Origin of the sequence: Actinophytocola sp. (assembly GCF_035634895.1) — a bacterium.
Lineage (GTDB): Bacteria > Actinomycetota > Actinomycetes > Mycobacteriales > Pseudonocardiaceae > Actinophytocola.
In genome coordinates this window covers 1-89202 of the sequence record NZ_DASQCC010000238.1, presented here as the reverse complement: position 1 = coordinate 89202, position 89202 = coordinate 1, and the positions used below count along the sequence as shown (strand labels likewise).

At 70.6% G+C, this 89202-nt stretch carries 75 protein-coding genes; 42 read left to right on the top strand and 33 right to left on the bottom strand.

Going from position 1 to position 89202, the window contains the following annotated elements; translation table 11 throughout:
* Positions 1-2008, top strand: a 2008-nt coding sequence (locus VET29_RS36945; RefSeq protein ID WP_324929628.1) for a putative bifunctional diguanylate cyclase/phosphodiesterase, incomplete at its 5' end; no start/stop codon positions are given.
* Here VET29_RS36945 and VET29_RS36940 read toward each other — a convergent pair.
* Positions 2005-3558, bottom strand: a complete 1554-nt coding sequence (locus VET29_RS36940; protein ID WP_324929626.1) for a hypothetical protein — start codon at positions 3556-3558, stop codon at positions 2005-2007. The genes VET29_RS36945 and VET29_RS36940 overlap by 4 nt on opposite strands.
* Positions 3559-3988: 430 nt before the next feature.
* Between VET29_RS36940 and VET29_RS36935 the strand changes: the two genes are divergently transcribed.
* The 5 genes from VET29_RS36935 (at position 3989) to VET29_RS36915 (ending at position 8210) form a co-directional block, all read left to right on the top strand.
* Positions 3989-4621: a TetR/AcrR family transcriptional regulator gene (locus VET29_RS36935; protein ID WP_324929624.1), complete on the top strand. Its 633-nt coding sequence runs from the start codon at positions 3989-3991 to the stop codon at positions 4619-4621.
* 154 nt (positions 4622-4775) lie between these two features.
* Positions 4776-5888, top strand: coding sequence for an ABC transporter ATP-binding protein (locus tag VET29_RS36930; protein ID WP_324929622.1), 1113 nt, complete (start codon positions 4776-4778; stop codon positions 5886-5888).
* Positions 5885-6553, top strand: a complete 669-nt coding sequence (locus VET29_RS36925; protein WP_324929621.1) for an ABC transporter permease — start codon at positions 5885-5887, stop codon at positions 6551-6553. Before VET29_RS36930 ends, VET29_RS36925 begins: the two co-directional genes overlap by 4 nt.
* A complete protein-coding gene (locus VET29_RS36920) occupies positions 6550-7287 on the top strand; it encodes an ABC transporter permease (protein ID WP_324929619.1) in 738 nt (245 codons plus the stop codon). Before VET29_RS36925 ends, VET29_RS36920 begins: the two co-directional genes overlap by 4 nt.
* A gap of 11 nt (positions 7288-7298) precedes the next feature.
* Positions 7299-8210 carry an ABC transporter substrate-binding protein gene (locus VET29_RS36915; RefSeq protein WP_324929617.1) on the top strand — a complete coding sequence of 304 codons (912 nt, stop codon included), beginning with the start codon at positions 7299-7301 and terminating at the stop codon, positions 8208-8210.
* Positions 8211-8301: 91 nt separating this feature from the next.
* Here VET29_RS36915 and VET29_RS36910 read toward each other — a convergent pair whose 3' ends face one another.
* Positions 8302-9072 (bottom strand): IclR family transcriptional regulator, encoded by a 771-nt coding sequence (locus VET29_RS36910; RefSeq protein ID WP_324929615.1) that lies wholly within the window; start codon positions 9070-9072, stop codon positions 8302-8304.
* A gap of 73 nt (positions 9073-9145) precedes the next feature.
* Between VET29_RS36910 and hutH the strand changes: the two genes are divergently transcribed.
* The 5 genes from hutH to hutI all read left to right on the top strand — a co-directional run bounded on the left by hutH (position 9146) and on the right by hutI (position 16192).
* A complete protein-coding gene (gene hutH, locus VET29_RS36905; RefSeq protein WP_324929613.1) occupies positions 9146-10642 on the top strand; it encodes a histidine ammonia-lyase in 1497 nt (498 codons plus the stop codon).
* Between the two features lie 139 nt (positions 10643-10781).
* The gene (hutU, locus tag VET29_RS36900) at positions 10782-12434 is read left to right on the top strand and encodes a urocanate hydratase (RefSeq protein WP_324929611.1); all 1653 of its coding nucleotides are present in this window, start codon (positions 10782-10784) and stop codon (positions 12432-12434) included.
* Positions 12431-13633, top strand: coding sequence for an allantoate amidohydrolase (locus VET29_RS36895; protein WP_324929609.1), 1203 nt, complete (start codon positions 12431-12433; stop codon positions 13631-13633). Before hutU ends, VET29_RS36895 begins: the two co-directional genes overlap by 4 nt.
* Complete coding sequence (locus tag VET29_RS36890; RefSeq protein WP_324929607.1) at positions 13630-14940, top strand: formimidoylglutamate deiminase; 1311 nt, start codon at positions 13630-13632, stop codon at positions 14938-14940. Before VET29_RS36895 ends, VET29_RS36890 begins: the two co-directional genes overlap by 4 nt.
* Positions 14941-15019: 79 nt before the next feature.
* Positions 15020-16192 carry an imidazolonepropionase gene (gene hutI, locus VET29_RS36885; protein WP_324929605.1) on the top strand — a complete coding sequence of 391 codons (1173 nt, stop codon included), beginning with the start codon at positions 15020-15022 and terminating at the stop codon, positions 16190-16192.
* Here the strand turns inward: hutI and VET29_RS36880 are convergent.
* Positions 16157-16327 (bottom strand): hypothetical protein, encoded by a 171-nt coding sequence (locus VET29_RS36880; RefSeq protein ID WP_324929603.1) that lies wholly within the window; start codon positions 16325-16327, stop codon positions 16157-16159. The two genes, hutI and VET29_RS36880, sit on opposite strands and share 36 nt — an antisense overlap.
* Positions 16328-16366: 39 nt before the next feature.
* Between VET29_RS36880 and VET29_RS36875 the strand changes: the two genes are divergently transcribed.
* From VET29_RS36875 to VET29_RS36855, 5 genes are all read left to right on the top strand, one after another.
* Positions 16367-17359 (top strand): aldo/keto reductase, encoded by a 993-nt coding sequence (locus tag VET29_RS36875; protein WP_324929602.1) that lies wholly within the window; start codon positions 16367-16369, stop codon positions 17357-17359.
* A gap of 65 nt (positions 17360-17424) precedes the next feature.
* Positions 17425-20484: a S8 family serine peptidase gene (locus tag VET29_RS36870; RefSeq protein ID WP_324929600.1), complete on the top strand. Its 3060-nt coding sequence runs from the start codon at positions 17425-17427 to the stop codon at positions 20482-20484.
* Positions 20485-20670: 186 nt separating this feature from the next.
* The gene (locus tag VET29_RS36865) at positions 20671-21738 is read left to right on the top strand and encodes a sensor histidine kinase (protein ID WP_324929598.1); all 1068 of its coding nucleotides are present in this window, start codon (positions 20671-20673) and stop codon (positions 21736-21738) included.
* Entirely contained in the window at positions 21735-22370 is a 636-nt protein-coding gene (locus tag VET29_RS36860) for a response regulator transcription factor (RefSeq protein WP_324929597.1), read from the top strand. The genes VET29_RS36865 and VET29_RS36860 overlap by 4 nt, the downstream gene beginning before the upstream one ends.
* A gap of 60 nt (positions 22371-22430) precedes the next feature.
* A complete protein-coding gene (locus VET29_RS36855; protein ID WP_324929595.1) occupies positions 22431-23435 on the top strand; it encodes a hypothetical protein in 1005 nt (334 codons plus the stop codon).
* 27 nt (positions 23436-23462) lie between these two features.
* Here VET29_RS36855 and VET29_RS36850 read toward each other — a convergent pair whose 3' ends face one another.
* From VET29_RS36850 to VET29_RS36790, 13 genes are all read right to left on the bottom strand, one after another.
* Complete coding sequence (locus VET29_RS36850; protein WP_324929593.1) at positions 23463-23639, bottom strand: DUF6104 family protein; 177 nt, start codon at positions 23637-23639, stop codon at positions 23463-23465.
* Positions 23640-23643: 4 nt separating this feature from the next.
* A complete protein-coding gene (locus VET29_RS36845) occupies positions 23644-27474 on the bottom strand; it encodes a multifunctional oxoglutarate decarboxylase/oxoglutarate dehydrogenase thiamine pyrophosphate-binding subunit/dihydrolipoyllysine-residue succinyltransferase subunit (RefSeq protein ID WP_324929642.1) in 3831 nt (1276 codons plus the stop codon).
* 339 nt (positions 27475-27813) lie between these two features.
* Positions 27814-31704, bottom strand: coding sequence for an ABC transporter ATP-binding protein (locus VET29_RS36840; protein WP_414636708.1), 3891 nt, complete (start codon positions 31702-31704; stop codon positions 27814-27816).
* Positions 31705-31819: 115 nt separating this feature from the next.
* Positions 31820-32704 carry an ABC transporter permease subunit gene (locus VET29_RS36835; RefSeq protein ID WP_324929590.1) on the bottom strand — a complete coding sequence of 295 codons (885 nt, stop codon included), beginning with the start codon at positions 32702-32704 and terminating at the stop codon, positions 31820-31822.
* Positions 32704-33924 carry an ABC transporter ATP-binding protein gene (locus tag VET29_RS36830; protein WP_324929588.1) on the bottom strand — a complete coding sequence of 407 codons (1221 nt, stop codon included), beginning with the start codon at positions 33922-33924 and terminating at the stop codon, positions 32704-32706. Before VET29_RS36830 ends, VET29_RS36835 begins: the two co-directional genes overlap by 1 nt.
* 77 nt (positions 33925-34001) lie before the next feature.
* The gene (locus VET29_RS36825) at positions 34002-34352 is read right to left on the bottom strand and encodes a hypothetical protein (protein ID WP_324929587.1); all 351 of its coding nucleotides are present in this window, start codon (positions 34350-34352) and stop codon (positions 34002-34004) included.
* A 17-nt stretch (positions 34353-34369) separates the two neighbouring features.
* Entirely contained in the window at positions 34370-34519 is a 150-nt protein-coding gene (locus VET29_RS36820) for a hypothetical protein (RefSeq protein WP_324929585.1), read from the bottom strand.
* Positions 34520-35187: 668 nt separating this feature from the next.
* The gene (gene ald, locus VET29_RS36815; RefSeq protein WP_324929583.1) at positions 35188-36303 is read right to left on the bottom strand and encodes an alanine dehydrogenase; all 1116 of its coding nucleotides are present in this window, start codon (positions 36301-36303) and stop codon (positions 35188-35190) included.
* Positions 36304-36426: 123 nt separating this feature from the next.
* The gene (locus VET29_RS36810) at positions 36427-37956 is read right to left on the bottom strand and encodes a helix-turn-helix domain-containing protein (RefSeq protein WP_324929581.1); all 1530 of its coding nucleotides are present in this window, start codon (positions 37954-37956) and stop codon (positions 36427-36429) included.
* Positions 37957-38013: 57 nt separating this feature from the next.
* Positions 38014-38460 carry a hypothetical protein gene (locus tag VET29_RS36805; protein ID WP_414636707.1) on the bottom strand — a complete coding sequence of 149 codons (447 nt, stop codon included), beginning with the start codon at positions 38458-38460 and terminating at the stop codon, positions 38014-38016.
* 38 nt (positions 38461-38498) lie between these two features.
* A complete protein-coding gene (locus tag VET29_RS36800; protein WP_324929579.1) occupies positions 38499-40538 on the bottom strand; it encodes a diguanylate cyclase domain-containing protein in 2040 nt (679 codons plus the stop codon).
* 86 nt (positions 40539-40624) lie between these two features.
* A complete protein-coding gene (locus tag VET29_RS36795) occupies positions 40625-41422 on the bottom strand; it encodes an SAM-dependent methyltransferase (RefSeq protein WP_324929577.1) in 798 nt (265 codons plus the stop codon).
* Between the two features lie 102 nt (positions 41423-41524).
* Entirely contained in the window at positions 41525-42127 is a 603-nt protein-coding gene (locus VET29_RS36790; protein ID WP_324929574.1) for a TetR/AcrR family transcriptional regulator, read from the bottom strand.
* Between the two features lie 337 nt (positions 42128-42464).
* Here VET29_RS36790 and VET29_RS36785 point away from each other — a divergent pair, with 337 nt between their 5' ends.
* The 9 genes from VET29_RS36785 to VET29_RS36745 all read left to right on the top strand — a co-directional run bounded on the left by VET29_RS36785 (position 42465) and on the right by VET29_RS36745 (position 54716).
* Positions 42465-43259 carry an SGNH/GDSL hydrolase family protein gene (locus tag VET29_RS36785; RefSeq protein WP_324929572.1) on the top strand — a complete coding sequence of 265 codons (795 nt, stop codon included), beginning with the start codon at positions 42465-42467 and terminating at the stop codon, positions 43257-43259.
* 167 nt (positions 43260-43426) lie between these two features.
* Positions 43427-44053, top strand: coding sequence for a hypothetical protein (locus tag VET29_RS36780; RefSeq protein ID WP_324929570.1), 627 nt, complete (start codon positions 43427-43429; stop codon positions 44051-44053).
* Between the two features lie 49 nt (positions 44054-44102).
* Positions 44103-45716: a carboxyl transferase domain-containing protein gene (locus VET29_RS36775; RefSeq protein ID WP_324929568.1), complete on the top strand. Its 1614-nt coding sequence runs from the start codon at positions 44103-44105 to the stop codon at positions 45714-45716.
* Between the two features lie 2 nt (positions 45717-45718).
* On the top strand, positions 45719-47692 hold the full coding sequence (locus VET29_RS36770) for a biotin carboxylase N-terminal domain-containing protein (protein WP_324929566.1): 1974 nt from the start codon (positions 45719-45721) through the stop codon (positions 47690-47692).
* Positions 47689-48843 (top strand): acyl-CoA dehydrogenase family protein, encoded by a 1155-nt coding sequence (locus VET29_RS36765; protein WP_324929564.1) that lies wholly within the window; start codon positions 47689-47691, stop codon positions 48841-48843. The genes VET29_RS36770 and VET29_RS36765 overlap by 4 nt, the downstream gene beginning before the upstream one ends.
* A gap of 526 nt (positions 48844-49369) precedes the next feature.
* Positions 49370-51217 (top strand): Xaa-Pro dipeptidyl-peptidase, encoded by a 1848-nt coding sequence (locus VET29_RS36760; protein WP_324929561.1) that lies wholly within the window; start codon positions 49370-49372, stop codon positions 51215-51217.
* Positions 51214-52008 (top strand): hypothetical protein, encoded by a 795-nt coding sequence (locus tag VET29_RS36755; RefSeq protein ID WP_324929559.1) that lies wholly within the window; start codon positions 51214-51216, stop codon positions 52006-52008. Before VET29_RS36760 ends, VET29_RS36755 begins: the two co-directional genes overlap by 4 nt.
* A 42-nt stretch (positions 52009-52050) precedes the next feature.
* Entirely contained in the window at positions 52051-53418 is a 1368-nt protein-coding gene (locus tag VET29_RS36750; RefSeq protein WP_414636706.1) for an FAD-binding oxidoreductase, read from the top strand.
* Positions 53419-53483: 65 nt separating this feature from the next.
* The gene (locus tag VET29_RS36745; RefSeq protein WP_324929557.1) at positions 53484-54716 is read left to right on the top strand and encodes a class I SAM-dependent methyltransferase; all 1233 of its coding nucleotides are present in this window, start codon (positions 53484-53486) and stop codon (positions 54714-54716) included.
* A 1-nt stretch (position 54717) separates the two neighbouring features.
* Here the strand turns inward: VET29_RS36745 and VET29_RS36740 are convergent, their stop codons facing one another.
* Positions 54718-55506: an SAM-dependent methyltransferase gene (locus VET29_RS36740; RefSeq protein ID WP_324929555.1), complete on the bottom strand. Its 789-nt coding sequence runs from the start codon at positions 55504-55506 to the stop codon at positions 54718-54720.
* A gap of 48 nt (positions 55507-55554) precedes the next feature.
* On the opposite strand from VET29_RS36740, the gene VET29_RS36735 reads away from it, so the two are divergent.
* The gene (locus VET29_RS36735) at positions 55555-56604 is read left to right on the top strand and encodes an alpha/beta fold hydrolase (protein WP_324929553.1); all 1050 of its coding nucleotides are present in this window, start codon (positions 55555-55557) and stop codon (positions 56602-56604) included.
* Positions 56605-56645: 41 nt separating this feature from the next.
* On the opposite strand, the gene VET29_RS36730 is transcribed toward VET29_RS36735, so the two are convergent.
* From VET29_RS36730 to VET29_RS36705, 6 genes are read right to left on the bottom strand one after another with little or no spacing between them, the layout of a single operon-like run.
* Complete coding sequence (locus tag VET29_RS36730) at positions 56646-57803, bottom strand: lipid-transfer protein (protein ID WP_324929551.1); 1158 nt, start codon at positions 57801-57803, stop codon at positions 56646-56648.
* Positions 57803-58186, bottom strand: coding sequence for a MaoC family dehydratase (locus VET29_RS36725; RefSeq protein WP_324929549.1), 384 nt, complete (start codon positions 58184-58186; stop codon positions 57803-57805). Before VET29_RS36725 ends, VET29_RS36730 begins: the two co-directional genes overlap by 1 nt.
* The gene (locus VET29_RS36720; protein ID WP_324929547.1) at positions 58183-59058 is read right to left on the bottom strand and encodes a bifunctional MaoC family dehydratase N-terminal/OB-fold nucleic acid binding domain-containing protein; all 876 of its coding nucleotides are present in this window, start codon (positions 59056-59058) and stop codon (positions 58183-58185) included. Before VET29_RS36720 ends, VET29_RS36725 begins: the two co-directional genes overlap by 4 nt.
* Positions 59055-60203: an acyl-CoA dehydrogenase family protein gene (locus tag VET29_RS36715; RefSeq protein ID WP_324929545.1), complete on the bottom strand. Its 1149-nt coding sequence runs from the start codon at positions 60201-60203 to the stop codon at positions 59055-59057. Before VET29_RS36715 ends, VET29_RS36720 begins: the two co-directional genes overlap by 4 nt.
* Positions 60204-60205: 2 nt before the next feature.
* Positions 60206-61129, bottom strand: a complete 924-nt coding sequence (locus tag VET29_RS36710; RefSeq protein WP_324929543.1) for an acyl-CoA dehydrogenase family protein — start codon at positions 61127-61129, stop codon at positions 60206-60208.
* Positions 61129-63054, bottom strand: a complete 1926-nt coding sequence (locus VET29_RS36705) for an acyl-CoA dehydrogenase family protein (RefSeq protein ID WP_324929636.1) — start codon at positions 63052-63054, stop codon at positions 61129-61131. The genes VET29_RS36710 and VET29_RS36705 overlap by 1 nt, the downstream gene beginning before the upstream one ends.
* 202 nt (positions 63055-63256) lie before the next feature.
* Here VET29_RS36705 and kstR point away from each other — a divergent pair, with 202 nt between their 5' ends.
* Positions 63257-63886, top strand: a complete 630-nt coding sequence (gene kstR, locus VET29_RS36700) for a cholesterol catabolism transcriptional regulator KstR (protein WP_324929540.1) — start codon at positions 63257-63259, stop codon at positions 63884-63886.
* A gap of 36 nt (positions 63887-63922) precedes the next feature.
* A complete protein-coding gene (locus tag VET29_RS36695; protein ID WP_324929538.1) occupies positions 63923-64528 on the top strand; it encodes a class I SAM-dependent methyltransferase in 606 nt (201 codons plus the stop codon).
* Between the two features lie 22 nt (positions 64529-64550).
* On the opposite strand, the gene shbA is transcribed toward VET29_RS36695, so the two are convergent.
* Entirely contained in the window at positions 64551-65165 is a 615-nt protein-coding gene (gene shbA / locus VET29_RS36690) for an RNA polymerase sigma factor ShbA (RefSeq protein ID WP_414636705.1), read from the bottom strand.
* 295 nt (positions 65166-65460) lie between these two features.
* On the opposite strand from shbA, the gene VET29_RS36685 reads away from it, so the two are divergent.
* The gene (locus VET29_RS36685) at positions 65461-66180 is read left to right on the top strand and encodes a GAF and ANTAR domain-containing protein (RefSeq protein WP_324929536.1); all 720 of its coding nucleotides are present in this window, start codon (positions 65461-65463) and stop codon (positions 66178-66180) included.
* Between the two features lie 7 nt (positions 66181-66187).
* On the opposite strand, the gene VET29_RS36680 is transcribed toward VET29_RS36685, so the two are convergent.
* Entirely contained in the window at positions 66188-66901 is a 714-nt protein-coding gene (locus VET29_RS36680) for a GntR family transcriptional regulator (RefSeq protein ID WP_324929634.1), read from the bottom strand.
* A 330-nt stretch (positions 66902-67231) separates the two neighbouring features.
* On the opposite strand from VET29_RS36680, the gene VET29_RS36675 reads away from it, so the two are divergent.
* The 5 genes from VET29_RS36675 to VET29_RS36655 all read left to right on the top strand — a co-directional run bounded on the left by VET29_RS36675 (position 67232) and on the right by VET29_RS36655 (position 73421).
* Positions 67232-68149: a D-2-hydroxyacid dehydrogenase gene (locus VET29_RS36675; protein WP_324929632.1), complete on the top strand. Its 918-nt coding sequence runs from the start codon at positions 67232-67234 to the stop codon at positions 68147-68149.
* On the top strand, positions 68146-69567 hold the full coding sequence (locus tag VET29_RS36670; RefSeq protein ID WP_324929534.1) for an amidase: 1422 nt from the start codon (positions 68146-68148) through the stop codon (positions 69565-69567). The genes VET29_RS36675 and VET29_RS36670 overlap by 4 nt, the downstream gene beginning before the upstream one ends.
* A 92-nt stretch (positions 69568-69659) precedes the next feature.
* Positions 69660-70931, top strand: coding sequence for an acyl-CoA dehydrogenase family protein (locus VET29_RS36665; protein ID WP_324929630.1), 1272 nt, complete (start codon positions 69660-69662; stop codon positions 70929-70931).
* Positions 70928-72118 carry an acyl-CoA dehydrogenase family protein gene (locus VET29_RS36660; RefSeq protein ID WP_324929533.1) on the top strand — a complete coding sequence of 397 codons (1191 nt, stop codon included), beginning with the start codon at positions 70928-70930 and terminating at the stop codon, positions 72116-72118. Before VET29_RS36665 ends, VET29_RS36660 begins: the two co-directional genes overlap by 4 nt.
* Positions 72119-72560: 442 nt before the next feature.
* Complete coding sequence (locus tag VET29_RS36655; protein ID WP_324929531.1) at positions 72561-73421, top strand: hypothetical protein; 861 nt, start codon at positions 72561-72563, stop codon at positions 73419-73421.
* Between the two features lie 17 nt (positions 73422-73438).
* Here VET29_RS36655 and VET29_RS36650 read toward each other — a convergent pair whose 3' ends face one another.
* Genes VET29_RS36650 through kstD form a run of 5 tightly spaced genes read right to left on the bottom strand, consistent with a single transcriptional unit; the run spans position 73439 to position 78456 of the window.
* A complete protein-coding gene (locus VET29_RS36650) occupies positions 73439-74299 on the bottom strand; it encodes a MaoC/PaaZ C-terminal domain-containing protein (protein WP_324929529.1) in 861 nt (286 codons plus the stop codon).
* Between the two features lie 7 nt (positions 74300-74306).
* A complete protein-coding gene (locus VET29_RS36645; protein WP_324929527.1) occupies positions 74307-75323 on the bottom strand; it encodes a ferredoxin--NADP reductase in 1017 nt (338 codons plus the stop codon).
* A gap of 33 nt (positions 75324-75356) precedes the next feature.
* On the bottom strand, positions 75357-75665 hold the full coding sequence (locus VET29_RS36640) for a hypothetical protein (protein WP_324929525.1): 309 nt from the start codon (positions 75663-75665) through the stop codon (positions 75357-75359).
* Positions 75662-76786: a Rieske 2Fe-2S domain-containing protein gene (locus tag VET29_RS36635; protein ID WP_324929523.1), complete on the bottom strand. Its 1125-nt coding sequence runs from the start codon at positions 76784-76786 to the stop codon at positions 75662-75664. Before VET29_RS36635 ends, VET29_RS36640 begins: the two co-directional genes overlap by 4 nt.
* Positions 76783-78456 carry a 3-oxosteroid 1-dehydrogenase gene (gene kstD / locus VET29_RS36630; RefSeq protein ID WP_324929521.1) on the bottom strand — a complete coding sequence of 558 codons (1674 nt, stop codon included), beginning with the start codon at positions 78454-78456 and terminating at the stop codon, positions 76783-76785. The genes VET29_RS36635 and kstD overlap by 4 nt, the downstream gene beginning before the upstream one ends.
* Between kstD and VET29_RS36625 the strand changes: the two genes are divergently transcribed.
* The 7 genes from VET29_RS36625 to VET29_RS36595 are packed head-to-tail and all read left to right on the top strand — an operon-like array spanning position 78455 to position 84769.
* A complete protein-coding gene (locus VET29_RS36625; RefSeq protein ID WP_324929519.1) occupies positions 78455-80026 on the top strand; it encodes an FAD-binding protein in 1572 nt (523 codons plus the stop codon). The genes kstD and VET29_RS36625 overlap by 2 nt on opposite strands.
* Positions 80027-80077: 51 nt before the next feature.
* Positions 80078-81241: a 3-hydroxy-9,10-secoandrosta-1,3,5(10)-triene-9,17-dione monooxygenase oxygenase subunit gene (gene hsaA, locus VET29_RS36620; RefSeq protein ID WP_324929517.1), complete on the top strand. Its 1164-nt coding sequence runs from the start codon at positions 80078-80080 to the stop codon at positions 81239-81241.
* Positions 81232-82056, top strand: a complete 825-nt coding sequence (gene hsaD, locus VET29_RS36615) for a 4,5:9,10-diseco-3-hydroxy-5,9,17-trioxoandrosta-1(10),2-diene-4-oate hydrolase (RefSeq protein ID WP_324929515.1) — start codon at positions 81232-81234, stop codon at positions 82054-82056. Before hsaA ends, hsaD begins: the two co-directional genes overlap by 10 nt.
* Before the next feature lie 3 nt (positions 82057-82059).
* On the top strand, positions 82060-82965 hold the full coding sequence (gene hsaC, locus VET29_RS36610) for an iron-dependent extradiol dioxygenase HsaC (RefSeq protein WP_324929513.1): 906 nt from the start codon (positions 82060-82062) through the stop codon (positions 82963-82965).
* On the top strand, positions 82962-83498 hold the full coding sequence (gene hsaB, locus VET29_RS36605; protein ID WP_324929511.1) for a 3-hydroxy-9,10-secoandrosta-1,3,5(10)-triene-9,17-dione monooxygenase reductase subunit: 537 nt from the start codon (positions 82962-82964) through the stop codon (positions 83496-83498). The genes hsaC and hsaB overlap by 4 nt, the downstream gene beginning before the upstream one ends.
* 9 nt (positions 83499-83507) lie before the next feature.
* The gene (locus VET29_RS36600; RefSeq protein WP_324929509.1) at positions 83508-84380 is read left to right on the top strand and encodes an alpha/beta hydrolase; all 873 of its coding nucleotides are present in this window, start codon (positions 83508-83510) and stop codon (positions 84378-84380) included.
* Positions 84381-84430: 50 nt separating this feature from the next.
* Positions 84431-84769, top strand: a complete 339-nt coding sequence (locus VET29_RS36595) for an MmcQ/YjbR family DNA-binding protein (protein ID WP_324929507.1) — start codon at positions 84431-84433, stop codon at positions 84767-84769.
* On the opposite strand, the gene VET29_RS36590 is transcribed toward VET29_RS36595, so the two are convergent.
* Positions 84746-85669 (bottom strand): acyl-CoA dehydrogenase family protein, encoded by a 924-nt coding sequence (locus VET29_RS36590; RefSeq protein WP_324929505.1) that lies wholly within the window; start codon positions 85667-85669, stop codon positions 84746-84748. The two genes, VET29_RS36595 and VET29_RS36590, sit on opposite strands and share 24 nt — an antisense overlap.
* A 154-nt stretch (positions 85670-85823) precedes the next feature.
* On the opposite strand from VET29_RS36590, the gene VET29_RS36585 reads away from it, so the two are divergent.
* Complete coding sequence (locus VET29_RS36585; RefSeq protein ID WP_324929503.1) at positions 85824-87374, top strand: serine/threonine-protein kinase; 1551 nt, start codon at positions 85824-85826, stop codon at positions 87372-87374.
* Between the two features lie 112 nt (positions 87375-87486).
* On the opposite strand, the gene VET29_RS36580 is transcribed toward VET29_RS36585, so the two are convergent.
* Both VET29_RS36580 and VET29_RS36575 read right to left on the bottom strand, forming a co-directional pair.
* A complete protein-coding gene (locus VET29_RS36580; protein ID WP_324929501.1) occupies positions 87487-88359 on the bottom strand; it encodes an acyl-CoA dehydrogenase family protein in 873 nt (290 codons plus the stop codon).
* A 154-nt stretch (positions 88360-88513) separates the two neighbouring features.
* A partial coding sequence (locus VET29_RS36575) for an acyl-CoA dehydrogenase family protein (RefSeq protein WP_324929499.1) occupies positions 88514-89202 on the bottom strand: 689 nt, incomplete at its 5' end.

The window sequence follows — 89202 nt, the reverse complement described above, 5'->3', positions numbered from 1 at the left end:
GACCACCGAGAGCGGTGACTGCATCTGGTCCTCGATGCTCTACGAACTGTTCGGCGTCGAGCCCGGTACCCCGATCACCTACACGGATTACCTCAGCCTGGTGCACCCCGATGACCGAGGGTGGGTGGACCAGCGCTGGCGGGACCTCGCGCAGACGGGCCGGCCGGTCGAGTGCGAGCACCGGGCAGTGCTGCCGGACGGCACGCGCAAGGTGTTCCGCTGCCGAGGTGCCGCACTCGACACCGACCACGGCGGCCCGGTCATGATCGGCACCGCGCAGGACGTCACCGAGCAGCGCTCCACCGAGACCCGCATGATGCGCTCGTCGCAGCGCTTCTCCGACCTGGTCGCGATCGCGCCGGTCGGCATCGGGCTGTTCGACGAGGCCGAGCGCCTGGTCGACGCGAACGACGCGCTGTGCCGCCTGCTCCAGTTGGACCTGGACCGTCTGCGGGGCATGGCGGCCGCCGACCTCACGCACCCGAGCGACCGTGCCCAGTCCCTGCTCGCCGGCGCGTCGTCCCGGCAGAACTGCGACACCCGCGCCGGCCAGCGTGTGCTGGTCACGGCGTCCGGCAAGGCCGTCTACTGCGAGCTGAACGTGACGGTGTCGGTCGCCGACGACGGCCAGCGGTTCTGGCTCGTGGTGTTCTCCGACGTGACCGAGCGTCGCCGGGCCGCGGAACGCCTGCGCTACCAGGCGACCCACGACGAGCTGACCGGCCTGCCGGGCCGGGCCGCGGTGAACGACCTGCTCAACCAGCTGCTCGGCCGCCCGGACGCCGACCATGTGGCGCTGCTGTTCTGCGACGTCGACAACTTCAAGCGGGTCAACGACTCCCTCGGCCACGACGTCGGCGACGAGCTGATCATCGCCCTGGCGCGCCGGCTCGAGCGCGGTCTGCCGCCGTCGTGCTCGGCCGGCCGGATGTCCGGCGACGAGTACGTGGTGATCTGTTCGGACGTCTCGGAGGTCGGCGGCGTCGAGGCGCTGGCCAACCGGGTCGCGCAGCTCCTGCGTGCCGCGGTCCCGGTTCGCGGCCAGCTGCTGCGGGTGTCGGCGACGATCGGCGCGGCGACCCCGACCGGCCCGGAGACGACGGCCGCCGACCTGCTGCGCTTCGCCGACGCCGCGATGTTCAGTGCCAAGCGGCAGGGCACGGGCCGCGTGCAGCTCGCGAGCAAGGCGCTGATCGCGTCGGCGGACAGCCAGATGATGCTGGAGGGCCAGCTCCGCGACGCGATCGCGAACGACGGCCTGGTGCTGCACTACCAGCCGGTGGTCGCCGCGGACGGGACCGTGCTGAAGGCGGAGGCGCTGGTCCGCTGGCCGCACCCGGAACGCGGCATGCTGGCGCCCAGCGAGTTCCTGCCGGTGGCCGAACAGGGCGACCTGCTGCGCGACCTGGACCGCTGGGTCCTGCGTACCGCACTGACCGAGGCGGCGAGATGGCCGATGATGGCCGGCGGCGTCCTCGGTGGGAGCGTCGGCGTGGCGGTGAACCTGGCCGGCCTGGTCCCGAGCGACCCGGAGTTCACCGAGATCGTGTCGGCGGCCATCGCGGAGACGGGCATCGACTGGGACCGCGTGGTGCTGGAGCTGGTCGAGACCAGCTTCATCGACCTGCCGTCCCGCACCCGCAAGGCCATGGAGGCCCTGACCGAACGCGGCATCCGCTTCGCGGTGGACGACTTCGGCACCGGCTACTCGTCCCTGGCGCGGCTGAAGGAGCTGCCGGCGCAGATCATCAAGATCGACCGCGCCTTCGTGAACGGGGTGGCCACGGAGGCGTCCGACTTCGCGGTCGCGCGGGCCCTGGTGGACATGGCTCGCGCCATGGGCCGCACCTGCGTGGCGGAGGGCGTGGAGACGGAGTCCCAGTTCCACGTGCTCCGCAGCTTCGGCGTGGAGGCCTACCAGGGCTGGCTGCTGTCGAAGGCGTTGCCGGCCAAGGAGTTCCGCGAACTGCTCCGACTCGGCCCGATCCACATCCCGCGCGGTTCCTAGACCCGTGCGCTCCGCTGGATGTGTGCCGGCAGGGTGGTCCACCAGGAGGCGGCGCTGCGTAGCCGGTCCGGCAGGGTGGGATCGGCGGCCACCTCGCGGAGCAGTTCGAGCCGGCCGCCCATCCCCAGCGAGTAGATGACCCGGTCGAGAATGGCGAGCTCGACGCCGGCGCGGGTCCGGCGCCAGCGCTGCCGCGCCGACGACAACGCCGCCGTCCAGTAGCCCGCGCTGCTCGCACCCCCGACATGGCCGAGCGCGGACGCGGCGGTCTCGCGGACCGGCCCGGGCACCCCGGGCGCGACGACCAACCGTTCGATGTGCCCGCGTTCCTGTGGACCGCCGAGAATTCGCAGTGCCTCCAACAGGGTCACCGCCGACCGCGCGGTCGGCCGCACGCCACGCAGCTCCCGGCCCAGCGTGTGGCCCAGCGGCGCGTGATAGGGCGTGCTGTACAACAGGAAGGCCGAATAGAGCCGGACGTCGAAATTCGGGTCGAACATCAGCTCGTCGACCAGGTGCGGCAGGATCTGGTCGTTGAACGTGCGGTCCGAATCGACGTCGGCGACCGTCGCGTGACACAGCCTTTCGACCGTTCGGGACTCGGTCGAGGAGTGTTCGAGTTTCTCCACGGCCATGTTCCATATCCGGGAGTTGACCCGTTGCCGCATTTCCACCGGAATCAGCTTGAGCAGGGTGGCGGCGAGGGAGAGCCGTGCCCCGCTTCGCCCTTCCGCGAGAATGTCCACGATGACGGGCACGAGTTTGCGGAGCTGGGCGGCGGAGAAGTGCCCGTACCGCAGTTTCCGCACGCTGGCCAGCAGCGCCCCGTAGAACGTCCGGTCGGTCGTCGGGTCCGTCAGATGCCTGATGACGTGCGCGTTCGCCGAGTCGTGGATGCTGGCCTCGAACACCGACACCATGCCGACCATGCTCTGCACCGACCGGTCCGCGGCCGCCGCGGCGACGGTCGAGATGGCGGCGTGCTGGCCGGCGGGGTGCGCGATGAGCCGGTTGAACGCCTCGGCGCGGCGCATCCACAGCACGCCGTCGGCGATGCTCGTCTCGTACAGCAGGCGCTCGGACAGGTCCGTCCAGATCCGCCGCGGGCTGAGGACTAGGTTCGGGTGGCACGCCAGCAGGTCGGTCAGGTCGTCCCAGTCCTGGGCGGTCATGACGTCGCCGCCGCACGCCCGGTCGACCAGCTCCTCCGTCCGCCGTTCCGGCTCGGGGGTCTTCGGGCGCGTGAGCAGCGGCGCCGCCTCCGCGGAGGCGGACATGTAACGCGAGACCGTGTCGATCACCGAGACCATGGCGTGCGGCGGCAGGCCGAGCACCTCCTCGTACCGGCGCACCGCCCGGTACGGGACGGCGGACAGTCCGGTCTCCCAGCGGGAGAACGTGGCCACCGTCGCCCTGAGCCCGCCGCGAACCCAGTCGGCGGCGAAATTCCGCAACCGGGCATAACGGGGCTGAGTGCCGTGTATCCGGTTGACCCGTAACAACCAGCCGAGCCGCTGGCGGCGTTTGACGGCCCGGCGAACATCTCCCACGGTCTCCGTGTACCACAGAATCCGCGAAGGTCTCCGACTCGTTGCCGGGTGGATTTCTCCCGCAACAAAGCCCGTCGATCTTGCCGGCGAAACCTATTTTTCTCTGTATCAGCAGGTAGGTCCCCGGAGATTCGATCATTGTCGGTGGTGAGACTCATGGAATCATTTTGATTACGCCGGTACGGGCCAGGAGGTCCGGGGGTCGACGGCGCCGTCCGCCACCTGGGCCGCGAGCCAGGTGAGGTCGTCGGTCGGCTCGCGATGAGCGAGGAGTGGGGAACCGACGAAGGTCTGGTCCGGGCGAGGAGGTGACTCGGGGGCCTCGCCCGGACCAGGCCGCCGGTCGGCGAGGACTGCTCGTACGGCCGTACTGCCACTGAGTGGCGGAAGCTGTCGAGCGGCTTTCGCGCTCTGGGGTAAGGTGCGCCCTGTGAGCACCGCCCGGCCGCCGCTGCGTGAGCGCAAGAAACAACGCACGCGTGCGGCGCTGATCGACACGGCCCTCGACCTGTTCACCAGGCAGGGCTTCGCGAACACGACGCTCGACGAGCTGTGTGACGCGGTCGAGGTGTCCAAGCGCACGTTCTTCCGCAACTTCACGAGCAAGGAAGACGTCGCGATGGCGCCGGCCCGGGACCTGTGGGCGGCCTTCCTGAGCGAGCTGCGCGTCCGCGAGCCGGACGGCCGCCCGCTGGCCGAGTCCATCATGGACACTCTGCTCGCCGCGGTGGCGTCGATGCCGGCACACGGGTGGGCGGATCGCCTGGCGCTGAGCCTGAACCTGGCCGCGGTGACGCCGTCGATGAACGCCAACGGCCTGGGCCTGCGCGACCGCACGATCCGCGAGTCGCTCGAGATCCTGGGTGACCGGCTGGTCCTGCCGGACGACGTGCGCCCGCGCCTGGCGATGGACGTCGTGGTCGCCGCGTTCGACATCGCGCTGGAGCGGTGGGTCCGCGGCTCCGGCCCCTGTGTCCCGGCCGGCCTCGCCGCCGAGGCGCGGGAGGTGTTCGCGGCCGCCCCCGGGTGCCTGACGCTAACGGTCGAGCCACGGTCCAGATGACGATCTGGTCACGTTGCGCCGAATGGTCTATTGTCGTTAGTCCAGCCGCACGCGTCAGATTCTGGGATGCCCTGCCGTCGTCGGTGGTACAGGCTAATGTCGTGCGGACCTGCGGCCGGCAAGAGGCCGTCTCGATCTGAGGAGTCTCGGGGTAGTGATCGAGTTCAAGGCCGTGACCAAGAGATATCCCGACGGAACGGTCGCGGTCGACTCCCTCGACCTCGCGGTGGACGCCGGTCGCATCACCGTCTTCGTCGGTCCGTCCGGCTGCGGCAAGACCACCTCGCTGCGCATGATCAACCGGATGATCGACCCGACCAGCGGCACGATCCTGTTGGACGGCAAGGACATTCGCGAGTCGGACCCGCCGCTGTTGCGGCGCGGCATCGGTTACGTCATCCAGCAGGCGGGACTCTTCCCGCACCGCACGGTTCTCGACAACGTCTCCACCGTGCCGCTGCTGACCGGCGCCAGCCGGCGGGACGCACGCAGGCGTGCCGGTGAACTGCTGGAGCTCGTCGGCCTTCCGGCGGAGCTGGGCAAGCGCTACCCGGTCCAGCTCTCCGGCGGTCAGCAGCAGCGGGTCGGCGTCGCCCGCGCGCTCGCGGCCGATCCGCCCGTGTTGCTGATGGACGAGCCGTTCAGTGCCGTCGACCCGGTCGTCCGTGACGACCTGCAGCAGCAGCTGCTCCGGTTGCAGTCCGATTTGGACAAGACGATCGTGTTCGTGACGCACGACATCGACGAGGCGATCAAGCTCGGCGACAAGGTGGCCGTCTTCCGCGTCGGCGGCCGGCTCGCGCAGTACGCGACCCCGTCCGAGCTGCTGGCCAAGCCCGCCGACGACTTCGTCTCCTCGTTCGTGGGCCGGGACCGCGGCTACCGGGCGCTCAGCTTCCTCGCCGCGGACGGCGTGCCCGTCGGCCCGGTCGCGACCACGCGGGTCGGCACCAACACCGCCGACGCAGAGCCCGCCGACGGCTGGGTGATCGTGGTGGACGAGGAGAACCGGCCGCTCGGCTGGCTTTCCACCGACCTGCTGTCCACAGTGGGCACCACCGTCACCGCCGAGGGGCTCGTCTCCGGCGGCTCGCTGTACAAAGTGGACGACGGCAACCTGCGCAGCGCGCTCGACTCCGCGCTCAGCTCGCCGGCCGGTGTCGGCATCGCCGTCGACGGCAGCGGCGCGGTGGTCGGCGGCATCAAGGCGGACACCGTGATCGAGGCCCTCTCCCGGGCGCGCCGGACCGGCGAGGTGCCCGCGTGAACGTCGACTGGCCGTGGCCGTGGCTCCCACGCAACGTCGACAAGATCGCCGAGGCGACCGGTGAGCACCTGTACCTCGCGCTGCTGCCGGTCATCGTCGGGCTGGTCATCTCGATCCCGCTCGGCTGGGCGGCGAGCCGCTGGCCCGGTGTGCGGCTCGTGCTCGTGCCACTGGCCGGCGTGCTGTACACGATCCCGTCGCTGGCGCTGATCACCCTGGTGCCGCTGCTGATCGGCACGAAGATCATCGACCCGCTGAACGTCCAGGTGCCGCTGGGCATCTACACGGTCGCGCTGCTGGTCCGCTCGGTCACCGACGCGTTGCTCGCCGTGCCCCGTGAGGTCACGGCCGCGGCCACCGCGGTCGGTTTCCGTCCCACCAAACGGTTCCTGTCGGTCGAGCTGCCGCTCGCGATCCCGGTGATCGTCGCCGGGCTGCGGGTCGCGGTCGTGTCGGCGATGAGCCTGACGTCGGTCGGCGCGCTCATCGGCATCGGCGGCCTCGGCGAGCTGATCACCGAGGGCTTCAAACGCAACAACGCGGTGGAGATGGTGGTCGCGATCGCGCTGATCCTGCTCATCGCGCTGGTGCTCGACGCGCTGCTGCTCACGGTGGGCAAGCTGATCACGCCATGGACCCGCGCACGGCAGGGGGCGAACCGGTGAACTCGGCGCTGGACTGGCTGTTCAACCCGGACCACTGGACCGGGCCGACCGGCATTCCCACCAGGATCCTCGAACACCTCGGCTACACGGCCCTGACCGTGGTCGTCGCGGCGGCGATCGCGGTCCCGATCGGCGCGGTCATCGGGCACACCGGCCGCGGCACGTTCCTGATCGCCGGCCTGTCCAACGGCCTGCGTGCGCTGCCCGAGCTCGGCCTGCTGACGCTGCTGGTGCTGCTGACCTACGTCGGCCTGCTGCCGGTGGTGATCTCGCTGGTCATCCTCGCCCTGCCGCCGATCCTGGCCGGCACCTACGCGGGCGTCCGCAACGTCGACCGCGCGGTCGTCGACGCGGCGCAGGGCATGGGCATGCGTGGCTCGACGGTGCTGTGGAAGGTCGAGCTGCCGAACGCGCTGCCGCTGATCCTGGGCGGCATCCGCTCGGCCACGCTGCAGGTGATCGCGACCGCGACCATCGCCGCGTACGTGGCGTTGGGCGGCCTCGGCCGGTTCGTCATCGACGGCAACAACGCCGGCGCAGGCTCGCCGGACGGTTACCCGCAGATGGCGGCGGGCGCCATCGTCATCGCCCTGCTGGCGCTGGTGGTCGAGGGCGTGCTGGAGGTCGTCCAGCGGCTCGCGGTCTCGCCGGGTCTGCGCAATGCCACCACCCGCGGGCGAGTCTCTCGGATCTGGCGCAAGCCGACTCCGGAATTGGTTGGTAGGTCCACGTGAGGAGACAGAGAATGAAACGCGTTATCGCCGGCTTGGCGACGGCCCTGGCGGCGACGCTGGCCGTTTCCGCGTGCGGCAGTTCCGATCCACTTGCCGACGACAAGTCGTCGGGCTCCGCCTCTGCCGGCTCGCTCACCATCGGCTCCGCGAACTTCCCGGAGAGCCAGCTGCTCGCCGAGATCTACGCGCAGACGCTGGAGGCCAAGGGCGTGACGGTGACCAGGAAGTTCGACCTGGGCAGCCGCGAGAAGTACATGGACGGCCTGAAGGACGGCTCGATCGACCTCATTCCCGAGTACACGGGCACGTTGCTGCAGTTCCTGAACAAGCAGGCGAAGGAGGTCGAGGCGGACGAGGTCTACACGGCGCTGCAGAAGGAGCTGCCGAGCAACCTCACCGTGCTGGACAAGGCCGAGGCCGAGGACAAGGACGCGATCGTCGTCACCAAGGCGACCGCGGACAAGTGGAAGCTGAAGTCCATCGAGGACCTGGTGCCGCACTGCGGTGAGGTGACCTTCGGCGGTCCGCCGGAGATCCAGCAGCGGCCGGACGGCATCCCGGGCTTCAAGGAGACCTACGGCTGCACGTTCAAGGGCTTCAGCGCGCTGGAGCCGGGTGCGATCACGACGAAGGCGTTGCTGGACGGCACGGTGCAGGCCGCGGACATCTTCACCACGGACGCGTCCATCGAGGCCAACGACCTGGTCGTGCTGGAGGACCCGAAGAGCAACTTCGCGGCCCAGAACGTCGTGCCCCTGATCAACAAGGACAAGGTGAACGACACGGTCAAGGCGGCGCTGAACGCGGTGTCGGCCAAGCTCGACACGAAGGCGCTGCAGGAGCTCAACACCGCGCTGGACGCCCCGGACAAGCCGGAGTACGCGGACGTGGCGAAGGACTGGCTGTCGAAGGTCGGTCTCTGAGTCTCTTCTGGTGGCCGCGCTCGGGGTTCCGGGCGCGGCCACTTCTGTCCGGCCGGGCAGGAGTGACCGTCGTGCGTGCCTGGCGGCGCCGTCAGCCGCGGGTGCCGCCGATCCGCGTGCTCAGCTCGGCCGCCGCCCGGCGGGTCTCGGCGGCCAGTGCCGGCCAGCTCTCCCCGCACTCCGGCTCGCACTCGTGCCGGAACGTGGTCGAGATGGCGGCGATCGGATGTCCACCGTGGTCCAGCACCGGGGCGGCCACCGACGCGAAGCCCGGCGTCACGTAACCGTCCTCGACCGTCCAGCCCCGGCGGCGGGCCTCGGTGAGCCGTCGCCGCAGGGACGGGAGATCGGTCGGACCACGGCCCGTCCGGTCCACGAACGCGGACTTGCCGAAGAACAGTGCCCGGACCTGCGCCGCCGGCAGCGTGCCGAGCATCGCGCGGCCCGAGGCGGGCAGGTGGGCCGGGAGCCGGACACCCACGTCGGTCACCACCGTCGCGTGCCGGGCGGGCTGCTCGCGCAGCAGGTACAGGGTTTCGCGGCCGTGCAGCACGCCCAGCTGCGCGACGTGGTTGGTGCGGCCGATCAGCGCCTGCAACACCGGCCGCGCCAGCCGTTCCAGCGGGTCGTGGCGCAGGTAGGCCGAGCCCAGCTCGAACGCGGCCAGCCCGAGCCCGTACCGGCGGTCCTCGGGCAGGTGCGTCACGAAACCGGACTCGGCCAGCTCGGCGAGCAGGTGGTAGGTCGTCGAGCGCGGCAGGTCCAGCTCGCGTGCCACGTACGCCGCGGTCACCGGTCCCGCCCGGCCGGCCAGCAGGCGCAGCACCGCCAGGCCACGGCGAAGGGCGGGTATGTCGGTCATGTGTCTGGAATACCAGACCCTCTCCCCGGCCGCCGGGTCGTGCTGGCGGCCGGGGCGCGCTGAGATGTAGGTCATGGTCGTGATCGATGGCGGGCCGTTGTCCCGTGAGCAGGTTGTCGCGGTCGTGCGGGACGACGCGCCGGTCGAGGTCAGCGCCGCGGCGCTGGCCGAGGTCGTCAAGACGCGGGACCACGTCGAGCGGCTCGCCGAGGCGGCGATGCCCACCTACGGGGTCTCGACCGGCTTCGGGGCCCTCGCCACCCGGCACATTCCACTGGACCGGCGGGCTGCGCTCCAGCGCTCGCTCATCCGGTCGCACGCCGCCGGCGCGGGCCCGGCCGTCGAGACCGAGGTCGTGCGCGGCCTCATGCTGCTGCGGCTGCGCACCCTCGCGTCCGGTCGCACCGGGGTCCGCGTGGAGACCGTGGAAGCGCTTACCCACCTGCTCAACGCGGGTATCACCCCGGTCGTCCACGAGTACGGCTCACTCGGGTGCTCCGGGGACCTCGCGCCGCTCTCCGCCGTGGCCCTCGCGCTCATGGGCGAGGGTGAGGTCGACGTGGCGGGCCGGCGCAGACCCGCACGCGACGCCCTGTACGAGGCCGGCATCGCCCCGCTCGAACTGGCCGAGAAGGAGGGGCTCGCGCTCATCAACGGCACCGACGGCATGCTCGGCATGCTGGTGCTCGCCCTGCACGACCTGCACCGGCTCCTCGACGTCGCCGACCTCACCGCCGCCATGAGCGTCGAGGCGCTGCTCGGCACCGACCGGGTGTTCGCCGCCGATCTCCAGGCGCTGCGGCCGCATCCCGGCCAGGCGGCCTCCGCCGCCCGGATGACCGCGTTGCTCGACGGCTCCGCGATCATGGCCAGCCACCGGGGGCCGGACTGCAACCGGGTGCAGGACGCGTACTCGCTCCGCTGCGCGCCCCAGGTCCACGGCGCCGCGCGCGACACCGTGGCCTACGTGGAGACCGTCGCCGACCGGGAGCTCGCCGCGGCCATCGACAACCCGGTCGTGCTGCCGGACGGGCGGGTCGAGTCCAACGGCAACTTCCACGGCGCGCCCGTCGCGTACACGCTGGACTTCCTGGCGATTCCCGTCGCCGACGTGGCGAGCATGGCCGAGCGGCGCACCGACCGGATGCTCGACGCCACGCGGAGCCACGGCCTGCCGCCGTTCCTCGCGGCCGACCCCGGCGTGGACTCCGGCCACATGATCGCCCAGTACACGCAGGCCGCGATCGTCTCGGAGCTGAAGCGGCTGGCGGTGCCCGCGTCGGTCGACTCGATCCCCAGCTCGGCCATGCAGGAGGACCACGTCTCGATGGGCTGGTCCGCCGCCCGCAAGCTGCGCAGGGCGGTCAACGGGCTCACGACCGTGCTCGCCGTCGAGCTGCTCACCGCGGCGCGGGCACTCGACCTGCGGGCGCCGCTCACGCCGGCACCCGCCACCGCGCGGGCCGTCGCGGCACTGCGCCGTACCGTCCCCGGGCCTGGCCCGGACCGCCACCTCGCCCCGGAGATCGCCGCTGCCGAAACACTGATTCGATCAGGAGAACTGCCATGACTCTGCATGGAACGAGTGGACGTCAACCGCGCCTGAGGGGAACGGGACGCAACTCAGCCACAAGTACGTGCCTCACTGAACGGCAAAATACCAAGGTGACCACAAGGGTCAATTCCCGGGAGGCGGGGGTGGATCTGCCATGACCGCTCAAGCTCGTCCCGTCCGCGCCGCCCGCGGGAACACCCTGACCGCTCGCAGCTGGCAGACCGAGGCCGCGCTGCGCATGTTCCACAACAACCTCGATCCGGAGGTGGCCGAGCGGCCGGACGACCTCGTCGTCTACGGCGGCACCGGCCGGGCCGCCCGCAACTGGGCCAGCTTCGAGGCGATCACCCGCGAGCTGACCGCCCTGCGCGAGGACGAGACCCTGCTCGTCCAGTCCGGCAAGCCCGTCGGCGTCATGCGCACGCACGAGTGGGCGCCCCGCGTGCTGATCGCGAACTCCAACCTCGTCGGCGACTGGGCCACCTGGCCGGAGTTCCGCCGGCTGGAGTCGTTGGGGCTCACCATGTACGGCCAGATGACGGCCGGCTCCTGGATCTACATCGGCACGCAGGGCATCCTGCAGGGCACGTACGAGACCTTCGCCGCCGTGGCACGCAAGCGGTTCGGGGGCTCGCTGCGCGGCACCCTCACGCTGACCGCGGGGCTCGGCGGCATGGGTGGCGCGCAACCCCTCGCCATCACGATGAACGACGGCGTCGCGCTGTGTGTCGAGGTCGACCCGGCCCGCGCGCACCGCCGCGTCGAGACCCGGTACCTCGACGAGGTGGCGTCCTCGCTGGACGATGCCGTCGCGCGGGTCACCAGGGCGAAGAAGGAAGGCAGGGCGCTCTCCGTGGCGGTCATCGGCAACGCCGCCGACGTCGTGCCCGAGCTGCTGCGCCGCGGCGTGGAGATCGACGTGGTCACCGACCAGACCTCGGCGCACGACCCGTTGGCGTACCTGCCGAAGGGCGTCGAGCTCGACGACTGGTCCGACTACGCGGCCAAGAAGCCGGACGAGTTCACCGAGCGGGCCCGCGACTCGATGGCCGAGCACGTCGGCGCCATGGTCGGGTTCCTCGACGCCGGCGCGGAGGTGTTCGACTACGGCAACTCCATCCGCGGCGAGGCCAAGCTCGGCGGGTACGAGCGGGCGTTCGACTTCCCGGGGTTCGTCCCGGCCTACATCCGGCCGATGTTCTGCGAGGGCATGGGACCGTTCCGGTGGGCGGCGCTGTCCGGCGACCCGGCCGACATCGCCGCGACCGACAGGGCGATCCTGGAGTTGTTCCCGGAGAAGGAGTCCCTGGCCCGGTGGATCCGGATGGCCGGCGAACGCGTTGCCTTCCAGGGACTTCCGGCGCGGATCTGCTGGCTCGGCTACGGCGAGCGGCACCTGGCCGGCCTGCGGTTCAACGAGATGGTGGCGAGCGGCGAGCTGTCCGCGCCGGTCGTGATCGGCCGCGACCACCTCGACTGCGGCTCGGTCGCCTCGCCGTACCGGGAGACCGAGGCCATGGCCGACGGCTCCGACGCGATCGCCGACTGGCCGCTGCTGAACGCGCTCGTCAACACGGCGTCCGGGGCGAGCTGGGTGTCGATCCACCACGGCGGCGGCGTCGGCATCGGTCGGTCGATCCACGCCGGCCAGGTCACCGTGGCCGACGGAACCCCGCTCGCCGGTGAGAAGATCGCCCGTGTGCTGACCAACGACCCCGGCATGGGTGTGATCCGCCACGTGGACGCCGGCTACGACGACGCCCGCGCGGTCGCCGCCGCCCGCGGTGTCACGGTGCCGATGCCATGACGAGTGCCACCCAACTCCTCGCGAGTATCGAGGGCGTCGGGCGGGATCCCCGGCGCGGCGGGTTCTCCCGGCACGGGTTCGACCGGGTCGAGCTCGAGCTGCGGGAGTGGTTCCTCGCAGAGGCGGAGCGGCGGGGGCTCGCCGTGCGCGGTGACCGCAACGGGAACCTGTGGGCCTGGTGGGGTGAGCCGGGGCCCGGCGCCATCGTCACCGGCAGCCATCTCGACTCCGTGCCCGGCGGTGGTGCCTTCGACGGGCCGCTCGGCGTGGTCTCCGCACTGTCCGCTGTGGACATGTTGCGCGAGCGCGGGTTCACGCCCGCCAAGCCACTCGCGGTCGTCGTGTTCGCCGAGGAGGAGGGTGGGCGGTTCGGGGTGCCGTGCCTCGGCTCCCGGCTGCTCTCCGGTGCCATCGACCCCGACACCGCGCGCCGGCTGGCCGATCCCGACGGTGTCACGCTCGCCGACGCCGTCACCGCGGCCGGGCTCGATCCCGCGCGGCTCGGGCGGGACGACGACGTGCTGGCGACCATCGGCACGTTCGTCGAGCTGCACGTCGAGCAGGGCCGCGGACTGGTCGACCTCGGCGCGCCGGTCGCCGTCGCCAGCTCGATCCTCGCGCACGGGCGCTGGCGGTTCCGGTTCACCGGCGAGGGAAACCACGCCGGCGCCACGCTTCTCGGCGACCGCCACGACCCGATGGTCCCCGCCGCGGAGATGGTGCTGGCGGCCCGGATCGCGGCCGCCGACGTCGAGGACGCGCGAGCCACCGTCGGGCGGCTCGTGCCGAACCCCGGTGGCACCAACGTCATCGCGTCCTCCGTGGACGTCTGGCTCGACGCCCGCGCGCCCGACGACGCCGCGACGCGCCGCGTGCTGGAGAAGATTCGCACGATGGCGTCGGACGCGGTCCACCGGGAAGGCTGCGTACTCACCGTCACCGAGGAGTCCTACGGCGACACCGTGCACTTCGAACCCGGCCTGAGGGACCGGATCGCCGCCGCGCTGGGCGGCATCCCGGTCCTTCCGACCGGCGCGGGGCACGACGCGGGCGTGCTCGCCGCGCACGTGCCGACCGCGATGTTGTTCGTACGCAACCCGACCGGCGTCTCCCACGCGCCGGAGGAGTACGCGGAGCCGGCCGACTGCGAGTCCGGGGTCACCGCCCTCGCGGCCGTCCTCGGACAGCTGGCCGGATGACCACCTACTGGTGCGAGCACGCATTGCAGCGGTCCACGCTCACGCACGGCGCGCTCGTCGAGGTCGACGAGGGACGGATCACCGAGGTCCACGCCGCCGACACCCCGCCCGCCGGCGCGCGGGTGTTGCGGGGACTGGTGTTCCCCGGGTTCGCCAACGTGCACTCGCACGCGTTCCACCGCGCGCTGCGGGGGCGCACCCACCACGACGGCGGGACTTTCTGGACCTGGCGCCAGGCCATGTACCGGCTGGCGTCGCGGCTCGACCCGGACGGCTACCTGCGCCTGGCGACCGCCGTGTACGCCGAGATGGCGGTCGCCGGCGTCACCGTCGTCGGCGAGTTCCACTACCTGCACCACCCGCCGGGCGGCGGCCGGTACGCGGAGCCGGACGCCATGGGCGAGGCGTTGCGGGAGGCCGCTCTCGCCGCCGGGATCCGGCTGACACTGCTCGACACGTGCTACCTCACCGGCGGCATCGACGCGCCGCTTTCCCCCGAACAGCAACGTTTTTCCGACGGCAGCGTGGCGGCGTGGGCCGAGCGTGCCCTGTCGGCGCACGACCGGCCGGGCGTCCGGGCCGGTGCGGCGATCCACTCGGTGCGTGCGGTGCCGGCCGCGGGCATCGCGGAGCTGGCGTCCGATGTGGACGGACGGCCGCTGCACGTCCACGTGTCCGAACAGCCCGCCGAGAACGAGGCCTGCCTCGCCGCGTACGGCCGCACCCCGGTCCAGCTGCTGGCCGACTGCGGTGCCCTGGGCCGGGACACGACCGCCGTCCACGCCACCCACCTGACCGCGACGGACGTCGAGCTGCTGGGGTCGTCGCACACCGCGGCGTGCTTCTGCCCGACCACCGAGGCGGACCTCGCCGACGGCATCGGGCCCGCACGGGAGCTGCTGGACGCCGGCGCGCCGCTCTCACTGGGCAGCGACCAGCACGCGGTGGTGGATCCGCTGGTGGAGGCCCGGTCGCTGGAGTACGGCGAGCGGTTGCGGACCGGACAGCGGGGCCGGTTGTCGCCGGACGACCTGGTGACCGCCCTGACCTCGGCGGGCAACGCGGCGCTGGGCTGGCCGCACGCGGGACGGATCGAGCCCGGCGCACCCGCGGACCTGGTGGCGGTGCGCCTGGACAGCCTGCGGACCGCGGGGTGCCACCCGTCGCAGGTGGTGTACGCCGCGACCGCTGCGGACGTGCACACGGTGGTCTCGAACGGCACGGTCGTCGCGGCCGACGGACACCACGAACGCCTGGGTGACGTGGGCCGGTTGCTACACGACGCGATCGAGGAGCTGTGGACGTGAGTGGAGCTTGCGGAGCGAGCCGTGGGTGTCACGCCGAGGAACGGCGTCACGGAGCTTGCGAGGGGGCGGCGTGAGCGGCGTGAGTGGAGCCAGCGTTCTCATCACCGGTATTGGCGAGCTGACCACCAACGACGGGCCGGCGCTGACCGACGCGGCGCTGGTGCTGGACGGTGACCGGGTCGCGTGGGTCGGCGCGGCGGCGGACGCTCCTCCCGCCGACTCCGCCGTGGATGTCGCGGGCCGGGCCGTCCTGCCGGGTTGGGTCGACAGCCACACCCACCTGGTGTTCGCCGGGGACCGGACCGCCGAGTTCGCCGCGCGGATGGCCGGCGAGCCGTACACCGCGGGTGGGATCGCGGTCACCGTGGCGGCCACCCGGGCCGCGCCGGACGACGAGCTGGCGGCGGGGCTGCGCCGGCACGTGGCCGAGGCCGTCGCGCAGGGCACCACCTGTCTGGAGACCAAGACCGGCTACGGCCTGACGACGGCCGACGAGCTGCGGTCGGCGAAGCTGGCGGCCGAGCACGCCGACGAGGTCACCTTCCTCGGCGCGCACCTGGTGCCGGCCGATATGTCCACATCGGACTACGTCGACCTGGTGTGTGGCGAGATGCTCGACGCGGTCGCGCCGCACGTGCGCTGGGCCGACGTGTTCTGCGAGACCGGCGCGTTCGACGAGGACGAGTCCCGGGCGGTGCTCACCGCGGCGAGGGAACGCGGCCTCGGCCTGCGGGTGCACGGCAACCAGCTCGGCTACGGCCCCGGCGTGCGGCTCGCGGTGGAGCTGGGTGCGGCGAGCGTCGACCACTGCACGTACCTGACGCGGTCCGATGTCGACGCGCTTGCCCAGTCGGCCACCGTGGCCACGCTGCTGCCGGCCTGCGACCTGTCGACCCGCCAGCCGCTGCCGAACGCGCGGGAGCTGCTCGACAGCGGCGCCACGGTCGCGCTCGCGACCAACTGCAACCCCGGCTCCTCCTACACCTCCTCGATGGCCTACTGCGTGGCGACGGCCGTGCTCCAGATGCGGATGTCGGTCGAGGAGGCCGTCCGCGCGGCCACCTGGGGCGGCGCCAGGGCGCTGCGGCGGGACGACGTGGGTGTCCTGCGGGTCGGCGCACGTGCGGACGTGCACGTGCTGGACGCGCCGTCGGTCACGCACCTCGCCTACCGGCCCGGGGTGCCGCTGACCCACGCCGTCTGGCGCAAGGGTGTGCTAGAACGCCAGCCACGCGACCAGCACGACCGCTAGCACCCCGATGACCAGCGCGATCCAGACCAGGCGGCGGTACCTGAAGTCCTCGTCGGTGGGGTCGAGCACGTCGCGTTTGTCGTCCGCGTGCGGGTTCTCGTCCAGCGGGATCCACTCGGGCTCGTCGTCGATCATGGGGCCATTCTCGCTTGCTGGTCGGCGTAGGTTGGGGTTATGGAGTACACACAGCTCGGCCGGTCCGGCCTGTCCGTGTCCCGGCTCATGCTCGGCACCATGAACTTCGGTCCCGAGGCGTCCGAAGAGGACAGTAGAGTGATCATGGATCGGGCCCATGACCACGGCATCAACTTCTTCGACACCGCGAACACCTACGGCCGGGCGGTGGGGCCGGGTTTCACCGAGCAGATCATCGGCCGGTGGTTCGCCCTCGGCGGCGACCGGCGGGAGAAGACGGTGCTGGCCACCAAGCTGTACGGCCAGATGGGCGAGTGGCCGAACGAGGGCCGCCTGTCCGCGCTGAACATCCGTCGCGCGGCCGACGCCTCGCTGCGCCGCCTGCAGACCGACTACCTCGACCTGTACCAGATGCACCACGTGGACCGGAACACGCCGTGGGACGAGATCTGGGAGGCGTTCTCCGTGCTGCGCCAGCAGGGGAAGGTGCTGTACTTCGGCTCGTCGAACTTCGCCGGCTGGCACGTCGCGCAGGCGCAGGAAGCGGCCCGTGCCAGGCACTTCCTCGGGTTGGTCAGCGAGCAGTCGCTGTACAACCTGATGTCGCGCTGGGTCGAGCTGGAGGTCCTGCCGGCCGCGCGGCACTACGGCATGGGCGTGATCCCCTGGTCGCCGCTGTACGGCGGGCTCCTCGGCGGCGTACTCCGCAAGCAGCGGGACGGCGCCGCGTCGCGGTCGACCGGCGAGCGCGCGGCGCAGCTCCTCGAGGCGCACCGCGACCAGATCGAGGCGTACGAGAAGCTGGCCGCCGACCTCGGCGCGGACCCCGCCGACGTGGCACTCGCGTGGCTGCTGCACCAGGACGGCGTGACCGCGCCCATCATCGGGCCGCGCACCATCGAGCAGCTGGACGGCGCGCTGCGTGCGGTCGAGCTGAAGCTGGACGCCGACACACTGGCGAAGCTGGACGAGCTGTTCCCGGCCCCCGGCCCGCACGGCTCGAAGCCCGCCCCGGAGGCGTACGCCTGGTAATACTGGGAAGAGGTCTGTACCAATAGCGGTTCCGGTGCCGCGGGTCCGGCAATACGGTGCTGTGCATGCGGATCGGCCGACGGTTGGTGCTGGCGGGGATCGTTGCTCTGACGCTGCCCGCCGGCGCCTTACCGGTCACGGCCGCGGCGGCGGAACCCGGGGTCCGGTCGGTCACGCTGATCACCGGCGATCGCGTGGTGTTGCGGCCGGACGGCTCGCACCTGGTGCGGCCCGCCGCGGGACGCGAGCTGGTTCCCTTCAGTACCAGCGGAAACGGCGACCACCTGTACGTCGTGCCGGCCGACGCCGCGCCGCTCGTGTCCAGTGGACGGCTGGACGAGCGGCTGTTCGACGTGAAGCTGTTGCGGGAGTTCGGGTACGGCGACAGGCTGCCGCTGATCGTCACCGGTCAGGCGACGGTACGGTCGCTGCCGGGCATCATCCGGGACCTGCCGGCGGTCGGCGGCGTGGCCATGGTCGCGGAGCCGGGCTTCTGGCGGACGTTGACCGCCAGAAGCGCCGGCGTCACGAAGGTCTGGCTGGACGGCAAGCGTCGGTCCACTTTGGACCAGAGCGTGCCGCAGATCGGCGCGCCGGCCGCGTGGGCGGCGGGCTACACCGGCGCGGGAGTCAAGGTCGCGGTGCTGGACACCGGCGTCGACCAGACGCACCCGGACCTGGCGGGGGAGGTCGCGGAGCGGAACTTCTCGTCGGCACCGGACAACACGGACGTCTACGGTCACGGCACGCACGTCGCGGCGACCATCGCGAGTGTCGACGCGAAGTATCGGGGCGTGGCGCCGGGTGCGTCGCTGCTGGACGGAAAGGTGTTGGACGACAGCGGGTTCGGCCAGGAGTCGCAGATCATCGCGGGCATGCAGTGGGCCGCCGAGCAGGGCGCCAGGATCGCGAACCTGAGTCTCGGCGGCACGGACACGCCGGAGCTGGATCCGTTGGAGGAGGCGGTGAACACGCTCTCCGCGCGGTACGGCACGCTGTTCGTGATCGCCGCGGGCAACACGGGCGCCGACGAGTCGGTCGGCTCGCCGGGGAGCGCGGACGCCGCGCTGACCGTCGGCGCGGTGGACAGGCAGGACAACCTCGCGCCGTTCTCCAGCCGTGGGCCGAGAATCGGCGACCGGGCGATCAAGCCGGACATCACCGCGCCGGGAGTCGGGATCGTCGCCGCCTCGCACGGTGACCACGTCGCGATGTCCGGCACCTCCATGGCCACGCCGCACGTCTCCGGCGCGGCGGCCCTGCTCGCGCAGCAACATCCCGGCTGGACCGGCGGGCAGCTGAAGGCGGCGCTGACGGGGTCCGCCAAGCCGAACCCGCGGCTGCCGGTGTTGGCGCAAGGCGCCGGGCGGGTCGACGTGGCGCACGCGATCACGCAGTCGGTGGTCACCGAGCCGGCCAGCGTCAGCCTCGGCGTCCTGCCGTGGCCGCACGAGCAGGACAAGCCGATCAGCGAACCGCTGACCTACCGCAACCTCGGCGCCACCGACGTGCGGCTGCACCTGTCCGTCGACCCCGGCGTGTTCTCCCTGAGTGCCGACGAGCTCACCGTGCCGGCCGGCGGGACGGCCGAGGTCGTGCTCACCGGCGACACGACGGGCGCGGCCGACGGCGACCACACCGGGGCGGTGGTCGCGACCGCCGGCGCGGACACGGTCCGGACCCCGGTCGCCATCACGCGTGCGGCGGAGACCCACCGCCTGACCGTCGACTACCTCGGCCTGGACGGCAAACCCACGACGAGCTTCTACTCCGTGCTGCAGGGCCTGGACAACTGGACGCACGAGATCCTGCACTGGGCCGACGACAACGGCACGGTGACACTCGAGCTGCCGCCGGGCCGGTACGCGCTGGACGCCGAGGTCTTCGACGAGTCGGGCACGTTCTACTACCTGCCGCGGCCGAACATCACGCTCACGGCCGACACCACGATCACCGTGGACGCACGCGCCGCGAAGCCGGTCAGGGTGTCGCCGCCGGTCGCGGCCACGCTCGGGCGGGCCGAGGTCGGCTACCATGTCATGGGACCGGTGACGGGCATCGAAAGCGGTGTGAGCGTGGGGGATCTGGGCAAGGTGTTCACCGCCCAGTCCGGTCCGCCGGCACCCGCCGGCACGTTCGTGTCCTACCTGAACACCGGCTGGACCGCCGGCGACGCGTACTACGGCCTGGCCTGGTCATGGGAGGACGCGCTGCCCACCGGGATCACGAAGACGGTGCGGCGGGCCGACCTCGCGACCGTGCGCCAGCGGATCGCGGGCGGCGGCGAGGTCGAGCTGTCACCGGACCCCTTGTCGCGCTACGTCAACTCGCCGGGCCTCGTGCACGAGGCGGGCGGCCCGGCGTACGTCACCACGCGCGGCGTCCGCTGGACGACGACCGTGAACCAGCCGGACACCACGCTGATCTCGCCGCCACGCACCTACCGGGCCGGTGGGTCCTATGACGAGCCGATGAACCACGCGGTCTTCGGGCCGGCCCTGCCGAGGTCCGAGAACCCGTGGGTCTCGCGCTACCACCCGTCCGCCGGTGGCGACCTGATCATCGTGAGCGTCCCGCTGTTCGGGGACTCGGCCGGCAACGCCGGACTGTCCACAACGGACACCGCGAGCACCCGGCTCTACCGCGGGGACGAGCTGGTCGGCGAGGCCGAGTACATCGGCGGCGCCTATCCCGTGCCCGCCGAGGAGGACGGCTACCGGCTCGCGGTGTCCGCGACCCGGTCGACCGCCGACGTGTCCACGGAGGTCAGTGCGGAGTGGACGTTCCGCTCCGCGGGCACCGGCGACCGAGTGACCCCCGTCGGCATCTCGGCGGTCCGGTTCACACCGAGGCTGGACGAGAAGAACACCGCGCCGGCCGGCAGGGCGTTCACCATTCCCGTGTCCCTGCAACGAGCCGACGGCACCACCGAGCGGCCGTGTGACCTGAGCGTGGCGGTCTCGTACGACGAGGGCCGGACCTGGCAGCCCGCGGAGGTGGCGAACGGAACCGTCAGGGTCCGGCATCCCGCGCATGCGACCTCGGTGTCGCTGCGGGCCTTCGCGCGCGACCAGGACGGCAACACGGTCCGGCAGACGATCATCCGCGCGTACAAGCTCGCCTGAGCGAACGTCGGCTCTGAGCGGAGCTTGCGGAGCGAACGTCGGCTCTGAGCGGAGCTTGCGGAGCGAACGTCGGCTCTGAGCGGAGCTTGCGGAGCGAACGTCGGCTCTGGGCGGAGCTTGCGGAGCGAACGTCGGCTCTGGGCGGAGCTTGCGGAGCGAACGTCGGCTCTGGGGTTTACTCGGGGCGTGAGATCTGATCGGTGGGCACGTGCCCTGCACGACCTGTACCTGGTGACGCTGGTGATCGCGTTCGTCGCGACGGCCGTGTCGTTCCCGGCGGGCACGGACCGGCTCGTGGCCGGGGCGGCGGTCGCGGTGCTCGGCGGCGTGGACCTCGTCGCCCGGCCCCGGCAGGGCATCGGCTACTTCCTCGCCGCCGGCCTGGCCGTGGGGCTGCTGACGACGCTGTTCCCGACCTTTGCCGCGGTCGCGTTCGGGCTGCTCCCGCTGGCGTTCGTCCGGCTGCCGCGGTGGGCCGCGATCGTGACCGGGGTGGTCGCGACCGGCACGCCGTACCTCGCACGGCCGGTGGTCCAGGCGATCCTCGCCGGCGTCGGCTGGCAGCCGGGCGCGACCATCCGGTTCGGCCCCGCGTACTTCGCGGTGGTCGGGATCGCGTTGCCGGTGCTGACGGCGCTGTGCACCGCCGGCGCCGTGCGGGCGCTGAACCGGCAGAGCGTGCTGGCCGGCCGGGCGGAGGAACGGCAGCGGCTCGCGCACGAGCTGCACGACACGCTCGCGCAGGGACTGGCCGGGGTGGTGCTGCAGCTGGAGGCCGCCGAGCAGTACCTCGACGGCAGGGCGGCGCAGCTGGTGACCCGCGCACGCGAGACCGCGGGCGCCTGCCTGGTGGACACCCGGCGCGCGGTGGCGGCGCTGCGACCCGAGCCGCTGGCCGGCACGTCGCTCGTCGACGCCTTGCGGCGGCTGTGCGACCGCTGCGTGGTGCGGGGGACGGTCCGCGCCTGCCACCCGTCGGTGGAGGTCGTGGCGTTGCGGGTCGTGCAGGAGGCGCTGGCGAACGCCGCCAAGCATGCCGGCGCCACCGAGGTGACGGTGACCGCCGAGTACGAGGCCGCGGCGCTGCGGCTGGTCGTGCGGGACGACGGCCGCGGGTTCGACCCCGCGAGTGTGGAGGGTGGGTTCGGGCTGGCGACCATGCGCGAACGGGTCGCGTCGGTCGGTGGCACGCTGTCGGTCACCAGCGCGCCCGGCGCCGGCACCACGGTCACGGCCACCCTGGAGGACTCGTGATCCGCGTTCTCGTCGTCGACGACCACGCCGTGATCCGCGACGGCATCGCCGCGATCCTCGAACCGCACGAGGACATCGCGGTCGTCGGCGCGGCGGCGGACGGCGCGGCGGCCGTGCGGCTGGCCGCGGCGCTTCGCCCCGACGTCGTGCTGATGGACCTGCGCATGCCCGGTGTGGACGGGGCGAGCGCGACCGAGCGGATCACCGCGCTGTCCCCGCCGCCTCGGGTGCTGGTCCTCACCACGTACGACTCCGACGCCGACATCACCCGCGCGATGGCCGCCGGCGCGATCGGGTACGTGCTCAAGGACATCCCGCGCGCGGGCCTGCTCGACGCGATCCGCCGCGCGCACGCCGGCGAGGCCGTGCTGGCGCCGTCGGTGGCCACGAAGCTCGTCCGCCAGCAGCACACGGTCCGGCCGGCGTCGCTGTCCGAGCGGGAGCGGGCGGTGCTGACGCTCGTCGCGACCGGCGCCACGAACCGGGACATCGCCGCGGCCCTCGCCGTCTCGGAGGCGACCGTCAAGACGTACCTGACCCGCGTGTTCGCCAAGCTGGAGGTCGGCGACCGTACGGCCGCCGTCACCGCGGCCCTGGCCCGCCAGTTGATCGAGTGTCCGTCGACCGGATGACACGAGTGCTCGACGTTCGCCCGTCGCGGCCGGCGGGCCCGGGTGGCGAACCTGTCGGACATGACTTCGATACAACGCCGCACGGTGCTCGGCGGGGCACTGGCGGGGCTGGCCGCCGCCCCGGCCCTGCGACCCGGAACCGGGTCACGATCGGGAGTGGACGGTCTCCTGTCACTTTTCGCGGACACGCCGGTGGTGGCGGTCAACGAGGGTGCGCACCACCTGCAGGACTGCTGGGACCTCCTGGCCGTCGCCATGTTCCGGCCGGGCTTCGACGCGGTCGTGATCGAGCTGGGCAACTCGCGGTACCAGGACGTGGCGGACGAGTACGTCAGCGGCGGCGTGGTCAGGAAGTCGGACCTCCAGCGGATCTGGCGGGACACCACACAGAGTCCACTCGACACCGGTGACGTGCCGGTCCACTTCCGCGTCCTGAGCCTGGCCAGGGCGCTGAACCTGTTCGCGGGACGGTCGTTGCGGGTGCTCCTCGCCGACCCGCCGGTCGACTGGACGCGGGTTCACACCCGCGAGGACCTGGACACCTTCCTGATGCGGCGCGACGAGTGCTGGGCGGACGTGATCACCCGGGAGGTGCTCGGCAAGGGCCGCCGCTGCCTCACGGTCGGCGGCGGGTGGCACTTCTTCCGCAACCTGCCGTTCCGGAACGTGCCGGTGCTGGTCGAACAGGCGTACCCGGGTTCGGTCAGCGTCGTGCACACCCACGCGATGGCCATGACCGCCCAGGCCGAGCGGTGTGTGGCCGGCTGGCCCCGGCCGAGCGTCGTGCCGACCCGCCACTCGGCCTACGGCCGCCTGCCGATCACGGAGCTGGGCAGCCTCCCGCCCGGCGTCGACCCGGGCCTGACCATGGCCGACATCGCCGACCACGTCCTGTTCGTGGGCCACCGCCGCGACCTCACGTCCGCGGTCGGCGAGTGGGAGGTCTACTTCGAACCCGGGTACTGGGCCGAACTCGACCGCCGCCGGGAGGTCACCGGCTTCCCCGGTGACCTGACTGCACTGCGCCGGGAAGGCGACCCCGCGATGTTCCCCGAAGAACGCTGAGGCGGCCCCGATCCGGGGCCGCCTCGGTCACTCGTCGTCCTCGTCGTCCCTTGCCAGGTAGGTGGCCAGGCGTTCTACGGCATTCTCGAACTCGGGGTTGGCGTCGACGAAGCCACGCAGCTTGGCGGCCAGCCAGGCCAGCGTGACCTCCTCGTCGCCGCGTCGCTCCTCGAGCTCCTCCAGGCCTCGGTCGGTGAAGTACATCGCCTCAGCTGAACGCCTTCTCGATGATCTCGCGCTGCTCGACCTCGTGGACCTTGCCGGAGCCGGCCGACGGGGCGGCCATCACGCGGCGGGACACGCGGACCAGCCTGGGCAGGTCGGGGTACAGCTCCCGCAGGTGCAGGCCGTAGAACGGCCACGCGCCCTGGTTCGCCGGCTCCTCCTGCACCCAGCGGACCTCTTCCACACCGCTGTACTTCTCGAGGATCGCGCCGATCCGCTTCACCGGGACCGGGTACAGCTGCTCGACCCGGACGATCGCCGTGTCGTCGACGCCGCCCCGGTTCTCCCGCTCCGCGGCCAGCTCGTAGTACAGCTTGCCGGACACCAGCAACAGCTTGGTGACCTTGTCCGGGTCGGGGCTGGTCGGGTCGTCGATGATCGGGCTGAACCTGGACTCCTCGACGAAGTCCGCCACCCCGCTGACCGCGGCCTTGTTGCGCAGCATGGACTTCGGCGTGAACACGACCAGCGGCCGCTGCACGCCGTCGAGCGCGTGGCGGCGCAGCAGGTGGAAGTAGTTCGCCGGCGTCGACGGGACCGCCACGGTCATCGAGCCCTCGGCGCACAGCTGGAGCCAGCGCTCGATGCGGCCCGACGTGTGGTCCGGGCCCTGGCCCTCGTGGCCGTGCGGGAGCAGCATGACGACGTCCGAACGCTGGCCCCACTTGGCCTCCGACGACGAGATGTACTCGTCGATGACCGACTGGGCGCCGTTGACGAAGTCACCGAACTGGGCCTCCCACAGCACGAGCGCGTCCGGGTTCGCGACCGAGTAGCCGTACTCGAAGCCGACCGCGGCGTACTCGGACAGCGCCGAGTCGTAGGCCAGGAACTTGCCCTGCTCGTCGGACAGGTTCTGCAGCGGGACGTACTCCTTGCCCGTCTTGCGGTCCACGATCACCGCGTGCCGCTGGACGAACGTGCCGCGCCGCGAGTCCTGCCCGGCCAGGCGGACCAGGTGGCCCTCCAGGTTCAGCGAGCCGAACGCCAGCAGCTCGCCGAACGCCCAGTCGATGTGGCCGTCGCGTGCCATCTTCGCGCGGCGCTCCAGCACCGGCTTGACACGGGGGTGCGGGGTGAAGCCCGGCGGGAGGTTGACGTGCGCGTCGGCGATCCTCTCCAGCGTCTCGCGGGAGATGTTCGTCGACAGCTTCGCCGGGACCTGCTGCTCCGACTCGACGGACGGGCTCGGCGCGACCGGGTGCTTCTCCAGCTCGCGCACCTCGTTGAAGACGTGCTCCAGCTGGGACGAGAAGTCCCGCAGCGCCTTCTCCGCCTCGTCGACCGAGATGTCGCCGCGGCCGATCAGGGCCTCGGTGTAGGTCTTGCGGACGCTGCGCTTCGTGTCGATGATGTCGTACATCGCCGGCTGCGTCATCGAGGGGTCGTCGCCCTCGTTGTGTCCGCGGCGGCGGTAGCACACCATGTCGATCACGACGTCCTTGTTGAACGCCTGGCGGTAGTCCATGGCCAGCTGCGCAACCCAGTAGCACGCCTCGGGGTCGTCGCCGTTCACGTGGAACACCGGCGCCTGGATCATCTTCGCGACGTCGGTCGCGTACTGCGACGAGCGCGAGTGCTCCGGCGCGGTCGTGAAGCCGACCTGGTTGTTGATGATCACGTGGACGGTGCCGCCGGTGCGGTAACCACGCAGCAGCGCCAGGTTCAGCGTCTCCGCCACCACGCCCTGGCCCGCGAACGCCGCGTCGCCGTGCAGGGCGACCGGCAGGACCGTGAAGCCGCCGTGGCCCTTGTCGAGCAGGTCCTGCTTGGCGCGGACGATGCCCTCCAGGACGGGGTCGACGGTCTCCAGGTGCGACGGGTTCGCGGTCAGCGTGACCTTGGTCTCGCCGTCACCGAACATGCGGAAGTACTTGCCCTCCGCGCCGAGGTGGTACTTCACGTCGCCGGAGCCGTGCGCCTGGCCGGGGTCGAGGTTGCCCTCGAACTCCTGGAAGATCTGGGAGATCGGCTTGCCGACGATGTTGGCCAGCACGTTCAGGCGGCCGCGGTGCGGCATGCCGATGACGACCTCGTCCAGCTCGTACTCGGCCGCCTTGTCGAGGATCGTGTCGAGCAGCGCGATGACCGACTCGCCGCCCTCGAGCGAGAACCGCTTCTGGCCGACGTACTTGGTCTGCAGGAACGTCTCGAAGGCCTCGGCCGCGTTCAGCTTCGACAGGATGTACTTCTGCACGGCCTGCGCGGGCTTCGCGTGCGGGACCTCCACGCGCTGCTGGATCCAGCGGCGCTCGGTCGGGTCGAGGATGTAGGTGTACTCGACGCCGACCGTGCGGCAGTAGCTGTCCCGCAGCACGCCCAGCACGTCCCGCAGCTTCATCCGCTCCTTGCCGGCGAAGCCGCCGACCGGGAACTCGCGGTCCAGGTCCCACAGGGTGAGGCCGTGGGACAGGATGTCGAGGTCCTCGTGCTTGCGCTGGCGGTAGTTCAGCGGGTCGACGTCGGCCATCAGGTGGCCGCGGGTGCGGTAGGTGTCGACGAGGCCGATGACGCGGGTGGTCTTGTCGATCGCGCCCTCTGGGATGTCCTCGACCCAGCGGACCGGCTCGTACGGCAGGCGCAGCGACGTGAAGATGTCGTCGTAGAAGTTGTCCTCGCCCAGCAGCAGCCGGTGCACGCTGCGCAGGAACTCGCCGGACTCGGCGCCCTGGATGATCCGGTGGTCGTAGGTGGAGGTCAGCGTGATGATCTTGCTGACGGCCAGCTCGGTGAGGGTCTTCTCGCTCGTGCCCTGGTACTGCGCCGGGTACTCCATGGCGCCGACGCCGATGATCGCGCCCTGGCCCTTGGTCAGGCGCGGCATCGAGTGGTTGGTGCCGATGGTCCCCGGGTTGGTGAGGGAGATCGTGGTGCCGGCGAAGTCGTCCGCGGTCAGCGCGCCGGTGCGGGCCTTGCGGATGATGTCCTCGTAGGCCTGCCAGAACCGCGCGAAGTTCATGCCCTCGCAGTTCTTGATGGACGCGACGACCAGTGTGCGGCCGCCGTCCTTGGTCGGCAGGTCGATGGCCAGGCCGAGGTTGACGTGCTCCGGCGTGACGATGTTCGGCTTGCTGTTGACCTCGGCGTAGTGCCGGTTCATGTTCGGGTAGTCACGCAGCGCCCGGATCAGGGCGTACCCGATCAGGTGCGTGAACGAGACCTTGCCACCACGCGTGCGCTTCAGGTGGTTGTTGATCACGATGCGGTTGTCGAACAGCAGCTTCGCCGGCACGGCCCGCACGCTCGTCGCGGTCGGGATGGTCAGCGAGATGTCCATGTTCTTGGCGATGAGGGCGGCCGCGCCACGCAGCTGCCTGACCTCCTCGCCGTCGGTCTTCGCGTCGGCCCTGGCCGCGGCCGGCTTCGCGTCGGTCTTCGCACCGGTCGCCGCACCGGTCTTCGCACCGGTCTTCGCGTCGGTCTTCGCGTCGGTCTTCGTCTCGGTCTTGGCCGGGGCGGACTTCGCGGGCGCGGGCCTGGCGTCGGTATTCGCCGCCGGCTTGGCGGCGGGCTTGGGCGCGGGCTTCGGTTCGGCCTTCGGTGCGGTCCGCACCTGGCCGTTGGTCTCGTTCGCCGGGGGCGCAGTCGTCGCCGGCTTCGCGGGCTTGGCCACCGTCGCGGTCTTCGTGGCGCCGGTGTCGCTCTTCGTCTCGCCCGCGGCCTGGTTCGCCACGCGCTGTGTCGGCTTGTAGTCGGCGAAGAAGTCATGCCACGCTGAGTCCACTGACGACGGGTCAGCTAGGAACTGCTCGTACATCTCTTCTACGAGCCACTCGTTGGGGCCGAACTGCGACGCAGGGCTGCTGCTGGACACGGCAGGCACTCGCCTCTATCTATCTCGATCTGTTAGTGGTACGGACTGCACCTTCAGGCTAGTCCCCCGCGCGAGTGACGTGGTGCTGACTCGGCAAAGGACCGCAGGTCACATAGGTGATCGAATGTGCCCCCCGGGTGCTGCTGGTGGTGATACTCGCATTGTCTCGCAGTGGTTCAGCATTCGGTCCGGCAGAAGTTTCGCGTGTCGGGTTCATCCTGTTCGCCACCGTTGACTGTGGTGAATCCCTCACCTGTTGGTCCCGACACATGGGACAGACGGTCCACCGACCTCGACACCGCCGGGGCGGGCCAGGTGGTTGATCGGTGGACGGTCGGTTCACAGCGCTGAATGGTCAGGCACTTCCCTCCGCCCGGAGCCGGCGTCGTTGAGGGTGTCGCTGCCGGTCTCCTGGGCGTGAGTGCCGTTCCCGTACTCGGCGGTGCCGTGCCGCCACAGGTTCGCGTAGTACCCGCCGGCGGCGAGGAGGGCGTCGTGGCCGCCCTCCTCGACCACGCGGCCGCCGTCCATGACCACGATCCGGTCGGCCCTGGCCGCGGTCGCCAGGCGGTGGGCCACCACGAACGTGGTCCGCGGCGCGGCAAGGTGTTCGCTCGCGGCCAGGACCACCGCCTCCGTGGCCGGGTCCAGTGCCGCGGTGGCCTCGTCGAGCAGCAGGACGTCCGGGCGCACCAGCTCGGCCCTGGCCAGCGCGATCAGCTGCCGCTGGCCGGCGGACAGGCCCTGCCCGCGCTCGCCGACCTGCTGGCGGAAACCGCCCGGCAGGTCGGCCACCATCGGCAGCGCGCCGACCGACCGGACGGCCGACTCGATGATCGCCCGGTCGCCGTTGGTGCCGACGGTGTCCAGGTCCGACGTGGCGCCGTAGCCGACGTTGCTCGCCACGTCGCCGCTGAACAGGTGCGCCTCCTGGGGGACGACACCCAGCCGCCTGCGGAACTCCGACGGGTCGAAGTCCCGCAGGTCCACGCCGTCGACCAGGACCCGGCCCTCGGTCGGGTCGTAGAACCGCGCGACCAGCTTCACGACCGTGGACTTGCCGGCGCCCGTGGCACCCACCAGCGCCACCGTCTCGCCCGGCGACACCCGCAGGTTCAGGCCGGTCACCGCCGGGCGGTCGGTGCCCGGGTAGGTGAACGTGACGTCCCGCAGTTCCACCTCGCCCGCCAGCTTCTCGGGCACCGGCACGGGCTGGGCCGGCGGCTCGATCGAGCTGGGCGTGCGCAGCAGGTCGGCGATCCGCCGCAGCCCGACGCGGGCCTGCTGGTAGCCGTCGAACACGCCGGACAGCTGCTGGACCGGGGCGAAGAACAGGTTGAGGTACAGCATGAACGCGAGCAGCACGCCGACCGGCAGGTCGCCGGTCGCCACCCGCTGCGCGCCGACGACCAGCACCGACGCCTGCGCGACGCCGGCCAACAGCGCGACGAACGGGAAGTAGGTCGCCACGTACCGCTGGGCCCGCAACCGGGTGCGGCGGTAGGTGTCGCTGCGTGCCGCGAACTCCCGCGCCGACCGCTCCTCCCGCGTGAAGGCCTGCGCCACCCGGATGCCCGACACGTTCTCCTGCATGTCCGCGTTCACGGCGCTGACCTGCTCGCGCGCCTGCGTGTAGGCCGCGGTGGAGAGTCGCTGGAAGATCACCGTCGCGATGATCAGCACCGGCAGCACGGACAGCGCCACCATCGCGAGCCCCGGGTCGGTGATCACGAGCGCCCCCGTGATCGTCACGACCGTCAGCACGCTCGCGAGCGCGCTGACCAGCCCGGTCTGCAGGAACGTCGACAGGGCGTCCACGTCCGTGGTCATGCGGGTCATGATCCGGCCGGCCATCTCGCGCTCGAAGTAGTCGAGCCCGAGCCGCTGCAGGTGGGCATAGCTGCGCACCCGCAGCAGGTAGAGCAGCCGCTCACCCACCCGCGCGGTCAGGATCGTGTTCACCGCGTTGTCCGCGAAGCTCAGGCACACCAGCACCGCCGCGATCGCCGTCACCACCCACAGCGCGGTGGCGTTGTGGGTGAGCACGCCGTCGTCGACACCACGCTGGACCAGCAGCGGCACCGCCATCGAGAGCACCGCGTCGGTGATCACCAGCCCGGCCACGACGGCCAGCATGAGGCGCACCGGCTTCAGCAGGCGGCGCAGCCGGAAGCCGGGGTCGGGCGCCGTCGGGTCCTCGTCCCGCAGCTCCGGCTTCTCGGTCGCCGGCGGCAGCGCGGCCACCCGAGCCATCAGCTCCGGCGTCGGCGGCGCGCCGTTCATCGCCCCGATCCGCCCACCCGCGGCGCCGCCGCGGGCCGGCGCGCCGATCGTGACCTCCGGTGCGCGCGTGGTCGCGGTCGGCTCCTCGACCTCCGCCGGCCACAGCTCCGGTGTCCAGCCCTCGGGGCCGGGCACCAGCACGGCCCGCCCCCGGGACATGTCCTCGATGGCCTCACCAGGGCCGGCCAGCAGCGCCCGGTACAGCTCGCATCGCTCGGTCAGCTCCTCGTGCGTGCCGATGTCGACCACCTTGCCGTGGTCGAGCACCGCGATCCGGTCCGCCAGCGCCAGCGTCGACCGGCGGTGCGCGATCAGCAGCGTCGTGCGGTCCTGGGTGACGGCCCGGAGCGTGTCGTGGATGGCGGCCTCGGTCGCCGTGTCCACCGCGGACGTCGCGTCGTCGAGCACCAGCACCCTCGGGTCCGACAGCAGCGCCCGCGCGAGCGCCACCCGCTGCCGCTGGCCGCCCGACAGCGTCAGCCCGCGCTCGCCGACCACCGTGTCGTAGCCGTCCGGGAGCGCGGTGATGAACGCGTCGGCCTGCGCGCCCCGCGCCGCCGCCGCGATCTCCTCGTCGGTCGCGTCGGGGCGGCCGTAGGCGATGTTGGTGCGCACGGTGTCCGAGAAGAGGAAGGCCTCCTCGAACACGACGCCGACGGTGCCGCGCAGCGAGGCCAGCCGCAGGTCGCGGATGTCCACGCCCGCCACCGAGATCGAGCCCTCGTGCACGTCGTAGAAGCGGGGTAGGAGCAGGGACACGGTCGACTTGCCGGACCCCGCGGTGCCGACCAGCGCGAGCGTCTCGCCCGGCCGGACCTCGAAGGAGACGCCGTCCAGCACCGGCTCGCTGCGGGTGTAGCCGAAGCGGACGTTCTCCAGGCGGATCCCGGCCGGGCCCGCCGGCACGTCGATCGCGTCGGGGGCGTCGACGACCGTCGGGTGGGAGTCGATCAGCTCGTAGACCCGCTCCACGCCGGCCCGCGCCAGCTGCACGTTGACCAGCAGGCTCGACATCAGCCGGGTGGGCCCGACGAGGTTTGCCACGTAGCTGGCGAACGCGAGGAACGTGCCGAGCGTGACCTGGCCGTTCATGGCCATGAACCCGCCGACCAGGAGGACCGCGACCTGGCCGGCGGCCGGCATGGCGACGAGCGTGGCGGCCGGGCGGGAGGTCAGCTTCGCCGTGCGCATCCGCTCGCCGAACAGCGTGCGTGCCGCCCGGTCGAGGCGGTTGATCTCCCGCATCTCCTGGCCGAAGCCCTTGACCACGCGGACGCCCGTGATCGTCTCCTCGACGTGCTGGGCGAGGTCGGCCGCGCGTTGCTGTGCCGACCAGGAGGCGGGGAACAGCACCTGGCGGCTGCGGACGGCGACCACGGCCACCACCGGCATGACCACCAGCGCGATCAGCGTCAGCAGCGGGGAGAGCCACAGCATGGCCGCGAACGCCGCGAACGCGAACACGATCGTGCCGACCGAGAGCGGGAGGATCATCAGCAGGCCCTGCACGACCTGCAGGTCCGTGATCGACCGCGAGACCACCTGGCCGGTGCGCAGGGTGTCCTGCTTCGCCCCGTCGAGCCGCTGGACGGCGGAGAAGACCTGCTGACGCAGGTCGTGCTGCACGTCCAGTGCGAGCCGCCCCCCGAGGTAGCGGCGCACGAACGCGGTCACGAACGTCGACAGCTCCATCAGGATCAGCGCGGCGACCAGCCACACGAGCCGGGACGTGGTCCCGGCCACCGCGTCGTCGACGACCAGCTTCACCAGCACCGGCCCCGCGGCCTGGAAGCCGACGCCGATCACCGAGGAGGTCATGGACAACACGACGAGCCGCCGGTGCCGCCAACAGGCGGCACTCAGCCGGCGGATCCAGCCGGGGGAGGAGTCGGACACGTCCCCCACACTAGGCGCGCCCACCCCCGCGCGAGTCCCGCGTTCAGACATAGCGAGTCCCGCGTTCACACATACCGAGTTGCGGTTTCGTGCACACGGTCCGGGCCGGGACCTGCACGAATCCGCAGTTCGATGTGTTCGAACGCGGGACTCGCGGTGGTGGTTGTCAGGTGATGTCGCGGTTGTTGTTGCGGAGCAGGCCGCCGACGAAGAAGACCGCCGTCCAGGCCAGGAAGATCAGGCCGCTGATCCACATCGAGAACGCGCCGGGCGCGCCGGCGCCGGCGCGGGCGATGACGTCGAACTGGTCCCGCTCGCTCGGGGTCGGGTTGCCGCCGACGATGCCCTGGATCTGGTCGTACAGCAGCTGCGCCGCCGTCGACCCCGTCAGGCCGTTGGCCGAGCCGTTCGGCATCACCCCGGCGAGGTGCAGGTCCGGGTTCTGTGCCGTGATCAGCACCTCCGCGATCGGCCCGATCAACCCCGCGTACAGCAGCAGCACCAGCAGTGCCGCCACCGGCGAGCCCAGCAGGGCGCCCACCCCCATGCCCAGCAGTGTCCACAGCAGGCACGACAGGATGCCGGTGAACAGGATGATCAGCCAGTCACTCGCGTCCGGCAGCTTGCCGGTGGTCCCCAGCACGATGCCCAGGCTCGCCGCCAGCGCCACGACGACGCCGTAGACCAGGCCCCACATCGTGTACACGATCGCCTTCGCGCCCAGCACCGTCGCGCGGCTCGGCGCGGTCAGGAAGCTCGTCGTGATCGTCTTCCGGTTCAGCTCGCTCGCCAGTGCCAGGGCGCCGAACACCATGGGGAACAGCGACGCGAAGTTCATCGCCCTGGTCAGCGCCAGCGACGACAGGGACAGCTCGGCGTTGCTGATGCCGCCGCTGTTCAGCGCGTCCTCGATCGCGTCGCCGACGTCGGTGAAGAACTTCGCGGCCAGCCACGCCCAGCCCAGCGCCAGGCCGACGGCCGGGATCAGCAGCGCCCACCACATCTTGGTGGTGAGGATCTTGCGGAACTCCGCCCTGATCAGGTTGCCCATCAGTTGTTACCCCCGTCCGAGCCGCCGCTGGCACCCGGGCCGGGCGGGGGCGTGTCGGGTGGTGGCGGGGCCTGCGGCGGCGCCTCCCAACCGGTCGGCGGCTGCTGCCAGCCACCGGAGGGCTGCTGCTGGTAGCCACCCTGCTGCGGCGGGGGCGCCTGCTGGTAGCCGCCGGGCGGGTACCCCTGCGGTGGGTAGCCCTGCTGCGGCGGGTAGCCGGGCTGCTGGTGGTAGCCGGACTGCTGACCGGGCGGCGGCGCACCCCAGCCAGGAGCCGGACCCTGTGGTGGCGCCTGGGCGTACGGCATCTGCCCGGTGTACTGGCCCGCGGTCAGCCGGAAGAACAGCTGCTCCAGGTCCGCCCGCTCCTCGTGCACGCCGTACAGCGCGATACCCGCCTGCGCCGCGACGTCGCCGACCTGCTGGATCGTCGCGCCGACCACGGCGAGCTTGCCGTCCGGCGTCGGCGACACGTTGGTGATCTTCGCTTCCCGCAGCGCGACCGCCAGCCGCTGCGGGTCGGCCGGCTGCACGATGACCCGGCTCTGCTGGGAGCTCCGCAGCTCGTCGAGCGACCCGTAGTACATGGTCTGGCCCCGGCTGATGATCACCACCTGGTCGATCGTCTGCTCGACCTCGGCCAGCAGGTGGCTGGAGATCAGCACCGTGCGACCGCTCTGCGCGAACGCCTTCAGGAACGCGCGCAGCCAGGCGATGCCCTCCGGGTCGAGGCCGTTCGCCGGCTCGTCGAGGACCAGCACCTGCGGGTCGCCGAGCAGCGCGGTCGCGAGCGCGAGGCGCTGCTTCATCCCCAGCGAGAAGCCGCCGGCGGCCCGGTTGCCGGCCGCGGCGAGGCCGACGAGGTTCAGCACCTCGTCCGCCCGCTGGTCGTGCACGCCCATGGCGGCCGTGTACACCCGGAGGTGGTCGCGCGCGGTGCGGCCGGGGTGGAAGCCCTGCGCCTCCAGCACGCCGCCGACGATGCGGGCGGGGTTGCCGAGCCGGTTGAACGGCTCGCCGTTGATCGTCGCCCAGCCGGACGTCGGGCGCACGAGGCCGAGCAGCATGCGCAGTGTGGTCGTCTTGCCGGAACCGTTCGGGCCGAGGAAGCCGGTCACCGTCCCGGGTTCCACGTTGAAACTGAGGTTCTGTACCGCGGCGACCTGACCGAAGTGCTTGGTCAGGTTCTGCACCACGATGCGGCCGCTGCCGTCCTGCACGTGCCCTCCATGCCTCGCCTGCGGGTTCGTGCGGGCCATCTTGCCCCATGGCGGTGGTGGGTTTGTGGCGAACGGTCCTAACGGGTCCGAGTGTTTACCCGGCCAGGGGGATCGGCGGGTGTCAACCGGCTGAAGGGGTTGCGCAGCGGGTGGGTGCGGCGCCGGTGCGGGACGCCCTCGTCGATCAGGTGCTCGTGGGCGGCACGCCACACCTGGCACGGCCAGCGCCTGGCGCGGCCGCCGGAGCGGCAGCCCGCGCAGCGGCCGTCCGGATCGGCGTCGTGTGTGCTCAGCAGCCGGCGCCAGCCGTCGGCCAGCCGGCGCAGTTCGGCGCGGGCCAACGGGAGCAGCTTGGCGGGATCGCCCTGGCCGGCCGCCTTGTCCACGGCGGCCAGCCGGTTCAGTACGGCACGGCGGGTGTCATCCATCCCGGGGACCACTGGGTTCACCCGACCTGGCGATCCGGGTGCTCGACGGAGCGGTCGGCGACCTGGTCGAGCGCCCGGCCCAGGCCCCTGGCCTGCTGCGCGGACAGCACCGCGGCGGCGCCTGGCGGTGGGACGAGCACCACCCGCTCGCTTTCGACGAGGACCATCAACGCCCGGTCGCGGCCGAAGGGGTCTATGCATCTGACGGACCATCGGGGTTCAGTCACCGATACGGCATCGGTCATGGAAAGGAAGGACCGAAGTGGTAACGACGGACTTCACTCCATTGCCGCGTTTCTCACTCGATCGAGCGCGCCGTGGAGTGAACGTCGCAGTGCGAGTAGTGGCGGTCGCGGCGGGTGATCCTTGTGCGCCCGCTGTGTCGGGTAGGGGCTGAATCGAGAACTTTTACGACTCACCCACCCCCGATTGCACCACCCTGGACCGGATGCGCTTAAACTGCACTTGGCGGCCCGCTCCCAGTGACCCCCAGGCTGGTTGAGCGGGCCGCCCTCAAAACCCCTGTTCGACTGGCGTCTTCCCCGTTCCCGTGTTTCTTCCGGGGGGGCGACCCCCAGACCCCCACGGTGCGGATTGGTTCCGATCCAGCGTGGTGGGTGTTCGTTTGGGCTGATCGGGCTACTTGGGCTACTCGGGGCTACTTGCTAACGGGAGCTAACGGGGATGTGCGGTTCTGTTCATTGTGTTCATGGAACTTGGGAACGCGGGAACGGGGGACTGGCTGTCGCTAATTTGCGACAGGGTGTCTGGTTTTGGGGTGGTCGGGGGGCTTTTCGGTTGGGGTGGGGGGTTTCTGCTTTTGGGCGCGTGTTGATTAGTTGACGATTTTGGTCAACGGGATGTGTGACAAGTTGTGGGCTGTTGCCACAGGGGCGTTGGTCAGGGCGCCCTGGTGGGTGTTCAGGCCCTGCTTCAGGGCTGGGTCGGTTGCCAGGGCGGCGTGCCAGCCCTTGGCCGCCAGGGCCTGTGCGTAGGGCAGGGTGACGTTGGTCAGGGCGTACGTCGACGTCCTGGGGACCGCGCCCGGCATGTTCGCCACGCAGTAGAAGACCGAGCCGTGGACCTCGTAGGTCGGGTCCGCGTGGGTCGTGGGGTGGGAGTCCTCGAAGCAGCCGCCCTGGTCGATCGCGATGTCGACCAGTACCGAGCCCGGTCGCATGTCCGCCACCAGCTCGTTGCTGATGAGCTTCGGTGCCCGTGCGCCTGGGACCAGCACGGCGCCGATGACCAGATCGGCCTCGCGGGCGGCCTGCTCGACGGCGTACCGGCTGGACGCCACGGTCTTGAGCTGTCCGCGGAACTGGGCGTCGATCTGGCGCAGCCTGTCCACGTTGGTGTCCAGGACCTCGACGTCCGCGCCCATGCCGACCGCGATGGTCGCCGCGTTCAGGCCCGCGACGCCGCCGCCGATCACCATGACCCGCGCCGGGGCCACGCCCGGCACGCCGCCGGGCAGCACGCCCCGCCCGCCGGACGGCTTCATCAGCGCGTACGCCCCGACCTGTGGCGCCAGCCGGCCCGCGACCTCCGACATGGGGGCGAGCAGCGGCAGCGCGCCGTTGCTGGTCTGGACGGTCTCGTACGCGATGGCCGTCGTGCCCGCGTCGAGCAGCGCCCTGGTCAGCGGCTCGTCGGCGGCCAGGTGCAGGTAGGTGAACAGGACCTGGTCGCGGCGCAGGAACTGGTACTCGGCCGCGATGGGCTCCTTGACCTTCAGCACCATCTCACCCTCGGCCCACACCTCCTCGGCGGTGGCCAGCACCTTCGCGCCCGCGGCGAGGTACTCCTCGTCCGTGATGGCCGACCCGAGACCGGCGCCCGCCTCGACGAACACGTCGTGCCCGTGCGCGGTCAGCTCGTGCGCCCCAGCCGGGGTCAGCGCGACCCGGTACTCGTGGTTCTTGATCTCTTTGGGAACCGCGATCTTCACTGCTGAGCGTCCTTCCGACGACTGGGCCGATTGGTGTCGAACACCACAATGCGATAACAATAAGTAAGTGTCATCGTGGCGCTAGCACCAGACATGAGCCCGGCTGTAGTGCTGGTAGCACAGTCAGGCCCAGTGGAGCGCCGCCAGTTGGACCAGTAGTGCCAGCCTCGTGTCCGGGTCGTCCAGGTCGACCTTCGCCAGCTCGACGAGCTTCGCCAGCCGGTACCGCAGGGTGTTCGGGTGGATCCGCAGCGCGCCGCTCGCCGCACGGGGGTCCCCGGGGTGGCGCAGCCACTCGTACAGCGTGTCCACATAGGACGTGCCGGACCGCTCGTCGTGCGCGGTCAGCACGGCCAGCGGCCCGAAGTCGGTGGCGCCGGAGGCCAGCGCGCCCGTCGCCGAGCGATGCAGCGCCAGGACGGTCCACGCCTCCTCGTGGCTCACCACCGGGCCCCCGATCAGGCCCGTGCGCAGCAGGTTCAGCATCTCCTCGGCCAGTGAACGCGACGCGGCCAGCTCGGTCAGCGGCGCCGCGGGACCGGCCGCGACCAGCGGGCCCTCCTCGCCGGTCAGCGCCTGCCGCAGCGCGGGCCAGCCGGTGCGGTCCGCGACCACCGCGTACAGCACGTCACGCAGCTCCGTCACGGCGGGCCGGCGCCCGACGCCCGCGGTGATCCGCTCCCACAGCGCGAGCCGCATGCCTTCCGCGCCAAGGGGATCCGGCGTGCGGATGGCGATCGCGACCACGCGGTGCGGCTCGTCCGGCAGGTCCAGCTCGGCGGCCGCCAGCCGCACGCTGCCGGTGCCCTCCAGGACCGTCCGGACCAGCTCCGCGGACCGCCGCCGGCCGGCGTCCTCACGGGCCCGCCGGCGCAGCAGGTGCAGCGCGACGACCGGCGCCGTGTCGGCGAACGCGGACGCCCGCTCGTCGGACACCGGTCCCGGCACGACCGCCCACATCGAACCGAGCAGCTCGCCGCCCATCCGGATCGGCACGATCAGCCGCGGCAGCGTCCCGTCCTTCTGGCGCGGCACGAAGATCGTGGTCCGGCCGCGGGACAGGTCGCGGAACACGCCACGCGAGCGGAACCGGGCGAGCACGTCGTCCGGTACGCGCCGGCCCATGATCGTCGACACCCGGGCGGGGTCCGTGCGGTCCTGGCGGGCCGAGTAGGCGAGCACGCGGGAGTTGGCGTCCTCGATCGTGACCGGGGCGTCGACCACCGCGGCCGCCGCGTCGGCCAGCCGGAACAGGTCGCCGAGGCCGGGCTCGGCGTCGTGGTGCTCGTCGGACTCGTCGGCGTCCGCGTCGAGGACCGACCGCAGCAGGAGCACGACCTGCGCCCACGAGGCGGCCGCGTTCACCTCGACCAGCGCGACGCCGACGGCCTGCGCGGCGGAGCGGACCGCGGCGCGGCCGGGCAGCGGCGGCTTGAGCAGCACCGCGGCCGCGCCCTCGCAGTACCGGACCAGCTCCGCGGCGTCCTTCGTGCCGTGCACGCCGACGCCGAGCACGAGGTCGCCCTGCCCGATCGGGTCCCGGCCCCCCGGTTCGGCGATCACGACGTCGGTGACGTGCTCGGCCGTGCCGGGCAGGCGGGTGTGCAGAAGCGTCGGCCCGACCCGGTCGACGACGCCCTGCACGGTGATCACGTGGAGATGGTGTCAGCCGGAACGCCGGCCGACCAGCGCACGCGGCCGGCGGGGGTGTCAGTAGAGCGCGGCCGTGATCCACTCGGCGATCGGGAGATCGCGGTTGCGGCACTCCTCGGACAGTCGCATCGTCCACCGGAGGGCCTGGACCATCAGCGTGTCCATCTCCTCCTGAGCGGCCGACGCCAGCGCGATCTCGATGTGGGCCCGCGCCGCCTCGCTGTCGCCGTGGACCTCCGCGAGCAGCACGCGCACGGCCGTGCGGACCGGGGGATCGGCCTCGTCGATGGGGACCTCGTTGCCGGCGTTGTCGAACACCTGCATCTTCACCGGGGCGGTCCCGCCGCTGCTGAGCGCGGAGACCATCGAGCTGCATTCGTGGAACAGCAACAGCATCACGTCTCTGGCGTCGTCGCCCGGCACGCTCGGCTCGTCGACACCCGCCCGCATGGCGATCAGCGCGGCGCTGGCAGCCTGGACCACCCGTGAATGCTCTGGTTCCACAACAACATCTTCCAACAGGAGCGCGCCTCGTGGGCAACTCAGTGGGAAACGAAAACTCCACCCTGTCCGGTGGCCACCCCGATCGAGGCCCACCAGTCCGCCGCGTCCGCCGACGGGACGTCCAACACCGAGGACGTCGCGCCGAACGCGGACAACACCTCCACCGTCCGCGCGGTTTCGACCGCCAGCACGGGAGAACCCGCGCCGAGGGCCGGCGACAGCGTCACCGACCGCACCCCGGTGGTGCTCACCAGCTCGAGGTCGAGCGGACCACCCGTGACGCCACAGAGGCCGACCCGCACACCGATGTCATTCAGCACCTCCAGGTTGTCCCGCGCGTCACCCAGCTCGTCGTGCAACGCGCCGGCGTCGAGTGACACCTCCAACCGGTCCGCTTCGAGCCCGCCGTCCCACAGCGCGCTGCGCACCGCCCGCACGAGGTCGGCGTCGACGGACTGGTTGCGGGTCAACTGAACCCGCAGCACACCGGGTGAGCCGGCGAACCGCCGGCATGCCTCGCGTAGCAGCAACGGTCCAATGTGGACGGACCAGCCCGTGCGCTCCGCGAGTCGCAGGACGGTCGCGTGGTCGGCCTCGGACCACGAGAAGACCGCCCGCGCGCCAACGGGTTCGCGGTCCGACAGCCGCACGACCGGCTCGAGCTCGACGGCCAGCTCGCCGAGCTCCCAGGCCGCTGGCAGCGACGAGGCGAGCCGGGCGAACTCCACGTTGGCGCGGTCCTCCTCCTCGTGGAACCCGGCCCACTGCCGCCTGCCGGTCGCCTTCGCCTTGCGCAGCGCGGCGTCCGCCGCGCGGAACAGCTCCGTCGCCGTGAGGGCGCCGCCCGCCTGTCTTCGCACCGCGCCGACGCTCGCGCCGACCGCGACGCCGTGGCCGTCGATGTACTCGGGGGCCTCCAGCTCCGCGGTGATCGAGCCGATCAGCTCGCCGATGTCCGGCGTCTTCGGCGAGTCCTCCACCAGCACCGCGAACTCGTCGCCGCCGATGCGGGCGACGAGCGCGTCCTCGTTGGCGGTCGCCTCCTCGAGCCGCCGCGCGACGGTCTGGAGTAGACGGTCGCCGACCGCGTGCCCGAGGCTGTTGTTCACCAGCGAGAACGCGTCGAGGTTGAGGCAGCACAACGTGATCGTGGTGTCCGTCTCGGCCCGCTCCAGCGCGCTCTCCAGCTTGGTGCGGAAGCACTGCCGGTTCGGGAGTCCGGTCAGCGCGTCGTACAGCAGCTGGTGGCCGAGGCGGTCCTGCAGCAGGTGCAGCTCGGTGACGTCCTGCGCCATCGTGACGAAGTACGCCGGGTCGCCCGCGCCGTCCCGCAGCAGCGAGATCGCGAACAGCACCCACGCGACCTCGCCGTTCTCCTTGCGCAGCTTGCGATGCTCGTGCACGCGAGCCAGCTCGCCGTCGAGGATGCGGCGGTAGGGCGCCATCACGTCGCCGCCGACCTCGTCCTGGAAGATGTCGGTCAGCACGCGCCCGGGCAGCCGGTCCTGCTTGACGTCGAGGATGGCCGCGAGGGCGGGGTTCGCCTCGATGCACATGCCGTCGAGGTTCGTGATCACGATGCCGGTCGCCGACGACGTGAACACCTCGCGGAAGCGGTTCTCGGTGCCGCGCAGGTTGTGCTCGGCCCGCAGCACCGCGTTGAACAGCGCCTGTTTGACCTCTTCCTGCTGGGTGAGGGTGTAGGCCCGCAGCCCGTCCGCGTAGCCGGCGGACACCGCGCCCAGCAGGGACATCGTGCGCTTCGCGAGGTCGTTGTCCGGCGTCCGCGCCAGGTCGGCGAGCAGGCCGTCGGAGAGCGAGGTGATCGTCGCGGTCAGCGCCGTCGGGTCGATGAAGCCCTCGCTGACCAGCCGGTGCCCGATCGAGAGACCGGCCGACATCGAGAACCTCTCGGCGCCGAGGATCGCGAGCAGCTGGTCGACGAGCTCGAGCAGCAGCGACTCGATCTCGTCGGCCGACCGCGGGATGTAGGACGCCGCGGTGGCCGACCGCGTCCAGCTGCGCGCCAGCTCCTCCCGCCGGTGTACCGGGGGGAGGATCAAACCGGGTTCGGCCATTGCCTGGTCCATCTTCGAGGGTTGCGCTCAGAAGCGATCATGCCGGAGGCGGTGGAGACCCCGTCGCCCGGACGTACTCGATCGCGCTACTTCTTCCGGGCGACTCCCGCGTACAGACCGTCACGCTCCTCGGCTCCCTGCGGGTTTGTCTCGCGGTCCGGGCGCCACCGGGACGTCGTCACGAGACCGGGCTCGACCACGTCCCAGTCGCCGAACAGGCGGCTGACCTCCGCCTTCGTCCGCGCGCGGACGGCGTTCTGGGTCTGCCGCATGTCCGATGTGAGCTCGGTCATGTCGCGGAAGTCGTCGGTGAGGTGGGACAGCCCCAGGTAGCTGCCCGGCGGCACGGCGTCGCGGTAGGCCGCGAACACGCTCTCCGGGTCGTCGAGGACGTAGTGGCCGATGGCGATGGCGAGGATGCCGACCGGCTTGTCGAGGTCGAGCGTGGCCCGGGTGTCCGGGTCGCCCAGCACGAGGCTCGGCTTGGTGATGTCGGCGTGCACCATCACCGCGTTGTCGTTGTCCTCCAGGATGAGCTGGCTGTGCGCCACGGCGACGTGCTCGATCTCGACGTAGACCACGCGGGTGGACGGGTCGGTGGCCTGGGCGATCTCGTGCACGTTGCCGACGGTGGGGATGCCGGAGCCGAGGTCGAGGAACTGGCGGATGCCCTGTTCCATCAGGTACAGCACGACGCGGCGCAGGAAGGCGCGGTTCTGGATCGCGAACTGGCGGGACTTCGGGTCCACCCTGTCGCGCTGCCGGACGAACTCGCGGTCGACGGTGAAGTTGTGGTTGCCGCCGAGCACGTAGTCATAGATTCTGGCCGCGCTGGGTTTTTCCAGGTCAACCGAGGTTGGTACCCAGTTGGTCTGCTGTGACACCGTCCACCTCTTGTTCTTAATCGATCGGTAACCGAGACACTACCGAGACGTGGACTATCGTTGTCGACCGGTCACCCGGATGGACCACGAGCCTGGAATCTTTCACGAGGTCGTGGAACCCCGGCCACGTTCGGTACCGCCGGTGGTCTCACCAGTCGCGTTGGACAGCGCGCCGAGTGCCATGTCCCGCAACATCGTCGCCATGCCGTCGCGGCCGAGGTGGCGGCTGTGCGGGGTGGAGTTGATCAGTCCGAAGACGGCGTGCGCGGCGGCCCGGGCGGCCGGCTCGTCGAGCTCTCCGGTCGTGTCGCGTATGGCCTGTACCCACACCTCGACGTAGCGCCGCTGTAGGGCACGCACACGTCGGCGGTCCGGGTCGGTGAGGTTGCCGAGGTTCCGTTCCTGCACGGTGATCAGCGACGGGTTGTCGATCGCGAAGTCCACGTGGAACGCCACCAGTTCGCCCAGCAGCTTGGCGGGTTCCTCGGTCCGCTCCCGCCGCTCCAGCCCGCCGGCCAGCAGGACGTCGCTGATGGAGGTCAGCATCTCACCCAGCATCGCGTCCTTGCTGCGGAAGTGCCGGTACAGCGCGGGCCCGGACACGCCCACCGCCGCCCCGATCTCGTCGATGCCGACCCCGTGGAACCCGTGCCGCGCGAACAGTCCCGCTGCTGCGGCGAGGATCTGCTCCCGACGGCTGGACACCGCGCCATGATACCGACGCGTAAACACCCCCTCCCACGTTCAACCCCGCGAGTCCCACGTTCAAACACCGCGAGTCCCGCGTTCAAACACCCCGAGTTGCGGTTTCGTGCACATGCCGACTGTCCGACTGCACGAAACCGCAACTCGGTATGCGTGAACACGCAACTCGGTATGCGTGAACGCGGGACTCGGTGTGGGTGAGCGCGGGACTCGCGCGGTTGCTTGTGCCAATTGGGAGCGGTAACTGGGAAGTGTGAACTACCAACGAGGTGGTTCGCTTTCTTGTTACTTACTGGTAATGATGATGGCGTTGGAATCCCTGCTGTGGAGGTTGACCATGCCTCTCCGTTCCATCGTCATCGCATCCCTCGCACTGGCGGGCGCTGTGCTCGCCGCCGCACCGGCACTCGCTGATCCCGTTGTCCAGGCTGGGAAGTACGTCGCGCTCGGCGACTCCTACTCCTCCGGCACCGGCGCCGGGAGCTACGGCAGCAGCGGTAGCTGCAAGCGCAGTGCCAACTCCTACGCACAGCTGTGGGCCAACGCGAACGCGCCGTCCGCGTTCGTGTTCGTGGCCTGTTCCGGCGCCGTGACCACGGACGTGACGGCCAACCAGGTCGGCTCGATCACGTCGGACACCTCGCTCGTGACCATCTCCGTCGGCGGCAACGACGCCGGTTTCGCCGACGTCATGACCGACTGCAACCTCGGCTCGGACTCGACCTGCGTCGCCCGCAACCAGGAGGCGCAGACCTACGCCCGCGACCAGCTGCCGGCGCGGCTGGACGCGGTCTACACCCAGATCCGCAACCGGGCGCCGAACGCGCGGGTCGTCGTGCTCGGCTACCCGCACATCTACCAGCTGGGCGGCAGCTGCTCGGTCGGCCTCAGCGAGACCAAGCGGGCGGCGATCAACCAGTCGTCGGACGTGCTCGCGCAGGTCATCAGCGGCCGGGCCGGCGCGTTCGGCTTCACGTTCGTCGACGGGCGGTCGGCGTTCGCCGGCCACGAGATCTGCGCGTCCGGCGCGCGCTGGCTCAACAGCATCACCTGGCCGATCGACGAGTCCTACCACCCGAACGCGGCCGGCCAGCGCGGCGGCTACTACCCGGCGCTGGAGGCCGTCGCCTGACAGGCACCGCCGAGGGACGGCGCCCGGTTGCTCGGCCGGGCCCCGTCCGGGGCTCAAAGGGCGGCGTTCTGGTTCTTTGGGGCAACCGGCCCTAATTCACTTTTCCCTGTTCGGAGCGCTGGCGACACTGAATTCGCCAAAACCAATCCATCCGATGGAGTGCTCCGATGGACTCTTTGGGTCAAATTCTGAGCATGCTGGCCTCGCTCGCCGGCATATTCGGCGTCGTCATCGCTTACCTGCAGTACCGGGTCAAGCACCCGGCCGGCCCGCCGCCGCCGGGGCTCACGCCGGCGGCACAGCACTGGGGACCGCCTCCCGTGGTGCGGGTCGCCACGGTCTGGGTGGTGGTCGAGGCGGTGGCCACCGTGTTCCTGCTCTACGGCGTGTTTCGCACGGTCATGGCCAACATCGACGACTTCGGCTTCCCCGTGCCCGCGCTGCCCGAGGCCGCCGTCGTGCTCGGGCCGATCGGGCTGGCCGCGCTCATCGGGATCGTCAGCGTGCCGGTCGCGGTCCGGCGCGGCACCGGCCTGCGGGACGGCGACGCGTCGGTCCGCGGCAAGCTGCTCGGCGCCGCGGCGCGGGACCTGTTCTTCGGCGTCGCGCTCGTGATCGCCGCGCAGGTGTTCGCGGACGACATTCCGGAGGCGGTGTTCGGCATCCTTTCGGTTTATCTCACCTGGAGCATCGTGTCGGCGTTCGTGCACCTCGGCCTGCTTCTCCAGAATCGGACCAGAGCCTGGGTGGAGGTCCGGCGGACTCCGCGGGCGCCGGCTGGACGGGTGCATTGACCGGAGCTAACATGCTCATGTTAACGATGGCTAACGTGAGCGGAGCGACATGGACGCGCCCGTCCTGCGTACCTCTGTCGACCCGGGTGACCCCGCGTACCAGCGGTACACGAAGGAACACACGGCGCTCGCCGACGACCTGCGAGCCCGTACCGCCACCGCCCGGCGTGGTGGCGGCGAGCGTGCCCGGCAGCGGCACGTCGACCGCGGCAAGCTGCTGCCCCGTGACCGGGTCGAGTCGCTCGTCGACCCCGGCTCACCGTTCCTCGAGCTGTCGCCGCTGGCCGCGACCGGCATGTACGACGACGAGGCGCCCGCCGCCGGGATCATCACCGGGGTCGGCCGCGTCTCCGGCCGAGAGTGCGTGATCGTCGCCAACGACGCGACGGTCAAGGGCGGCACGTACTACCCGATGACCGTCAAGAAGCACCTGCGTGCGCAGGAAGTCGCGCTGCACAACAACCTGCCGTGCGTGTACCTCGTGGACTCCGGCGGCGCGTTCCTGCCCAGGCAGGACGAGGTCTTCCCGGACCGCGACCACTTCGGGCGCATCTTCTTCAACCAGGCCACCATGTCCGCACGCGGCATCCCGCAGCTCGCCGCGGTGCTGGGCTCCTGCACGGCGGGCGGCGCGTACGTGCCGGCGATGAGTGACGAGGCCGTGATCGTCCGTAACCAGGGGACGATCTTCCTCGGCGGTCCGCCGCTCGTGAAGGCGGCGACGGGAGAGGTGGTCACGGCGGAGGAACTGGGCGGCGGGGACGTCCACTCGCGACAGTCGGGCGTCACCGACCACCTCGCCGAGGACGACGGGCACGCGTTGCGGATCGTCCGGTCGATCGTCTCGACGCTCGGGCCGCGCGCGCCGCGACCCTGGGACGTCGCGGCGACCGAGGAGCCGGCCGTCGATCCGGCCGAGCTGTACGGCGTGGTGCCCACCGACTCGCGCACCCCGTACGACGTGCGGGAGGTCATCGCGCGGATCGTCGACGGCAGCCGGTTCCGGGAGTTCAAGAAGGAGTACGGCACCACGCTCGTCACGGGGTTCGCCCGCGTCCACGGGCATCCGGTGGGCATCATCGCGAACAACGGCGTGCTGTTCGGCGAGTCCGCGGTGAAGGGCGCGCACTTCATCGAGCTGTGCGACCAGCGAAGCGTTCCGTTGGTGTTCCTGCAGAACATCACCGGGTTCATGGTGGGCCGGGACTACGAGGTCTCCGGCATCGCCAAGCACGGCGCCAAGATGGTGACCGCGGTGGCGTGCGCGCGGGTGCCGAAGTTCACCGTGATCATCGGCGGGTCGTTCGGCGCGGGCAACTACTCCATGTGCGGGCGGGCGTACGAGCCGCGGTTCCTCTGGATGTGGCCCAACGCGAGGATTTCGGTGATGGGCGGCGAGCAGGCGGCGTCCGTGCTCGCCACCGTGCGGCGCGACCAGTTCGAGGCACGCGGTGCGGACTGGCCCGCGTCGGACGAGGAGGCGTTCAAGGCGCCCATCCGCACGCAGTACGAGGACCAGGGGCACCCGTACTACTCGACCGCACGCCTGTGGGACGACGGCGTGATCGACCCGGCCGACACCCGCATGGTGCTCGGACTCGGGTTGTCCGCGGCCGCCAACAGGCCACTCGAACCGGTCCGCTACGGCGTCTTCAGGATGTGACGATGTTCAGCACTGTTCTGGTCGCCAACCGGGGTGAGATCGCCGTTCGGGTCTTCCGGACGTTGGCGCGCATGGGGATCCGTTCGGTCGCGGTGTTCACGGCGGGCGACGTCGCGCACGTGCCGGACGCGGACGAGGCGGTCCGGGTCGGCAGCTATCTGTCCATTGAGGACATCGTCGCGGTCGCACGCGAGACCGGCGCCGAGGCCGTGCACCCCGGTTACGGCTTCCTGGCGGAGAACGCGGCGTTCGCGCGGGCGTGTGCCGAGGCCGGCATCGTGTTCATCGGCCCGCCGCCCGAGGCGATCGAGGCCATGGGCGACAAGATCCGCGCCAAGCAGACCGTGAGCGCGGCCGGCGTTCCCGTTGTGCCGGGCCGGAACGAGCTGGGCATGTCCGACGCGGACCTCGTCGCCGCGGCCGAGGAGGTCGGCTATCCGGTGCTGGTCAAGCCGTCCGCGGGCGGTGGTGGCAAGGGCATGCGGCGCGTGGCGGACCCGGCGGACCTACCGGCGGCACTGGAGTCGGCGCGGCGCGAGGCACGCGGCGCGTTCGGCGACGACACGCTGCTGGTCGAGCGGTTCGTGGCCAACCCGCGGCACATCGAGATCCAGGTCCTGGCCGACGCGCACGGCAACGTCATCCATCTCGGCGAGCGGGAGTGCAGCCTGCAGCGGCGGCACCAGAAGATCATCGAGGAGGCGCCGTCACCCCTGCTGGACGCGGAAAGCCGCGAGCGCATGGGTGCCTCGGCCGCCGACGCGGCCCGGTCCGTCGGCTACACGGGGGCCGGGACCGTCGAGTTCATCGTGTCGACCGACCGGCCGGACGAGTTCTTCTTCATGGAGATGAACACCCGCCTGCAGGTCGAGCATCCGGTGACCGAGCTGGTGACCGGCATCGACCTCGTCGAGCAACAGCTCCGGGTCGCCGCCGGGTCGCCGCTCGACGTCGACGTGGCGTTGCACGGGCACGCGGTCGAGGCCCGTGTCTACGCCGAGGACCCGGCCCGGGGCTTCCTGCCGACCGGCGGCCGGGTGCTGGCGGTCGCCGAGCCGGCGGGCGAGCACGTCCGCGTCGACTCCGCACTGCGGGCGGGCATCGAGGTCGGTTCGAGCTACGATCCCATGCTGGCCAAGGTGATCGCGTGGGGGCCCGACCGGGCCTCGGCGCTGCGCAGGCTCGACGCTGCACTCGGGGGCACCGTGGTTCTGGGTGTTGGCACCAACGTGGCCTTCCTGCGGGCGTTGCTGTCCGATGTGGACGTTCGGGCCGGCCGGCTGGACACCGGGCTGGTGGAGCGCAAGCTCGGCGGTCTCGTGTCCGCCGAGGTGCCGGACGTGGTGTTCGCCGCCGCCGCGCTGGACGAGCTGGCCGACCTCCGGCCCGCCGGTGACGTCGTGGACCCGTGGGACCTCGCCAACGGCTGGCGTCTCGGTGGACCGGTGGCGGTCCCGTTCCGGCTGGCGTGTGGCGACCGGAAGGTCACCGTCCGGGTGACGGGGACGCCCGAGTCGGCGGCCGTCCTGGTCGGCGACGCCGCCCCGGAGACGGAGATGGAGCCGCAGCCGGTGCGGGCCTCGGCGCGCCGCGACGGGAACCGGCTCGAGGTGACCTATGGCGGCCGGGTCACCACCTTCCTGCGTGCACAGGCCGGCGACACGCTCTGGCTCGCCGCGGGCGGGGAGACCTGGGCGGTCGACGAGCACTCGCTGCTGGAGGGCACCGCCGCCGGCGCGGTCAGTGGCGGTCCGGTCGTCAGCCCGATGCCCGGCACCGTGCTGGTGGTCAAGGCGGCCGCGGGAGACGTGGTCACGGCCGGCGCGCCGCTGGTCGTGGTCGAGGCGATGAAGATGGAACACACGGTGACGGCGCCGGTCGACGGCGTGGTCACGGAGCTGCATGTCCGGGCGGGTCAACAGGTCGCGCTCAACCAACCCCTTGCCGTGGTGATCCCACAAGAGGAGCAGTCATGATCGACTTCCGGCTCTCCGAAGAGCACGACACGTTGCGGAAGACCGTGGAGGAGTTCGCCCGCGAGGAGGTCGCGCCGGTCATCGGCGACCTCTACGAGAAGGCCGAGTTCCCCTACGAGATCGTGGCGAAGATGGGCCGGATGGGACTGTTCGGCCTGCCGTTCCCTGAGGAGTACGGCGGCATGGGCGGCGACTTCCTCGCCGTGTGTGTGACGCTGGAGGAACTGGCGCGCGTCGACTCGTCCGTCGCGATCACCGTCGAGGCCGGCGTCTCCCTCGGCGCCATGCCGATCTACCGGTTCGGTACCGAGGAGCAGAAGCGGGAGTGGCTGCCGAGGCTGTGTTCCGGCGAGTTGCTCGGCGCCTTCGGGCTCACCGAGCCGGGTGGCGGCTCGGACGCCGGCGCGACGCTGACCACCGCCGTCGAGCGGGACGGCCAGTGGGTCATCAACGGCTCCAAGGCGTTCATCACCAACTCCGGCACGAGGATCACCGGCCTGGTCACCGCGACCGCCGTCACCGGCAGGGCCGACAACGGGCACAAGGAGATCTCCGCGATCATCGTGCCGAGCGGCACGCCCGGCTTCTCGGTGTCGAAGAGCTACTCCAAGGTCGGCTGGAACTGCTCGGACACACATGAACTGTCCTTTTCGGACTGTCGAGTCCCGGTGGAGAACCTGCTCGGCCAGCGTGGCCGGGGCTACGCCCAGTTCCTGTCCATCCTGGACGAGGGCCGGATCGCGATCGCGGCCGTCTCCGTCGGGCTGGCACAGGGTTGCGTGGACGAGTGTGTGCGGTACGCGCACGAGCGGGAGGCCTTCGGGCACACGATCGGCCACTACCAGGCGATCCAGTTCAAGATCGCGGACATGGAGGCCCGCGCGCACACCGCCCGCCTCGCCTACTACGCGGCCGCCGCGAAGATGCTGCGCGGCCAGCCGTTCAAGCGAGAGGCCGCGATCGCGAAACTGGTCGCCTCCAACGCGGCCATGGACAACGCCCGTGACGCAACCCAGATCTTCGGCGGCTACGGCTTCATGAACGAGTCCCCGGTCGGCCGCTTCTACCGCGACGCCAAGATCCTGGAGATAGGCGAGGGCACCAGCGAGGTCCAACGCATGCTGATAGCCCGAGAACTGGGCCTCCGATAAACAAGGACGGAAAGCACGCACACAAGCCAACTTCGCTGAGTCAGGAACCACCCCAAGCGAACCGCGCTGGGCGCCCACGAACGAAGCCAACCTCGCGAAGCCAGGAACCCCCAAGCCCACCTCGCTGGGCCAGGAACGACCACTCAGACCAACCGGCTGAGCCAGGAACCACCGCCCAGCCAACCTCGCGAAGCCAGGAACCACCCAAGCCCACCTCGCTGGGCCAGGAACCACCACCCAGGCCAACTCCGCTGGGTCAGGAACCGACCGCACCGTGGGGGGTTTGGGGGGCTCGGCCCCCCAGCATGGATCAACCGACCCGGCGAGGTTGCGCAGCAACCGAGCAGGGGTAGGCGGAGGTTGACAAGGCCCCGGCGGTGGCGGCCGCCGAGGCCAGGTCGCAAACCGACCGGGTACCGGTGGGTTTGCAAGTGCGATGCTAGACCAATTCGCACGGAACAGACAAACATCGTGGTTGGCCGTACTATGACAGCGCTTTCCGCCCTGCTGCTCGTACGGAGGCACGATGCGAACACCCCGCGGAATCGTCCTGTTCGCGCTCACGGTGGTGCTGCCGCTGGTCGCGGTGACACCCGTGGCGGCGACGCCGGCGCGGCACGACCGGCCGGCGCCGCCATCCTGGCTGAAGCTGGAGAACGGGGTCTCGTCCCCCCAGTTCGACCTGGCCAACGCGGTCGAGGAGACCCTCTTCGTCCAGACCACGGTCGACAGTGACCTCGACGGCGTCCTGGACCGGGTGCGCGTCCGGCTGTCGCGGCCGGGTGAGACCGAGACGCGGGGCATCAAGGTCCCGGTGATCTTCGAGCACAGCCCGTACCGCTACAACACGGGCGGCGGAGAGAACCACAACGTCGATTTTTCCGTACTACCACAGGAAGGGATCCAGCCCTTCGCGGCCCGGGACGCCGGAACCCCAACCGGCGCCCGGCCGCAACCAGACCTGCCCGGCGCCCTGGACAACTACTGGGTGCCGCGTGGGTACGCGGTCGTGCTCGGCGAGTCGATCGGCACCGGGTTCTCCGACGGGTGTCCCACGGTCGGTGACATGAAGGAGACGCTCGGCACCAAGGCGGTGATCGACTGGCTGAACGGCCGGGCCAGGGCCTACAACGAGGCCGGCGAGCCCGTGGCCGCCGACTGGACCACCGGTGACGTGGGCATGGTCGGCACCTCCTACAACGGCACGCTGCCGAACCAGGTCGCGACGACCGGTGTCGAGGGCCTGCGCACGATCGTGCCGACCTCCGCGATCGCCAGCTGGTACGACTACTACCGGGCGAACGGCCTGGTCCGCGCGCCGCACTCGAACGTCTCCGGCCAGGGTGAGAACGACTTCCTGGGCGAGGACCTGGACGTGCTGGGGTACTACGTCGAGGGCCCGGACCGCGTCGAGAAGTGCCGGCACATCACCGACGCGCTGTTGCAGTACGCCGATCGGACCACCGGCGACTACAACGCGTACTGGAACGAGCGGGACTACCTGCATCGCGCCAAGGGCATCAGGGCGAGCGTGTTCGTCGTCCACGGTCTCGAGGACTACAACGTCATGCCCACGGCGTACGCGTCCTGGTGGGCTCAGCTGACCAGGTACCACGTGCCGCGCAAGATCTGGCTGCACAGGGGCGGCCACGGCGGCCCGACCGGCGCCTCCGACTACCAGGTGACCCTGAACCGCTGGATGGACTACTGGCTGTTCGGCGTCCAGAACGGGATCATGGCCGAGCCCGCGGCCGACATCCAGCGTCCGGACGGCACGTACGAGAAGTACGCGAACTGGCCGGTGCCCGGGGCGCGGAACAGCACGCTGAAGCTGTCGTCGCCGAACGCGACGGACCCCGGCGGGCTGGCCACGCGGTCGGGCGGCGGTCCCCGGCAGTCGTTCGTGGACTCCGGCAAGACCCTCGACACCGACGTGTCGCTGGTCCCGAACCCCGACACGGCGAACCCGAACCGGCTGGCGTACCTGTCCGCGCCGCTGTCGGGTCCGGCCCACCTGAGTGGCACGCCGTCGGTGGCGCTGCGTGCGTCCGTCGACAACCGGTACGCGGCGAACCTGACCGCGCTGCTGGTCGACTACGCCCCGGACGGCACCAGGAAGACGGTCACGCGCGGCTGGACGGACGTGCAGAACCGCAACGGCCGCGACCGCAGCACCCCGATCGTGCAGGGCCGGGAGTACACGTTCACCTGGCCGCTCGAGCCGGACGACTACATCTTCCCGGCAGGACACCGGATCGGGCTCGTGGTCGTGTCCACGGACCGGAACTTCACCCTCCGCCCCGACCCCGGCACCCGGCTGACCGTCGACCCGGGCAGGTCCTCGGTGACGCTTCCGTTGGTGGGCCGGACATGAAGGTGATCGGGCTCGTGGCGGCGTTGCTGGTCGGCCTGGCGACACCCGTCGCCGCGGCACCCGACTGTGCGTCCACTCTGGACTGCTCCTACGACGAGATCAACCAGATGTCCATGCCCGAGCGGCTGGGCTTCGTGCGGGACATGCAGTCCGGTCCCGCGGCGGCCCTGGGCGCCGGTGACCGCTGGCGCAACATCGAGGGTGTCATCACGTTCTTCGTGGACCGGCACCTCGGGGCACCGGACACCTGGGTGTCCTATGTGGACGCGGGCATCGTGGAGGGTATCCAGCGTGGCATCGCGATCGCGCTGGGCCGGTCGGCGGACACGGGTGGCAACCCCGGCGCGACGAAGTGGGCCAGCTACCTGACGCGCCTGTCGACCGGGCAGCTCACCACGCGGTCCGCGCACGACCGGGCGTGGAGCGAGGCCGAGCAGGCGTCCACGGAGTACGGCAACGCCGTGGCCGAGGCACGCGGCGTACCCGCGACCGCGGTGGAGTGGCGGTTCTACCAGTTCTCCGAGATGTACCGGTGGGCACTGCGGAACCGGCCGTTCGCGCTGGACCTGCTCGCGTTCTACGGTCCGCTGATCGATCCGGGCCTCGCCCGCGAGCGGGTGCCGTTCTACGACTGGTTCACCGACGTGGCGGAGTCGGCCCCGTCGTACCGGGGCTGCGAGCTGGCCTACGGCTTCGCGCAGCTCCACCCGATCGCGGGAGTGTTCGGGATCGCCGGGCTGTTCCTCGCCTATGTGACCGAGTTGTTCGAGGAGTACCAGAGGGTGGGATAGACCAGCGGGTCACGCGACCGAATCAGGGTTAACATCGACTGCGTGACCCGCTCACCTGCACGGATTTCCCACGATCGTGCCGTCGCCGACCTGCGCGCGCGGTTGGCCGCCCGGCCCGCCGGGGATCCCATCCGGTTGGCGAAGCCGACCTCGAACCTGTTCCGCTTCCGCGAACCACCCGGCCGTGCCGGCATCGACGTCAGTGCCTTCACCGGCGTCCTCGACGTGGACACCGACGCGCGGACGGCCGACGTCGGCGGCATGACCACGTACGAGGACCTGGTCGACGCCACCCTGCCGCACGGCCTGATGCCGTACGTGGTCCCGCAGCTCAAGACCATCACGCTGGGCGGCGCGGTCGCCGGGCTGGGCATCGAGTCGACGTCGTTCCGCAACGGCATGCCGCACGAGTCCGTGCTGGACATGGACATCCTGACCCCGGACGGCGAGGTCATCCACGTCACACCGGACAACGAGCACGCCGACCTGTACCGCGGCTTCCCCAACTCGTACGGCACGCTCGGCTACACGCTGCGGTTGCGGATCGAGCTGGAGCAGGTCGCCCCGTTCGTCCGCCTGCGGCACGTCCGCTTCACCGATGCGGCCGCATGTGCCGCCGCCATCGAAGAAATCTGCGCGAACCGGACCTACCGGGACGAAAAAGTCGACTTCATCGACGGCGTCATGTTCGGCCGCGACGAGCTCTACCTCACGCTCGGCGGCTACACGGACACCGCGCCCCAGCTGTCCGACTACACCGGGCAACAGATCTTCTACCGGTCCGTCCGGGACCGGTTGACCGACCATCTCACGATCCGCGACTACCTGTGGCGCTGGGACACCGACTGGTTCTGGTGCTCGAAGGCGCTCGGCGTGCAGAACCCGGTCGTTCGGCGGCTGTGGCCGCGCCGGTACCTGCGGTCCGACGTGTACCGGAAGATCGTCGCGCTGGACCGCCGGTACCGGATATATGACCGGTTCGCGAAGCTGCGGAAGGAACCGCCGCGCGAGCCGGTCATCCAGGACGTGGAGGTCCCGGTGTCGCGGCTGGCGGAGTTCCTCGACTTCTTCGACAAGGAGATCGGGATCAGCCCGGTGTGGCTGTGCCCGATACAACTGAGGTCGGCGTGGTCGCTGTACCCCATGGAGGTCGACCAGCTGTTCGTGAACGTAGGATTCTGGGCGACCGTCGAGTTAGGACCCGGCGAGGAGGACGGGACGTACAACCGGCTCGTCGAGAGCAAGGTCACCGAGCTCGGCGGGCACAAGTCGCTGTACTCCACTTCCTACTTCGAAGAGGATGAGTTCTGGTCGGCGTACGACGGTGCGACGTACCGGAAGCTCAAGGAGGCGTACGACCCGAACGGCCGGCTCCCGGACCTGTACGCGAAGTGCGTGCGGAACCAGTGAGCGGAGCTTGCGGAGCGAACAGTCGGCACGATAAGGCGTCCGGGTCAGGGGAGGAGTGAGGATTCATGCGGCTTGCGGAGATCATCGAGAGTGCGGTCGGGCGTAGTGCGCCACTGGAGTTCACCGCTTACGACGGAAGCCAGACAGGTGACCGGGGCGCGCCGGTGCGGATAGACCTGCGGTCGCCGATCGCGCTGTCCTATCTCGCGTCGGCCCCGGGTGAGCTGGGGCTGGCCAGGGCGTACGTGAGCGGCGCGCTGGACATCCACGGCGACATGTACACCGCGCTGTCGAGCATGGCGACCTCGACGGTGGTGGACCACGTCTCGCCGAGGGTGTTCGCGCAGGTGGCGCTGCGGCTCGGCGCCGCGCGGCTGTGGTGGCCGGTCAGCCGGCCGGCCGGGGAGGCGCGCGTGCACGGCCGCCGGCACTCCAGGCGCCGCGACCAGGAGGCGATCACCCACCACTACGACGTGTCCAACCGGTTCTACGAGTGGGTGCTGGGCCCGTCGATGGCGTACACGTGTGCGGTGTACCCGACCGCCGACGCGTCGTTGGAGGAGGCCCAGTGGACCAAGCACGACCTGGTGGCCCGGAAGCTGGGGCTGCGTGAGGGAATGCGCCTGCTCGACGTGGGTTGCGGCTGGGGCGGCATGGTGATGCACGCGGCACGGCACTACGGCGTGCGTGCGCTCGGCGTGACACTGTCCCGCAAGCAGGCGGAGTGGGCGCAGAAGAAGATCGCCGAGTCCGGCCTGTCCGACCTGGCCGAGGTCCGGCACCTGGACTACCGCGACGTGGCGGAGAGCGGGTTCGACGCGGTCAGCTCCATCGGCCTGACCGAGCACATCGGCGCGGCGGCGCTGCCGTCGTACGTGCGGTCGCTGCACGACAAGCTGCGGCCGGGCGGGCGGTTGCTGAACCACTGCATCACCCGGCCGGACAACACGGGGCCGTCGCGGATCAAGGGCTTCTTCAACAGGTACGTGTTCCCGGACGGCGAGCTGCTCGGCCCCGGCCACATCCTGTCGGCCATCCACGACAACGGGTTCGAGGTCCGGCACGAGGAGAACCTCCGCGAGCACTACGCGAAGACGCTCACCGCCTGGTGCGCGAACCTCGACGAGCACTGGGACGACGCGGTCGAGGAGGTCGGCGAGGAGCGCGCCCGGGTGTGGCGGCTGTACATGGCCGGCTCGCGGCTGGGCTTCGAGATCAACAACATCCAGCTGCACCAGGTCCTCGCGGTGCGGCTGGACGGCACCACGTCCCACATGCCCCTGCGTCCGGACTGGTGAGTCAGGGCTTACGGGCCACCCCGGCCAGCACCAGCGACGACGGCGGGTCGTCGATGACGTCGTCCGGGGAGTCCGGACGCCACTCCGGCGTCCACACCAGGCCGGGCTCGACCAGCTCGAGGCCGTCGAAGAACGCGCTGATCTGCGCCGGGGTCCGGCGCACGCCGGGGTTGGCCGACGTCTCGTAGAGCCGGTCCACCTCGGCGGGGGCGGGGGTCGTGGGGCGCTCCGCGCCGTGCGACAGGACGACGTAGCTGCCGGGCGCGAGCACCGACACGTACCGCGCCACCGCCTCGCGTGGGCCCGCCTCGTCGGGGATGAAGTGCAGCACCGCGGCCATCAGCAGCGCGACCGGCCGCGAGAAGTCGAGCGCCGACGCGGCGAGGATCGGCTCCGGGTCGGTCAGGTCGCCGAGCATGCACGACGCGTTCGGGTTGTCCCTGAGCAGGAGCTCGCTGTGGGTGACCGCCACCGCCTCGTTGTCGACGTACTGCACCCGCGCGCCGGGCGCGATCTCGTGCACGTTGCCCGCGGTCGGCACGCCGGACCCGATGTCGAGGAACTGGTCGATGCCGGCGGCCACGCAGAACTTCACCGCGCGGCGCAGGAACGCCCGGTTCATCCTGGCCGCGGGCCTGGCCTGCGGCATCATCTCCAGCAGCTTCTCGGCGAACACGCGGTCGGTCTCGAAGTTGGCGGCGCCGCCGAGGAGGTAGTCGTAGACGCGGGCGGCGTTGGGACGTTCGAGGTCGATCGACTCGGGCGCCCAACTCGGGCGGTCTCCTGACATGCGGTGCATTATGCGACAAATGAGCGCCGCAGGCGGCAGTATGGCCCCATGAGCGTGACCGAACGGCTGTCCACCGCGACGACCAACGCGCTGGACATGTTCCTCCGTGGCGGCGTGGCGGACCTGCGGCCCATGCCGCGCGTGCTGATCGACAAGGGCCCCAACCGGTCGGTCTACCGGTTCACCGGCGCCGGTGCTGGCGAGCCGGTGCTGCTCGTGCCGCCGCTCGCGGTGCCGGCGTTCTGCTTCGACCTGCGGCGGGGGTGCAGCCTCGCGGAGCACCTGGTCGACGGCGGCCGCCGGCTGTACCTGGTCGACTACGGCAACGTGCGGTTCTCCGACCGCGGGCTCGGCCTGGAGCACTGGATCAACGAGGTGCTGCCGAGGACGATCCGCGCGGTGAGCAAGGACGCCGGCGGCGCGCCGGTGCACCTGGTCTCGTGGTGCCTCGGCGGGATCCTGTCCCTGCTGACCCACGCCGACCAGCCGGACCTGCCGGTCGCCTCGATCGCGACGGTCGCCGCGCCGATCGACATGACCGCGATCCCGCTGGTGGCGCCCATCAAGCCGCTGGCGGACATCACCAACGGCTGGATCCTGACGCCGGTCTACCGCGTGCTGGGTGGCGCGCCGCGGGCGTTGGTGAAGCGGGTGTTCCAGCTGTCGGCCATCGACAAGGTGGTGACCAAGCCGTACGCGATCGTGTCCCACCTCGACGACCGGGACTTCCTGGCGCAGATCGAGGCCGTGGATCGCTTCACCGACAACATGATCGCCTACCCCGGGCGGACGTTCGGGCAGATGTACCACCGGTTCTTCCGCTCCAACGACCTGTCGAACGGCGAGGTCGACTTCGGCGGGCGGCGGATCTCGCTGCGCGAGGTGAAGGCGCCGGTGCTGGTCGTGGCGGGGACGAGCGACGGCATCGCGCCGCAGCGGGCCGTCCGCCGGCTGGTGGACGTGCTGGAGAACGCGGCGAAGGTGCGGTTCGAGACCGCGCCGGGCGGCCACCTCGGTGTGCTGGCCGGCCGCCGTGCCCGCACCACGACCTGGCGGTACGTGGACGAGTTCCTGGACCAGCACGCGCCGCTCGGCTGAGCCTGCCAGCGTGGCTCGGCGAGCGGTGCGCGTGCCCGACCTCAGCTCGTGGACAGGACCAGTGCGCTCGTCGGTACGCCCGTGCCGGCCGTGACCAGTACGTTCGCCGCGTCGGGGACCTGGTTGACGGCGGTGCCGCGGAGTTGGCGGACCGCCTCCGCGATGCCGTTCATGCCATGGATGTACGCCTCGCCGAGCTGGCCGCCGTGGGGGTTGGTCGGCAGCCTGCCGTCCAGCTCCAGCGCGCCGTCGGCGATGAAGTGGCGGGCCTCGCCCCTGCCGCAGAAGCCCAGCTCCTCCAGCTGCACCAGCACGAACGGCGTGAAGTGGTCGTACAGCACCGCCACCGACATGTCCTCGGGCCCCAGTCCCGACTGCGCCCACAGCTGCCGCGCCACCACGCCCATCTCCGGCAGGCCGGTGAGGTCCTCGCGGTAGTAGCTGTTCATCGTGAACTGGTCGGTGCCCGAGCCCTGCGCGGCCGCCGCCACGAAGGCCGGGCTGTGCGGCAGGTCCGCCGCCCGTTCGCGGGACGTCACCACCAGCGCCACCCCGCCGTCGCTCTCCTGGCAGCAGTCCAGCAGCCGCAACGGTTCGGCGATCCACCGCGACGCCTGGTGGTCCGCCAGCGTGATCGGCCGGTTGTAGAACCACGCCTTGGGGTTCGTCGCCGCGTGCCGGCGGTCGGCCACCGCCACCGCGCCGAAGTCCTCGCTCGTCGCGCCGTACTCGTGCATGTACCGGCGGGCGAACATCGCCACCGTCGCCGCCGGGGTGCCAAGGCCCATCGGGTAGTGCCAGCCGTTGTCGATGCCCGAGGACGTCGGTGCCGCCGCGGCCGCCGTCTGCACACGCCCGAACCGGCTGCCCGACCGCTCGTTGAACGCCCGGTAGCACACGACCACCGACGCCATCCCGGTCTCGACCGCCATCGCCGCCTGCTGCACGGTCGCGCATGCCGCGCCGCCGCCGTAGGCGACGCGGGAGAAGAACGACAGCGACGGGATCCCCAGCTCACGCGCCACCGCGACCTCCGCGTTGGCGTCCATTGTGAAGGTCACCAGTCCGTCCACATCGGACGGTCGGAGGCCCGCGTCCGCGAGCGCCTCCCGGACCGCCTCCGCGGCCAGCTGTAGCTCACTGCGCCCGGAGTCCTTCGAGAACTCGGTCGCGCCGATGCCAACGACGGCCGCTTCCATCACGGCACCTCGATTCGCACGGTACCGGTCACGTGGTCGCCGAGACTGTTGCGTGCCACCACTTCTATGACGTACTCACGATCCTCCCGCGAGGCCACCCGGCCGCTGAACGTCAGCTTCTCGTAGGCGTAGCACGGCACACCGAGCCGGATCGAGATGTTGCGGACCAGTGCCGACGGGCCCGCCCAGTCCGTGACGAACCGCTGCACCAGGCCGGTGTCGGTGAGGATGTTCAGGAAGATGTCCTTCGATCCGCGTTTCACGGCCAGGTCGCGGTCGTGGTGCACCTCCTGGAAGTCCCGGGTGGCGATCGCCGTGCTCACCACGAACGTCGGCGTGATGTCCAGCTCCAGCGGCGGGAGCTCCTCCCCGACGGTGATCATCGCGACCGCCAGACGGGCATCGTCAGCTCGTCGTCCACCAGCACGAAGTCGATGCGCACCGGCATGCCCACGGCGACCTCCGCCGGCTCCACGTCAACGAGCTCGGCCAGCAACCGAACACCTTCTTCCAGCTCGACGAGTGCGATCACGAACGGCAGCGTGTGGCCCGGCACCGGTGGATGGTGGTGCACGACATAGCTGTACACCTCGCCCAGTCCACTTGCGACAACGTGTGTCGGCTTGGTCTCGTTGCAGTGCGGGCACATCGGTCCTGGCGGATGCCGCAGCGCGCCGCAGCCGCCGCACTGCTGGATCCGCAGCTCACCGCGCGCCGTGCCCGCCCAGAAGAACTCCGTGTCCCGGTTGACCATGGGGCGGATCACCGGCTGCGGTGGCGGTGCCGCGGGCTTCGGCGCGAACTTGAGGACACGGAACAGCATCTCCGCGACCGGCTCGTCGTCGACGTACCAGATGTTGCGGGTGGTCACGAACCAGCCCTCGCCGAGGGCCGTCCTCTTCGGGCCGACCACGCTCTCCAGGGTGGCCGTCAGCGCGACCTCCTCGCCGTAGCGCAGGTAACGGTGGTAGGTCTGCTCGCAGTTCGTCGCCACGATGGAGGTGTAGCCCGCCTCGTCGAGCACGTGGATCATCGTGCCGAGCGGGTCGTCGTCCGACCGGTTCCCGTTGAGCCCGAACATGGTCCACACCTGGGCCATGGCCGGCGGGGCGACGTCGGCGTACACGGGGTTCTCGTCCCCCATGGCCTCCAGCCAGTTGCGGACCATCGGCATGTTGACCGGGTCCCGGCCGTGGCGCCGTCCGGCCTCGCCACGCGCGATGATCTCCTCGGCCGCCGCCTCGATGTCGGTCATCGCGGCACCCGGGGCAGGTCGAGGCCGGCCATGGCGATCAGCTCGCGCTGCACCTCGTTCACCCCACCGCCGAACGTCAGCACCAGGTTGCGTTTCGCCTGCACGTCGAGCCACTGCACGAGCTCTCCCGTCGCGGGGTCGGCCGGGTCGCCGTAGGTGCCGACGACCTCCTCCAGCACGCGGCCGAGCCACTGGATCCGGTCGGACTGGAACACCTTCGTCGCCGAGGCGTCCGCGATGGACACGTCGGCGCCGGCGGCCGCCACCTGCCAGTTGAGCAACTCGGTGACCCGCACGTGCGCGCGTGCCTTGGCAAGCGCGCGCCGCACGTCCGGCTCCGCCAACAGGTCCTGGCTGCTCGCCCAGGTTCGGACCCGGTCGTACAGCGCGGCCAGCCGGCCGGCCGGGCCGAGCATCACGCGCTCGTGGTTGAGCTGCGTGGTGATCAGCCGCCAGCCCGCGTTCTCCTTGCCCACCAGCATGTCCGCCGGCACCCGCACATCGCTGTAGTACGTGGCGTTGACGTGGTGCGCGCCGTCGCAGGTGATGATCGGCGTCCACGAGTAGCCGGGGGCACCGGTGTCGAGGATCAGGATCGAGATTCCCTTGTGTTTCGGGGCGTCCGGATCCGTGCGCACCGCCAGCCAGATGTAGTCGGCGTCGTGCGCGCCGGTCGTGAAGATCTTCTGCCCGTTGACGACGTAGTGGTCCCCGTCCCGGACCGCGCTGGTACGCAACGAGGCCAGGTCCGTCCCGGCCTCCGGTTCGGTGTAGCCGATCGCGAAGTGGACCTCGCCGGCCAGGATCTTCGGCAGGAAGAAGTCCTTCTGTGCCTCGGTTCCGTACGCCTGCAGCGTCGGGCCGACGGTCTGCAGCGTGACGTACGGCAGCGGGACGTCGGCGCGGGCGGCCTCGTTGACGAAGATCTGCTGCTCGACCATGCCGAAACCGCGGCCGCCGTACGCCTCCGGCCAGCCGATGCCGAGCCAGCCGTCGCGGCCCATGCGCCGCACCAGGGTGCGGAAGACGTCGCCGTGCCGCGCGGTGAGCATGTCCGCGCGTTCCTCGGTGGACAGCAGTTCGCGGAAGTACTCCCGCAGCTCCAGGGCGAGCCCGTGCTGGGCGGGGGTGAGATCGAGGTCCATGGTCACACCGCCGCCAGCCGGTGCTCGACGCCGCCGAGCATTCGCACGAGGTCCTTCATGGTGGAGTAGTAGCGGTGCAGGGGGTAGCTGGCGTCGACGCCGACGCCGCCGTGCAGGTGGTGGCAGGTGTGCAGTGCGGGCATGGCCTCCTCGGCGAGCCAGTACGCGGCGACGGCGAGATCCTCGTCCGGGTCCCGCTCGCCGGCCAGCCGCCAGATCGCCGACCAGGCCGCGAGGTGCAGGGTGCGGGACGCGATGTACACGTCCGCGATCTGCTGTGCCACCGCCTGGAACGTGGCGAGGGGCTTGCCGAACTGTTCGCGGGTGCGGACATGGGCGGCGGTCAGGTCGAGCGCGCCGGCGAGCAGTCCGTCGCCGTACGCGCAGGCACCGGCAGTCGCGTGCCGGTGCAGGTGGGTGGTTTCGCACACCGGCTCGCCCGGAGTCCGGTCGAGGCCGATGGTGTGTTCAGGGGCGCCACTCGCCGTGTAGGTCTGCGTCAACGTGATGTCCTCGGGCGAGACGAGGAACACGGTATCTCCAGCGGGGACCAGAATACGGTACGCGCTCGCGGCATGCACGACACCGATCGCGGTGCCGGACAGCAGGTTCTCACCTGAGACGGTCACCGAACCACGCAGTGCCGCGGTCAGCAGCCGCTCACCGGCGCCGACCGGCGCCAGCAGTTCGTGGTTGCCCAGCGGGAGGACACCGAGGGCGAGGGTGCTCAGCGCCGGGAGCCGTGCCGCCGCGCGGCCGATCTCGTACAGCACCAATGCCGTCTCCAGCACACCGAGGCCGTCGCCGGCCAGCAGGCCCGCGTGGCCCAGGGCCTTCCACGCCGAGTCGGGGTCGCGCTCGCGCGTCAGGATCTCGCGGGTCAGCTCCGCGACGGCCTGCTGCGTGTCGTCCAACGCGAAGTCCATCAGCGTTTCTCCCTTGGCAGGCCGAGAATCCGTTCGCCGACGAGGTTACGCAGCACCTGTGTGGTGCCGCCGGCGATGCTGAGACACCGGGTGAGCAGGAACTCGTGCACGGCGGGACCGGTCGCCTCGTCGACGGCCGCGCCCGCCGGCCCGAGCAGGTCGAGGGCGGTCTCGGCGACGTCCTGCCGCTGCCGCACGCCGACCAGCTTGCACACGCTCGACTCCGGACCCGGGCCGCCGCCGTCCAGCTGCCGCAACGTCGCCCGCAGGTCCACGAGGGATACCGAGAGTCCCTGTGCCACAAGGAAACCGACGCGTTCGCGGGCACTGTCGTCGAGATCGCCGGCGAGGGTGAGCAGCCGTTCGACACCCGCGCCGAGCGACGAGCCGCCGCCGAGGGCGACCCGCTCGTTGGCGAGCGTCGTGCGGGCCAGCTTCCAGCCGCCGTCGACCTCGCCGACCACGCAGTCGTCCGGCACGAACACGTCGTCGAGGAACACCTCGTTGAAGCGGGCTTCGCCGGTGATCTCCCGCAGCGGCCGCAACGTGATGCCGGTCGACCGCATGTCGACCAGGAAGTACGTGATGCCGTCGTGCTTCGGCGCGCGCGGGTCGGTGCGGGCGAGGCAGATGCCCCAGTCCGCCTCCACGGCCGCCGACGTCCACACCTTCTGCCCGGACAGCCGCCAACCGCCGTCCACCCGTACCGCCTTGGTACGCAACGAGGCCAGGTCCGAGCCGGCGCCGGGCTCGGAGAACAGCTGGCACCAGCGGAGCTCGCCACGCAACGTCGGCGGCACGAACCGTGCCCGCTGCTCGTCGGTGCCGTGCGTGAGGATCGTCGGCGCGGCCCACGCGCCGATCACGAGGTCCGGCCGGTGGACGCCGGCGTTCGCCAGCTCCTCGTCGATCACGAGCTGCGCACGTGCCGACGCGGCGAGCCCGTACGGGCGGGGCCAGTGTGGGGTGAGGTAACCGCTGTCCGCCAACCGTTCCCGCTGCTCATCGGTGGACAGTCCGGCGATGCTCGCGGCGAACGTCCGCGCCGCGGCACGGGTCTGCTGGTCGTCGGCCACCACGCCGAGTCCCCGCCGCTCGCCGGCCAGCGCCAGGTCGGCGACCCGGCGGCGCCAGCGGGCGCTGCCGCCGAGCAGCTGCCGGTTCGCGAGCGCACGCCGCAGGTACAGGTGGGCGTCGTGCTCCCAGGTGAAGCCGATGCCGCCGAGGATCTGCACGCAGTCCTTCGCGTTGTCGACCGCGGCGTCGAGCGCCAGTGCCGCGGCGGCCGGCGCCGAGAGCGACTCGGGTGCCCGCGCGGCGTCCCAGGCCAGGGCGGCGGCCTGCTCGGCGCGGCACAGCATCTCCGCGCACAGGTGCTTGACCGCCTGGAACGAGCCGATGGGCCGGTCGAACTGCTCACGGATCCCGGCGTACGCGACCGCCGTGTCGAGGCACCACCGCGCGACGCCGGCGGCCTCGGCGGCGAAGAGGGTCGCGGTCAGGTGCTCGACGTCGTCGAGGTCGTGCCTGGCCACGGGCGTGCCGTCGAGCCTGAGCGTGCCGAGCGGGCGGGAGAAGTCGACGGGCGTGACCGGCGTGGCGGGGTGGTCGACGGTGCACCATGTGCCGCCGATCCGGACGAGGGTGTGGCCGTCGGCGCCGAGCACCGGTCCGCTCGTGCCGGTGGCGAGGTCACCCGTCAGAGTGATATCGCCGGGGTCCAGGGCGACGGCGCCGACCTGGGGGAGGCCGAGCACGCTGCCGAGCGCGGCGGGGAGAACCGGGCCGGGGACGAGGTGCCGCGCGGCCGCCGTGAGGGCCGAGGCCTGGTCGGCGAGGGTGCCGCCGTCCTGGGTGACCGTGCACAGCCCCAGCTCGGTGACCATGGTCCAGTGTTTCGTCCAGGCCTGGGGCTCGGTTTCCATCGCGCGGACGGTGGCCAGGGTGTTCGCACGCGTCGCGGCGTCGTTGATGGCAGCCTCGAAGGACACTCGGCGAGTATAGAACACGTTCTAGTTTTTGGGTGATCGACAGACGTAACATGTCCGGTATCAAGGTCGAGTAAACTGTCCCGAGCAGGTGGGAACGTGTTCTGTTGAGAGCACAGCCAAACAGGGGATGTAGCAGATGGCGAGACCGCGAACGTCCGGCGCGAACGCGCTGAACGTGCTGACCGACGAGCTCGGCTCCGCCGCGCAACGGGACCGTCGAAAGAGGATCCTGGACGCGACGATATCGCTGGCGTCGAAGGGCGGCTTCGAGGCGGTGCAGATGCGGGCCGTCGCGGAGAAGGCGGACGTCGCGCTGGGCACCCTGTACCGGTACTTCCCGTCGAAGATCCACCTGCTGGTGTCGGGTCTCGCGCGCGAGCTGGAGCAGGGTCAGGAGCGCACCGAGCGCGGCAGCCTGCCGGGCGACACGGCGTATGACCGGATGCTGTTCGTGCTGGGCAGGATCACCCGAGCCATGCAACGCGACCCGAACCTCACCGAGGCGATGACCAGGGCGTTCATGTTCGCCGACGCCTCGGCGGCCGCCGAGGTCGACGCCGTCGCCAAGCAGATCGAGCGCATGTTCACCCACGCGCTGCACGAGGGCGACCCGACCGAGGAGGACCGCGCCCTGGCCAGGGTGATCGGCGACGTGTGGCTGTCCAACCTGGTCGCCTGGGTGACCCGCCGCTCGTCGGCGTCCGATGTGGCCGAACGCCTCGAGCTGACGGTTCGCCTACTGCTGAACCACAAGGTCAACAGCTGACTGGACGTCCACGGAGGGGCCGGTCATGCTGGCCGGGTGGCCCAGGTTCCGCCGTTCGACCGGATCGGCAAGCGATATGACGAGTCCTTCGTGGAGCGGGACGCGCAGGTCGCCGAGGGCGAATGGCTGGTCGGCCGGCTGACGGGACCCGCGCGGGTGCTCGACCTCGGTTGCGGCAGCGGGCTGCCGACGGCGAGACAACTAGTCGACGCGGGCCTCGACGTCGTGGGCGTCGACGAGTCCGCGGCCATGTTGAGGCTCGCCGAGCGGCACGCGCCCGGTGGCCGGTACCTGCGCCGCGACATGCGAGATGTCGCGGATCTCGGCGAGTTCGACGCCATCGTCGCGTTCTTCGCCCTCATCATGCTGCCGCGCCGGGACATCCTGCCGCTGCTGACCCAGCTCCGCGGTCAGCTGCGTGGGCCGAGGCTGCTGCAGGTCGCCATGGTGCTGGGCGACTTCGACGAGCTCCCGATCAGCTTCCTGGGCGTGCCGGCCACGGCGACCGCGTACCCGCCCGACGAGCTCGCGGGTCTCGTCGAGCGGGCCGGTTTCGCGATCCTCGAGGTGAACGAGGTGAGGGCCGAGGCTGAGCGGAATCGCCTTGAGGTGCAGATCTACCTTCGTGCCAGGGCGACCTGACCAGATCTGTGGCCAGACCTGACTAGACCCACTCGGCGGGGGACAGGGCGTTGCGCAGCTTCGCGAGCGCCCGGTGCTGGGTGACGCGCACGGCCGTGGGCGTAAGGCCGACGGCCGTGGCCGTCTCCTGTGCCGACAGGCCGACGATCAGCCGCAGCACGAGGATCTCGCGCTGGCGCGGCGGCAGGGTGCCCAGCAGGCCGCCCAGCCGGGTTCGCAGGTCCGCGGCCATGAGCATCTGTTCCGGGCTGGCGCCCCCGTCGATGCCGTCGGGCACGTCGGCGGCCGGGTCCGACTTGTCGCGACCCGCGCGCCGGTAGTGGTCGGCCACCTTGTGCGCGGCGATGCCGTACACGAACGGAAGGAACGACTCGGGCTCGTCCCGGTAGCGAGCCAGGGCCCCCAGGACGGCCATGCAGATTTCCTGGGCGACGTCGTCGGCCGACGAGTACGCCGATCCACTGCGTCCGATTCGTGACCGACAGTAACGAACGATGGCCGGTCGGATCCAGGTGAACAGCGTCGCCACGGCTTCTCGCTCCCCCGCCATCGACGACTTCACCAGCTCATGGAACGCCGCGCTCTTGAGACGAGCAAAGATCTCAGTGGCGTCCGTTGACATTGCCTGCACACTCACTGTGCCTCCACGCTAAGCGACTCCCGCACGTGAGTGATACTCGTAAATTCAATCGTCAACCAACAGGGTCCAAGGGCCCTGTTCCGTATTGCTGTCAGATCACCATGACAACCACTCTGAGTATGCGTCCACCGGAGCGTGCCGATCACGCTGCGTACCGTGACTGGGGCCGTTTATGATCTTCGATTGGCCGTGAATAGAAATCGTTACGGGTCGGCCGAACTTTTCCCCAAATAGTGGGCCATGAGAGCTTGGGCCTGCCCCGAGCCTGATCACTCGGCCGTAGTCTTACGTCGTGACCAGCAAGCCGGCGGAGGAACTGGCAGAAACGCTCGTCGAGCTCACCGACACCCTGTCGCCCGGGTTCGACCTTGACGACTTTCTGCGGTTGCTGGCGAATCACTGCGTTCGTCTGCTCGATGTGGACGCTGCCGGCGTGTTCCTGATCGATCACGGAGTGGTGGCGACGAACGAGCGGGTGGCGCTGCTGGAGATATCGGCGCAACGCGAGGCCGAAGGTCCCTGGCAGGACTGCACGAGATCAGGTGAACAGATCACGGTTCCGCACCTGACGGAGGAACTCGAACGCTGGCCCCGATATGTGGCGGAAGCCCGCAAGGCGGGCTTCGCGGCCGTGCACACGCTGCCACTGCGGCGCCGCGCGGCGCTGATCGGTTCGCTGACGCTGCTGCGCAACGAGCCCGGCGAGCTGGAGAAGTCGGACCTCCGCCTGGCCCAGGCCATGGCCGACGTCGCGACGATCGGGATCCTCGGGGCCAGGGCGCTGCGGCGGGAGAAGGCGTTGAGCGAGCAGTTGCAGCATGCCCTGGACACGCGCGTGATCGTCGAACAGGCGAAGGGCGTGCTGGCCGAGCGCTACGGCCTGAACACGACGGCGGCGTTCGCGACGTTGCGTAGCTACGCCCGCAGCCACAACACCAAGGTGATCGAGCTGGCGTCCTCCATTGTGGACGGCGAGTTCAACACGGACGTCCTGCGCGAGCCCGCGCCGTGAGCCCCCGTCAGCGCGGCGGGGGGACCAGGCGGGCGACCGAGTCGAGCATGTGGGACTCGACCAGGCTCATCAGCCTCGGCTCGTCACCGTCCGAGATGGCGTCGACCAGGGCCTGGTGCTCGGCCACCAGCTCCGACGGCTCCGGGGGCCGCTGCTGCCGCGCCGCGAGGCACATCCGCGTCTCCACCAGCAGCGTCCGCGCCGTCCGCACCAGCCGCGTGTTCCCCGAGCAGTCCACCAGCGTCTGGTGAAGCGCCTGGTCGGCGCCACGCATCGCGTTCCGGTCCCCGCTGGCCGCCGCGGCCACCAGCATCGAGAGCGCCTCCGACAGCCGCGCCACCGCCTCGCCGCGGTTCCCCGCCATGACCAGCTGGCACGCGGTCCGCTCGACGGCGAGCCGCGCCAGATAGATGTCCCGGACGTCCGAGGCCGACAGGTCGATCACGAACAGCCCCCGGTGCCGCTCACCCCGCAGCAGTCCCTCCTGCACGAGCCGCTGCATCGCCTCCCGCAGTGGCCCCCGGCTCACCGCGAACCGCGCGGCCAGCTCGGACTCACCCAGCTGTGTCCCCGGCGCCAGCGTCCCGTGCATGATCGCCGACCGCAGCTGGTCGGCGATCAGCTCCGCGGTCGACTGCCGCGCCACCGGCTCCAGCTCGCCGAGCTCACTCACGAGGACGACGCCCCCACGCCGGCACGACCCGAGGTCGCGCGGACCGATCGAGAGCACGCCCAGACGCTGACCTGGTTCGCGGCCAGCACGGGCGAGCCCAGCGACTCCTCCACATCGGCTCCCGATGACGTCGTACGCCGGCACGTTCGCGCGGCTGGTGGACACCCCTTCGGCGCCGGACACCACCTCGGCACCGCGCTCGATGACACTGTCCGACCAAAGGTGTCACCACGGCGATCCGTGTGATGTCTCCGCGGGCCGCGACGGCCGCCGATTGTTGACAATCATACGATCGGTACCTAGCGTGTCAATCCCGTGCCCACAAGTACTGTCGTGGTCCTCCACGACCACTCCGGCAACACCGGCCGCCCGGACGGAATGACGCAGGTGGAGTCCGTCGCGGACGTCCGGTACGCCACGCCCGGCGAGCTGGCCGGGGCGTTGCCGGGGGCCGACGTACTGTTCGTCTGGGACTTCCGGTCGCCCGCGCTGGCGACCGCCTGGCCGGCCGCGTCGTCGCTGCGCTGGGTCCATGCCGCGAGTGCCGGCGTCAACCATTTGCTGACACCCGAGGTGGTGGCGAGTGACATCGTCGTCACCAACTCGCGGGGGGTCTTCGACGAGCCGATGGCCGAGTACGTGCTGGGGCTGGCGCTGGCGCTCGCCAAGGACCTCTCGACCACGCTCGCGCATCAGCGTGAACGCCGCTGGCACCACCGGGAGACGGAGCGGCTCGGCGGCCGGCACGCGCTGATCGCCGGCACCGGACCGATCGGCCGGGCCATCGCCCGCAAGCTCACCGCGGTCGGCATGACGGTCTCGGGTCTGGGCCGGGTCGCCCGGCCGGACGACCCCGACCTGGGGTCGGTGTCGCCCATGTCGGCACTGTCGGAGGCGCTGCCGAAGGCCGACTTCGTGGTGCTGGCCGCGCCGCTGACCCAGGAGACCCGCGGCATGATCGACGCGCGGGCCATCGCCACGATGAAACCGGGCGCGCGGTTGATCAACGTGAGCCGCGGGCCGCTGGTCGTGCAGGAGGACCTGGTCGAGGCGCTGTCCGCGGGCCGGCTCGGGGGCGCGGCGCTGGACGTGTTCGTCGACGAGCCGCTGGCGGGCTCGTCTCCGCTCTGGCACCTGCCGAATGTGATCGTGTCGCCGCACATGTCCGGTGACGTGGTGGGATGGCGTGCGGAGCTGGTGGCACTCTTCGTTGACAACCTGTCGAGGTACCTCGCGGGGCAGCCGCTGCACAACGTGGTGGACAAGTCCCGTGGTTACGTGCGGGAGCGGTCATGACCAGTGCGACCGGGCTGCTGGCCGACTACCGCGCGGGGCGGCTGTCCCCGGTGGCGGCGACCAGGGACGCGCTGGCCAGGATCGACGAGCTGAACGGCACGCTCAACGGGTTCTGCCTGGTCGACGCCGACCGCGCGCTGGCCGACGCGGCCGAGTCGGCGGAGCGCTGGCGGCGCGGCGAGCCGCGGGGGCTGCTCGACGGCGTGCCCGTCTCGGTCAAGGATCTGCTGCTCACCAGGGGCTGGCCGACCCTGCGCGGCTCGCGCACGATCGACCCCGGCCAGCGCTGGGACGTGGACGCGCCGTCCGTCGCCCGGCTGCGCGAGCACCATGCGGTGATCATCGGCAAGACCACCACGCCCGAGCTGGGCTGGAAGGGCGTCACCGACAACCCGCTCACCGGCGTCACCAGAAACCCGTGGGACCCGGCGATGACCTCCGGTGGCTCCAGCGGCGGCGCGGCCGTCGCGGTGGCCGCCGGCATGGGCACGATCTCACTCGGCACCGACGGCGGTGGCTCGGTCCGCATCCCGGCGTCGTTCAGCGGCGTCTTCGGCATCAAGCCGACCTACGGCCTCGTGCCGGTCTTCCCGGCGAGCCCGTTCGGCACGCTCTCGCATGTCGGCCCGCTGACCTGGACCGTGGCCGACGCGGCGCTCGCACTCGACGTCCTGTCCGGTGTGGATGGTCGGGACTGGTCGGCCGGGCCGCGGCCGGCCGAGTCGTTCGCCGCGGCCGTCGCGGCACCGTCGGTCGCCGGCATGCGGATCGCGTTCAGCCCGACGCTCGGGTACGTGTCGGTGGACCCGGAGGTCGCCGCCTCGGTCGCCTCGGCGGTCCAGACGTTCGCCGAGCTTGGCGCGGTCGTGTCGATGGCCGACCCCGGCTTCGCGAACCCGGTCGAGGCGTTCCACGTGCTGTGGTTCTCCGGCGCGGCCGCGTCGACGGCGTCGCTGTCCGAGGGGCAGCTGGCGGGGCTGGACCCGGGGCTGCGGGAGGTACGGGAGCAGGGCGCGCGGTTCTCGGCGCTGGACTACCTGGCGGCCACGGCGACCAGGGCCGCGGTGGGGCGGACCATGGGCGAGTTCCACGAGCGCTACGACCTGCTGGTCACGCCGACCATGCCGATCCCCGCGTTCGCGGCCGGCGTCGAGTCCCCGGCCGGAGGTCGCTGGACCGGGTGGACGCCGTTCACGTACCCGTTCAACATGACGCAGCAGCCGGCCGCGACGCTGCCGTGCGGGTTCACGTCGGCGGGGCTGCCGGTGGGGCTGCAGGTCGTGGGACCGCGGCACGCGGACGCGCGGGTGCTGGCCGCGTGCGCGGCGTTCGAGCAGGCGCGTCCCTGGCAGGCGACCCGGCCGCCGGTCGTGACGGGGGTCACCTCTGGTAGCCCTACTCGCGGTAAGCTACTCTAGAGTAGCTACCGTTATTTAACTCACGAGTAGGTAGGGGTGGGCCGGTGTCGACCAGCGAGGGGCTTGGCGCCAAGCCGCACAGACGGAACGCGATGGGCGCCGTGATGTCCGTGCTGAACAAGGTCGCGCCGGTGGCCGACCGGCTGGGCATGAAGAAGACGGTCGACCGCGCGCTGTACCAGGCGACGAAGACCGGCTTCCAGGCGGCGGGCGCGGCGACCCGGACGTTCACCGCGGCGCGGAAGCTGGGGTCCGCCAAGCGGTTGCCCCCCGTGCCCGACAGCGGCGTGTTCGACCTGACGCCGACCGAGGAGCAGCGGCTGATCGTGGACACGGTCCGCGAGTTCGCCGCCGAGCGCCTGCGCCCCGCCGCGGCGGAGGCCAACGAGAAGTGCGCGGCGCCGGTCGAGCTGGTCTCGACGGCGGCCGAGCTGGGCATCACGTTGCTGGGCGTGCCGGAGGAGCTGGGCGGCGTGGCGACGGAACGCTCGACGGTGACGAACGTGCTGGTGGCGGAGGCCCTTGCCACGGGCGACATGGGCCTGGCGCTGGCGTGCCTCGCGCCGGCGGCGGTGTCGAACGCGTTGGTGCTGTGGGGAAACGAGGAACAGCAGGCGACGTACCTGCCGGCGTTCACCGGCGAGGACGTGCCGGCGGCGGCACTGGCCATTCAGGAGCCGTACCCGTTGTTCGACCCGTTCGTGTTGCGCACCAAGGCATACCGGACCGCCGGCGGCTTCCGCCTGACCGGCGTGAAGTCCCTGGTGCCGCGCGCGGCGGCGGCCGAGCTGTTCGTCGTGGCGGCCGACGTGGAAGGTCGCGGACCCGCACTGTTCGTCGTGGAGTCGTCGTCGGTGACGATCGAGGCGGAGCCGGCGATGGGCCTGCGGGCCGCCGGCACGGGCCGCGTGATCCTGGACCAGGTCACGGTGCCGTCGACCGCCGTGCTGGCGGCGGACTACGCGGAGTGCGTGCGCCTGGCCCGCCTCGGCTGGTGCGCGCTCGCGGTGGGCACGGGCCACGCGGTGCTGGACTACGTGATCCCGTACGTGAACGACCGAGTGGCCTTCGGCGAGCCGGTGTCGCATCGCCAGGGCGTGGCGTTCCGCGTCGCGGACATCGGCACCGAGCTGGACGGTATGAAGCTGCTGACGTACCGAGCCGCTTCCCGTGCCGCGGCAGGCCTTTCGTTCGCCCGCGAGGTGGCGCTGGCCAGGAAGCTGTGCACGGACAAGGGAATGGCGATAGGTAGTGATGGTGTGCAGCTGCTGGGCGGGCACGGGTACGTGAAGGAGCACCCGGTGGAGCGGTGGTACCGCGACCTGCGTGCGGTGGGTGTGATGGAAGGCGCGGTGCTGGTGTGATCAACCTAGAGGTGCCGAAGAAGCTGACCACGCTGGTGGAACAGGCCCGCCAGGCGGCGATGGCGTTCCTGCGGCCGAACTCACGCAAGTACGACCAGGCGGAACACACCTATCCCAAGGAACTGGACACGCTGGCGTCCCTTCTGGACGGTCTGAGCGCGTCGGGTGGCGGCGCGGGCGCGGGCGGTGTGCGCCGCTCGTCAGGCAAGGCGTCGACGGCGAACCTGTCCCTGGTACTGGGCACCATGGAGATGTGCTGGGGAGACGCGGGATTGCTGCTGTCCATGCCGCGCCAGGGCCTCGGCAACGCCGCGATCGCCTCGGTGGCGTCGGAGGAGCAGTTGGCCCGCTACAAGGGCAAGTGGGCCGCGATGGCGATCACGGAACCGGACACGGGTTCGGACTCCGGCGCGATCCGCACAACGGCCGTCCGCGACGGTGACCACTACGTCCTGAACGGCGAGAAGATCTTCGTCACCTCGGGCGAACGCGCGGACTGCGTGGTCGTCTGGGCGACCCTGGACCGTTCACTGGGCAAGGCGGCGATCAAGTCGTTCGTGGTGGATCGAGACACGCCGGGCTTCGAACTGGTACGCCTGGAACACAAGCTCGGGATCCGGGCGTCCGACTCGGCACACTTCCGCCTGGAGAACTGCCGCGTCCCGGCCGAGAACCTACTGGGCACGCCGGAGATCAAGCCCGACCAGGGTTTCGCGGGCGTCATGCAGACGTTCGACAACACGAGACCCCTGGTAGCGGCAATGGCGGTCGGCATCACCCGAGCGGCGTTGGAGGAAACCCGCCGCCTGCTGGCACAGGCGGGCGTAGAGATCGACTACGACCGCCCGGCGAACAACCAACCCGCGGCGGCGGCCGCGTTCCTGGAGATGGAAGCGGACTACGAGGCCATGTACCTGCTGACCCTGCAGGCAGCCTGGATGGCCGACAACCGCCAGCCGAACTCCCTACAGGCCTCCTACGCCAAGGCCAAAGCAGGCCGCTCGGCAACGTCGATCACCCTGCGATGCGTCGAACTGGCCGGCGCAGTCGGCTACACCGAACACGGACTACTGGAGAAGTGGTCCCGAGACGCCAAGATCATGGACATCTTCGAGGGGACCCAACAGATCCAGCAGCTGATCATCGCTCGTAGGTTGCTGGGGAAGACGTCCGCACAGCTTAAGTGAACAGCGGAAACGGGCCCGACCACTGATGTCTGCTCAGGACTAAATGGTCGGGCCCGTCGTCGTTCTGGCGGTCTCGATTCCGACGGATTTCAAGATCAGGCCGTCCCCAGGGCGTCTGTCACCTCGCTCGCCTGCTCACCCCTGCCCATCTGGGGTTGAAGGCGGTAGATGCAGCTGGCGTCGTCGCTTCACTTCGTGCGGAGACGTCGGCTGTGATCGTTTCCCCTTGCCGCCCTCGGCGTCTCCGTAACGATAAGGCGCTTGTCGGCGACGGATTGAGCGTGACGATGGGCCAGCGGACGAAGTCCGAGGGGGGCATGTGCGCGGCGGGCGAGAGCATCAATACTTGACGCACATTCGTTTGGCTCGCTCAAAGAGGCAAAAGTCGCGGTCTGATCTTCTTCTCGACAAGACACGTATACTCTCTCGTCCCCTTCTGTGGGTGGCGACCGGGCTTGAAAGCACCGCCGCAATCGCGAGCCTGGCAACGCGGCTCCCGGGATGGGTGTTGAGTGCCGTGCTTGTCGGAGTGCCGCTCCTGACTTTCTCGTTTCACGAATGGAAGGTCAGTCGACAACTCCGCGATCAGGTGATCCGTCTCTATCATTACGACCGAAAGTATGAGCTGCATTCTTCGCAATGGGTCATGCGGAAGTCGACGGTGCATGGATACTGGGATGCGACGAATTATTCGGAACGAGAGTTCACCTGTCTCAATCCGATGAGATCGATGAAGTGGGAAATAAATCGTCGAACCGACGATGACATGCCTTTTGTCGATCATCCTCCTGCGCTGAGAGATTGCTCGGTTACGCGATCCGGTGACGGTGTCTGCGTCTTCCGTGAGCCGCACAAGTCGAGGACCTCCTTGGCTTTCAGGGTTGAGTTCGATCCTATGCTGAGGCCCGGTGAAGAGGTATCTGTCAAATGGGAACTCGATGTCCCAGTGTACAAACCGGGGACGCTGGAAATGCTTCGAAAGCGTCCGGCGCCGCAAATTCCTCCGCCTGGAGAGGTGGAGTTCACCACAACTGACTGCGAGTATCCGATTCAGGAGTTTGTCAAGGAGGTGGTTATTCCGGACGATCTCATGAGCAGTAGGCATGGCGTGCAAGTCCTGCGACGTCATAATGAACTAACCGAAGAGCAGGACTATCTTCGAGATACGGACTCGTTCAAGATCTTCCGCTCCACCAGGAATGGAGTGTCCGTTTGGGTCCTGCGTATACAACGCCACAATCCTCCGATAAAGGCGGCGTATCGAATCTACTGGCAATTGCCGCATGAAGATGCACTGATGTGAAAATGCCAGGCTGGCATCTATCGCACGATCAACACCGTCTCGTCCAGGACTGGGGCGTTGTCGCGGCTTGTCGCGGTCGCGGTTGCCTGGTAGCCGGTTTCCGTGCGCCAGGCGCGGACACGCAACGACTCGCCGGGGAACAGGATGCCGGCGAACCTCGTGCCGAACGTCGCGACGCGGGACACGTCGCCGTCCAGCAGGTTGTCCACCAGTGCTTTGCACACGATGCCGTACGTGCACAGGCCGTGCAGGATCGGGCGGTCGAAACCGGCGGCGGCCGCGAAGGAAGGGTCCGCGTGCAGGGGGTTCCGGTCGCCGCACAGCCGGTACAGCAACGCCTGTTGCGGCAGGGTCGGCACCGAGACCTCCAGCACCGGGTCGCCCGTGGGCGCCGGCAGTCGGCCCGACGGGCCGCGTGAACCGCCGAAGCCGCCCTCGCCCCGGGCGAAGATGCTGGACGTCGTCGTCCACAGTGGATCGCCGGACGGGGTGGTGACCGTTGCCTCCTGCACGATCACGGCTGCCTTCTCCTTGTCCCACACGTCGGCGATGCGTGCGTGCGCCACCGCCCGGCCGGCCGCCGGCAGAGAGGAGTGCACCGTGATCGACTGTGTGCCGTGCAGGACCTTCGCCAGGTCTATCTCGATGCCGGGGAAGGTCACCGCCGGCGGTTCGAACGTCCGGAAGTTCGGGGCCACCACGCCGAAGGTCGGCAGCACCTTCAGGCGGTCCTCCAGCACGTACCCAAGCTCCGAAGTGGACAGTGGATCCGTGCCGGCACCCAGCGCCAGGTGGTACAGCAGCACATCGCTGGTGCTCCACTCGAACTTCGTCACGCCCAGGTCCGCACCGATCGCCACCGCGGGGTCGATGGGCATCGTCACCTCACTCGTAGCTGATCTCGACCTCGTCGGTCACCGGTAGGGACTGGCAGGCGAGGCGGATGCCGTCCGTGAGGTCCTCCTCCTCGAGCACGTCGTTGTTCAGCATCTTCACCTCCCCGGACACCAGAATGCACGCGCACGCACTACACGCACCCTCCCGGCACGAGTACGGCGCGTCAAGTCCCCGCGCCAGCAGCAGGTCCAGCAGCTTCATGTCCGACGGCCAGTCGTAGCGGTTCCGCACCCCGTCCAGCGTCACCGTGACCGACGCGGTCCTCGCCGCGCTGGGCTCGGTGACCACGGCCTGCTCGAACGGGTTCGCGCCCAGTGACTTGAACCGTTCGATGTGGACCCGGCCGCGCTCGACCCCCAGCTCCGACAACGCGGCCCGGACCGCGGTCATGAACGGCGCCGGGCCGCAGATGAACGCCTCGTACCCGGCGAACGGGCGGGCCAGCGCGGCCAGCGTCCCGGTGGACGGCAGGCCCTGCACCGACTCCAGCCAGTGGATCACGGTCAGCCGGGAGGGGTACCGGGCCACCAGGGAGGCCAGCTCCGCGGCGAAGATCACCGAGCCCTCGTCACGGTTCGCGTAGACCAGGACCACCCGGCCGGAACCGGCCGCCAGCGTCGACTTCACGATCGACATCACGGGCGTGATCCCACTGCCCGCCGCGAACAACAACAGCTTTCCGTCCAATGAGGACGGTGTGAAGATGCCGGCCGGCGCCAAGGACTCCAGCTCGTCGCCCGGCGACACCGCGTCGCAGATCCAGTTCGAGCCGTAGCCGTCGACCGTGCGTTTGACCGTCACCTTCAGCGTGGAGTCCACGTGCGGCGAGCTGGACAGCGAGTAGCACCGCGCCACGGAACCGCAGCGGTCACTGGGAATCCGCAGCGTCAGGAACTGGCCCGGCTTGTAGTCGAAGCCGGGCTGGTCGAACACGAGTGAGCACGCGTCCGCCGTCTCGGGCACCACCTCGGCCACCCGCAGCCGATAGGAGCGCACCTCACTCATGGCCTGCCCTCGCCGCCACGGTGTCCGTGACTCTCACTCATCCGGCACCGCCACCTCGCCGGTCGCCACCGCGCGCTCGATCGCCTCCCGCAGCCGCGGGCACGTGTCGATCCGCGCGGACAGCTCGCCGGCGGCCACCCTGTCCGCGAACTCCGGGCACGACCTGGCCGGCGACGACTGCCACTGGATGCTCGTCTGCACCCGGCTCGCCTTGCGCACCAGCACTTCCGTCGCGCACATCGCGCACGTGACCGGCACGAGCCCGTCGGTCAGGTAGGAGTGCTCGTCGGCCAGCGTGCCGATCGGGTCGGTGTGTGGCGGCGCCTTGGCCCAGACCGTCATCCGGCAGCCTCCTGGCGTGCGAGGTTCTCCGCAACCTCCTTCTCCCACGCCTCGTTGGCGCGGGTCGTGTCCACCTCGAACTCGAACCGCTGGGTCATCTCCTCGGTCACGTCGGCGGTGTCCACATAGAACTGCTCGTACCACCGCCGCAGCTGGTAGACCGGGCCGTCCTCCTCGCACAGCAGCGGGTTGTCGACGCGGGTCTTGTTCCGCCAGATCTCCACGTCCTGCAGGAACCCGATGCCGAAGCTCTTCGCGAGCTTGCCGGCCACCTTGTCCGCCTTCTCCTTGGGCAGGCCGGGCAGCTTCTTGACGCTGACCCCCCACTGCAGGACGAAGGAGTCCGGCGTGACCGGGTAGTGGCAGTTGATCAGCACGGTCTCGATGGTCGTGCCGTGGAAGTCCTGCCACAGGTCGTTGATCATGTACGACGGGCCGTAGTACGAGGCCTCGGACCTCAGCGTCACGCCCTCGGCCGAGTAGCTGGAGCCGAGCTTGACGTCCTCGCGGGCTCGCGAGTTCAGGTACTGCGTCGCGACGTGGCCGTCGAACACGTTCTTGAAGTAGGTCGGGAACGCGAAGTGGATGTAGAAGAAGTGGGCCATGTCCACCATGTTGTCGATGATCTCGCGGCAGTTGGAGCCCTCGATCCGCACGGTGTCCCAGGTCCAGTCGCTCCACTCCTCGCTGGACGCGCCCTTGGTCTCGGGGATCACCACGTCCTCGGGCGGCGGGTTGCCCTCCGGGTCGTGGTACACGAACAGCTGCTTGTTGCGTTCGAGCGTCAGCCAGGTCCGGGTCTTCGCGCGCAACGGGATCCGCTTGGCGTAGGGGATCTGCACGCACTTGCCGTTGCCTGCCCAGCGCCAGTCGTGGAACGGGCAGGCGATGGCCTCGCCCTTGACCGTGCCCTGTGACAGGTCGCCGCCCATGTGCCGGCAGTACGCGTCCAGCACGTTGAGCTTGCCGTCCCCGGTCGCGAACACGACGAGCTTGGTGCCGAACGCCTCGACCGCGTGCGGTTTGCCGTCCCTGAACGGCTCCGCGAGCCCGAGGCAGTGCCACCCGCGCGCGAACCGCGTGCGTGGCGCGCCGACGTCGATCGTCCGAAATGCAGTCATTCCTTCGCTCCCGCCATGTCGAGCGCCGCAAGGTACGCGAACACCATCGCCGGCCCGAGGGTCGCGCCGGGTCCCGCGTACGTGCGGCCCATCACCGGCGCGCTCGCGTTGCCCGCCGCGTAGAGCCCTTCGATCACCGAGCCGTCCTCCCGGAGCACCCGCGCCGTCGTGTCGGTGCGCAGCCCGCCCTTCGTGCCGAGGTCGCCGGGCACGATCCTGACCGCGTAGAACGGCGCGCGCCGCAGCGCCGCGAGGTTGGGGTTGGGCCGGTTGCGCGGGTCGCCGTAGTAGCGGTCGTAGGCGCTGTCCCCGCGATGGAACTCACTGTCCACACCGGAGTCCGCGTAGCCGTTGAACCGCGCCACGGTGTCCCGCAGCTTGTCGGGCGGCACCTCGATCTCGTCCGCAAGCGCCTCGAGGGTCGGCGCGCGGCGGACCGCGCCGGACTTGTACCAGCGGCCCGGGAACGGCTGCCGCGGACCCAGGCCCGCGAAGATGTAACGGTTCCGGTAGGTCTGGTCGGCGATCAGCCAGGCCGGCACGCTGTTCGTCTCGTACATCGCGTGCACCGCGTCGACGTACGGCGCGGCCTCGTTGGCGAACCGCTCACCCCGCTGGTTGACCATGATGCAGCCTGGCAGGCCGCGTTCGGCCAGGCAGAAGTACGGTCCTCGCGGCAGCGGGATCGACGGACCCCACCACGCGTCGTCCATGAGCGTGACCGCGGCGCCGAGCCGCATGCCGGCCTCGATGCCGTCGCCGGTGTTCTCCGCCGCGCCCACGGTCCACTCGGTGCCGATGGGCGCCTGCTGGTACTCCTTGCGCATCCGTTCGTTGTGCTCGAACCCGCCGGACGCCAGGAGCACACCCTTGCGCGCCCGGATGGTGGCCGGCCTGCCGTCGCGCAGGACCTCCACGCCGGTGACGCGGCCGTCCTCGGTGACGAGGTCGGTGAGCGGGGTCTCCAACAGAACCGGGACGCCCTGTCCGGCCAGCCCGGCCCGCAGGCCCGCGGACAGCGCCTGGCCCATCACGAGCAGTTGCCTGCGCAGGAGGAGGGAGAACACGCGCCGGCCCGCGACCCGCGCCGAGCGGAGCAGGCCGCGCGGGTGCCGGGCGACGAGGTTCATCCAGCGGAAGTCCGCCTGGGTGACCGCCATGCCCGTCGGCGCCTTGAGGTAGGGCGGTGTGAGCCTGGCCAACTCGTCGCCCAGGATCGCGGCGTTGAGCGGGCGGGGTTCGAGCGAGCGGCCCGACGGCAGGCCGCCGGGGGCCTCGGGGTAGTAGTCCGAGTAGTCGGTGACCCAGCGCAGCCGCAGTGGCGTGTTGGCCAGCACGAACCGCAGCATGGTCGGGCCGTTGTCGAGGAAGGCGGCACGCATGTCGTCGTCGACCACGTCGCCGGTGATGTGCTTGAGGTAGTCGCGTGCCTGCTCGGGCGTGTCCGGCACGCCCTCGGCGAGCAGCACGTCGTTGTTGGGGATCCAGACGCCGCCCCCGGACCGTGCGGTCGAGCCGCCGAAGGTCGGCGCCTTCTCGATGAGCACGGTGCGAAGGCCGTGGTGGGCGGCGGTGAGAGCGGCGGTCATGCCGGCCGCGCCACTGCCGACAACGATCACGTCGTACTCGTCCATGGACTCCATACTAGAACAGGTTATAGTTTTTGCCATGCCCTTGGCGTGGGACTCGGAAGCGGATGTCGTCGTGGTGGGCTTCGGGGGCGCGGGCGCCTGCGCCGCGCTGGAGGCGGCCAGGGCCGGTTCGTCCGTCGTCGTGCTGGACCGTTTCACGGGCGGCGGGGCGACGGCGATGTCCGGCGGGATCGTGTACGCGGGTGGCGGCACGTTCGTGCAGCGCGCGGCCGGGGTGCCGGACACGGTGGACGAGATGGTCGCCTACCTGCGGCAGGAGGTCGGGGACGTGGTCTCCCCGTCCCTGTTGCGTGACTTCTGCGCGTCGAGCGCCGAGATGATCGACTGGCTGGCGGACGCCGGGGTGCCGTTCGACCCGTCGGTGTGCCCGTACAAGACCTCGTACCCGTCGAACGACTACTACCTCTACTACTCGGGCAGCGAGAACGCCTGGCCGTTCCGGTCGCTGGCCAAGCCCGCGCCCCGCGGTCACCGCGCTCACGGTCGAGGGACCTCTGGCCGGGTGTTCTTCGACGCGCTGTCGTCGGCGGCCCGCGCGGCGGGTGTGCACGTCGCCCGGCAGACGACGGCGACGTCGCTGGTCGTCGAGGACGGGCGGGTGGTGGGGGTCGAGTGCCGGACCCTTCGCTCCCGCCGGCACGCCGTGCTGCACCGGTACGCGACCAAGCCCGGCCTGTATGTCCCGGCCTTCGCGCGCGCGTTGTTCCGGCGGATCACGGCGCTGGAGTCGACGCACGGGCGGGTGGTTCGGATCCGGGCGCGACGTGGCGTGGTGCTGGCCGCGGGCGGGTTCGTGAACAACCGCGCGATGCTCCGGTCGTTCGCCCCGGCGTTCCGTGGCGGACTGCCCCTGGGTACCCAGGGTGACGACGGCAGCGGCATTCACCTGGGCGAGTCTGTCGGCGGTGTCACCGATCGGATGTCGCAGGTGTCGGCATGGCGGTTCATCACGCCGCCCAGCGCGCTCATCCGGGGCATCCTCGTCGACCGTGCCGGCGAGCGGTTCGTCGACGAGTCGAGCTACGGCGCCGCGGTCGGCGAGCGGCTGGTGCTGGAGCGCGGCGGCCGTGCCTGGCTGCTGGTGGACGCCGCCATCCTGGCCGACGCGCGCCGGCAGATCCCGAAGGAAACCCTGTGGTTCCAACGGCTGTCGGCGCACTACCTGCTGCGCGTGGCCCGGGTGCGCGGGGCGACGGTGGCGGAGGTGGCCCGCAGGGCCGGCATCGACCCGGCGGGCCTGGCGGCGACGGTCGAGAAGTACGGGCACGGTACGGACGAGTTCGGCAAGCATCCGGACCTGGTGGCGCCGCTGACCGGGCCGTTCGCGTTGATCGACTGTTCCTTCGGGCCCCGCCTGGGATACCCGTGTCCCGTGCTGACGCTGGGCGGGCTGAAGGTCGAGGAGCGGACGGGCCAGGTGCTCGACGCCGACGGCGCCGGGGTGCCGGGGTTGTACGCGGCGGGCCGCAACGCCGTCGGCATCTGCTCGAACTCCTACGTCAGCGGTTTGTCACTGGCGGACTGCGTGTTCTCGGGCCGCAGGGCCGGCAGGCACGCGGCGGGCGAGGTCGGCGGCGAGCCGACCTGACGCGACGTCCCCGGCGTCGACAAAAACGAGAACGTGTTCTAGTCTTGGGGTGTGAGTCAACACGTGCTTGACGGTGTGCGTGAGCTCCTTCCCGCCTTCCGGGAGCGTGCGCAGGACACCGAGGACGCGCGCCGGATCTCCGAAGAGTCGATCAAGGCGCTGCAGCAGACCGGCTTCTTCAAGCTGCTCCAGCCCACACGGTACGGCGGTCTCGAGGCGCACCCCAACGACTTCTACCGGGCGGTGCGCCTGATCTCCTCCGCCTGCGGGTCCACCGGGTGGGTGGCCGCGGTGCTCGGCTGTCACCCTTGGCAGCTGGGACTTTTCGACGACCGCGCTCAACAGGAGGTCTGGGGCGAGGACGACGACACCCGCGTGTCCTCCAGCTACGCGCCCATGGGCCGCGCCAAGGTCACCGACGGCGGGTTCGAGTTCTCCGGCCGCTGGAGCTTCTCCTCCGGCTGTGACCACGCCACCTGGGTGTTCGTCGGCGGCCTGGTCGTCAACGACGAGGGCGCCCCGACCGACTTCCGGACCTTCCTGCTGCCCCGCGCCGACTACCAGATCGACGACGTGTGGGACACCATCGGCCTTCGTGGCACGGGCAGCAACGACATCATCGTCGACAAGGTGTTCGTCCCGGAGTACCGCACGCTCAGCTTCATGGACACCGGGCGCTGCTACGGCCCGGGCCAGGAGGTCAACACCGGACCGCTCTACCGGCTCCCCTTCGCGTCCGTGTTCTCCTGCTCGATCGCCGTGCCGGTCGTCGGGATGGCCACCGGCGCCTACGAGGCGTACGTCAACCACACGCGTGAGCGCGTGCGTGCCTCAACGGGCGGGAAAGCCGCCGAGGACTCCTTCAACCAGCTCCGGATCGCCGAGGCCGCCAGTAAGATCGACGCCGCTGTCCTGCAGATCGAGCGGAACCTCGACGAGGAGATGAAGTACGCCAGCGCCGGTCAGAAGATCCCCTTCCCACTGCGGGTCCAGACGCGGCGTGACCAGGTGAACGCCACCAGCTCCGCGATCGCCGCCGTGGACCGCCTCTTCGAGAGCGCGGGCGGCCGCGCGCTCAAGGTCGGCACGCCCATCCAGCGCTTCTGGCGCGACGCCCACGCCGGTCGCGTGCACGCCATCAACGATCCCGAGAAGGCCCTTGCCATGTACGGGCAGCAGCAGCTCGGACTGAAGGTGCAGGACGCGTGGATCTGACCGAGGAGACCAGGGCCGGCCTCCACTACTACGAGGCCGGCACGGGCGAGCCCGTCGTCCTGCTGCACGGCGGCGGGCCCGGTGCCTCCGGCTGGAGCAACTTCGGCCGCAACCTTCCCGTGTTCGCCGAGAGATACCGCACGTTGGTCGTCGACCAGCCCGGTTACGGCGAGTCCGAGAAGCCGCCGGTCACCAGCCAGTACTACACGTTCTCCGCCGACGCCCTGCTGAAGCTCCTCGACGAGGTGGGGGTCGAACGCGCCCACTTCGTCGGCAACTCGCTCGGCGGGGGCACCGCGGTGCGGTTCGCCCTGCGCTACCCCGACCGCGCCGGCCGGCTCGTGCTCATGGCGCCGGGTGGCCTGGGGCTCAACGTGTTCGCGCCGGACCCGACCGAGGGCGTCAAGCGGCTCTACCAGTTCGCCGCGCCCCCGGGGCCGTCCAAGGAGAAGCTCGCGGCCTTCCTCCGCACACTGGTGTACGACCAGTCGCTCGTCACCGACGAGCTGGTCGAGGAACGGTTCGCGGCCGCCAGCGACCCGGAGTCCCTGCGGGCCATGGCATCCATGGGCGCCTCCTTCGCGGCCGACCCCGAGGAGGGCATGCTCTACCGTGAGGCGCACCGCCTTCGCCAGCGCGTCCTGCTCGTCTGGGGACGCGAGGACCGGGTCAACCCGCTCGACGGCGCACTCGTTGCCCTCAAAGTGATTCCGCGAGCACAGCTACACGTTTTCGGCCGGTGTGGACACTGGGCGCAGCTGGAGAAGTTCGCCGAGTTCAACCGGCTCGCCATGGACTTCCTTGGAGGAGACTGAACAATGGGCATCCGATCCCTCGGCTACCTGCGCATCGAGGCCACCGACATCGAGGCCTGGCGCGTGTTCGGACTCAAGGTGCTCGGCATGGTCGAGGGCAAGGGCGCCCGCGACGACGCGCTCTACCTCCGCATGGACGACTTCCCGGCCCGCGTCGTGATCCTGCCCGGCGAGGCCGACCGGCTGGCCGCGTCCGGCTGGGAGGTCGCGAACGTCGCCGAGCTCGGCGAGATCTGCGGCCGGCTCGAGGCCGCCGGTGTGCCGTTCAAGGAGGCCACCAAGGAGGAACGGGCCGACCGGCGCGTCGACGAGATGATCACGTTCGAGGACCCGTCCGGCAGCACCCTGGAGGTCTTCCACGGCGCCGCGCTGGAGCACCGGCGGGTCGTCAGCCAGTACGGCCACCGGTTCGTCACCGGCGAGCAGGGCCTCGGGCACGTCGTACTGTCCACACCGGACGACGCGGCGTCGCTCCACTTCTACCGTGACGTCCTGGGTTTCCGGCTGCGCGACTCGATGCGGCTGCCACCGCAGGCGGTCGGCCGGCCCGCGGACGGGGAACCGGCCTGGTTGCGGTTCTTCGGCTGCAACCCGCGCCACCACAGCCTCGCGTTCCTGCCGCTGCCGACGCCGTCCGGGATCGTGCACCTGATGATCGAGGTGGAGAACACCGACGACGTCGGGCTCTGCCTCGACCGCGCGCTGCGCCGCAAGGTGCCGATGTCCGCGACGCTGGGCCGGCACGTCAACGACCTGATGCTCTCCTTCTACATGAAGACACCCGGCGGGTTCGACGTCGAGTTCGGGTGCGAGGGCCGCACGGTCTCCGACGAGAGCTGGATCGCCCGCGAGAGCACCGCGGTCTCCCTGTGGGGCCACGACTTCTCCGTAGGCGCGCGGCCAAGGTGATCCCCCAGCAGCGGTTCCGCCAGGCGCTCGGCAACTTCTGCACGGGCGTCACGGTCGTGACCGCCATGCGGGACGACGAACCGGTCGGGTTCGCCTGCCAGTCGTTCGCCGCGCTGTCGCTCGAACCGCCGCTGGTCCTGTTCTGCCCAGGGAAGAACTCGCGCACGTGGCCGCACATCGAGGCGCACGGCCACTTCTGCGTCAACGTGCTCAGCCACTCCCAGCAGGACGTGTCCGCGACGTTCGGCAAGGCGGGCGCGGACAAGTTCTCGGCCGTGCCATGGGCCCCGGCCCCGTCCGGTGCGCCGATCCTCGCGGGCGCGCTGACCTGGCTCGACTGCGCGGTCGAGGACGTGCACGAGGGCGGCGACCACTACATCGTCACCGGCCTCGTCACCACGCTCGGCGACCAGCGGGACGACCGGCCGCTGCTGTTCCACCGCGGCGCGTACACCGTCACCGAGCCGGCCGAGCCCACACCGGGCATCCTCGACAACCTCATCACGTGGTCCCGGCACGACGACTGGATCTAGTCTCTCCTCGTGGACGCTCTGCACGTTGACTTCGATGAGATAGTCGTCAGGACCGACCGTCTCGACTTCCCGGCGCTCGCCGCCGGCAGCGGCCCGACTGTCGTGTGCTGGCACGGATTTCCGGACCACCCCATGACGTTCGCGCCGCTCGCCGGGCAGCTCGTGGCCGCCGGCCGGCGCGTGGTCCTGCCGTTCCTGCGTGGCTTCCACCCCGACACGTTCGACCGGCTGACCCACGCCGACGGCATCACGCTCGCGGCCGACGCGGCGGCGGTCGCCGAGGAGCTGGGCGGGGTCGACATGATCGGCCACGACATCGGCGCCGGCATGGTCTACCGCGTGGCGGCCGCGTGGCCACAGAGCCTCCACCACGGCGTCGCGATCGCGGTCCCGCCGCCCGGCACGCTCGTGCGCGCGCTGGCCGACCCGGCGCAGCAGCAGCGGCTGTTCTACCTCTTCATGTTCACCGTCGAGGGCGTCGCGGAGGCGGTCCTCCACCGGGACCGCGCGCTGGTCGACCACCTGTGGTCGACATGGTCCCCGAGCCTGCGCATGGACGACGCGTACCGGTCGTGGATCCACAACATGTACGGCAGGACCGAGTACATCGACAGCGTGCTGAAGATCTACCGCGCGAACTTCGACCCGAGCCGCGCCGATCCGGCACTCGCCGAGTACGCGGGCCGGACCGAGGCGATCGCGTCGAAGCCGCTGCTGGTGCTGGGTGGCGCCGAGGACGGCTGCCTCGACCCCCGGTACTTCACCGAGGACGGGCTCGCCGCCGGGTCCGAGGTGGACGTCCTGCCCGGGGTCGGGCACTTCCTCCACCTCGAACAGCCGGAGACGGTCGCGCGGCGAGTCCTGGAGTGGTTCGCCCGGTAGCCTCACCGCTCACGTAGCCCTCGCGGGTGGTTGCGGGCAGACTGTCGTCCATGGTGACCGAGGACGACGTCCGCCGTATAGCGCTGTCGTTGCCCGCGACCACGGAGAAGCCCTCCTACGGCACACCCGGGTTCCGGGTCGCGGACAAGCTCTTCGCCCGTGTCCGCGAGGAGGGGGACGTGCTCGTGGTCTGGGTCGCGGACGAGGGCGAGAAGCGTGGGCTGGTCTCCGCCGAGCCCGAGAAGTTCTTCACCACCCCGCACTACGACGGTCATCCGACCGTGCTGGTCCGGTTCGGGGCCGTCGACATCGACGAGCTGCGGGAGCTGCTGACCGAGTCGTGGCGGCTGCGGGCGCCCCAGAAGCTACTTACCCAGCTGGGCGGCTAGCCGGGCCACGTGCTCCCGAGGCGCGCCGAACAGGTGCGCGTTGCCGTGCGCCCGCTTGAAGTACAGGTGCGCGTCGTGCTCCCAGGTGATCGCGATGCCGCCGTGCAGCTGGATCATCTCGCCGGCGACCTGGGTGAACGCCTCGGCGCACCACACGAAGGCGGTCGCCGGGTCCTCGTCGGCGGCCATCGACGCCGACTCGGCCGTCTCCACCAGCACGTGCAGGTCGGCCATCCGGTGCTTCAGCGCCTGGAACGAGCCGATCGGCCGGCCGAACTGGGTCCGCTGCTTCGCGTACGCGACGGTCAGCTCCAGGCAGCGGGCCGCGGCCCCCGCCGACTCGGCGGCCAGTGCCGCACACGCCACGTCCCGCACCCGGTCCATGTCCGGCACGCCCAGGAACTCCCCGGAGCCGGTCACGGACACGGTCGCCAGGCGCCTGGTCGGGTCCATGGCCTCGCACGGGGTGACCGAGACCTCGCCGGGCGACACCGCGTACAGCCCGTCCTCGCGTGGCACCAGGAACACGTCCGCCACCTGCGCGTTCAACGCGTACGGTCCCCAGACCAGCGACGGGATCACCGACCCGTCCGCGATCCCGGCCAGCAACTCGCCGGTGCCGGCCGACAGCAGCGCGGCCGACGCGAGCACCGACCCGAGCAACGGTCCCGGGGTCAGGAACCGGCCCAGCTCGGCCAGGACGATCCGCGTCTCCTGGAGCGACGCGCCGGCGCCGCCGTGCTCGGCAGGGATGTGCAGGCCGGGCGCACCAAGATCACAAAGCCGGGCCCACAGCTTCTCGTCGTAACCCGCTGACGTGGCCATTGCCGACCGGGTGTCACCCTCACGGGTGAGCAAAGTTCGGACGGTGTTCCGTAGTGCCTCCTGCTCATCCAGCACGAAATCATTCAACCAAACGATTGCTTGGTTGCCTAGACGTAGCTCGATCAGGTGGATTCGATATTCTCAGGGTCCAGGTCGGGGCCTGGCACGAAACCAACCTGAGGAGTCCTTGGTCATCGAGAAGGGTGCACTGGTCGCTGGTCGATACAAGTTGATCGAGCAGGTCGGCAGCGGCGCGATGGGCGTCGTGTGGAAGGCGCAGGACGAGCGGCTCGGCCGTATTGTCGCGATCAAGCGACTCCTCGTCCGCTACGGCCTGTCCAGCACGATGACGGAAGAGGTGCGCAGGCGCGCGATGCGGGAGGCCCGGATCGCGGCGCGCCTGCAGCATCGCAACGCCATCGCCCTGTTCGACGTGGCGGAGGACGACGGCGACCCCATCCTGGTCATGGAGTTCCTGCCGTCCAAGAGCCTGTCGGCGGTGCTGGCGGAACGCGGGACGCTGCCGCCCACCGAGGCCGCCGAGATCGGCGCCCAGGTGGCCGAGGCCATCGCCGCGGCACATGCCGTCGGCATCGCGCACCGTGACATCAAGCCGGGCAACATCCTCCTCGCCGAGAACGGCACGGTGAAGATCACCGACTTCGGCATCTCCCGTGCCCTCGACGACGGCACCGTGACCACCCAGACCGGCATGCTCGCCGGCACCCCGGCCTACCTGGCGCCCGAGATCGCCCGCGGGGACGACTCGTCCCGCGCCTCCGACGTGTTCTCGCTGGGCTCGACGCTCTACCACGCGGTCGAGGGCAGGCCCCCCTTCGGCACGAACACCAACCCGCTGGCCCTGCTGCATGCCGTGGCGTCCGGCAACGTGCCGCCGCCGAGGAACGCCGGCCCGCTCGAGCCGGCGCTGATGAGCCTCATGAAGGTCGAACCAAGCGAGCGGCCGACGATGAAGGAGGCGGCCGAGGCCCTGGCAAGCGCCGCCACCCAGATCCTGCCGGTGCCGACCGCGGTGGCGCCCAAGATCACGCCCCAGCGGGCCCCGAAGACCCCACCCCGCCCGACGCTCGCCGTGCCGCAGACACCGCCGACGCCCCCGAGGCCGATGGAGGTCCAGCCCACCGCCGCGTTCCGCCGGCCGGAACAGCCGGCGCGGACCGGGCCGTCGAAGCGGAACCTGGTCATCGTCGGCGTGGTCGCCGCGCTGGTGCTGGTGGGCACGCTGGTCACGGTGCTCATCCTGAACAGCGGCAACGGCGGGAACGGCGGCAACCCCCAGGGCGCCGGCACGACCACCACCACCCAGAAGGACGGACAGCCGCAGAACAGCGGCGGTTCCGACGACAAGCCGTCGTCGACGGGCAAGTCCACGACGACGACCACCCCGTCCAGTTCGACCTCGCCACCCGGCGCCACGCAGATCACGCCGCCACCCGGCACGGAGATCCCGTTCAGCCCGGCCGGGCAGTTCGTGATCGACTACTACAGCGCCAGCAGCTCCCTGGACCAGCGCTGGGCCATGCTGTCGCCGTACGCCCAGGCGCAGTTCGGCGGCCGCCCGGCATTCGACGAGTACTGGTCGAAGTACACGAACGTCAGCTCCTCGGACTCCAACGACGTCAAGAAGAACCCCGACGGCTCCCTGGACGTGCCAGCCACCGTCACCTACACGAGCGCGACGGGCTCGTCACCCGAACGCAGGCGCGTCCGCGTGACGATCCTGAACGGACAACTACTGATCGACTCCGACGCCAGGTGACCGCCTCCGACCCTCAGGTGACCGCCTCCGACGCTAGGTGATGCGCTATAGGTACCGGCTTTGGCGCGAGGTGACGTGATCGCCTTCGACGCGCAGGTGACCGACTTCGGCGCTAGGTGATGGCGTCCAGGACCCGGCGGCGGTGCCAGGTCTGGGTGCCCCACGCCGACCGCAACGCGCGAACCTTGAGCAGCCACAGCGACAGGTCGTGCTCCTGCGTGAACCCGACCGCGCCGTGGACCTGCAACGCGGCCCGCGCGGCCAGGTAGGCGGCGTCCGCGGCAGCCACCCTGGCGGCCGACACGTCCCGCGCCGACCCGGTGACCGCGGCCGCGTGCACGAGCGGCCGGGCGAACTCCAGCGCCACCAGCACGTCGGCCAGGTGGTGCTGGACCGCCTGGAACTCCCCGACCGCGCGGCCGAACTGCCGCCGCTGTGTCACGTACGCGGAGGCCTGTTCCAGCAGCCCCCGCCCGAGCCCGACCAGCTGCGCCGCCTGGCAGAGGATCCCCAGGTCGAGGACGTCAGAGGCGTTCCCGGTCCACGCGCCGGCACGCACCTCGAACAGGCGTCGGGCCGGGTCCACCGAGGTGAGCCGCGCGCCGACCTCGGCCTCGCACACCGCGTCGCCGCTCACCACGAACGGGGTGGCCACGTCCGCGTCCAGTGCGTACGGCACGTGCGGCGGCACCGCGACAGTCGCCAGCTCGGCGGTGATCCCCAGCGCGGGGGCGACGGCGTACGACTCGATCAGCGGGCCCGGCACGGCGTGCCGGCCCAGCTCCTCGAACACCACGGCCAGCTCGACCGGGTAGTCGGCCAGCTCGCCGACGCCGATCTTGCCCAGCCTCGCGAGGATCTCCAGGCCGGGACCGTGCTCGCCGGCCGACCATGCCCGGATCGCGGCCGGAGTGTCCGCATCGGACAGCAACGCATGCACGCTCGCCGCCAGCTCTCGCTGTTCCGCGCTCGGCGTGAACCTCACGACGTCACCCCGCCCCGCCTGCCCGACACTATCCCCATGGCAACGAGCGAGCGGCTCATCCTGCTCCCGGGACCCGTACGAAAGTCCCACTCGTGCACAAGACCGCAGGTGAGGTGCCGTCCCGACAATACCTGGTTCGGTCCGCGGGCTCCGCTCATCGGCTTCCCCTCGGCAGGCCGAGCAGCCGCTCGGCGACGACGTTGCGCTGGATCTCGTTGGTGCCCGCGTAGATCGGCCCGGCCAGCGAGAACAGGTAACCGCCCTGCCACGGCCCGGCCAGCTCGCCGTCCGCGCCGAGCAGGTCGAGCGCGGTCTCGTGGAGCCGGACGTCCAGATCGGACCAGAACAGCTTGTTGACGCTGGACTCCGCGCCGAGCTTGCCGCCCTCGTCGAGCCTGCTGATCGTGCCCAGTGTGTACAGCCGGTACGCCTGGGCGCCGATCCACGAGTCCACCACGCGGTCGGCGATCTTCGGGTCCGGGTTCGAGCTCCACAGGCCGGCCAGCCGGTCGGCCGCCGCCACGAACCGGCCGGGGCTGCGCAGCGTCAGGCCACGTTCGTTGCTGGCTGTGCTCATCGCGACCCGCCAGCCGTCGCCCGGCTCGCCGATCACGTCCTCGTCCGGCACGAACACGTCGTCGAGGAAGATCTCCGCGAACCCCGGCACCCCGTCGAGCTGTGCGATGGGCCGGACCGTCACACCGTCGGCCCGCAGGTCGAACATGACGTACGTCAGCCCGCGATGCCCCCGCCCGCCGTCGCCCGGATCGCTGCGGAACAGCCCGAACGCGCGGTCGGCGTGGCTCGCCCGGGAGCTCCACGTCTTCTGTCCGTTCAGGACCC

Bases quoted from the DNA above. Each gene is read 5' to 3' on its own strand.
- VET29_RS36840 (WP_414636708.1), bottom strand. From the start codon at position 31,704: ATGTCTGAACGCGGGACTCGCGCGGGGGTGGGCGCGCCTAGTGTGGGG.
- VET29_RS36875 (WP_324929602.1), top strand. From the start codon at position 16,367: ATGGAGTACACACAGCTCGGCCGGTCCGGCCTGTCCGTGTCCCGGCTC.
- VET29_RS36740 (WP_324929555.1), bottom strand. From the start codon at position 55,506: ATGTCAGGAGACCGCCCGAGTTGGGCGCCCGAGTCGATCGACCTCGAA.
- VET29_RS36825 (WP_324929587.1), bottom strand. From the start codon at position 34,352: ATGGATGACACCCGCCGTGCCGTACTGAACCGGCTGGCCGCCGTGGAC.
- VET29_RS36855 (WP_324929595.1), top strand. From the start codon at position 22,431: ATGACTTCGATACAACGCCGCACGGTGCTCGGCGGGGCACTGGCGGGG.
- VET29_RS36745 (WP_324929557.1), top strand. From the start codon at position 53,484: ATGCGGCTTGCGGAGATCATCGAGAGTGCGGTCGGGCGTAGTGCGCCA.
- hsaC (WP_324929513.1), top strand. From the start codon at position 82,060: ATGGGCATCCGATCCCTCGGCTACCTGCGCATCGAGGCCACCGACATC.
- VET29_RS36710 (WP_324929543.1), bottom strand. From the start codon at position 61,129: ATGGACTTCGCGTTGGACGACACGCAGCAGGCCGTCGCGGAGCTGACC.
- hutU (WP_324929611.1), top strand. From the start codon at position 10,782: ATGACCGCTCAAGCTCGTCCCGTCCGCGCCGCCCGCGGGAACACCCTG.
- VET29_RS36775 (WP_324929568.1), top strand. From the start codon at position 44,103: ATGGACGCGCCCGTCCTGCGTACCTCTGTCGACCCGGGTGACCCCGCG.
- VET29_RS36755 (WP_324929559.1), top strand. From the start codon at position 51,214: ATGAAGGTGATCGGGCTCGTGGCGGCGTTGCTGGTCGGCCTGGCGACA.
- hutH (WP_324929613.1), top strand. From the start codon at position 9,146: ATGGTCGTGATCGATGGCGGGCCGTTGTCCCGTGAGCAGGTTGTCGCG.
- VET29_RS36870 (WP_324929600.1), top strand. From the start codon at position 17,425: ATGCGGATCGGCCGACGGTTGGTGCTGGCGGGGATCGTTGCTCTGACG.
- VET29_RS36820 (WP_324929585.1), bottom strand. From the start codon at position 34,519: ATGGTCCTCGTCGAAAGCGAGCGGGTGGTGCTCGTCCCACCGCCAGGC.
- VET29_RS36705 (WP_324929636.1), bottom strand. From the start codon at position 63,054: ATGGAAACCGAGCCCCAGGCCTGGACGAAACACTGGACCATGGTCACC.
- VET29_RS36715 (WP_324929545.1), bottom strand. From the start codon at position 60,203: ATGGACCTCGATCTCACCCCCGCCCAGCACGGGCTCGCCCTGGAGCTG.
- VET29_RS36730 (WP_324929551.1), bottom strand. From the start codon at position 57,803: ATGGAAGCGGCCGTCGTTGGCATCGGCGCGACCGAGTTCTCGAAGGAC.
- VET29_RS36735 (WP_324929553.1), top strand. From the start codon at position 55,555: ATGAGCGTGACCGAACGGCTGTCCACCGCGACGACCAACGCGCTGGAC.
- VET29_RS36650 (WP_324929529.1), bottom strand. From the start codon at position 74,299: ATGCCCATCGACCCCGCGGTGGCGATCGGTGCGGACCTGGGCGTGACG.
- VET29_RS36785 (WP_324929572.1), top strand. From the start codon at position 42,465: ATGCCTCTCCGTTCCATCGTCATCGCATCCCTCGCACTGGCGGGCGCT.
- VET29_RS36780 (WP_324929570.1), top strand. From the start codon at position 43,427: ATGGACTCTTTGGGTCAAATTCTGAGCATGCTGGCCTCGCTCGCCGGC.
- VET29_RS36765 (WP_324929564.1), top strand. From the start codon at position 47,689: ATGATCGACTTCCGGCTCTCCGAAGAGCACGACACGTTGCGGAAGACC.
- VET29_RS36890 (WP_324929607.1), top strand. From the start codon at position 13,630: ATGACCACCTACTGGTGCGAGCACGCATTGCAGCGGTCCACGCTCACG.
- VET29_RS36670 (WP_324929534.1), top strand. From the start codon at position 68,146: ATGACCAGTGCGACCGGGCTGCTGGCCGACTACCGCGCGGGGCGGCTG.
- VET29_RS36835 (WP_324929590.1), bottom strand. From the start codon at position 32,704: ATGGGCAACCTGATCAGGGCGGAGTTCCGCAAGATCCTCACCACCAAG.
- VET29_RS36895 (WP_324929609.1), top strand. From the start codon at position 12,431: ATGACGAGTGCCACCCAACTCCTCGCGAGTATCGAGGGCGTCGGGCGG.
- VET29_RS36800 (WP_324929579.1), bottom strand. From the start codon at position 40,538: ATGGCCGAACCCGGTTTGATCCTCCCCCCGGTACACCGGCGGGAGGAG.
- VET29_RS36595 (WP_324929507.1), top strand. From the start codon at position 84,431: ATGGTGACCGAGGACGACGTCCGCCGTATAGCGCTGTCGTTGCCCGCG.
- VET29_RS36640 (WP_324929525.1), bottom strand. From the start codon at position 75,665: ATGACGGTCTGGGCCAAGGCGCCGCCACACACCGACCCGATCGGCACG.
- VET29_RS36720 (WP_324929547.1), bottom strand. From the start codon at position 59,058: ATGACCGACATCGAGGCGGCGGCCGAGGAGATCATCGCGCGTGGCGAG.
- VET29_RS36645 (WP_324929527.1), bottom strand. From the start codon at position 75,323: ATGAGTGAGGTGCGCTCCTATCGGCTGCGGGTGGCCGAGGTGGTGCCC.
- VET29_RS36915 (WP_324929617.1), top strand. From the start codon at position 7,299: ATGAAACGCGTTATCGCCGGCTTGGCGACGGCCCTGGCGGCGACGCTG.
- VET29_RS36625 (WP_324929519.1), top strand. From the start codon at position 78,455: ATGCCCTTGGCGTGGGACTCGGAAGCGGATGTCGTCGTGGTGGGCTTC.
- VET29_RS36760 (WP_324929561.1), top strand. From the start codon at position 49,370: ATGCGAACACCCCGCGGAATCGTCCTGTTCGCGCTCACGGTGGTGCTG.
- VET29_RS36635 (WP_324929523.1), bottom strand. From the start codon at position 76,786: ATGACTGCATTTCGGACGATCGACGTCGGCGCGCCACGCACGCGGTTC.
- VET29_RS36725 (WP_324929549.1), bottom strand. From the start codon at position 58,186: ATGATCACCGTCGGGGAGGAGCTCCCGCCGCTGGAGCTGGACATCACG.
- VET29_RS36850 (WP_324929593.1), bottom strand. From the start codon at position 23,639: ATGTACTTCACCGACCGAGGCCTGGAGGAGCTCGAGGAGCGACGCGGC.
- VET29_RS36910 (WP_324929615.1), bottom strand. From the start codon at position 9,072: ATGACCGACATACCCGCCCTTCGCCGTGGCCTGGCGGTGCTGCGCCTG.
- VET29_RS36665 (WP_324929630.1), top strand. From the start codon at position 69,660: ATGGGCGCCGTGATGTCCGTGCTGAACAAGGTCGCGCCGGTGGCCGAC.
- kstR (WP_324929540.1), top strand. From the start codon at position 63,257: ATGGCGAGACCGCGAACGTCCGGCGCGAACGCGCTGAACGTGCTGACC.
- VET29_RS36880 (WP_324929603.1), bottom strand. From the start codon at position 16,327: ATGATCGACGACGAGCCCGAGTGGATCCCGCTGGACGAGAACCCGCAC.
- VET29_RS36675 (WP_324929632.1), top strand. From the start codon at position 67,232: ATGACGCAGGTGGAGTCCGTCGCGGACGTCCGGTACGCCACGCCCGGC.
- kstD (WP_324929521.1), bottom strand. From the start codon at position 78,456: ATGGCAAAAACTATAACCTGTTCTAGTATGGAGTCCATGGACGAGTAC.
- VET29_RS36770 (WP_324929566.1), top strand. From the start codon at position 45,719: ATGTTCAGCACTGTTCTGGTCGCCAACCGGGGTGAGATCGCCGTTCGG.